Annotated in this window: 100 protein-coding genes, 1 tRNA gene and 1 pseudogene (1 of these 102 only partly in view); 41 read left to right on the top strand and 61 right to left on the bottom strand. The window is 65.8% G+C overall.

Annotated features, from left to right (window positions below; translation table 11 throughout):
- The 5 genes from AC5P8U_RS09995 to AC5P8U_RS09975 form a co-directional block, all read left to right on the top strand.
- A protein-coding gene (locus AC5P8U_RS09995; RefSeq protein ID WP_053498160.1) for a LysR family transcriptional regulator ArgP crosses the window boundary here: on the top strand, positions 1-799 show its 3' portion. It extends 95 nt beyond the left edge of the window; only the last 799 of its 894 coding nucleotides appear in the window; its start codon lies off the left edge, out of view; the stop codon is at positions 797-799.
- A 78-nt stretch (positions 800-877) separates the two neighbouring features.
- Positions 878-2284, top strand: a complete 1407-nt coding sequence (locus AC5P8U_RS09990) for a TolC family protein (RefSeq protein ID WP_072166864.1) — start codon at positions 878-880, stop codon at positions 2282-2284.
- A complete protein-coding gene (locus tag AC5P8U_RS09985) occupies positions 2277-3290 on the top strand; it encodes an HlyD family secretion protein (protein WP_088496392.1) in 1014 nt (337 codons plus the stop codon). Before AC5P8U_RS09990 ends, AC5P8U_RS09985 begins: the two co-directional genes overlap by 8 nt.
- Positions 3275-4462 carry an ABC transporter permease gene (locus AC5P8U_RS09980; protein WP_072166866.1) on the top strand — a complete coding sequence of 396 codons (1188 nt, stop codon included), beginning with the start codon at positions 3275-3277 and terminating at the stop codon, positions 4460-4462. Before AC5P8U_RS09985 ends, AC5P8U_RS09980 begins: the two co-directional genes overlap by 16 nt.
- Positions 4459-5580, top strand: coding sequence for an ABC transporter permease (locus tag AC5P8U_RS09975; RefSeq protein ID WP_495214135.1), 1122 nt, complete (start codon positions 4459-4461; stop codon positions 5578-5580). Before AC5P8U_RS09980 ends, AC5P8U_RS09975 begins: the two co-directional genes overlap by 4 nt.
- 51 nt (positions 5581-5631) lie before the next feature.
- Here the strand turns inward: AC5P8U_RS09975 and AC5P8U_RS09970 are convergent, their stop codons facing one another.
- The 5 genes from AC5P8U_RS09970 to AC5P8U_RS09950 all read right to left on the bottom strand — a co-directional run bounded on the left by AC5P8U_RS09970 (position 5632) and on the right by AC5P8U_RS09950 (position 11139).
- Positions 5632-6924 carry a hypothetical protein gene (locus AC5P8U_RS09970; protein ID WP_181452519.1) on the bottom strand — a complete coding sequence of 431 codons (1293 nt, stop codon included), beginning with the start codon at positions 6922-6924 and terminating at the stop codon, positions 5632-5634.
- Between the two features lie 226 nt (positions 6925-7150).
- On the bottom strand, positions 7151-7519 hold the full coding sequence (locus tag AC5P8U_RS09965; RefSeq protein WP_005415760.1) for a glycine zipper 2TM domain-containing protein: 369 nt from the start codon (positions 7517-7519) through the stop codon (positions 7151-7153).
- 168 nt (positions 7520-7687) lie between these two features.
- The gene (locus tag AC5P8U_RS09960) at positions 7688-9910 is read right to left on the bottom strand and encodes a methyl-accepting chemotaxis protein (RefSeq protein WP_227836638.1); all 2223 of its coding nucleotides are present in this window, start codon (positions 9908-9910) and stop codon (positions 7688-7690) included.
- Between the two features lie 483 nt (positions 9911-10393).
- Entirely contained in the window at positions 10394-10765 is a 372-nt protein-coding gene (locus tag AC5P8U_RS09955) for a hypothetical protein (RefSeq protein WP_050562685.1), read from the bottom strand.
- Entirely contained in the window at positions 10762-11139 is a 378-nt protein-coding gene (locus AC5P8U_RS09950) for a hypothetical protein (RefSeq protein WP_447897250.1), read from the bottom strand. Before AC5P8U_RS09950 ends, AC5P8U_RS09955 begins: the two co-directional genes overlap by 4 nt.
- A gap of 337 nt (positions 11140-11476) precedes the next feature.
- Between AC5P8U_RS09950 and AC5P8U_RS09945 the strand changes: the two genes are divergently transcribed.
- Complete coding sequence (locus AC5P8U_RS09945) at positions 11477-11797, top strand: hypothetical protein (protein WP_447897249.1); 321 nt, start codon at positions 11477-11479, stop codon at positions 11795-11797.
- A 120-nt stretch (positions 11798-11917) separates the two neighbouring features.
- On the opposite strand, the gene AC5P8U_RS09940 is transcribed toward AC5P8U_RS09945, so the two are convergent.
- The 13 genes from AC5P8U_RS09940 to AC5P8U_RS09880 form a co-directional block, all read right to left on the bottom strand.
- Positions 11918-12256, bottom strand: a complete 339-nt coding sequence (locus AC5P8U_RS09940) for a hypothetical protein (RefSeq protein WP_252745341.1) — start codon at positions 12254-12256, stop codon at positions 11918-11920.
- A gap of 46 nt (positions 12257-12302) precedes the next feature.
- Positions 12303-12815: a hypothetical protein gene (locus AC5P8U_RS09935; protein ID WP_447897248.1), complete on the bottom strand. Its 513-nt coding sequence runs from the start codon at positions 12813-12815 to the stop codon at positions 12303-12305.
- Between the two features lie 173 nt (positions 12816-12988).
- A complete protein-coding gene (locus tag AC5P8U_RS09930) occupies positions 12989-13456 on the bottom strand; it encodes a hypothetical protein (protein ID WP_252744653.1) in 468 nt (155 codons plus the stop codon).
- A gap of 223 nt (positions 13457-13679) precedes the next feature.
- A complete protein-coding gene (cdiI, locus tag AC5P8U_RS09925; protein WP_495214157.1) occupies positions 13680-14000 on the bottom strand; it encodes a ribonuclease toxin immunity protein CdiI in 321 nt (106 codons plus the stop codon).
- Between the two features lie 73 nt (positions 14001-14073).
- Entirely contained in the window at positions 14074-14307 is a 234-nt protein-coding gene (locus AC5P8U_RS09920; RefSeq protein ID WP_447897247.1) for a hypothetical protein, read from the bottom strand.
- Entirely contained in the window at positions 14304-14696 is a 393-nt protein-coding gene (locus tag AC5P8U_RS09915) for a hypothetical protein (RefSeq protein WP_252744655.1), read from the bottom strand. The genes AC5P8U_RS09920 and AC5P8U_RS09915 overlap by 4 nt, the downstream gene beginning before the upstream one ends.
- Positions 14697-14709: 13 nt before the next feature.
- On the bottom strand, positions 14710-15648 hold the full coding sequence (locus AC5P8U_RS09910; protein WP_495214133.1) for a hypothetical protein: 939 nt from the start codon (positions 15646-15648) through the stop codon (positions 14710-14712).
- An 84-nt stretch (positions 15649-15732) separates the two neighbouring features.
- Positions 15733-16140 (bottom strand): VENN motif pre-toxin domain-containing protein, encoded by a 408-nt coding sequence (locus AC5P8U_RS09905; protein WP_447897245.1) that lies wholly within the window; start codon positions 16138-16140, stop codon positions 15733-15735.
- A 1121-nt stretch (positions 16141-17261) separates the two neighbouring features.
- Positions 17262-17564, bottom strand: coding sequence for a hypothetical protein (locus AC5P8U_RS09900; protein ID WP_334271665.1), 303 nt, complete (start codon positions 17562-17564; stop codon positions 17262-17264).
- Positions 17565-17673: 109 nt separating this feature from the next.
- Positions 17674-18021: an Imm8 family immunity protein gene (locus tag AC5P8U_RS09895; RefSeq protein WP_334271664.1), complete on the bottom strand. Its 348-nt coding sequence runs from the start codon at positions 18019-18021 to the stop codon at positions 17674-17676.
- Between the two features lie 583 nt (positions 18022-18604).
- Positions 18605-18949 carry a DUF596 domain-containing protein gene (locus AC5P8U_RS09890; RefSeq protein WP_005408646.1) on the bottom strand — a complete coding sequence of 115 codons (345 nt, stop codon included), beginning with the start codon at positions 18947-18949 and terminating at the stop codon, positions 18605-18607.
- Positions 18946-31452, bottom strand: coding sequence for a hemagglutinin repeat-containing protein (locus AC5P8U_RS09885; protein WP_447897244.1), 12507 nt, complete (start codon positions 31450-31452; stop codon positions 18946-18948). Before AC5P8U_RS09885 ends, AC5P8U_RS09890 begins: the two co-directional genes overlap by 4 nt.
- 21 nt (positions 31453-31473) lie before the next feature.
- Positions 31474-33162, bottom strand: a complete 1689-nt coding sequence (locus tag AC5P8U_RS09880; protein ID WP_409349628.1) for a ShlB/FhaC/HecB family hemolysin secretion/activation protein — start codon at positions 33160-33162, stop codon at positions 31474-31476.
- A 437-nt stretch (positions 33163-33599) separates the two neighbouring features.
- Between AC5P8U_RS09880 and AC5P8U_RS09875 the strand changes: the two genes are divergently transcribed.
- The 4 genes from AC5P8U_RS09875 to katG all read left to right on the top strand — a co-directional run bounded on the left by AC5P8U_RS09875 (position 33600) and on the right by katG (position 39961).
- On the top strand, positions 33600-33992 hold the full coding sequence (locus AC5P8U_RS09875) for a barstar family protein (RefSeq protein WP_088496385.1): 393 nt from the start codon (positions 33600-33602) through the stop codon (positions 33990-33992).
- Between the two features lie 135 nt (positions 33993-34127).
- On the top strand, positions 34128-36719 hold the full coding sequence (mutS, locus tag AC5P8U_RS09870; protein ID WP_072166879.1) for a DNA mismatch repair protein MutS: 2592 nt from the start codon (positions 34128-34130) through the stop codon (positions 36717-36719).
- A 257-nt stretch (positions 36720-36976) separates the two neighbouring features.
- Complete coding sequence (locus tag AC5P8U_RS09865; protein ID WP_088496962.1) at positions 36977-37576, top strand: DUF937 domain-containing protein; 600 nt, start codon at positions 36977-36979, stop codon at positions 37574-37576.
- A 147-nt stretch (positions 37577-37723) separates the two neighbouring features.
- Positions 37724-39961, top strand: coding sequence for a catalase/peroxidase HPI (gene katG, locus AC5P8U_RS09860; protein WP_072166880.1), 2238 nt, complete (start codon positions 37724-37726; stop codon positions 39959-39961).
- Between the two features lie 219 nt (positions 39962-40180).
- On the opposite strand, the gene AC5P8U_RS09855 is transcribed toward katG, so the two are convergent.
- Positions 40181-40588: an RNA-binding S4 domain-containing protein gene (locus AC5P8U_RS09855; protein WP_005415742.1), complete on the bottom strand. Its 408-nt coding sequence runs from the start codon at positions 40586-40588 to the stop codon at positions 40181-40183.
- A gap of 9 nt (positions 40589-40597) precedes the next feature.
- Positions 40598-40837 (bottom strand): hypothetical protein, encoded by a 240-nt coding sequence (locus AC5P8U_RS09850; RefSeq protein WP_061479154.1) that lies wholly within the window; start codon positions 40835-40837, stop codon positions 40598-40600.
- A gap of 62 nt (positions 40838-40899) precedes the next feature.
- Here AC5P8U_RS09850 and AC5P8U_RS09845 point away from each other — a divergent pair, with 62 nt between their 5' ends.
- Positions 40900-42372, top strand: a complete 1473-nt coding sequence (locus AC5P8U_RS09845) for an MATE family efflux transporter (protein ID WP_252745489.1) — start codon at positions 40900-40902, stop codon at positions 42370-42372.
- A 68-nt stretch (positions 42373-42440) separates the two neighbouring features.
- On the opposite strand, the gene AC5P8U_RS09840 is transcribed toward AC5P8U_RS09845, so the two are convergent.
- The 10 genes from AC5P8U_RS09840 to ffh form a co-directional block, all read right to left on the bottom strand.
- Complete coding sequence (locus AC5P8U_RS09840; RefSeq protein WP_072166882.1) at positions 42441-42848, bottom strand: DUF1801 domain-containing protein; 408 nt, start codon at positions 42846-42848, stop codon at positions 42441-42443.
- A 38-nt stretch (positions 42849-42886) separates the two neighbouring features.
- A complete protein-coding gene (locus AC5P8U_RS09835; protein ID WP_242890018.1) occupies positions 42887-43321 on the bottom strand; it encodes a DUF1801 domain-containing protein in 435 nt (144 codons plus the stop codon).
- Between the two features lie 78 nt (positions 43322-43399).
- On the bottom strand, positions 43400-43780 hold the full coding sequence (locus tag AC5P8U_RS09830) for a DUF6404 family protein (protein WP_072166884.1): 381 nt from the start codon (positions 43778-43780) through the stop codon (positions 43400-43402).
- An 82-nt stretch (positions 43781-43862) separates the two neighbouring features.
- On the bottom strand, positions 43863-44264 hold the full coding sequence (gene rplS, locus AC5P8U_RS09825; RefSeq protein ID WP_005415736.1) for a 50S ribosomal protein L19: 402 nt from the start codon (positions 44262-44264) through the stop codon (positions 43863-43865).
- Between the two features lie 154 nt (positions 44265-44418).
- Positions 44419-45177, bottom strand: a complete 759-nt coding sequence (gene trmD, locus AC5P8U_RS09820) for a tRNA (guanosine(37)-N1)-methyltransferase TrmD (protein WP_005415735.1) — start codon at positions 45175-45177, stop codon at positions 44419-44421.
- Between the two features lie 8 nt (positions 45178-45185).
- Entirely contained in the window at positions 45186-45698 is a 513-nt protein-coding gene (gene rimM / locus AC5P8U_RS09815; protein ID WP_005415734.1) for a ribosome maturation factor RimM, read from the bottom strand.
- Between the two features lie 44 nt (positions 45699-45742).
- Positions 45743-46003 carry a 30S ribosomal protein S16 gene (rpsP, locus tag AC5P8U_RS09810; protein ID WP_005415733.1) on the bottom strand — a complete coding sequence of 87 codons (261 nt, stop codon included), beginning with the start codon at positions 46001-46003 and terminating at the stop codon, positions 45743-45745.
- Between the two features lie 87 nt (positions 46004-46090).
- Positions 46091-46903: an aminotransferase class IV family protein gene (locus tag AC5P8U_RS09805; protein WP_072166885.1), complete on the bottom strand. Its 813-nt coding sequence runs from the start codon at positions 46901-46903 to the stop codon at positions 46091-46093.
- On the bottom strand, positions 46900-47976 hold the full coding sequence (locus tag AC5P8U_RS09800) for an NAD(P)H-dependent flavin oxidoreductase (RefSeq protein WP_072166886.1): 1077 nt from the start codon (positions 47974-47976) through the stop codon (positions 46900-46902). The genes AC5P8U_RS09805 and AC5P8U_RS09800 overlap by 4 nt, the downstream gene beginning before the upstream one ends.
- 148 nt (positions 47977-48124) lie before the next feature.
- Complete coding sequence (ffh, locus tag AC5P8U_RS09795; RefSeq protein WP_005408591.1) at positions 48125-49501, bottom strand: signal recognition particle protein; 1377 nt, start codon at positions 49499-49501, stop codon at positions 48125-48127.
- A 122-nt stretch (positions 49502-49623) separates the two neighbouring features.
- On the opposite strand from ffh, the gene AC5P8U_RS09790 reads away from it, so the two are divergent.
- Positions 49624-50418 (top strand): cytochrome C assembly family protein, encoded by a 795-nt coding sequence (locus AC5P8U_RS09790; protein WP_005415730.1) that lies wholly within the window; start codon positions 49624-49626, stop codon positions 50416-50418.
- Positions 50419-50459: 41 nt separating this feature from the next.
- On the opposite strand, the gene AC5P8U_RS09785 is transcribed toward AC5P8U_RS09790, so the two are convergent.
- From AC5P8U_RS09785 to radA, 4 genes are all read right to left on the bottom strand, one after another.
- Positions 50460-50918, bottom strand: coding sequence for a YqhG/Tai3 family protein (locus AC5P8U_RS09785; protein ID WP_334271954.1), 459 nt, complete (start codon positions 50916-50918; stop codon positions 50460-50462).
- A 92-nt stretch (positions 50919-51010) separates the two neighbouring features.
- Entirely contained in the window at positions 51011-53317 is a 2307-nt protein-coding gene (locus AC5P8U_RS09780; protein WP_065178089.1) for a tetratricopeptide repeat protein, read from the bottom strand.
- A gap of 49 nt (positions 53318-53366) precedes the next feature.
- Positions 53367-55223: an ATP-binding protein gene (locus AC5P8U_RS09775; RefSeq protein WP_088496954.1), complete on the bottom strand. Its 1857-nt coding sequence runs from the start codon at positions 55221-55223 to the stop codon at positions 53367-53369.
- A 202-nt stretch (positions 55224-55425) separates the two neighbouring features.
- Entirely contained in the window at positions 55426-56802 is a 1377-nt protein-coding gene (gene radA, locus AC5P8U_RS09770) for a DNA repair protein RadA (protein WP_005408586.1), read from the bottom strand.
- A 151-nt stretch (positions 56803-56953) separates the two neighbouring features.
- Here radA and AC5P8U_RS09765 point away from each other — a divergent pair, with 151 nt between their 5' ends.
- Positions 56954-59011 (top strand): putative bifunctional diguanylate cyclase/phosphodiesterase, encoded by a 2058-nt coding sequence (locus tag AC5P8U_RS09765; protein ID WP_252745493.1) that lies wholly within the window; start codon positions 56954-56956, stop codon positions 59009-59011.
- 158 nt (positions 59012-59169) lie between these two features.
- Here AC5P8U_RS09765 and cyoD read toward each other — a convergent pair whose 3' ends face one another.
- Genes cyoD through cyoA form a run of 4 tightly spaced genes read right to left on the bottom strand, consistent with a single transcriptional unit; the run spans position 59170 to position 63186 of the window.
- On the bottom strand, positions 59170-59511 hold the full coding sequence (gene cyoD, locus AC5P8U_RS09760; protein WP_005415725.1) for a cytochrome o ubiquinol oxidase subunit IV: 342 nt from the start codon (positions 59509-59511) through the stop codon (positions 59170-59172).
- Complete coding sequence (cyoC, locus tag AC5P8U_RS09755) at positions 59511-60149, bottom strand: cytochrome o ubiquinol oxidase subunit III (protein ID WP_005408583.1); 639 nt, start codon at positions 60147-60149, stop codon at positions 59511-59513. The genes cyoD and cyoC overlap by 1 nt, the downstream gene beginning before the upstream one ends.
- The gene (gene cyoB, locus AC5P8U_RS09750; protein ID WP_088496440.1) at positions 60146-62143 is read right to left on the bottom strand and encodes a cytochrome o ubiquinol oxidase subunit I; all 1998 of its coding nucleotides are present in this window, start codon (positions 62141-62143) and stop codon (positions 60146-60148) included. Before cyoB ends, cyoC begins: the two co-directional genes overlap by 4 nt.
- A 2-nt stretch (positions 62144-62145) precedes the next feature.
- Positions 62146-63186 carry a ubiquinol oxidase subunit II gene (gene cyoA / locus AC5P8U_RS09745; RefSeq protein ID WP_005415723.1) on the bottom strand — a complete coding sequence of 347 codons (1041 nt, stop codon included), beginning with the start codon at positions 63184-63186 and terminating at the stop codon, positions 62146-62148.
- Positions 63187-63539: 353 nt separating this feature from the next.
- Between cyoA and AC5P8U_RS09740 the strand changes: the two genes are divergently transcribed.
- Together AC5P8U_RS09740 and AC5P8U_RS09735 are read left to right on the top strand one after the other, a co-directional pair.
- On the top strand, positions 63540-64175 hold the full coding sequence (locus tag AC5P8U_RS09740) for a GyrI-like domain-containing protein (protein WP_447897429.1): 636 nt from the start codon (positions 63540-63542) through the stop codon (positions 64173-64175).
- A 13-nt stretch (positions 64176-64188) separates the two neighbouring features.
- Positions 64189-64521 carry a hypothetical protein gene (locus tag AC5P8U_RS09735; RefSeq protein ID WP_188241173.1) on the top strand — a complete coding sequence of 111 codons (333 nt, stop codon included), beginning with the start codon at positions 64189-64191 and terminating at the stop codon, positions 64519-64521.
- A gap of 64 nt (positions 64522-64585) precedes the next feature.
- On the opposite strand, the gene AC5P8U_RS09730 is transcribed toward AC5P8U_RS09735, so the two are convergent.
- The 3 genes from AC5P8U_RS09730 to AC5P8U_RS09720 all read right to left on the bottom strand — a co-directional run bounded on the left by AC5P8U_RS09730 (position 64586) and on the right by AC5P8U_RS09720 (position 68687).
- Positions 64586-64661 (bottom strand) — tRNA-Thr (locus AC5P8U_RS09730).
- A gap of 50 nt (positions 64662-64711) precedes the next feature.
- Positions 64712-65716, bottom strand: coding sequence for a 2-hydroxyacid dehydrogenase (locus tag AC5P8U_RS09725; RefSeq protein WP_495214132.1), 1005 nt, complete (start codon positions 65714-65716; stop codon positions 64712-64714).
- 97 nt (positions 65717-65813) lie between these two features.
- The gene (locus AC5P8U_RS09720; RefSeq protein ID WP_447897430.1) at positions 65814-68687 is read right to left on the bottom strand and encodes an autotransporter domain-containing protein; all 2874 of its coding nucleotides are present in this window, start codon (positions 68685-68687) and stop codon (positions 65814-65816) included.
- Positions 68688-68923: 236 nt separating this feature from the next.
- Here AC5P8U_RS09720 and AC5P8U_RS09715 point away from each other — a divergent pair, with 236 nt between their 5' ends.
- Genes AC5P8U_RS09715 through AC5P8U_RS09695 form a run of 5 tightly spaced genes read left to right on the top strand, consistent with a single transcriptional unit; the run spans position 68924 to position 74931 of the window.
- On the top strand, positions 68924-69451 hold the full coding sequence (locus tag AC5P8U_RS09715; protein ID WP_088496450.1) for an RNA polymerase sigma factor: 528 nt from the start codon (positions 68924-68926) through the stop codon (positions 69449-69451).
- Positions 69448-70416 (top strand): FecR family protein, encoded by a 969-nt coding sequence (locus AC5P8U_RS09710; protein ID WP_072166911.1) that lies wholly within the window; start codon positions 69448-69450, stop codon positions 70414-70416. The genes AC5P8U_RS09715 and AC5P8U_RS09710 overlap by 4 nt, the downstream gene beginning before the upstream one ends.
- 11 nt (positions 70417-70427) lie before the next feature.
- Positions 70428-73226, top strand: coding sequence for a TonB-dependent receptor plug domain-containing protein (locus tag AC5P8U_RS09705; protein WP_088496451.1), 2799 nt, complete (start codon positions 70428-70430; stop codon positions 73224-73226).
- A 44-nt stretch (positions 73227-73270) separates the two neighbouring features.
- Positions 73271-74227, top strand: coding sequence for a hypothetical protein (locus tag AC5P8U_RS09700; protein ID WP_154350400.1), 957 nt, complete (start codon positions 73271-73273; stop codon positions 74225-74227).
- Complete coding sequence (locus tag AC5P8U_RS09695; protein ID WP_206621291.1) at positions 74224-74931, top strand: hypothetical protein; 708 nt, start codon at positions 74224-74226, stop codon at positions 74929-74931. Before AC5P8U_RS09700 ends, AC5P8U_RS09695 begins: the two co-directional genes overlap by 4 nt.
- Before the next feature lie 59 nt (positions 74932-74990).
- On the opposite strand, the gene AC5P8U_RS09690 is transcribed toward AC5P8U_RS09695, so the two are convergent.
- From AC5P8U_RS09690 to murJ, 7 genes are all read right to left on the bottom strand, one after another.
- Positions 74991-75680 (bottom strand): lysoplasmalogenase, encoded by a 690-nt coding sequence (locus AC5P8U_RS09690; protein ID WP_227836626.1) that lies wholly within the window; start codon positions 75678-75680, stop codon positions 74991-74993.
- Entirely contained in the window at positions 75677-77560 is a 1884-nt protein-coding gene (locus tag AC5P8U_RS09685) for a M61 family metallopeptidase (RefSeq protein WP_495214130.1), read from the bottom strand. Before AC5P8U_RS09685 ends, AC5P8U_RS09690 begins: the two co-directional genes overlap by 4 nt.
- A 201-nt stretch (positions 77561-77761) precedes the next feature.
- Positions 77762-78712, bottom strand: a complete 951-nt coding sequence (gene ispH, locus AC5P8U_RS09680) for a 4-hydroxy-3-methylbut-2-enyl diphosphate reductase (RefSeq protein ID WP_072166917.1) — start codon at positions 78710-78712, stop codon at positions 77762-77764.
- Between the two features lie 27 nt (positions 78713-78739).
- Positions 78740-79264, bottom strand: a complete 525-nt coding sequence (lspA, locus tag AC5P8U_RS09675; RefSeq protein ID WP_005408564.1) for a signal peptidase II — start codon at positions 79262-79264, stop codon at positions 78740-78742.
- A complete protein-coding gene (ileS, locus tag AC5P8U_RS09670; protein WP_495214129.1) occupies positions 79264-82095 on the bottom strand; it encodes an isoleucine--tRNA ligase in 2832 nt (943 codons plus the stop codon). The genes lspA and ileS overlap by 1 nt, the downstream gene beginning before the upstream one ends.
- The gene (locus AC5P8U_RS09665; protein ID WP_069139084.1) at positions 82092-83039 is read right to left on the bottom strand and encodes a bifunctional riboflavin kinase/FAD synthetase; all 948 of its coding nucleotides are present in this window, start codon (positions 83037-83039) and stop codon (positions 82092-82094) included. Before AC5P8U_RS09665 ends, ileS begins: the two co-directional genes overlap by 4 nt.
- 75 nt (positions 83040-83114) lie before the next feature.
- Positions 83115-84719 carry a murein biosynthesis integral membrane protein MurJ gene (murJ, locus tag AC5P8U_RS09660; protein ID WP_088496456.1) on the bottom strand — a complete coding sequence of 535 codons (1605 nt, stop codon included), beginning with the start codon at positions 84717-84719 and terminating at the stop codon, positions 83115-83117.
- A gap of 117 nt (positions 84720-84836) precedes the next feature.
- Here murJ and rpsT point away from each other — a divergent pair, with 117 nt between their 5' ends.
- Positions 84837-85106 (top strand): 30S ribosomal protein S20, encoded by a 270-nt coding sequence (gene rpsT / locus AC5P8U_RS09655; RefSeq protein WP_005408560.1) that lies wholly within the window; start codon positions 84837-84839, stop codon positions 85104-85106.
- Positions 85107-85321: 215 nt separating this feature from the next.
- On the opposite strand, the gene cgtA is transcribed toward rpsT, so the two are convergent.
- From cgtA to rplU, 3 genes are all read right to left on the bottom strand, one after another.
- Complete coding sequence (cgtA, locus tag AC5P8U_RS09650; protein WP_151354800.1) at positions 85322-86374, bottom strand: Obg family GTPase CgtA; 1053 nt, start codon at positions 86372-86374, stop codon at positions 85322-85324.
- A gap of 177 nt (positions 86375-86551) precedes the next feature.
- Positions 86552-86815: a 50S ribosomal protein L27 gene (gene rpmA / locus AC5P8U_RS09645; protein ID WP_005415704.1), complete on the bottom strand. Its 264-nt coding sequence runs from the start codon at positions 86813-86815 to the stop codon at positions 86552-86554.
- Positions 86816-86833: 18 nt separating this feature from the next.
- Positions 86834-87142 carry a 50S ribosomal protein L21 gene (gene rplU, locus AC5P8U_RS09640; RefSeq protein WP_005408557.1) on the bottom strand — a complete coding sequence of 103 codons (309 nt, stop codon included), beginning with the start codon at positions 87140-87142 and terminating at the stop codon, positions 86834-86836.
- A gap of 339 nt (positions 87143-87481) precedes the next feature.
- On the opposite strand from rplU, the gene uvrA reads away from it, so the two are divergent.
- From uvrA to AC5P8U_RS09625, 3 genes are all read left to right on the top strand, one after another.
- Positions 87482-90475 (top strand): excinuclease ABC subunit UvrA, encoded by a 2994-nt coding sequence (gene uvrA / locus AC5P8U_RS09635; protein WP_061480766.1) that lies wholly within the window; start codon positions 87482-87484, stop codon positions 90473-90475.
- Positions 90475-90882 (top strand): acyl-CoA thioesterase, encoded by a 408-nt coding sequence (locus AC5P8U_RS09630; RefSeq protein WP_494525058.1) that lies wholly within the window; start codon positions 90475-90477, stop codon positions 90880-90882. The genes uvrA and AC5P8U_RS09630 overlap by 1 nt, the downstream gene beginning before the upstream one ends.
- Positions 90883-90972: 90 nt before the next feature.
- Positions 90973-91698, top strand: a complete 726-nt coding sequence (locus AC5P8U_RS09625; RefSeq protein WP_495214127.1) for an enolase — start codon at positions 90973-90975, stop codon at positions 91696-91698.
- Positions 91699-91770: 72 nt separating this feature from the next.
- Here the strand turns inward: AC5P8U_RS09625 and AC5P8U_RS09620 are convergent, their stop codons facing one another.
- Complete coding sequence (locus AC5P8U_RS09620) at positions 91771-92223, bottom strand: copper chaperone PCu(A)C (RefSeq protein WP_495214126.1); 453 nt, start codon at positions 92221-92223, stop codon at positions 91771-91773.
- Between the two features lie 34 nt (positions 92224-92257).
- Here AC5P8U_RS09620 and AC5P8U_RS09615 point away from each other — a divergent pair, with 34 nt between their 5' ends.
- The 4 genes from AC5P8U_RS09615 to AC5P8U_RS09600 all read left to right on the top strand — a co-directional run bounded on the left by AC5P8U_RS09615 (position 92258) and on the right by AC5P8U_RS09600 (position 95981).
- Complete coding sequence (locus AC5P8U_RS09615) at positions 92258-93034, top strand: enoyl-CoA hydratase/isomerase family protein (RefSeq protein WP_088496140.1); 777 nt, start codon at positions 92258-92260, stop codon at positions 93032-93034.
- 127 nt (positions 93035-93161) lie between these two features.
- Positions 93162-94082, top strand: coding sequence for an acyl-CoA thioesterase II (gene tesB, locus AC5P8U_RS09610; protein ID WP_005408551.1), 921 nt, complete (start codon positions 93162-93164; stop codon positions 94080-94082).
- A gap of 4 nt (positions 94083-94086) precedes the next feature.
- The gene (locus AC5P8U_RS09605) at positions 94087-94581 is read left to right on the top strand and encodes a pathogenicity-like protein (RefSeq protein WP_088496141.1); all 495 of its coding nucleotides are present in this window, start codon (positions 94087-94089) and stop codon (positions 94579-94581) included.
- A gap of 182 nt (positions 94582-94763) precedes the next feature.
- The gene (locus AC5P8U_RS09600) at positions 94764-95981 is read left to right on the top strand and encodes an RNA polymerase sigma factor (protein ID WP_088496142.1); all 1218 of its coding nucleotides are present in this window, start codon (positions 94764-94766) and stop codon (positions 95979-95981) included.
- A gap of 51 nt (positions 95982-96032) precedes the next feature.
- Here AC5P8U_RS09600 and AC5P8U_RS09595 read toward each other — a convergent pair whose 3' ends face one another.
- Positions 96033-96593 (bottom strand): EF-hand domain-containing protein, encoded by a 561-nt coding sequence (locus AC5P8U_RS09595; protein ID WP_061480377.1) that lies wholly within the window; start codon positions 96591-96593, stop codon positions 96033-96035.
- Positions 96594-96749: 156 nt separating this feature from the next.
- Here AC5P8U_RS09595 and AC5P8U_RS09590 point away from each other — a divergent pair, with 156 nt between their 5' ends.
- Both AC5P8U_RS09590 and AC5P8U_RS09585 read left to right on the top strand, forming a co-directional pair.
- Positions 96750-97505, top strand: a complete 756-nt coding sequence (locus AC5P8U_RS09590; RefSeq protein ID WP_061480378.1) for an arginyltransferase — start codon at positions 96750-96752, stop codon at positions 97503-97505.
- Positions 97506-97542: 37 nt separating this feature from the next.
- Positions 97543-98751, top strand: coding sequence for an endonuclease/exonuclease/phosphatase family protein (locus tag AC5P8U_RS09585; protein ID WP_088496143.1), 1209 nt, complete (start codon positions 97543-97545; stop codon positions 98749-98751).
- 68 nt (positions 98752-98819) lie between these two features.
- On the opposite strand, the gene AC5P8U_RS09580 is transcribed toward AC5P8U_RS09585, so the two are convergent.
- Both AC5P8U_RS09580 and purT read right to left on the bottom strand, forming a co-directional pair.
- On the bottom strand, positions 98820-99230 hold the full coding sequence (locus tag AC5P8U_RS09580; RefSeq protein WP_172412095.1) for an immunity protein YezG family protein: 411 nt from the start codon (positions 99228-99230) through the stop codon (positions 98820-98822).
- A 376-nt stretch (positions 99231-99606) separates the two neighbouring features.
- The gene (gene purT / locus AC5P8U_RS09575; protein WP_088496145.1) at positions 99607-100794 is read right to left on the bottom strand and encodes a formate-dependent phosphoribosylglycinamide formyltransferase; all 1188 of its coding nucleotides are present in this window, start codon (positions 100792-100794) and stop codon (positions 99607-99609) included.
- Between the two features lie 137 nt (positions 100795-100931).
- On the opposite strand from purT, the gene AC5P8U_RS09570 reads away from it, so the two are divergent.
- Genes AC5P8U_RS09570 through AC5P8U_RS09550 form a run of 5 tightly spaced genes read left to right on the top strand, consistent with a single transcriptional unit; the run spans position 100932 to position 103630 of the window.
- Entirely contained in the window at positions 100932-101813 is an 882-nt protein-coding gene (locus tag AC5P8U_RS09570) for an SPFH domain-containing protein (RefSeq protein ID WP_088496146.1), read from the top strand.
- A 45-nt stretch (positions 101814-101858) separates the two neighbouring features.
- Positions 101859-102038, top strand: a complete 180-nt coding sequence (locus AC5P8U_RS09565; RefSeq protein ID WP_005415691.1) for a type II toxin-antitoxin system antitoxin — start codon at positions 101859-101861, stop codon at positions 102036-102038.
- Positions 102035-102214 carry a DUF4177 domain-containing protein gene (locus AC5P8U_RS09560; protein WP_005415690.1) on the top strand — a complete coding sequence of 60 codons (180 nt, stop codon included), beginning with the start codon at positions 102035-102037 and terminating at the stop codon, positions 102212-102214. The genes AC5P8U_RS09565 and AC5P8U_RS09560 overlap by 4 nt, the downstream gene beginning before the upstream one ends.
- Before the next feature lie 3 nt (positions 102215-102217).
- Complete coding sequence (locus AC5P8U_RS09555; protein ID WP_072166927.1) at positions 102218-102811, top strand: PH domain-containing protein; 594 nt, start codon at positions 102218-102220, stop codon at positions 102809-102811.
- A gap of 9 nt (positions 102812-102820) precedes the next feature.
- Positions 102821-103630 (top strand): M15 family metallopeptidase, encoded by an 810-nt coding sequence (locus AC5P8U_RS09550; protein WP_072166928.1) that lies wholly within the window; start codon positions 102821-102823, stop codon positions 103628-103630.
- A 409-nt stretch (positions 103631-104039) separates the two neighbouring features.
- Here AC5P8U_RS09550 and AC5P8U_RS09545 read toward each other — a convergent pair whose 3' ends face one another.
- From AC5P8U_RS09545 to AC5P8U_RS09530, 4 genes are all read right to left on the bottom strand, one after another.
- Positions 104040-104411, bottom strand: a complete 372-nt coding sequence (locus AC5P8U_RS09545) for a DUF423 domain-containing protein (protein ID WP_061480384.1) — start codon at positions 104409-104411, stop codon at positions 104040-104042.
- A 104-nt stretch (positions 104412-104515) separates the two neighbouring features.
- Positions 104516-105589 carry a polyketide cyclase gene (locus tag AC5P8U_RS09540; RefSeq protein ID WP_111007994.1) on the bottom strand — a complete coding sequence of 358 codons (1074 nt, stop codon included), beginning with the start codon at positions 105587-105589 and terminating at the stop codon, positions 104516-104518.
- A 235-nt stretch (positions 105590-105824) separates the two neighbouring features.
- On the bottom strand, positions 105825-106466 hold the full coding sequence (locus tag AC5P8U_RS09535) for a response regulator (protein WP_006424175.1): 642 nt from the start codon (positions 106464-106466) through the stop codon (positions 105825-105827).
- Complete coding sequence (locus tag AC5P8U_RS09530) at positions 106466-107662, bottom strand: sensor histidine kinase (RefSeq protein ID WP_072166929.1); 1197 nt, start codon at positions 107660-107662, stop codon at positions 106466-106468. Before AC5P8U_RS09530 ends, AC5P8U_RS09535 begins: the two co-directional genes overlap by 1 nt.
- A gap of 151 nt (positions 107663-107813) precedes the next feature.
- Here AC5P8U_RS09530 and AC5P8U_RS09525 point away from each other — a divergent pair, with 151 nt between their 5' ends.
- Genes AC5P8U_RS09525 through AC5P8U_RS09505 form a run of 5 tightly spaced genes read left to right on the top strand, consistent with a single transcriptional unit; the run spans position 107814 to position 110835 of the window.
- On the top strand, positions 107814-108410 hold the full coding sequence (locus tag AC5P8U_RS09525) for a GNAT family N-acetyltransferase (protein WP_019659316.1): 597 nt from the start codon (positions 107814-107816) through the stop codon (positions 108408-108410).
- Entirely contained in the window at positions 108356-109201 is an 846-nt protein-coding gene (minC, locus tag AC5P8U_RS09520) for a septum site-determining protein MinC (RefSeq protein ID WP_049413254.1), read from the top strand. Before AC5P8U_RS09525 ends, minC begins: the two co-directional genes overlap by 55 nt.
- Before the next feature lie 35 nt (positions 109202-109236).
- Positions 109237-110046, top strand: coding sequence for a septum site-determining protein MinD (minD, locus tag AC5P8U_RS09515; RefSeq protein WP_072166930.1), 810 nt, complete (start codon positions 109237-109239; stop codon positions 110044-110046).
- Between the two features lie 2 nt (positions 110047-110048).
- On the top strand, positions 110049-110309 hold the full coding sequence (gene minE, locus AC5P8U_RS09510; RefSeq protein ID WP_005408532.1) for a cell division topological specificity factor MinE: 261 nt from the start codon (positions 110049-110051) through the stop codon (positions 110307-110309).
- Positions 110310-110355: 46 nt separating this feature from the next.
- Positions 110356-110835 (top strand): hypothetical protein, encoded by a 480-nt coding sequence (locus AC5P8U_RS09505; RefSeq protein ID WP_072166931.1) that lies wholly within the window; start codon positions 110356-110358, stop codon positions 110833-110835.
- Positions 110836-110922: 87 nt separating this feature from the next.
- On the opposite strand, the gene AC5P8U_RS09500 is transcribed toward AC5P8U_RS09505, so the two are convergent.
- Positions 110923-112167, bottom strand: coding sequence for a DUF819 family protein (locus tag AC5P8U_RS09500; protein WP_088496843.1), 1245 nt, complete (start codon positions 112165-112167; stop codon positions 110923-110925).
- Between the two features lie 140 nt (positions 112168-112307).
- Entirely contained in the window at positions 112308-114386 is a 2079-nt protein-coding gene (locus AC5P8U_RS09495; RefSeq protein ID WP_445391438.1) for a S9 family peptidase, read from the bottom strand.
- Positions 114387-114549: 163 nt separating this feature from the next.
- Between AC5P8U_RS09495 and AC5P8U_RS09490 the strand changes: the two are divergent.
- Positions 114550-115107 (top strand): annotated as a pseudogene (locus AC5P8U_RS09490) (transposase); the annotation flags it as partial.

Below are 115107 nucleotides of genomic sequence, written 5' to 3'. Positions count from 1 at the left end.
AGCACTGTCGCAACGGATCAAGGCGCTGGAAGACAGGCTCGGGCAGGTCCTGGTGGTGCGCCAGGCACCCTGCCGACCGACCGCAGCGGGGGAAGCGCTGCTGCGCCGGGTACGCCCGATGCAGGCACTGGAAGCCGAGGCGCTGGCCGAGCTGCTACCCGAGCGTGGCAACGACGCTGCCCGTACGCCCATCCCCCTGGCGGTCAACGACGACTCGCTTGATACCTGGTTCGTGCCCGCCATCGCCGACCTGCACCAGCGCCATGGCTACCTGTTCGACCTGCGCATGGACGACCAGGACCACACCCTGCAGTTGCTGCGCGATGGCAGCGTGCTCGGCGCAGTGACCGCCGAAAGCCAGCCGGTGAAGGGCTGCAACGTGCACCCGCTCGGCGCCATGCGTTACCACGCGATCGCTTCGCCCGGCTTCGCCCGCCAGTACTTCAACGATGGCATGCAGGCCGCGGCCCTGGCGCGCGCACCGATGCTGGTGTTCAACCGCAAGGATGAACTGCAATGGCGTTTCGTGCGGCGCCTGACCCGCGCGCGACTGCAGCCGCCGCTACACTACCTGCCCTCTTCCACCGGTTTCGTCGAAGCCGCCGCGTGCGGACTCGGTTGGGGCATGGCCCCGGAAACCCTGGTCGCGCCCGCCGTGCGCGCCGGCCGCGTGGTGGTACTGGAACCCCGCCGCTGGCTGGATGTGCCGCTGTACTGGCAACATGCCGCCGTGCGCTCAAGCACGCTGCAGCACATCACCCAGGCGCTGCGCACTGCAGCCAGCGGCACCCTTCGTTGAGGACAATCGGATGACCGCAGACTCGGGCTTCACGCCGCGCGCACTACCGTTTGCGCACTTCTTTACCACTGGGACGGCATGGGCGTGATCGGCCGACGTACAAGGATGCACCGCGCGAAGGCCGCGCTGGCGCTGGTGCTGGCGACCTGCCTGCCAACCGCTGCGTCCGCGCAGAACAGCAACGACGCCCCCGCATTGGACTGGGAACAGGCACGCCAACGCCTGGAGCAGGTCTCCGATGCGCTGGCGGCCGCAGATGCAGCGGTACGCAACAAGCAGGACCTGCAGGACGCCACGCGCCTGCTGCGCCTGCCGGAGATCACCGGCGAAGTGCGCCGCCTGCAGTTCCAGAAGACCCTGACCCTGCCACTGGGTTCGCTGGCGCCCGTGGCTGAAGCCTTCGGTATCGATTCGCCGCTGTCGTTCACCGAGCGCGACTGGCGTACACGCCCGGTAGTGACCGCGGTGCTGCCGCTGTACACCGGCGGCGTGATCCCGGCCGCGCAACGTGCGGCCAGCGCCGCCCATGAGCAGGCCAACGCCGAGCGCGAGGCGCAGCGCCAATCATTGACCGTGCAGCTGGCTCAGGCCTACTTCGGCCAGCGCCTGGCCGAGCAGGCGGTGGACGTGCGCCGCGACGTGCGCGACGGCCTCAACCGCCACCTGTCCGATGCAGAAAAGCTGGAACGCGAGGGCTTTGCCACCCGCGCCCAGCGCCTGCAGGCCACCGTGGCCCGCGACAAGGCCGAGCGCGAATACCAGAAGACGGTGAACGATCTGGCTACGCTGAAGGCCGCGCTGGCCACGCTGCTGCGCAGTGGTGGCGAGGTGCAGCCGGTGTCGCCGCTGTTCGTGCAGCGCGTGCCGCTGGAACCGGTGACCAGCTTCGAGCGCACCGCGCAGGCGCGCCAGCCGCAGATCGCGCGCTTGCGCGCGATGGTTGCGCAGGCCGAACAGGGCGTGCGCGTGCAGCAGGCCAAGCTGAAGCCGCAGATCTTCGCCTTCGGCCAGTACGACTTCCGCCGCCGCGACGAAATGCTGACCGACCCGGACTGGGCGTTCGGCATCGGGCTGAAGTACACCTTCCTGTCGCCGAACTCGCGGCCGGCGCAGATCAGCGCCGCGCGTGCGCAGCAGGAGCAGGCCGAAGCGGGCCTGCGCGAGGCCGAGAACCAGGTCGCACTGGGCGTGCGCAAGGCCTGGAACGAACTTGAGACCGCGCGCCAGCAGTTCGTGCTGCTCGACAGCAGCATCGCCCAGGCACAGGAAAACCTGCGCCTGCAGGAGCTGGCATTCCGCGAAGGCCAGGCCACCTCGCTGGATGTGATCGATGCGCGGCTCGGCCTGGGCGGCGCCCGTGTCGAGCGCGCACAGGCCGCCTACCAATACGACATTGCGCTGGCACAGTTGCTGGAGATCAGTGGACAGATGGACCGTTTCGAAGAATTCCGGCGGCGTGCGGACGAGGTGATCGACCATGAGTGATGTGCTGCACGACGATGCGACGACGCCCCCCGGCAAGCGGCGGCTGGGACCGATCCTGCTGGTGGTCCTGCTGGTCGCGGTGGTGCTCGGCCTGTGGCTGGCCTGGCGCAGCCCGGCCGACCAGATCCAGGGCATGGCCGATGCGGACACGATCAACGTGGCCGCCAAGATCACCGCACGCGTGGCCCAGCTGAAGGTGCGCGAGGGCGATCGCGTGCAGCCCGGGCAGGTGCTGTTCCTGCTCGACAGCCCCGAAGTGGCTGCCAAGGAACAGCAGGCGCACGGCGCATTGGCGGCTGCGCAGGCGGTGGCCGACAAGGCCGACGAAGGCGCGCGCAGCGAAGACATCCGCGCCGCCGAAGCGAACTGGAAGCGCGCCGAAGCCGGCGCGACACTGGCCGAAGCCACCTACCGGCGCGTGCAGAACCTGTTCAACGAAGGGGTGATGACCCGGCAGAAGCGCGATGAAGCGCATGCCCAGGCCACCAGTTCGCGCGAACTGGCCCGCGCCGCCCGCGCGCAGTACGACATGGCATTGGCCGGCGCCCGCGAGCAGGACAAGCGTGCCGCGCAGGGCCAGGTACAGCAGGCGCAGGGCGCGGTGGCCGAGGTCAACGCCGCGCGAGCCGAAGTGGAAGGACGCGCGCCGGTGGCGGGCGAGATCAACAAGCGCATGGCCGACCCGGGCGAGCTGGTGCCAGCCGGCTATCCCGTGTTCACCCTGGTCGACATCGACCGCATGTGGGTGGCGATGAACCTGCGCGAATCGCAGATGCAGGGCCTGAAGGTCGGCAGCAAGCTGCAGGGCAGCGTGCCGGCGCTGGGCCTGGATGGCGAGTTCGAGGTCTACTTCATCAATCCGGCCGGCGACTACGCAACCTGGCGTACCACCCGCCAGTCGTCCGGCTATGACGTCCGCAGCTTCGAGGTGCGGGTGCGCCCGGTACGCCGCATCGAGGGCTTCCGCCCCGGCATGAGCGTGCTGTTCGCATGGCCCCAGCACTGAGCCCGGACCGCAACGGCTTCGCCGCTTCGTGGCGGCGCGAGCTGCAGTCGCTGCGCGGCAACCGTGCCGACCTGCTGCTGGTCACCGTGCTGCCACTGCTGATGCTGGTCGTGATGGCATGGATGTTCACGCCGTCGGTGATGCGCGATATCCCGATTGCTGTGGTCGACCTTGACCACAGCAGTGACAGCCGCCTGCTGCTGCGCATGCTCGACGCCAGTCCCGGCGTACGCGTCGCCAGCCAACCAGCGGACCTGGAGGAGGCACGATCGCAGCTGCGCAGCCTGGACGTGTTCGCCATCGTGCTGGTGCCGCGCGATGTCACCCGGCAGGCGCTGCGTGGGCGCCAGGGCACGGTGTTCGCCTATTACAACGCCACCTACATGACCACCGGCCAGTCGGCGTCGCGCGACATCGGCGACGCGGTTTCCGCATGGAACGCACGCCTGCTGCGCGAGCGCATCGGCCTGCAGGTCGGCCCGGGCAAGCTGCGCGCGGCGCCGATCGCGGTGCAGTCGGACATCCTCTACAACCCGGCGCGCAGCTACGAATTGTTCCTGCTGCCACTGATCTTCCCGGCGGTGCTGTCACTGGTACTGGCACTTGCCGTGGCCGGCAGCCTCGGCCGCGAGATCCGCGATGGCACCCTGCCCGCCTGGCTGGCTCGCACGCCGTGGTCGGCGATTGCCGGCAAGGTCGCGCCGTACCTCCTGCTGTTCTCGCTGTATGGCGCGCTCGGCATCGGCTACCTGGCGTGGCTGCGCGGCGATGGTGTGGCCGGCAGCGTGCTTTTGCTGCTGCTCGCGCAGCCGTTGTTCTACCTGGCCACGGCCGCCTACGCGCTGTTCTTCGTCGGCGTCACCCGCGACATGGGCACCGCGTTGTCTGCGGTCGGTCTGAGCATCGGCACCGCACTGGCGTTCTCCAGCGCTACCTTCCCGGTGCTGGACGGGCCGTTGTTTACCCGCGTCTGGCACCAGCTGCTGCCGTTGAGCGCCTACATCAAGCTGCAGACCCAGCAGCAGTTCATCGGCTCGCCGCTGCAGGTTTCGGCATGGCCGCTGGCTACGCTGCTGTTGATGACGGTGGTGGCCGGTGGCATCGGCGGCCTGCGCCTGATCGCCTTTGCACGCACGCCTGCCGCCGCACAATCCGCAGGGGCTGACGCATGAGCATACTCTGGCGCAGCCTGCGGCAGACCCTGATGGCGGTGCTGTGCGACCGCTACGCGATCGTGGTGATGGTCGGTGCGGTGATCCTGTATTCGTTCTTCTATCCAGCCGCCTACCGGCACCAGGTGGCCGGCAACCTGCCGGTGCTGGTGGTGGACGAAGACCATAGCGCGACCAGCCGCGAGCTGCTGCGCAAGCTCGACGCACTGCGCGTTGCGCGCGTGGTCGGGCAACCGGCGGACGTCGACAGCGCACGCCAGCAGCTCGAAGCCGGCCACGCCGAAGGCATCGTCGTGATCCCGGCCAACCTGGAGCGCGACATCCTGCGCGGCCATCCGGCCAAGCTGGTATTGCTTGGCAACGGTGCCTACCTGGGCCGCGCCAGTTGGGTGCTGGGCAGCGTAGCTGATGCGCTGGGTGCGTTCGGGCGTGATGCGGTGGTCGGCCAGGCCGCCTTCATGGGTGCGCCGCAGGCACCGCCGGTCACCCTGGTGCAGCGCCCGCTGTACAACACGCAGGAAGGCTATGGCAGCGCCATCGTGCCCGGCGTGGCCGAGCTGATCGTGCACCAGACGCTGTTGATGGGCATCGGCGTTCTGCTCGGCGGCCGCCGCCTCGCACTGGGCCGGCGCCTGCGCTTCGACCTGCCGACGCTGGCCGGCATGGCGTTGGGCTTCGGCCTGATCGGCCTGTTCGGCCTGTTCTGGTACGCCGGTTTCACTGCCTGGGTGCAGGACTATCCGCGCGGCGGCAACCCGATGGGCCAGCTGCTGGGCGGCACCTTGTTCATCGCCACCACCGTGGTCTTCGGCCTGTTCGTCGGCAGCTTCTTCCGCACCCGCGAGCGCGCCTTCCAGTACATCATCGCCACCTCCATCCCGCTGTTTTTCCTGGCCAACCTGTCGTGGCCGGCGGTGATGACGCCGCAACCGCTGGTCTGGCTGGCACAGCTGCTGCCGACCACCTCGGGCATCAACCTGATGGTGCGCCTGAACCAGATGGACGCCCGCCTGGCCGACATCAGCCACGAACTGATCACCCTCACCGTCCTGCTGCTGCTCTACGGTAGCCTCGCCACCTGGCGCCTCCTCGCCAAAAAAGGGGACGGAGGGAATTAAGTCGTAAGCGGCCTGTTCAAGCGGCGCGGCATGGCCGCTTTGATCCATCGTTTATGGATCCGGGGCATACCAGAACGGGATGCGGAACGCGCGGCGCCGTCCGGCCCCCCGCTCGCCGCCTGCAGCATTCCACACCAGTTCCAGGTCATGGCGTCCGGGTGCGAGCCCCCGGGTAGGCAGGTACCCCACCAGGCCGCGCATATCCAGGTCACGCCGCTCCATGGGCACGAAGCCATGCAGGTCGACCGGGGCGCCGTCCAGCTTGACCTGCCAGAGCCGGGAAAGGCACTCCACTGCGGCATTGGCGGCCTGTTGCCCGGTGGCCTCATTGCGCGCGTCCGGAAGTGCGGTGCAATGCTGGCGCGCCAGCGGATTGTCGCGTTGCGGGCGATGCGGAATGAACAAACGAAGCTGCGCACCGCTGATCGTGTCCGACGGGATCATCGGGTACGGCAGCAGCTGGTCATGCGCCGAACGCATCGATTCGTAATGCGCACTCAGCATGCCGTGCTCAACCGCCGCTTCCGTGACGATCTGGTAACGGTTGAACAGCGAGAACTTCAACGACGCCATCACCTGCACGGCCGCCAGCAGCATCGCTACCAGCACCGCGAACAGGTAGGCCGCCATGAACGAACGCGAGCGCAGGTTGCTCTGCATGGTCAGCTGCATGGTCTGCATCAGGCGCAACAGCGGAACCCGTTGCAGTGCCGCCAGCATGCCCTGCAGCAGTCGCTGCGGTCGCTCATGGGGTTGCCCGCGCGCCTGCCGCCGCGCCACGATCTTCTCCAGGATCCCGGGGGTAACAGCCAGCGCCAACATTGCGGCCAGCACAGTGCACAGGGCGAGCATGGCGACATGATCGGCGCCGCCGGACAGCGCGCCGATCACCATCGACACACCAAGCGTCAGGACGGCCAATACCAGGGTGCCCGCCAATGTCTGTACGGCAAGCAGGGTGGTCGAGAACAGCATCGTCGCCAGCCGGTCGGCACGTTCGATGCTGCCATCGAGGCCTCCGTCCCGGGCCTGCAGGAAGGCGCGCGTGACCGCCCCCATTCTTGGCAGGCGGTCCCAGTCAATGCCATCGGGGAAATGCGACCTGAGGCCGATCAGCCCGATCCAGTAGCCGCGCACCGTGAGGTGGATGATCAAGGCCACTGCCAGCACATAGCACATGCCGACACTGATGCTGAAACCGAACCAGAGCATCTGGAAGTACATGCCTTCGGTGTGCAGGCTGCTGCGCGCCCAGGCGTCGAACAGATAACCCGGCACGGCCAGCAGCGCAAACGCCAGCAGGCCCGAAATGAAGAGCTCGAGTTCATCGGTGCGATCACGCACCCGATGGGGATGGGCAGTCGCTTCCGGTATCGGGTCATGCCTTGCGAGCGGTGCCGGTTGGGGAGCTGGAGCCGATTCGTTCACTGGACATTCATCCGTTGAGTCGGCGCAGTATAGGCACGACGCCGGAGTCAGCGATACAGGTCCGGAACGAAGAACGCCGGCGCGGGGCCGGCGTTCGAGTACTGCGATGTGCAAGGGGGGAACGGGCGCTGTCGGCAACCGATCAACGATAGACGCGCTCGCAACGGCGCTCGACCACGCGGTCGCCGTTCTTCTGCTGGCTGTTGCCCTGGATCTGGCGACCGGCCGCACCACCGGCCACGGCACCGGCCACGGTAGCGAGCTTCTTGCCATTGCCGCCGCCCACCTGGTTGCCCAGCAGGCCGCCGATCACTGCACCCGTGGCCGTACCCGCAATGCGGTTCGGATCGCGCGAGTTGCGCTGCACTTCCACGTTCTTGCAGACCACGCGGCTGCCGTCATTGAACTTGCGTCCCTCATCGCGCGGGCCATAGGTCTGCGCGCCGGCCACCGACGAAGCCGCCAGCAGGGTGCCCAGCACAAGCAATCGGGTCGAGGTCTTCATGGCCATCTCCTGAGTTCCGGTATGACGCAAGTTTCCTCCTGCGGTTGGCAACCGGAAGTGAAATGCGCGTGTCCGCCACCTCATCGGCCATCGCGCGTTCAGGAAGAAAGTTGCGCCCATCGCGATCAGCCATCGCAATGGGCGCCGTCTCCCTACCGACATGCCACGTTCCAGCTAGAACTCTTCCCAACCACCGGCATTGGCCGCCAGTGTCGGCTCGATGCGCGGCGACAGTGCCGCCGGCCTGCGCACCGGAGTAACCGTCGCGGCCACCGCAGCCAGGGCCGGACGCACGGCTGCAACCGCGGTTGCCGCACCGGTGCGGAACACCGATACCGCCTCGGCCAGCAGGTTGGCCTGCTCCGCCATGGAGCGTGCCGCCGCGCTGGCTTCTTCCACCAGCGCCGCATTCTGCTGCGTGGTCTCGTCCATCTGCACCACCGCCTGGTTGACCTGTTCGATGCCCGAGCTCTGCTCCTGCGACGCGGCAGAGATCTCGGCCATGATGTCGGTCACGCGCTGCACCGACGCCACGATCTCGCCCATTGTGGTGCCTGCCTGGCGGACCAGCGCCGATCCATCGGCGACCTTGCCGACCGAATCCTCGATCAGGCCCTTGATCTCCTTGGCCGCACCGGCCGAGCGCTGTGCCAGTGTGCGCACCTCACTGGCCACCACCGCAAAGCCCCTGCCCTGCTCGCCGGCACGCGCGGCTTCCACCGCCGCGTTCAAGGCCAGGATGTTGGTCTGGAAGGCGATGCCGTCGATGACGCTGATGATCTCGGCGATCTTCTTCGACGAGGCTTCGATGGCCGACATCGTGGTGACCACCTGTCCGACCACCTCGCCGCCCTGCGAGGCGACACCATGCGCGCCGATCGCGAGCTGGTTGGCCTGGCGTGCGTGCTCGGCGTTCTGCTTCACGGTGGAGGTCAGCTCCTCCATCGACGCCGCCGTCTCTTCCAGGTTTGCCGCCTGCTGTTCGGTACGCCGCGACAGATCGGTGTTGCCCGAGGCAATCTCTCCTGCTGCCAGGTTGATGCTGGACGCACTGGACTGGATGCGGCCGACAATCTGCTTGAGCTGATCGACGGTGGCATTGCAGTCATCGCGCATGCGGGCGAACACGCCGTGGAAATCACCTTGCATGCGTACGGTGAGGTCACCGCGCGAAATCGCCTGCAGCAGGGTCGACACCTGTACCAGGTTCTGGTCGGTGGTCTGCATCAAGCGATTGAGCCCGGCCACCATGTCGCGGAAATCGTAGGCGAAGCGATCTTCATCGCCGCGCAGGCTGAAGTCGCCCGCCGCCGCGGCCGTCGCCAGCCGGCGGATCTCGCCGTTGATCGCAGACAGGCTGGTCTTGGTCTCGTCCATTGCCTGGGTAATCGCCGCCTTCTCGCCCGGCAGCGGATCCATGTCCACCGACAGGTCGCCACGGGCGTAATGCTTCATCACTTCGATCAGCCGGTTCTGCACCTGCACGTGCGAGCCGACCAGCGCGTTCGTCTCGTGCACCATGCGCCCGTAGTCGCCGGGGAACGCACTCTCGTCCATGCGATAGCTGAGGCTGCCGGCATCGTGCTGGCGGGCCAGCTCGCCCTGCGCCGCCATCACCGACTGCAACTGCGCCTGCATGCGCTGCATCGACCTGAGCAGCTGCGTCACCTCATCGTTGCCGGACGCGTCGATGCTGTTGTCCAGCCGCCCGTTGGCGATGCCGTCGGCCAGCTTCACCGCACCTTCCAGCGGGCAGGTCAGGCTGCGGGTGATGGCCCACGCGGCCAGCGAGCCCAGCATCAGGCTCAGCACACCGAACACGATCGACAGCGTGCCGGTCCAGGACTCGGTTGAACGGTATTCCTCGCGGCTGCGCGCGGTCAGTGTCTCCTGATGCCGCAGCAGGGTCGAGATCGTCTCGTTCCATGCGGTAGCCAGGCCGTGCTCGGCGAGCAGTTCCTTGCCCGCACCGTCGAAATCACCCGCCTTCATGCGCTCGTGCAGATGCTGGGTGGAGGCGTCGGTGGCCTTGCGTGCCGCGTCGATCTTCGCCACCAGGGCATCGCCGGTGGCGTCGCGTGGAATCTTGATGTACTTGGCCCAGATACCATCGTAGGTCTGCGACAGCTCCTGCGCCTTCTGATAATCCTTGTCGAAATCCTCGCCGCGCTTGATCACCATCAGCCGGCGGTGCATCAACACCGCGTTGTTGGTATCCAGCATCTCGTTCAACAGCCGCATCTTCACCATGTTGACGTCCACCACTTTCGAGAACTGGGCGGACTTCAGATGGTTTCCGTACAGCGCCAGGCCGACGATGGCCACGATGAACAGCAGCAGCAAACCGAACCCGGCACCCAGCCGGGGTCCCACTCGGAGGTTGCGTAAGGCGAGCATCTCAATTCCCTTGATCATGGCCGTACGATCGATGGCGGCGCAGGCAGGGGAAACTTTATGGGCCGATTATTATTATATCGATCCAAAACTCTGGAACTGTGCAGACAGGTGTGAAATAGGACGACTCACGAGGGCTTTCTATCCATAAGGTATATCGCCACGGGTAGCGAGATGGGATCAGACAGGGACCTGCCAGCCCGTTGCGCGGCATTACGGGGTAGCTGGCCCCGGGAAGACCAGATCCTTCCCGAGCCTTGCCGTATAGACGCTCTCGAACTGGAAGGAGAGCACAAACCGGAACCCGCACGCCGCAGCGTAACGCTTGATGAAGTGACAGATTTCCTCCCAGGCGCTTTTAAACCCGGGGGGGACGTCGGTGGTTCGGGTCCAACTTGCTGCCGATGAAGTAAGCGGCATAGGGCGCCAGCGCACCAACTACTCCTGCGCACCAAAAATTGGACCCAACAAAGAGACGACATGGCCCTAGCTACTAACTCCCCAGCCGTCACCCTCATAAGATAGTGGCGGGGCGTACTCCCCATCCCGAATCACCGGACACCAACCCATGCTGGCATAGAAGAACTGCAGATCAATAACATCATAGAGACCCAAACTCACCGGCCGAATCGTGATAAGCCCTCTCGCATAATGAGAGTACTTCCCGCCGGCGCCCGCAACCGCCCGCAGCGCCAGCTCCCGACGATCCCACTCCTCCATAACACCTGTGACTTCAGGACTGCTGTCGAAGATGACCACCTCAAAGCAATCAGCCACTTTACACAAGCACGGAATTCGCTCCTGATTTATCAGACCCTCAGAAGCAAGATTATCTGGAAAGCTAACCCTCAATTTCATTTTTGCACTCCCCTCGGAATTACAACATCACCTGAGAAATTTCTCTCGAACGTGGACAATGCACTGAAGTACTGAACACCATGAGGATCTCGAATAGCTACAACCTTGACACCGGCGAGCTCTGTCACACCATCGACCACGACAAAATGGGAGAACGTGGAACCTCCACTTGACAGGATCGCAAGATTAGCAGCCATCTCTTCGGTCTTCGTCATGACCGACGATTGATCGATAGCACCCTGCATGTAGATGTCAGGGTGAAGAGATGATACATAGCCCCGCATCAAGCTCAACGTCGAAGATAGACCCTCCAAAGTTGCCTCGAGGTTTCGCCGACTCTCGTCCATGAACCATCGATCGAGACCCTTGTCCATCCCCTCTCCGACGGCTGTCATACCCGAAGCGAGGGCGACATTTTTAAGCTGACGATAAGCAAATTCTGCGTCCGCTCCCGGCGTGGGTCCAGCGACCCTGTCCTCAACCGCAACACCGTACTGTTCGCAGTATTGATCGACACGAGTCGCCTACTCGTGCTTCCAGTCGTCCTCTGAAGTAGCTGGAGAGGAGCGCATGCTCAGCTCAACAGCAGCACCGTACGCAAGCAGCTCACGGTCGCGTTATGCGTTCAACTCGTCATACGCACGTGTCACAGAGTCCTTGCAGGCTCGGACATCGCCCCCTTCTCCATCACACGCGGCCCGCTCGGACTCCATGAGTTCGATTTCCTGCCTGCCCAGCCAGTTGCCCGCATGGGTGCTGGCAATCACCCCGCCCACCAGGGTTCACGTGGCCGGCATCGACGTGGTCGCCGCCATTGCCATTGCCGGCAAACAGGCCGCTCTGCTGGCCAACACCCTGATAGCTGCCGCTGGCCTTGCCTGCGCTGGCATACCCGTCGGCATTCCACGCGGTACCGAACGACACCTGCGCATACGGATTGCCCCCTTCCCCACATCCTCACCAGCCGGTATCACCGGCAGCCATCGCCACAGCTATCAGCGCGAAGCGCCCGGCTGTGATGGTGAGGCGTAGCAATCATCATGACTCAACCTTAGCCCAGCGTTCGATGACTTCGTTCAAGGGCCTGATTGGCGTACGACCTCCCCAAAGACGCCTTGGCGTGCTTCGCCAGCTTGCTGTCGAACATCCCTCCTAAACAAGCGTAGACCAGGAGAGATGTATCGTTGGTTCAAGAACCAACTCAGCCCTGGATAGGCCCAACCCAGGAATAAATTCAATACGCAAACTGGACCTTCCATTATTTTCAAATATCGAAATGGAATTCACACCCTCCGATGAGATAACAGAAACATCCACCCCACCAATAGAGATCAAAGCCTGAAAAGACCGCATTACCAAGCTAAAGGAGAACTCAACCTCAACCTGCCCTTCCGAGCTTGCCCTGTAAACAAACAGGCCAATCTCCGGATCCACTCTAAAAGGCTCAAGCCCAAACCTATCAAGAAACTCTTCCCGCGCAGGATACTTCATAGACCACCTTATTTATCTAGATCGCATGATCGCATGCAATCCACAGCTAAGAAATCCCGAAAGACTCAAGCTCCTTCAATGTAATGAATCGAAGCCTTTCACCCCTAAAGGCCGAACCATTCAAGAGTTCGCCATAGCCGCATGCATCACACTGAAATGCGGGCGTAAAACTGATCAACCCCATATATGCCCGCATATACGCCTCCCCGCAGCGGGAACACACCCTGTCAATCTCGACGGCGACCAACTCCTCCATCAGATCTCTGACAAACTGCGCGACACCGTCATCACTTGCATTTCTCAACTGGATCGCACGCAAATACACGCGCCCAACATCCGCTTCCCCGATCTCTGCGAATGGATATTCATCCAATCGACCGTCCATGTTCACCATCAAGTCAAAGCCATAGCTTAGGAAGGGTTCTCTCCGAACCTCGCCTTCGCATTCCACAACCCATTTGATCAGTGCCTCAACAACCCCCCTCGCACCTGAGCTATTATTTACGTCCGAAAGACCCTGAATCAATCCAGCCCTCAAAACCACCGACAACCGAGCCATTACTGCCCACCTTTTATTGGAAAAATTGCAATCGAGCCTCCTGCCCTATATTTGAATACTTTGATGAAGGAAGCCCCCCCCCAACCCCTCAATGAAAATATCCCAATCGACCACCCAATGCCGCCCCCCCCTTCAATCCCTATCACCATCAGAGATGGCAACCGCCCAAAACCCTACGCCCCAACCTTTCGAACCGAATCCGTCCACTCAATCCAGACAGAGGAATCACTCAGACAACCGAAATCACTTAGAGGCGACGTGAGACGCCCAATAACTTCGAGCAGAGGAAGATCCTCACCAGATCGATCAAAAATCCCCTCAAGGAATACCAGCATCACTGAGAATGCATCGAGCAACGTCAAACGCCCCCCTGATGAATTCATTTGTGCGCTACAGAATTCAGAACTGAGTACATTTCCAGCGATGGCAACCTCCGCAAATGCGTCGCGCCAGTCATCCCACATGGCCGGATCGTTGGGCAAGCCATTCGCCCACAAAAATGAGCCGCCCGAAGATAATAGATCAACCAGAGTGTCCTGCCCGCCCCCCCTCTCTCTGTACTTTTGCAGGAAAATGCACATCAACACATATGCAGTCTGAGCGGAAATTCTCTCGAAACCTTTCTTATCGCCCATACTCATCTCGCCGCCCTCTCCTGAACCGGCTCCTGTCCGTACTGCCTTCCGCAACGTCCGGGATACTTTGGCATCCACCGCTCTCTGTGACCAGCTCTCCTACGTGACCAGAGCCTCTCCTGTCGCATTGACAATCTTAGCGCGATCGACATTTTGCTTACGAGAGAGAGCCTCCAGCTTTCGCTGAACGTTTCACATCAGCGAAAGGGCGACTTGGAAATAACCTTAATCAACTCAGCCCCCCCTCCCCACCGCTCTCAACATAAGATCTACAAGCCCCCTCTACAAGATCAGAGAATTCAGCCCCGGAAAGGAAGAGCGTTTCAGCACCATCGCCATGCCCGCATATAAAACGAACGCCTTCAAACCGATCCGCCTCATAGAAACTAACCGGATCCGGGAAAGCGCAGCAAGCACCATCAACACCACACCCATCACCACCAGACAGCTGACTTACAACTCTGGCAAATATTCCCAGCTCAAAAATTCTATCAAAATATGCTTTTGCGACCCATTGAGGATCCTGATCATCGCATGCTTCAAAATAGATAACATAATCATTCCATCAGATTCACGCGACCGGAATCGACGTGGTATCCGCCATTGCAGGCAACCAAGCCACTCTACTGACCAACACCCTGATAGCTGCCACTGGCCTTTCCTGCGCTGGCTGCAATAACCATCGGAATTCCACCATTAATAATCAAATGATGCCTGATTTCAATATTCAACACTACGTCTGCCAGCTGAATTGAAGAAGCCCATGCCACCTCGCCGTCAGTCCCCGCTCGTGACAATCGCATGCGGCAAGTTGCCCTGGGCAAATCGGGGAGCGCGGAACGCAAGCGATCAGTCATTCAAAGAACTCAATAACCCCCTCCACTTCGTACCCAAACCGTAAACTCCCATCCGGATAGCAAACAACAAACCGCCCCTCCAGATCAGGGACATCACTGAAGTGATCTCCAATAAGAACCCCAGAATCGAACTTCGGCGCCATCCGAATGGCCAGACGCCCGAGCTCCTCATCGTTTAAATTCAAGCAACTGTAGGCATTGACGATGGTTTTGAACTGACCGTCATCATGCATAACCCATATCCCCACCGAATCCTTGATCTGCGCGTGATCCCAATACTCATCAGAATCGAACACATTCGATTGCGGCACGCCCAACGACTCCGACAGCACCTTGCGAACATCATCAAAGCTCAAATAGCGCTCAATCGAAAACTGAAAGGAATCCACATATCACCTCAATTTATTTACCCGAGCCACGCGAATTGTAGAGTTCCAGCAACCTCGACCTAGAAGTCGCGTTCACTCCTGCGTTCCCCGCTGCGATCATACCCTCAAGAGCCTTCTCTGATCCGCCCCGGAGACCTCCATCTCGCACCATGTCCGTGTAAACACGGAACTCTGCCCGTGACAGCTGAACAATTCCCGGCCCCTCCTTTGGGAACATCGAGGCTCTATCAGGATGAGTACCCCAGATGCGGCCCGAGGGCACAAGGACGTCGCCATTTGGGAGCAAAACACCTTTCCCTGAGTTCAGATCATTTACGTCCTTGGCAATATCATGCCCCCCCCCTTTTACGATGGACTTTGGCGTATTGGCGCTACCGTCACCAAACCAGGTCTTCGCTCCAATTGTGTCCACACTGTGTGCCGCACTCACCTTCACAGAATCTCGCGGCATGAACGGCTTCCCTTCCAAGGTTCCGCCGTCCACAACCTTTGAAAGAGAGCCGCCTTTGACCCGGAGAATCCCAGCCAATTGATTCCCTGATCTTGCAACCAGGGCCAGATATGCTTGAGTCTCCTCGACCTTCGTCATTACCGATGCTTGATCCAGCATCGACTGAATCTCGATCGATGGATACTTGGAAGTAATCAACCCGCTTGCAGCGTTGAATTGGCCCAACATCCCGTCGCGAAGTGCCTCCGCGTCCTTGGCCATCTTGTCCATGAACCATGCGCTGGGCCCCTTGTTGGAAATGGATAAAAGTGCCTGCATGCTGCCTGCTAGCATCTGCCTTTGTATTTCCCTGAACGCGTAAGCAGCATCGGCTCCAGGTGTAGTTCCAGCTACTCGGTCCTGCACTGGAATACCTGGATACTGCTGCTGCCAGTAGACGTCGATCCGCGCCGCAAACTCGCGCTTCCAGTCGTCTTCTGAAGTTGCTGGATAGGACCGCATACTCAGCTCAACAGCGGCACCATGCGCAAGCAATTCGCGATCGCGCTCTGCGTTCAGCTCTCATACGCACGAGTAACAGAGTCCTTACAGGCTTGGACATCCCCCCCCCCCCTTTCCACCGCACGCAGCCCGCTCGGACTCCATGAGTGCGATTTCCTGCTTACTAAGCCAGTTGTTCTCAGCCGAATTCTTGGCAATCCCCGCATTCAACGCGATCCCAGCCAGATCCTGGCCCGACAACCCACCGGCCAGCGCGCCCACCGCTTGTGATAGCGCCAGAACCGATTCCCTTTGCCGCGGGCTGAGATTCGCGGGGTTGCCACCGAACAACTTGTCCGTCAACACATTCGCAGCCAACTCGCCACCGGCTGCACACATGGCGCCGGTCCCCGCACTGCCACCATTGACTTCCGCCAGCAGCGCACCCAGCACCGCATGCGACGCCAGTTGCGGCATCGCATTAGGGTCACTGTCGTGATTCGGATCAAGCATGCTGCCAATGGATTGGGCGGCATAAGGCGCCAGTGCATTGGAGGCAACCCGACCAGCGCCTGCCCTCCGCGCCGTCCGCCAGCGCAGTCGTCACCGCATGACAAGCACAGTTGTACTCATCGCAGCGCCCCACGTTCTCGCGCCGCTGTAGGCCTGGCTATTTGCCGCCACCACTTTGCTGCATACAGGCAGCCGATTCCATCTCCCTCAATCACAAGGCCGCATTGACCCTCATCAGTCGTCCAATCCGCGGCCAGATCAACATGTAGAAGGCACCCACGGCCAACCCGATGAAAAGCATGATGCCAGCGCGCCTGGGTGCCCACTCAAGCCAAAAGGAAGGACTGGTCCAGACCTTTATCCAAGCGCCAGGAGAGAAGGCACCCTCGAACGCGAGCCACGCCAACAAGGCACAGACTGGTGCAGCTATAACATGGCGAGCTTTGAGCCGCGGAAGAAATTTATCCACAAGCATAACCCCAGGCGCACCGAAGATGAGGCCCAACACAGCAGCTATGGCGCAAACCAGCGATGCGAAAATTGCAGCCTGCGAAAGACTGCCTATCCGATAACTCAGCGGTATGGCTATGAATAACAACCCTCCAAGCATAGAACTGGCAATCACGGACATAATCTTTGCCCCCAATTCACGCTCACTCACTGGCAGACCTCCACCATCTTTCCATCAGGGCCCCGGTAGCTCATGCATTTCTACCTTGAGGGAAAAGTACTCCAAGGCCACTGCAACTTGCCAACTTCGCTACCAATATCGCGCGTATTGGCACTCCACACTTGTCTATCGGCCCACGAATTCGAGTTGAACATTGGACTCAAACCCGTACCCCAGCCTCTCTGATTGAGACTGAGAATCCACCGAATCCATCCGGAAGCAACTGTCGGATCACAAAGCCGGGATCCAATGCATGTGCTCCAGGCACCGTGATGTTGATCAGACTACTGGTGCTCGGATCGACCAGGTGCGTTACGTAACCCAGAGACAGGCCCATGGTGGAAAGATAGCTCACCACGCCGTTGTCGGCCAAACCCTCGTCATCCGTACCGGGTCCTGCAGACCGCTTGAGCGCGTTGTATTGTGCAACGGCATCGCCACATGAGCTTGTTTAGCTCACTACGCATGCAACCGAAGTCGTCGAATACTCATGCGGTTGCTTGGTGGACCCCACCGCCCATTCATAAGCGCCCAAAATCGACTGGAAAGTAGTACCAGGTACGCCGACTGTGTATTCAAGCCCCTTCACGGAATCAATGAACTCCTCCCGATCACCACTGCCGTCAAAATACTTTGGCATTCCAGCCGACATGTTACCCACCAGCAAGATGGCATACGTTTCAATGTCAGATATCGAGCCAAATGTAAGCTTTCCAGCATTGTTCTTAATTTCTTGAACCCCAAGCTTGCTCACAGCAGCTCTGGCCATCATCCATTAAACACAGGCATCCGTCCCACCGTCCGCCCGTTGTCTTATTTTTCTGAAGCGATGCCCAGCCCGGATTTACGCGCTACGGAGAGCTTCAAGAAGATTGATAGTCATCAAACTCCCACTTCATAACCCTACAGAGCTTGGTTGCTATTTCAGCCCAAGTGTCTGCCTCACAAGAATCAATGTAACTGGAAATCACTGATTCGATCACTGAAAAATCAAATTCACTTACCACCAGCATTCCACGACCCCAGAGAGCAGACGAAGAATTTTCAACAAGCCATCCGGGCGTACAAACATTCAAATCAAAGTCATCATCTCCAGGAATACCAACCACACCAACATTAACTCTGACATCGACACTGAAGTCGACCTCACCCGGAATCCATGTTCTCAGATCCAATACATCATTGAATATTCCATTCAATCGCGCCCTCATATCAAACTAACCTTATTTGTTTATATCCATATGCCCGTTAGCAATCTTCTTGCGAGCACCCGCTATTTTGTTTACGCCATACCGCTCAAAGTTCGCCTGAATGCCCGTTACCGCCAGCTCACTCAATTTCTCTGACGGAGGTCGATTCACTCTGGTGCCATCAGCACTAACCCAACCAGTCCCATCACTGGTCCGTCTTGCCCCGTCACCGACCCATATCTTCCCCAATTGATCTGCTTCAGCATGGGTACCTTGTCCAACGCTGAAGTTTGGATTACTTGTACCGCTCCCGCTGACGGCAGTTTTGAGGCGAGTCTTGGATCTGCTGGGAGGTGATGCCTCTGACCTATCGATTGCTCCAATTGAATAGCGAGGCCAATGCTTACATTGAAAGCTGATTCAAACTTGGATGACGGGCGACCATTTTCTTCATATCCGAGAATAGATCATCCCACCCCTGCAGTTCACGGCAAGTACAGAGCGCAAGACACTTCTCAAGCAAGCTTCATCAAAGCTCGGTGTCGTTACAAGCCCTGACCCATTCGTCAGGATCGTCGTGACGCCACCGACATGAATCGGACTACTACGTCCACTGTTCACGGCCATCTGCGCCGATCCAAACCAGACCCGCCGGAGCATCGGTCAAGAACCAGAGGCCGAATCCATCGATATCATCTTCACCTGGATTTTCGGGCCAAGCGTTTGAGATTAGCGTCAGCTGCTCCCTCCAGTCGCCTTGCAAGAAGACCCCGTCCGTTGCAAGCCTCACTTTCCCTTCCCTCAACAAACGACCCATCAACTCGAAGAACGCGTCTTTTCTTTCGGAGATCCCAACACCTCCCATTTCCATCGTCATGTGCTGCCAGACGGCACCCATTGATAACCCAAACGAAGAAGTCACCACTGCACAATAAATCCCATCTTTCATTTGAACTTCACCTCTACTCGCTTTCCATTATTTATGGATTTATCCTGCACATCAATTGTCCAACTCGCACCAGTCTTCTGCGCACTCGTTGAAAAATCTCTAAGAGTTATCTTTGCACCAGAGCTCGTGGTTGCCGTATAAAGAAGACCCTTTCCAGGTACGACCCTCGCGACAGGCATGCGATCAGTTCCAGTCAGCTGTCTGAAATACAGCATGACATCGGATGTGCTTGCACCAATATAAACCGGAGCACCCGTACTGACTTGAGCATCGGCCTTCAAGACCTTTGAACCAAGATTAAGCTGAAAATCCTTAGGATCCAATGACTTGCTATTGTATTGGTGTGCGAGGTCATCAATTCGCTTTTGCGAGTACGCCTGAAGAACGGATTCAGGTTGTTTGAGAGACAAATCGGGTCCTGCCGGGCGACCTGCGATTCTCTCCAGTGCGGACTTCTCCGCATCCACCTGCGTCCCGCTTGAGGTATTCGGTGTCCCATCACTCCGTCCGCTCCCAAAGCCTCCGTTGCCGCCGACTATATTGACCATTCCATAGCGTCGTGCCAGCAACTGTGCCAGCCCAAGGCCTACTTCGCCTGCAGTCTCCTTGGACCATAGCCCATATTGATCGATGGAAGTGTCGACACCGGCGGTCCACTGTGCCAGCGCGGCCACCGTATATTCCTGAGGCAGGATATAGACGGGCTGGAGTCCCCCGTTCTCAAAAATCAGCTCGCGATAGGCACGTCCATCCATGGAGTGGGCGAACGAAGAAAGCGCCTCGCTGCTACGGCCGAGATCATCGAACAGTCCAAGCTCTCCGGGCCACGAGCCATACTTGTAGGAAACGGCCGCATTCACAAACGCCTGACACGCAGGGCTCGCTGAGTTCGCAGTGCACACTGAGAGCAGCTCGTAATCCATTCTCTCCGACAATTGCTTGGCAACGTCGCGCACCGTCTTCTGGCATGACGTGTCGCCGCCGCACTCGTCGAGCTGCTGCTTCAGTACACGAGCCTGATCCTCTGAAAGGAAGTTGTTCTCAACCGAATTCTTGGCAATCCCCGCATTCAACGCGATCCCAGCCAGATCCTGCCCTGACAACCCACCCGCCAGTGCTCCCACCGCCTGCGACAACGCCAGCACCATCTCCTTCTGCTCCGGGCTCAGCCTGGAAGGATCTCCTCCGGTCAATGTACTGGTCAGCACCTTCGCGGCCAACTCGCCGCCAGCCGCAGAGACCGCTCCGGTTCCCGCATTGCCACCATTGGCTTCCGCCAGCAGTGCACCCAATACCGCGTGCGACAGCAATTGCAGAGTCGCATTGGGATCGCTGCCGTGGTTCGAGTCAAGCTTGCTGCCGATGAAGTAAGCGGCATAGGGCGCCAGCGCATTGGACGCGACCTGACCGGCGCCCTGGCCGGCTACGCCCCCTACCACAGCCGTCGTCACTGCGCTCAGGGCACGGCTGTACTCACCGCCATCACCCCACTTCTTCGCATCGTTATAAGCTTGGCTGTTTGCCGTCAGCACCGCATCGCGCTGCTCCGCGCTAAGCGCGTTGAACGCCTTCTTATCATCGCTTGATAGGCCATCATAGTACGCCTGGGTTGCCTTCTTGCTCTGATAGGCTTGAACGTCCCATGCAATCTGCTGGCTGGTGGCCATCACCGTCCCCGCCGCAGCCGCCATCGCCTGCTGGTCCGCCAGCAACTTGCTCGCATCCGGCAATGCATCCAGCGCACGATGTGCCCCACTGGCATCGGTGTTGATGCCCAGCTCAGCCGCCGACGTCTGCTTGCCACCGATGGTGATGTTGCCCTCGGTCAAGGTGGCAAGGGTGGAGCTGCTGTCGCTGCCCTTTTCCATCATCGGCAGGCCCGGACCACCTCGGGGTGCGGCCGTTCCCGGCTTGGGCGCCCAGCCATCCATCTGCCCGCCCGCACCACCACTGATGCTGCCGGAGCTGGCCGTGTAGTCCATGTGGTTCTGCAGGTCGGTGAACGTCAGCGAGCCCGCAGTCAGTTCACTGTTGCCTGCATTAGTGCTGGCAATCGCCCCGCCCACCAGGTTCACGTGGCCGGCATCGACGTGGTACCCGCCATTGCCGGCAAACAGGCCGCTCTGCTGGCCGACACCCTGATAGCTGCCGCTGGCCTTGCCTGCGCTCGCATACCCGTCGGCATTCCACGCGGTACCGAACGACACCTGTACGCGGCCACCCACTTGGCTGTTCCTGGACATGCTCTCGGCGATGTCCTGCAGCGATTCAATGGTCAGCGTGCCGCCGGTCTTGACGTCGATGCGATCAGCGGTCGCCGTGGCGCCACGCAGCGTGGTATCGCCCTCGGCCTTCATCGAGATGTTCTTGCCGGTCAGCGTGGTGTTCTGCCAGGTGCTGCTCTCGGCATTGGCCTTGCTGCTGCCAACACTGGCTTCGGCGTACACGTACACGCCGGTCTGCGCGCCCACCGAGACGCCCACGCCGACTTCGGCGCCTGCATTGCTGCTCTTGCTGCGGTCGGCCACATTCGCCTTGCCTGCTTCCAGCAGGATGTCGCCGGCCGAATCCAGGCTGAGGGTGTTGCCTGCACTCAGGTTGCCCTGCACCACATGGATGTCGCCCTGGGTGCTGGTGAGGTTGACGTTGCCGCCGCCCTGGATGGTGGAGCCACGCGAAACCATGCTGCTGCCATCTGCACTGCTGTTGGCGGTCTTGAAGCCGATGCCTGCTTCAGCACGGAACAGTTCGCCACTGCCGCCACGGCCGGACAGTGCCGAGATCGCACTGGCTGCCTGGTACGCGTTGGCGCCCGCCGCCATGCCCTGCATCTTCTGCAGGCGGTCATCGGACTGACGTGCCGCGTCCACGTTGTTGATCAGGTCGATCAACGGCGACTTCACCCGCGCGAACACGCCGATCTTCAGGTCCTTGTCGCTCTGCGAGTAGTGGCCGCTCTCGTCGGCGGTCAACAGCTCGATCTCGGCGGCGGTGATGTTCACGTCCTTGGCGGCCACCACGTTGCTGGCCGTCTGCGTGTACTTGCCACCGGCGGTCAGGTTCACGCTTCCGCCCAGACTGCCGATGCTGCTGGCCACCTGTGACACCTGCGCGCTGTCGTCCTGGTGCTGCTCGCGGTGCCAGCCGGAGAACTTCTCTGTATCCGATATCTGTACCGTGCCGATCGCCTTGCTGTCGGACGTATTGGCGTTGCTGACCGTATCCTGCCCGCTGCGCACCAGCAGATCGCCGGCCGCACGGATGCTGACGTCCTTCTCGGCGGCGATGTTGGCCGCGGTCAGGCTGATGTTGCCTTCGGTGGTGGCCATGCGCACGCCGCCGCCAACGGACAGCTGCGTGCCAGTGATGGTGTCACTGCTACCGCTGCCCTGACTCTGCGAGTTGTTGGTACCGAACGGCAAGCCGCTGGTGTTGTTGGCAAAGCCCCAGCCCTTGCCATGGCTGCTGCTGTCGCTGCGCTCGGTGTTGTGGGCCACGTCGAACACGATGTCCTGGGTGGCCAGCAGCACAGCGTTGCCCTCGGCCGACATCTGTGTGCCCTGGCTGAGGATCGAGCCGCCGTTGGCAATCAACGTGAGATCGCCGCCTGCAGCCAACTGGCTGACGCGGGCATCACTGGTCGAATGGCTCTGTTCGCTGTTGGTGCGCTGGCTGCCGGCAGTCACCACGGTCGACGTGGTGGCCGCGCGCAGGCCGGAGGCGGCGCCTTCGGCGGTGCGGGTGATCCGCCCCATCGCCGAGCCACTATCGGCCATACCGTCGGTGGTCGAATCGCGGGCGCTGCGGTAGGCCTTGGTCGGGTCGTAGGTCACGCCCACCGAGAAGCCGCTGGACTTGCTGGCCTGACTGGATTGGCTGTCCGTGGTGTCCTGTCGCGCCAGCAGCGCAATCTCCTTGCCCACCAGTGTCAGGTTCTCGCCTGCGGCGACGTCCGACGCCTCGATCGTCAGTGTGTTGCCAGCATTGATCAGCACATTGCCGTCGCGCGAGGCGATCGCCGATCCCACCTGGGTGGTGGATTGTTCGGCGCGGGTGCTGCTGTTCTTCGCGCTGCTGTAGCCGACCGATGCCACGCCGTTGCCGAAGCCTCCGGTAACGCCGGATTTCTTTTTGCGCTCGCTGGACTCACTGCTGTGATGGTCCTCGGCGGCAGTGATCAGCACATTGTTGCCAGCCCCCAGAATCACGTTGCCGGTGGCATCGACCACCGCACCTACCGCAGTCAGATCGCGTCCAGCCGTGATGTTGATACGCTCGCCCTGGATCGCCGTGCCGATGGCATAGCTGTCGCTCGCGTCGACGCTGCGCGTGGTGGTGGTACTGGAGAGCGTCTTCTTTTTCTTGTCGTAGCTGTCCAGGCTGTAGTCGTGCGTCTCGTTGGCCGAGAGCAGGTTGACGTCGCGGCCCGCAGCCACGCTTACCGCGCCGTCATTGCTGTCGACCAACGCGGCTGTCAGGTTCACATCCCGGCCCGCGTTCAGCAGCAAATCTTCCCCGGCCTGCAATGTACTGCCCCGCACCGTCTCATCACTCTGGCTGACCTGCAGCGAGCTGCGCTTGCCCGCGTTCGCAAAATCCCGGCTCTCGCTGTCCACCAGCGCCTGGCTGTTGATGTCCCCACCGGCCTGCAATGCCAGACCGCCCGCCGCCCTGATCTGCGCGGCGGCCAGGTTGATGTCCTTGCCGGCCGCCAGCACCACATCGCCAGCGCCCTGCACTGACGTGGCAGCGTGTGTCGTCCTGCTGCTGCGCTGATGGTTGCGTTCATCGAAGGTGGCGTCGCGGCGTTCCTCCAGCGCAATCGCGCCAACATCCAGAGTGCCGCCTGCGGCCAGCTGGGTCAGGCCGTCGGCGCCGGCGTTGCGGATCTGTGCGGCCTGCAGGCTGATGTCACCACCGGCCACCACCGACAGCATGCCGTCGCCACTGGGATTGGTTACATACAGACCAGCAACCCGATCAATGCGGTTGGTCTCGTACTGGTAGGTGCCACCGCCCTGCTGTGTCTCCACCGTGGAGGCCACCGTGACATTGCCCGCAGCCTTGACCGACAGCGCATCGCTAGCCGTCACGGCGGCACCGACAACGCGGATGTCCTTGTCCGACGACAGCCCGACGTACTGGCCGGAAATGCTGCCGCCCAGATGCTCGATGTTGCCGGCATCGATGGTCACCAGCTTGCGCCCGGCGATGTTGCCGGTGTTGACCAGGTCATTGCCCAGTTTGATATCGACATTGGCGCCGGCCAGCAGTGCACCGTTGCCGTCCAGGTCGCCCGGGCGCAGGCGCAGGTAGACCTGCGGCACCAGCGCGGTGGTGGTGCTGCCATCGGCCAGGGTGACGGTCTGCTCGACCAGCCAGACAATGTCACTGGTCAGCTGTGCCATCTGCGCTTCGGTCAGCGCCACGCCGGGGCGAAGGCCCCATTCGCTGGCGACCGTGGCACCGGCCTCCAGCAGCGCGCGGTACTGCGCCTCGTCACTGGCGTAGCCGTCGAGGAAGCGGCGACCGGTCAGCTGGCCGATCTGCTCGCGCACCAGCTTCTGCTCGTAGTACCCATCACCCAGCCGCTTCTGCACGGTATCGGGCGAGTAGCCCATCTGGCCCAGCAGATGGTCCGAACTCAGCCAGGTCTTGTGGTCGGTGAAGCGCGGATCGGTCTCGACCAGATAGTGGCCGCCGTTGGGATTGACGTTGAACAGGCTGGCGCTCGGCGCGCGCGTGTCCGGTGCACCCATCGCGATGCGATCCGGTGATCCTCCACTGGCTGCGACCACGCGCGGCCCGGACGTACCGGTGTTGCCGCTCACGCCGCCGACGCTGCTCCCTTGCTGGGTACTGGCACCATCGGCCGCCTGTGCCAGCGCGCGTTCGGCACCGGTGCCGGCGGACTGGCCCGGCCCCTGCGCACCGCCATGGCCCGGCCCATCCGGCAGCGCCGTGGGCCCCTGCACGTTGAGGTTGGCCATGGCCGAACCGTTCTGCACGTTCGGTGCGTTCCGTCCCTGGTTGAGGTTGCTCAGGTCACCGACGTCGATGCTCAACGAGCCGCCGCTGACAATGCGGCCGCCAATCTTACCGGTCACCTCGGAAATGGCCGGAGCACTCCAGGTCATCACATCCCCGCCGAAGGTGTGGCTGACGTTGGAGAACTGGTGCGTGCGATACAGCGTGGCCGCCAGGTTCTCCACCTTTGCCGCGCCGGTCAGGCCGATGATGTCCAGATCGCCGCCGGCGGCAATGCTGCCGTAGTGGTTGCGCAGATCATCGCTGCGGATGCGCATCGCACCGCCTGACCGGATGACCGCATCGGCACCGACGCTCGGCTGCAACACATCTTCGGTCACGGTGCGCGTGGCCAGGCGATACTGCTCGTTGGCACTGGTGGAGTTGCCGCCCGCAAACTGTGGGCTGGTCAGAATGCGGTCGGGATCGTAGTCCTTGTAGGTCCACAACTGCACGCAGTTGGTCGTACAGGTGCCATACGCTGACGAGTAGGTGAGTTTGTCATCGACGTAGCGGAATGCCGGCGAATCGGGATGCAGGGTGGCCAGCTCGGCAAACGGATCGTCGGCACCAGCGGCAACCTGGTCCGGATTGACCTGGTTGTCCTGGCGGCCGACGTAGTACATCACCACCGTGCCGTCCTGCACGTTCAGCCGCGCACGCTCACCCAGCGCGGCATACAGCCCACCGCGCCCGAAGAAGTAGGCACTGGTCTGCGCGGTCAGTCGTACCACCGCACGGTGCACGGTGAAGCCATCCGGCGTGATATGCGGCGTGTCTTCCAGGATATCGGTCGGATTGAGGTAGTACACCTCGTGCGCCGAATAGTGACTGGTGCTGCGAATGTCCTCGGTGCCATTCTTGCCGTTGCGCCACCAGGCGGGTCGATCCATGCGCACCGGAGCGTTCACGGTGGTGGTCTGTGTGATGACCACGTTCTCGCGGATGTTGTTGACCACCTGCGCATCGATGGACAGGTTGCCGGTGACATCGATGACCGAGCTGATGTTGTCGATCCGCCCGGCAATGCCGCTGGCGATGCGATCGGCACTCAGCGTGCCGCCGATGGCAGCATCACCGCCGCTGTAGATCAGGCCCTTGCCGGTGTTCTGCAGCTCGCGCACGCCCAGGTCCAGGCGCTCGCGTGCAGCCACGGTGCCGACGCGGGTGGCACCACCGGCCTCTTCGGCGCGATTCTTCAGCACGCCGGTGGAGATCGCCACGCGATCACCATAGATGCGCCCGGTGCCAAGATTGTCGATTTCGCCGGCCTCCAGGTGGGTCAGCGCGCCATCGATCAGGCCCCGGTTGGTCAGCTGGCCACGGGCATTGAGGTGGGTCGTGCCCTGGCTGGAGATCTCACCCGAGGCCGCATTGGTGATGTTCTGGGCGTTGAGGTCGAGGTTGCCACCGCGCACCACACCCTGGTTGTCGAGGTCGCCGGACAGGTTCAGCGACAGCGTGCCGTTGGCGATCCATTCGCCACGTTGGCGCATGCCCTGCTGCAGGGTGAGGCCGAGGTCACGCTGCGCATGCACCTGGCCGTCTTCGCTGAGCGCACGTGCGACCAGGGTCTGGCTGCCATCGGCGCGCAGCAGGCCGCCGCTGTTGGCGACGTTGTCCGCCTGGCTGTCCAGGTTGCCGCCGGTGCTGATCACGCCGCCGGTGTTCTGCAGCTGGCCGTTGATCTGCAGCCGCGCACCGCCATCAGTGACGACCTGGCCCTGGCTGTTGTCCAGCCACTGTGCACCGAACTGCAGCTGGCCCGCCTGCAGGCCACGCGTGCCGTCGCCGCCACGGGTGTTGCGGTTGTCCACGCTGGCGGCCGTGAGGGTCAGCAGCTGGCCGGCCGCGATCGCGCCGTCGGCGTTGTCCAGGTGCCCGTCCAGGGTCAGGTCGAGGTTGCGCCCGGCCTGCACGCGACCACTGGCATTGGCCAGGCTCGCCGCCTGCAGCGACAGTTTCGCGGCGCTGGCAAGTGTTCCACCGGAACTGTTGTCGACGCGGGCCAGCAGCAAGCGCGCATCGCCTTGTGCATTGACTGCGCCGCCACGGTTGTCCAGCGCGCCACCATCCAGCTGCAGCTTCCCGGCCGCCAGCAATCCACCGCTGCCGGCCGTGAAACGGTTGTCGATGTCCTGCCCGGCCGTGTTGATGGCCAGGTCGGCCGCCGACTGCACGCGACCGCCCTGGTTGTCCATCGCGCCACTGCGAACGCTCAGCGCGCCCTTCTGCGTGCCCAGCGTGCCGGCGCGGTTGTCCAACCGCTGGCCGCGGGTATCGATGTCCAGCTGGCCGCCCAGCAGCGTGCCGCGCTGGTTGAGCAGGCCGTTGCCCTGCAACTGCAGCCGTTCGCCGGCCTGCATCGCGCCGTCGCTGTTGTCTACGCCTGCCGCCGTGGTCGCGCTCAGGTCCTTGCCAGCGACCAGGGTGCCGTGGCGGTTGTCGAGACTGTCGGCGCCCAGGGTCATCGTGCCGGTACTGGACAGCAGCCCCTGCTCGCCATTGTCGAGGCGACCGTCAACGCCCAGCACCAGCGCGCTGCCGCCCGCATGCACGGTGCCGCCCTGGTTGCCGAGGCTGGCCGCGGTGACCGTGCCGGCACCGCCGAGCAGGATGCGGCCCTTCTGGTTGTCCAGCGCCTGGCCGATCGCCAGCGTGGAGTGGCCCGCGCCTGCACCCTGCAGCGTGCCCTGTGCATTGATCAGCTGCTGCGCGGTGACAGCCAGCGCGCCATTGCTGGCCAGCGATCCACCGCGATTGTCCAGCACACCCTGTACGCGCAGGCGCAGCGCGTCTTCACCGGTTGCGGTGAGCGTGCCACCGGCGGTGGTCAGGGTATCGGCGGTGATGTCGACGCGGCGCGCCGAGGTGGTTGCCGCGGTCAGATCGAGGTTGGCGCCGTCCAGCGCGAAGCTGCCATTGCTGAGCACGCTGCCGCCGTTGCCCAGCAGGGTCTTCGCCGAGACCTGCAGCTGGCCGCTCCCCGCGTGCTGGATCCTGCCTGCACGGTTGTCCAGCACCTGTGCCAGCAGGGCCAGGTCGCCATTGCTGGCCAGCGTGCCACCGGCATTGCCCAGCGTCGTGGCCTTGATGCGACTGGCGCCTTCGCCGCTGGCGATGATGCGGCCACCGGCGTTGTCGAGCGTGGTGGCCTCAAGGTCGAGGCGATCGGCGCCCAGTGTCGCGTCACGATGATCCACGTCGCCAGCACGCAGGGTCAGCGTGGCCGAGGAGACCAGCGTGCCCTTGCTGCCGTCCAGGCGGCCGGTGGTGATGTCCAGGCCCTGGTTGCCGGCCTGGCGGATGCTGCCGCCACTGTTGTCCAGCCGTGCGGAAGTGACCGTCAGGCGATTGGCATTGCTGGCGATCGTGCCTTCGTGGTTGTCCAGCGCAGCGACGATCTGCAGCGTGCTGTCAGCCGTTCCGGCACCGCTGAGCGTGCCCTTGCGGTTGATCAGTTCACCGGCCTGAACATCCAGCGCGCCGTTGCCGGCGATCGTGCCGCCGCTGTTGTCCAATGCCTGCGCCACACGCACTAGCAGCGCCTCGCTGCCAGTCGCACTGAGGCTGCCGCCGGCATTGTCCAGGCGCTGCGCATCGATGGCGGTGCGCTCGGCCTGGGTAACGCTGCCGGCGCCGAGCACAAGCTCGCCCCCTTCCAGCGTCAGCGACGACTGGCTGAGGATCCGGCCCGCCGCGCCCTGCAGGCTGTCGGCCCGGATCTGCAAGGTGCCTCTGCCCGCGTGTTCGATCGCGCCGCCGCGGTTGTCCAGGCGCGCTGCCTGCAGCTGCACATCACCGGTACCGGCCAATCGGCCACCGTTGCTGTTGTCCAGCAGCTCGCGGACCTGCACCTGCAATGCAGCGCTGCCTGCGGCCAGTACCTTGCCACCCTGGTTGACCAGGCTGTCGGCCTGAAGCTGCACCTGGCCATTGCCGGATATCGCGCCGCCGCTGTTATCCAGCGTGCCGCGCACCGTCAGCGCCACACCCTGCGTGCCGGCCGACTGCAGCGTGCCCTTCTGGTTGTCGATGCGACCGGCGTCGATGCGCAGGCCTCCGTTGCCGACGATCTGGCCGCCCTGATTGTCGAACGCATGGCGCACGTCCAGCGCCAGCGCCGAGACACCCTGCGAGACGATCTGGCCCTGGCGGTTGCGCAGTGCCCCGGCGTGGATCTGCACGCTCTGCGCCGATGTCGTACCACCACTCACGTCCAACTCCCCGCCGGACAGCACCAGCGCGCCGTTGCTGAGCAGGCGCCCTTCGCTGCCACGCAACGTATCGGCCTGCACGCTCAGGGTGCCGGTGCCAGCCTGCTGAACCAGGCCGTTGCTGTTGTCCAGCGTGGTCGCGACCAGTGCCAGATCGCCGTTGCCGGCCAACGTGCCGCGGGCACTGTTGTCCAGCGTCGTGGCCTTCACCGAACTGGCCCCGCTACCCAGCGACAGCAGGCTGCCGCCCCGGTTGTCCAGCGTCGCGGCCAGGATCTCGAACCCGGCCGCACTGAGCGAACCGTTGCGCAGATCGGCGTTGCCGGCCGACCATTGCAGGCGGCCCAGGGTACTCAGTCGCCCACCGCTGCCGGCCCAGTCGCCCGTACCCAACGCGAGACCATCGCCACCGGCATGTTCGATACGGCCACCGGCATTGCCGACCTGGCCTGCGCGCAAGGCCAGCTGCGTGGCATTGGTGGCCAGCAGACCACCGTCGTTGTTGAACAGGCCCTGCACCGTCCACGACGATGCCGCTTTGCCGGCGTGGCGCAGTTCACCACCGCGGTTGTCGAGCGACTGCGCATCCAGCCACAGGTCGCCGGCCACGCTCAGCGCACCCTTCTGGTTCGACAACAGGCCCACCTGCAACGCGGCATCGCCATGCACCTGCAGCATGCCGCCGTCATTGCGCAGCTCACCCCCGGCCTGCAGCGCGCTCACTCCCAGGCGACCGCCGCTGTTGTCGAGACCGTTGCGTGCGACCAGTGACACCGTGCCGCCGTTGCTGATGCTGCCGCCGTCGTTGTCCAGCGTACCGGCGATGGCGATCAGGCCCTCGGCCAGGGGCAGCTCCGGCGACGTCGGCGTACCCGCCGAGCCGCCATTGCCGCCTCCGGTTCCCGGCGTTCCCGGCGTGCCGGTTCCCGGTGTTCCACCGCCATTGCCGGGCGACGTGCCGCTGCCAGCGCTGCTCCCGTTACCACCTGACGCTACGGCATCCAGTGCACCCAACAGGCCATTGCTACGGTTGCTGGCTGCGTCGGCCTTGAGCGCCAGCGCTTGCGCGCCGGTCTGTTCAATGGCGCCGCCATGGTTGCGCAACCCGTGCGCCTCCACCTGCAGGCGCTGTGCATTGAGCGTGCCGCCGCTGTTGTCCAGCGTGCCACCGGCGGTGATCGCAACTTCGCGCTTGGCCGCGATGGTGCCGCCATTGGCAAGATCGCCACTGGCCTGCACGCGCATGTTCTGCCGCGACTGCAGGGCGCCGGTGTTTTCCAGCCGGCCATCCACCGTCACCACCAGCTCGCCGGCCTGTGCGCCAATGCTGCCGGCATTGCGCACGCCCACGCCGTGCTCGTTGCCGACCAGCCAGATCTTGTTGGCGAACATGCCGCCCAGCGCGCCAACGTCCAGCGCGAAGGCCGGTGCCTCGCCGCTGGCCGCGGTCGCGCTGGCCTGGCTGTGGTCGGCACTGACTACGTTGTTGCCCAGCGTCGCCTGCAGCTGGTTGGCCCAGATGCCGGCGTTGACCTGCAACGAACGGGTGATCAGGTCGGTGTAATCGGCACGGCTGGTGTCCAGGCCATCGCCATCGATCTGGATCGCGCCACCGGTGACCCGATAGCCCTCAAGTGCGCCTGCACCCGTGAACATCGGCGTGCCGGTGGTCAGGGTCACCCGGCTGGCATTGAGGAAACCGCCGCCATTGACCTGGATCCCGGCCGGGTTGGCAATGATCACTTCGGCGCGCTGCCCGGCCACTTCCACATAGCCGTTGAGCCCGCTGGCCGGACCATTCACTTCATTGAGGATGACCCGTGCACTGCCGGTGGCGAGCCACGGGTTGCCCTGCACCCAGCCGCCCAGCTGCGTCTGCACCTGGCCGCGGGCGTTGTTGAGGATGACGCCATCGCGGCCCACGTCGAACTGCGAATAGCGGTTGCGCGACACACCCGCCGCCGACGGCGTGGTGATGTTCACCATCGGCACGCCATTGGGTGCGGTCACCATCGTCGGCCGTTCACGGCCCGGCGCATTCGGATCGGAAATGATGCGCGCATCGGACTGCGCCAGCGCAGGCGTTCCCAGGCTGACCCAGCCCAGTGAGCACATCAGTGCGAAGCCCAGCGGCGACAGCGCGGCGCTCTGCCGGCCCGGCACATGGCCGACCAGGCCACCGCCGCCCTTCACCAGCTCCGAAGCCACCTGCCAGACGCGCAGCGCGCGGTTGAAAACCAGACGATAGATAGTGTTCATGTCACGTGTCCTTGTGGCGGATCAGTAGCGCCAGGCCAGGCTGAAGCCGAATGTGGTGTAGTCGGCGGGGAAATGGGCGGGTTTGTGCAGCGCCGAACCCACGAAGCCATCCCAGGAAAGCTGCTGCCAGCCGCCGCGCAGGCCCAGTGCCATGCCGGCCAGGTCATGGCCGGACTGCCACTGCGCGGATGGGCCGCCAATGCGGCCGTAGTCGGCAGCCACGTAGAACTCCTGGCCGCCCCCGATACCGAGCGAAAGATCGTTGCGCAGCGACCAGCCACGCTCGCCACTGAGCGAACTTTCACCGTCGAAACCGCGCACGGTATAGCGGCCACCGATGGCGAAGCGATCCTGTGGCGAGAGCGGTGTGCGGTTCCACTGCGCCCGCCATGCGGCGGTGTAGCGCAGGCGCTGCCTGCCCAGCTGGAACGGCACGCTGAACTGCGCGTCGGCGGTGATCAGCTTCATCCGCGAGGTGCCTTCCAGCGGCAACGTCGGGTCCCACAACTGCGCCATCTCTTCCGGCGAACGCAGTGCGTGGAAGGCGCCCGTGCCACGCCGGTAGGCCACGCTGGCATCGAGCGTGGCAGTGCCGATGAACTGCTTGTGGGTCAGGCCCAGTTCCCAGCCAGCGGTGCGGCGGCGCTGCACTTCGATCTCGGTATCGTCGATGTAGTTCTTCGACTCGCGCTGCCAGCCGCGTGCGTAGGCACTGAACTTGACCTTGGCATTGCGCAGCAGCAGCCGGTCCACCCGCGCTTCGGCGTTGCGGCTGCGGCCGCTGTACTCATAGCGTTCAAAGGCGCCGACCACGTTCTGGCTGTAGTCGTAGGCGCTGGCAGTAGCACCGAACAGCCAGTAGCCGTAGGGCACGTCGTAGTGCGCGGTCCAGCTGTCGGTGTCCTTGCCGCGGCCGTTGAACACGCCACGGCCCGCACTGACGTAGAACAGCTCGTTCAGGCCCAGCGGATTGTCCAGCGACAGCGTCGCGTTGGCCTGCAGCTTGCCGGTGCCGCGGCTGCCGGCATCGTCCAGGGTGACGCTGGCGCGCACCGGCGAGCGCTGCGTCCAGTCGATCTGCAGGTCGCTCTGGCCCGGCGCCGCGCCCTCGCCGTCGGCCGGCGCGATCTTGATGTCGGCGCTGACGGTGGGCACGCGCTGCAGGTTCTCCAGGCCCTGCTCGATGTCACGCAGGTTGAGCAGGCCGCCGCTGCGGATCGGCAGTGCATTGGCGAGGGCCGGATGCCGTCCCTGCGGATCGGAGAACACGGCCTCGCGGAACCGGCCCGGCACCACCGACAACGCCAGCGTGCCCTGGTTGAGGTCCTGCGGTGCCGACAGCACGCGCGTGGTGACATAGCCACGGGCGATGATCGCGTTCTGCACACGCTTCATCACCACGTTGATGCCTTCGGTTCCCAGGCAACGGCCAGTGGCCGGATCGTCCGTCGGGTCGGCCGCCGCCAGTGCCCAGCCGAAGCGCTGGCTGTCTTCGCCTTCCAGCACGATGCGATCGATGCGTACGCACGGGTTCTCCCGCGCCGGCAGGCGGTCGCCCTCCTTCTGCGCGTCCCGCTCCAGGCGGACGTCGGGGCGTTGTTCCTGCTGCTCGCGCAGCACGCGTTCGCGCTCCTGCTGCCGCAGCAGTTCCTGCGCGGCGGGATCACCGGCCTGCTGGGCGGTCGCCGGCCATGCGGCAACGGCGAGCATCAATGACCAACCACGATGGAGCCTCGGCCCCGGGTGCTTCTTCCCTGTTTCCACGCTACGTTCCATTCGAAATCGTCCTGCCAGCGCCCGCGGTGCCAGCCGCGGTGCTGCAGGAACGTGAACCGAGGCTGCGCCACCATGGACAGCCACGGCATCGCGCGACAGGCGCAATGCCGGAGTACAGATCGGCCGGCGCGGGAGTTTCTGAAGGATGAATTTCCGGAGGGCGCGCGTCAGCCCGGTGCAAAGGCTCGCGGCAAAGCGCTGGCAGGTTGCGGAACGAGCGTTCGCCTCGTGCCTGCAAAGCGGCGCATGCTGCTGCACGACAGCCGTGCAGCGAAGTGCAGCCGCGAAGTATGCGGTGCACGGCCCACGCCCGCAAAGCGATTCCGTTCAGCCGCACACGCCCTGCGCGCGGGTCACGCTACAGTCGGCGCATGACCATCGTCCTACAGATTGAAGGCGCCGCCATCGATGACATCGCCAGCCTGTACGCGGAGATCAACCGCGTGTTCATGGCTGGCGAGGCGTGGCAGCTCGGGCCGAGCCTGGATGCGCTGGACGACCTGCTGCATGGCAGTTATGGCGCGTTGGCCGGCCAGGCGCAGGCCACGCTGATCTGGCGCGATATCGCCCACAGCCGCACGGCCCTGGGCATGGAGACCACCCGCCAATGGCTGCAGGCAAAGCTGGACACACCGGGCAGTTTCAATACGCAGGCCATTGCCCTCCAGCTGCAGGACATGCAACGGGGCGAAGGCCCGACCTACTTCGAGATCGTCATGCAGATCATCGACGGCCACCAGCAGATCACGTTGGTCCCGGCCTGACCCCCCTTTCCGTGCCGTACCGGCCTGCCACCGGTGGCGGCAGCCCTGCGCCCCAGCAGTTACCATGGACGGCCCTGTACGCGCTCCGCTGCCGCTGCCCTCCGGCGCGGCCGGATGCCCTGATCCACGAGTCCCATGTCCAAAGACAAGTCCGCCGAACATACCCCGCTGATGAAGCAGTTCTTCGCAGCCAAGTCCGAGTACCCGGACCTGCTGCTGTTCTTCCGCATGGGCGACTTCTACGAGCTGTTCTACGACGATGCGCGCAAGGCCGCGCGCCTGCTCGACATCACCCTGACCCAGCGTGGCAGCTCCGGCGGCGCACCGATTCCGATGGCCGGCGTGCCGGTGCATGCCTACGAGGGCTACCTGGCAAGGCTGGTGGCGCTGGGCGAGTCAGTGGCGATCTGCGAGCAGATCGGTGACCCGGCGCTGGCCAAGGGCCTGGTCGAACGCAAGGTGGTGCGCATCGTCACCCCCGGAACCGTCACCGACGAAGCGCTGCTGGACGAGCGCCGTGACACCCTGCTGATGGCGCTGTCGCGCACGAAGCAGGGCTACGGCCTGGCCTGGGCCGACCTGGCCGGTGGCCGCTTCCTGGTCAACGAAGTGGAAACCGACGACGCCCTGGAAGCCGAACTGGCCCGACTGGAGCCGGCCGAGCTGCTGGTGCCCGACGAAGAAAACTGGCCGGAATTCCTGCGCCAGCGCACCGGCGTGCGCCGTCGCGCCCCCTGGTTGTTCGACGCCGACAGCGGCCGCCGCCAGCTGCTGAACTTCTTCAAGCTGCATGACCTGAGCGGCTTCGGCATCGATGACAAGCCGCGCGCGACCGCTGCCGCAGGTGCCCTGCTCGGCTATGTCGAGGAGACCCAGAAGCAGCGCCTGCCGCACCTGACCTCGATCGCGATGGAAACCGCTGGCGAGGCGATCGCGATGAACGCCGCCACCCGTCGCCACCTGGAACTGGACACGCGCGTCGACGGCGATACCCGTAATACCCTGCTGGGCGTGCTCGACAGCACGGTGACGCCGATGGGCGGCCGCCTGCTGCGGCGCTGGCTGCACCGCCCACTGCGCCTGCGCGAGGTCCTGGTACAGCGTCACCATGCGGTGGAAACCCTGATCGACCGCGGCAGCGACGCCGATATCCGCGAACAGTTCCGCCGCCTGGGCGACCTGGAACGCATCCTCACCCGCGTCGCGCTGCGCTCGGCGCGCCCGCGCGATTTCTCCACCCTGCGCGATGGCCTGGGCTTGCTGCCCGCCGTGCGCGAGGTGCTGGCGCCGCTGGATTCGCCGCGCCTGCAGGCCCTGCACGCCGCGCTGGGCGAGCATGACGCGTGCGCGCAGCTGCTGGCCAGCGCCATTGCCGAAATGCCGCCACTGAAGCTGAGCGACGGCGGCGTGCTGGCCGACGGCTTCGATGAAGAGCTGGACGAGCTGCGCCGCCTGTCCACCCATGCTGACCAGTTCCTGGTCGATCTGGAACAGCGCGAACGCGAAAGCAGCGGCATTCCCACCCTGAAGGTGGGCTACAACCGCGTGCATGGCTACTACATCGAGATCAGCAAGGGCCAGTCCGACCGTGCGCCGGTGCACTACACCCGCCGCCAGACGCTGACCAATGCCGAGCGCTACATCACCGAAGAACTGAAGGCGTTCGAAGACAAGGTGCTGTCCGCGCGCGACCGTTCGCTGTCGCGCGAGAAGTACCTGTACGAGCAGCTGCTGGACACCCTCGGCGAACAGCTGGAACCGTTGAAGCAGTGCGCCGCTGCGCTGAGCGAACTGGACGTGCTGGCCGCCTTCGCCGAGCGCGCGCAGGCACTGGACTGGTCACGCCCGGAACTGGAAACGGCACCGTGCCTGAAGATCGAACGTGGCCGCCACCCGGTGGTCGAAGCGGTGCGTGAGCAGCCGTTCGAACCGAACGACCTGGACCTGCACCCCGATCGTCGCATGCTGGTCATCACCGGCCCGAACATGGGCGGTAAATCGACCTACATGCGGCAGAACGCGCTGATCGTGCTGCTGGCCCATATCGGCAGTTTCGTGCCGGCCAGCCGCGCTGTGATCGGCCCGATCGACCGCATCCTCACCCGCATCGGCGCCGGCGACGACCTGGCGCGCGGGCAATCCACCTTCATGGTCGAGATGGCCGAGACCAGCTACATCCTGCATCACGCCACCGCCCATTCGCTGGTGCTGATGGATGAGATCGGCCGCGGCACCTCCACCTACGACGGCCTGGCGCTGGCCGACGCGGTCGCACGTCACCTGGCCTACCAGAACCGCTGCTATACGCTGTTCGCGACCCACTACTTCGAGCTGACCGCGCTGGCCGACGAACAACACGAGGGCGGCCGCAGCGGCATTGCCAACGTGCACCTGGATGCAGTCGAGCACGGTGAAGCGCTGGTGTTCATGCACGCGGTGAAGGATGGCCCGGCCAACCGCAGCTTCGGCCTGCAGGTGGCCGCACTGGCCGGCCTGCCGCGGGCTACTGTGGCGCAGGCGCGTCGCCGCCTGGCCGAGCTGGAACAGCGCGGCGGTGAAAGCCACGCGGCCGAACTGGCACCGCAGGCACTGGATGCACCGCAGCAGTTCGGCCTGTTCAGCGCGCCGTCCAGCAAGGCGCAGGAAGCGCTGGCGGCGATCGACCCGGACGAGTTGACGCCGAAGCAGGCGCTTGAGGCGCTGTACCGGTTGAAGACGCTGCTGTAACCGCGCCCGCTGGCAGGCCTGGGCCGAGCGCGGGCAGGGCTCTACAACTCACGCCCTGCCTGTAGAGCCGAGCCCATGCTCGGCTCCACAACGACCCCGTCGCGCTCTGTATGTAGAGCCGGGCCCATGCTCGGCTCCACAACGACCCCGTCGCGCTCTGTATGTAGAGCCGGGCCCATGCTCGGCTGCCTTCGCATTCCCGTAGTGCACGCAGCGTTATGCTCGGGCCGTCCTTCCTTCACAGAACAGAGACTGCCATGAACACCGAATCGCTCGCTGCATCCCTCTTCCAGCAGCTGCAGCAGGGCCAGGGCCTGCAGCAGCTGTCCCAGCAACTCGGCCTGGACAGCAGCCAGACCGCCCAGGCCGTCGGCAGCGCCCTGCCCCTGCTGCTCGGCGCGATGGGGCAGAACGCCAGTGAGCCGCAGGGCGCGCAGTCGCTGCTCAACGCGTTGCAGCGCGACCACAGCGGTGGCGGCGGTTTCGACCTGGGCGGGATCCTGGGCGCGGTGATGGGCGGGGGCGGCAGCGGCGCCACCGATGGCGCCGGCATCCTCGGCCACGTGTTCGGTGGCCAGCAACCGCAGGCGGCACAACTGCTCGGGCAGAAGACCGGTCTCGACAGCGGCACTTCGGGCAAGCTGCTGGCAATCCTCGCCCCCATCGTCATGTCCTTCCTGGCCCAGCGCTTCGCCCAGGGTGGCAACGCAGGCCAGCTGAGCCAGGCATTGGGCCAGGAAACGCAGCAGTCCGGCGGCATCGGCAACCTGCTCGGCGGCGTCCTGGACCAGGACGGCGACGGCCAGTTCGGAGCCAGTGACTTGATGAAGCTGGGCGCGGGTCTGCTGAAGCGTTGATCGGACACGACCGTCCTAGTCGGACGGCTCCATAGTTCACCACTATCGCATCGGTTGAATCAATCGAATTTACCCATTGCTAGGCGCCACCTATCGTGGTCAGGCCTCCCCCGATTCCACCTTTCGCCAGTCCACAGGTAGAGACCCATGAAAAGCGAAGCGAAGTGCCCGTTCAACCATGCCGTCGTCGGCGACGCGACGACCAACCGCGACTGGTGGCCGAACCAGTTGCGCGTGGACCTGCTCAACCAGCATTCGGCGCGCTCCAATCCGCTCGATGCCGGCTTCGATTACGCCAAGGCCTTCAAGGGGCTGGACTACGCCGCGCTGAAGGCGGACCTGAAGGCGCTGATGACCGATTCGCAGGACTGGTGGCCGGCCGACTTCGGGCACTACGGTGGCCTGTTCATCCGCATGGCCTGGCACAGTGCCGGCACCTATCGCATCGGCGACGGCCGCGGCGGCGGCGGTCGTGGCCAGCAGCGCTTCGCACCGCTCAACAGCTGGCCGGACAATGTCAGCCTGGACAAGGCCCGGCGCCTGCTGTGGCCGATCAAGCAGAAGTACGGCCAGGCCATTTCCTGGGCCGACCTGCTCATCCTCACCGGTAACGTCGCGCTGGAATCGATGGGGTTCAAGACCCTGGGCTTTGCCGGCGGCCGCCCCGATACCTGGGAGCCGGACCAGGATGTGTACTGGGGCCGCGAAACCACCTGGCTGGGCGGTGACGTGCGCTACAAGCATGGCTCGGAAGGCGTTGAAGAGAACCATGGCGTGCTCGTATCCGATGACGATGCCGACGGCGACGTGCACTCGCGCACGCTGGAAAACCCGCTGGCCGCAGTGCAGATGGGCCTGATCTACGTCAATCCGGAGGGGCCGGATGGCAACCCGGATCCGGTGCTGGCCGCGCATGACATCCGCGATACGTTCGGCCGCATGGCCATGGACGACGAGGAAACCGTCGCGCTTATCGCCGGCGGCCACAGCTTCGGCAAAACCCACGGTGCCGGCCCGGCCGACAACGTCGGCAAGGAACCGGAAGCCGCCGGGCTGGAAAACCAGGGCCTGGGCTGGGCCAGCAGCTTCCGCAGCGGCAAGGGCGGCGACGCCATCACCAGCGGCCTGGAAGTGACCTGGACGCGCACCCCGGCGCAGTGGAGCCACGATTTCTTCGAAATCCTGTTCGGCAACGAATGGGAGCTGAGCAAGAGCCCGGCCGGTGCCCACCAGTGGGTGGCCAAGAACGCCGAAGCGGTGATTCCCGACGCGCACGACCCGTCGAAGAAGCACCGCCCCACCATGCTCACCACCGACCTGTCGCTGCGCATGGATCCGGCCTACGAGAAGATCTCGCGCCGGTTCCTCGCCGAGCCCCAGGCCTTCGCCGATGCCTTCGCCCGCGCCTGGTTCAAGCTGACCCACCGCGACATGGGCCCGCGCGCACGTTACCTCGGCCCGGAAATTCCGGCCGAACAGTTCATCTGGCAGGACCCGCTGCCGGAAGCACAGCACCCGCTGATCGACGCCAAGGACATCGCCGCGCTGAAGCAGCAGATCGCCGCAGCGGGCCTGAGCGTCGCCGAGCTGGTGTCCACCGCATGGGCGTCGGCTTCGACCTTCCGTGGTTCGGACAAGCGCGGCGGCGCCAACGGTGCGCGCATCCGCCTGGCGCCGCAGAAGGACTGGGAGGTGAACCAGCCGCAGCAGCTGGCCAAGGTGCTGGCCGCGCTGGAAAAGGTGCAGGCCAGCTTCAATGCCGGCGGCAAGCACGTGTCACTGGCCGACCTGATCGTGCTGGCCGGTGGCGTAGGTGTCGAACAGGCGGCCAAGGCCGGTGGCCATGAGGTCAGCGTGCCGTTCACCCCGGGCCGCACCGACGCCAGCCAGGAACAGACCGACGTCGAATCGTTCGCGGTGCTCGAGCCGGTCGCCGATGGCTTCCGCAATTACCTGAAGGGCGCCTACAGCGTGCCCGGGGAGGCGCTGCTGATCGACAAGGCGCAGCTGCTTACGCTGACCGCGCCGGAGATGACCGTGCTGGTCGGCGGCCTGCGCGTGCTCGGTGCCAATGCCGATGGTGGCAAGCACGGCGTGTTCACCACGCGCCCAGGCACGCTCAGCAACGACTTCTTCGTCAACCTGCTGGACATGGGTACGCAGTGGAAGGCCACCGGCCGCGAAAGCTACGAAGGCCGTGGCCGCACCGACGGCGCTGTGCGCTGGACCGGTACCCGCACCGACCTGGTGTTCGGCTCAAACGCGGTGCTGCGCGCATTGGCCGAGGTCTATGCCAGCGCCGATGGCGAGAAGAAGTTCGTGCAGGATTTCATCGCCGCCTGGACGCGGGTGATGGAACTGGACCGCTACGACCTGCACGGTTGAGGCGTTCGGGGTAGTCGCCGGGCATGGCCCGGCGCTACCGGCGCGCTCAACCGGGTGCGAAGCGTCGGTTCGCATGCTCTCCGCAGCAGTACGCCATTTCGGCTGGCGTCCCGCAGCGCCTGGACGCAGGCACGGTCCGGCGAGCTCTCGTTGAAGCCGTTGCCACCGCGCTGCGGCGTATCCCGGAAGGTGATGTCGCCGGCGAACGCCGGGGCTGCGTCACAGCGCGTCGATGTCCCCCAGCGCGCGGATCAACCGGCGTGCGCGCTTGTCCGGCTTGTGCTCCGGCGGCTGGAACCCGTCACGCGCGGCGATGCGCAGCGCACGCTGTTCGGCACGACGCGCCTTGGAGGCCTCGCTCTCGGCATACAGCTGCTGCGCCGTCGCTGCGGGCCCGCGCTGATCGCTCAGGCCGAGCACCTGGACCTCGAAATGCTCTTCACCACGGTCGACCTGAAGCTGCTCGCCCACGCGCACCGCGCGTGAGGATTTCGGACGCTGCCCGGCAACGCTGACCTTGCCGGTCTCGATCGCCTGCTTGGCCAGGCTGCGGGTCTTGAAGAAACGGGCCGCCCACAACCAGATGTCCAGGCGGACACTGGGTGACAGCGGGGAAAGCTCGGGCATGGGGGCAGGCTACTCCAGTGGCTTGTTGAGGGGACGCGGGTTGTCCGGGTCGGCGCGGCAGCCGGTGCCGCCGATCAATGGCCGCACCCCGGAGGCCAGGTCCTGGCGCTGGCTGCCGACCAGGCACTCGGGACGGTCGGTTGGCCGGATCTGGGTATCACCCAGCCGGTCGTCCATCGAACATGCGGCCAATACAGCGCTGATCAAGGCCAGCGCCAACCTCCGCTCCACCTGCAGTCGTTGATGCATTGCCACATCCCGCAAACCGGCTTGGTGCTAGTGTGCGCCTCCCGGGATTCGATCACCACTCCATGGCCAAGGCACCGCTTGACCTGACCTCCGGCCCGATCGGGCGCAATCTCCTGTTGTTCTCCCTGCCGATCCTGGCGGGCAACATCGCGCAGTCGCTGAACGGTTCGGTGAACGCGGTCTGGGTCGGGCGCTTCCTCGGCGAGGCGGCACTGACCGCCACCGCGAACGCCAACAACATCATGTTCTTCCTGATCGGCTCGGTGTTCGGTTTTGGCATGGCCTCCACCATCCTGATCGGCCAGGCGATCGGCGCGCGCGACATCGCGCAGGCGCGGCGCGTGGTCGGCACCAGCGCCACCTTCTTCATCGGCCTGTCGGTGATCATCGCCCTCGCCGGCTGGTTCATGGCCCATCCGCTGCTGGCGGCGATGGGCACGCCGGCCGCTTCGCTGCCATTGGCCGAGGCCTACCTGCAGATCATCTTCCTGGCGATGCCGACGCTGTACGCGTTCGCCTTCCTCACCGCCGCGCTGCGCGGTGCCGGTGATTCGCGCACGCCATTCCGTTTCCTGATGGTGTCGGTGGCGCTGGACATCGTGCTGAACCCGGTACTGATCTTCGGCATGGGGCCGTTCCCTGCGCTGGGCATCGCCGGCTCGGCGTGGGCCACGCTGGTCGCGCAGACGCTGTCGCTGGCCGGCCTGCTGCTGTACATGCGGCACAAGCGCCACACCCTGTGGCTGGGCCGCGCCGACATGCGCCTGTTCAAGCTCGACATGACCATCCTCAAGGCGCTGGTGGTCAAGGGCGTGCCGATGGGCCTGCAGATGGTGCTGATCTCGCTGTCGGTGATCCTGCTGATGACCATGGTCAACCAGTACGGGACCGACACCGGCGCGGGCTACGGCGCTGCCCTGCAACTGTGGAACTACCTGCAGATGCCAGCGATGGCGATCGGTGCAGCGTGCTCTTCGATGGCCGCACAGAACGTGGGGGCGCAGCGCTGGGACCGCGTGCGCGGCACCGCGCGCCAAGGCGTGCTGTTCAACTTCCTGCTGACCGGCGCGTTGATCCTGCCGCTGGTGCTGTTCGATCGCCAGCTGCTGGCGCTGTTCCTGCCACCGGCCAGCCAGGCGCTGGAGATCGCGCGCCACCTCAACCACGTAGTGATCGGCTCGTTCCTGTTCTTCGGCGTCAGCTTCGTGATCTCCGGCGTGGTGCGCTCCACCGGCGCGGTGATTCCACCGCTGCTGATCCTGGCTGGCTCGCTGTGGGGCGTGCGCGTGCCGTTCGCCGAACTGCTGCAGCCTTACTGGGGCGCCGATGCGATCTGGTGGAGCTTCCCGGTCAGCTCGCTGGTGTCGATGCTGCTGTCGCTGGCGTATTACCGCTGGGGTGGCTGGCGCAAGGCGAAGATGATGGGCAAGCCCTCCCATGCCGATGCGCTGGCCACGCCCTCGGAGATTCCCGCCTGCCCACCCTCGCCGGTGGCCGACCCGGATGCGGCACTGGAGCCAGCGCCGCCACGTTGAGGTGGGTGCGGACCGTTGGTCCGCACAGGCCTGTCAGCCGAGCATGGGCTCGGCTCTACAGAAGACGGTCAGCGCTTCTTCTTCGCCGCGTTGAACGTCGCCGCCGCGCGCAGCAGCGCCTTGAACGTAGCGGCATCCGGCATCGCGCCTTGATGGATATCGATCGCGCGCCGGGTGTTGCCGTCCAGGCTGGCATTGAACAGGCCCTTCGGGTCCGGCAGCGCCGCGCCGTGGGCGAAGGTCAGTTTCACCGCCTGCCTGTAGGTTTCGCCGGTGCACAGGATGCCGTCCTGCTCCCACACCGGCGTGCCGCGCCACTTCCAGGTCTCCTGCACGTCGGGCAGGGCTTCATGGATCAAGGCGCGCACGCGTGCCAGCGTTTCGCCGCGCCAGTCACCCAGTTCGGCGATGCGCGCGTCGATCAGTTCAGCGGCCGGTGTTCCGGCATCGGCAGGGTTCGGTGCATGCGTGACCATCAGCGGCTCTCGTCGGGAAGGGAATCGGAACGTCGGGGTTACATGCGCTCGCCGGGCAACGCGGCGGCCTGGCGCACCCAGTCGCGGAACTGCGTTTCATCCAACGGGGCATCTTCGAAGATGTGCAGGTAACGCGTATTGGCGCTCCTGGACGGCTCGGGCGGCACTGGCGCCAGTGCCGCGCCGCGGAAGAACGCCACCTTGATGTAGCGGGTGAAGCAATGGAAGCTGAGAAACCACCCTTCGCCCGGCGCAACCGCATACATCGGCGAGTTCCACTTCACCGCCTTGTGCACGCCAGGTACGGCCTGCTCGATCAATGCATCCAGTCGCGCGCCGATCGCACGTTTCCAGTCCGGCATGGCGGCGATGTATGCCTGCACCGGCGCATCGCCCTCGCCCTTGGCGATCTGCGGGTTGCCACCGGACAGCAGCGTGGGCGCAGTGGAAGGTGCGGTTCGCTTGGCAGGCATCGCACGGCACGGGCATCGGGATGAAGCTGCAGCCTAGCGCGGGCCCGCCGTGTGGTCACGGCGCAGTGCGCCATCGGCTCAGTCTGCCTGCCGTGCGCGGAACCGTCGCCAGTCCGGCAGCTTGCGGTGGCGGCGCAGCGAGCGCATCAGCGCCGCCATCACCATGCCGAACAGCACGCCAGCCGACAGGCCGGCCACCAGCAACAGCGCCAGCGGGCGCTCGCTGCCCTGCCACAGCATCAGCCACATCAGCGCGGTCCAGAACAGCCCGAACAGCAGGCCCTGCACCAACGCGTTGGTAGCAAATCCGGCCAGGATCGGCGGCGGCAGTGCAATGCCCAGGCGCCACAGCAGGCGATGCAGCAGCGGTGCCGACTGCACGCGCGCCAGCCCCTGGCCGTCCAGGAAGCGCAGCGCCGACTGGATCACGGCAGGATAGCGCGGGTTGATGTCGCTCATCACCTGATCGTGGCCGATGCGATGCCGGAAACGCAAACGGCCACCCGAAGGTGGCCGTCGCGGCAACAACCGAAGTTGTTTATCAGGCCTTGTCGGCCAGACGGGCAGCCTTGGCGGCAGCAGCGGCAGCCAGGTCTTCCTTGATGCGGGCAGCCTTGCCTTCCAGGCCACGCAGGTAGTACAGCTTGCCGGCGCGGACCTTACCACGACGCTTCACTTCGACCGAGTCGATGATGGCGCTGTGGGTCTGGAAAACGCGCTCGACGCCGTAGCCGTGCGAGATCTTGCGCACGGTGAACGAGGAGTTCAGGCCGGCGTTCTTGGTGGCGATGACGACGCCTTCGTAGGCCTGCACGCGCTCGCGGCTGCCTTCCTTCACCTTCACGTTGACGACAACGGTGTCGCCCTGGCTGAACTTCGGCAGTTCGCGGGTGATCTGGGCGGATTCGAATTCCGCGACGATGGACTTGTTCAGCTTGCTCATGGGTTACACCGATTCTTGTTCGGGTGGGCGTGTCGTATCGACAACGTGGGCTCATGCAGTCACCGGACTGTGCTGCACGTTTGTTTTGGGTACTGCGCGCGCCAACCGGGGCTGGCGGGAATTGGCCATGATAGCCGATAAAGCCAGCCCTGCGCTAGGGGCTGGCCTTCTGGTTCCGGGCTTGGCGGCCCTGCTCCAGCAGTTTGCGGTCGGCCTTGCCCAGTGCCTGTTCATCCAGCAGGTCCGGGCGCCGCTGGGCGGTCCGGAGCAGCGACTGCTGGCGGCGCCAGGCGGCGATGGCCGCGTGGTTGCCCGAGCGCAGCACCTCCGGCACGTCCCCCAGCGGGTGCTGGGCCGGCTGGCTGTAATGCGGGCAGTCGAGCAGGCCGAGGTCGCCCTCGAAGCTGTCCTGCGCCGCCGACTCCGCATCGTTCAGGGCACCGTCCTGCAGGCGGGCCACGGCGTCGATGATCACCGCCGCGCCCAGCTCGCCCCCGGACAGCACGTAGTCGCCGAGGGAGATTTCCTCGTCGACATTGGCCTCCAGGAAACGCTCGTCGATGCCCTCGTAGCGGCCACAGAGCAGGACCATGCGCGGCAGCGCCGCCAGTTCCCGCACCTTGGCCTGGGTCAACGGCGCGCCCTGCGGGCTGAGGTAGATCACCCGCGCCGGGGTTGGATCGGCCTCGCGGATCGCCTGCAGGCAGGCCTGCAGCGGCTCGATCAGCATCACCATGCCCGGGCCACCGCCGAACGGACGGTCGTCCACCCGGCGGTAGTTGCCTTCGGCGTAATCACGGGGGTTCCAGCCATGCAGGCTGAACAGTCCCTTCTCCTGCGCGCGCCCGACCACGCCCAGTCCAGCGGACTGGGCGAGGAACTCGGGAAACAGGGTGATGACGTCGAAACGCATGCTCACACTCAGAACTCGGGGTCCCAGTCGACCACGATCAGGTTGGCCTCGAAATCGACGGATTTGACGAAGTCCGGCTGCACGAACGGAATCATCCGCTCGCGATCACCCCGGACCACCACCACGTCATTGGCGCCGGTGCTGAACAGATGCGAGACCTGGCCCAGGGCAACGCCCTCGGTGGTCTTCACATCCAGGCCTTCCAGGTCCACCCAGTAATACTCATCGGGCTTCGGCGGCGGCAGGGCACTGCGGGCCACGTAGATCTCGGTGCCGCGCATCGCTTCGACCACATCGCGATCCTCGACCCCGGGAAAACGGGCCACCAGGTGCTTGCCGCTGTCGCGGCCGCGTACACCCTCAACCGTGGTTTCCACGCCGGACGGGCTGCGCACGATCCACGGCTGGTAACGGAAAATGGCGGAACGAGGCTCGGTCCAGGACTCGAGCTTGATTTCGCCGCGCACACCGAAAGCGCCGACAACCCTGCCCAGCAGGATGCGGCGCTCGATATCTTTCATCTGCGTCAACCAAGAGGGCCACGCCGAAGCGTGGCCCGTCAGGATCAGGCCGCAGCGGCCTGGGACTTGGTCGCTTCCTTGATCAGGTTGCGGACCTTGTCGGTCGGCTGGGCGCCGTTCTTGACCCAATGGTCAACGCGGGCCAGGTCCAGCTCGATGCGCTTCTCGGCGCCCTGGGCGACCGGGTTGTAGAAGCCAACGCGCTCGATGTTGCGGCCGTCGCGCGCGCTGCGCACGTCGGTGACGATGATGTGGTAGAACGGACGCTTCTTGGCGCCGCCGCGGGTCAGTCGGATCTTGACCATGGTGTTTTTCCTATTGCCCAGTCGCCAGGATGGCGAGGTAAGCGGGCGATTATAGCGGCAGATCGCGGCCGGGCCAACCCCGGGGGGTCAGATCGCTTTTGTGCCGCAAAAGCGGGCTGACCCCAATCCCTGCCAGGCCACCGCCGCCAGCACCACCCTGCCCTGTTCAGCCAGCGCCTGCGAGCCGGGCAGGACATGCCCGTCAATGGCCTCCAGCGCCCACAGGCCGCTGGCGTTGCAGGCAAAAGCCGCCTTCACGCCGGCCAGATCGGCCAGCGGCAGCGGCTGAGTGACCTGAGGTCCCGGCCAATGCTGCTTCAGCAGTGCCTCGGCAGTCCCGCGCAGGGCCGGCGCCTGTGGCCAGAGCAGCCGCTCACCATCGTGCACGGCCAGGTTCCAGGTGCTGCCTTCACTCACGTCGCCATCGGCGGTGACAAACAGCGCATCGTCGAATCCGGCCGCCAGCGCCGCGCGGCGTTCGGCGAACAAACCAAACGTGCCGACGTGCTTGATCTGCGGCAGTTCACGCTGCCAGGCCACGCTGCGCACGCGCTTGGCGACGGTCAGCGTCACCGGCGCTGACACCGCCACCAGCACGTCCACCGGCACCGCCGCCAGCGGATTGCGGAAATCGAAGCGGCGCGAGTACACCGTCACCCGCAGCGAGGCATCGACCTGCCCTGACTGCTGCAATGCCTGCGCCATCCATGCCTGTACCTGCACCGTGTCCAGTTCGCTGCCGAACAGTTCGCGCGTAGCCTGTGACAGCCGCGCCAGATGCAGGTCCAGCCCCTGCACTGCACCACCACGCACCTGCAGCGAGGTGAAGTGGCCGTAATTCACCAGCGCCGGCAGGAGATCCTTCACCTGCGCCGCCCGGCCGTTGCAGCTCACCATCATGGCAGCAGTGCCTGCGCCTGTTCCCACATGCCGCGCAGCACGTCGGCGGCCGGCTGCGCCGGTGCCATCCACGCCGACTGCCCGGCCCAGGCCTGCATCGCTGCGAGACGATTGTCCTGCGCCGCCTGCCTGCGCATCGGGGCGGTCAGGCCGCGCTGCACCGGGTATGGACGCGGCGCGGGGGCGCCTTCTGCGGCAGCGGCGCGCACATAGGGCGTCGCCAGGCCACGGCCCAGGCGACCACTGAAGGCGCGGGTCGGCCAGGTATCTTCCGGTTCGCTGGCGGCCAGCCCATCGGCCCACGCCGAAGCGATCGCCGCTTCCGGCGTGCGCAGGAAGGCGGTGCCGATCTGCACCGCACTGGCACCCAAGGTGAGTGCGGCAGCGATGCCACGGCCATCGGCGATGCCGCCGGCGGCAATCACCGGAATCTGCAGCTGATCGGCCAGGCGCGGCAGCAGCGCAAACAGTCCCACCAGCTGGCGCTCGGCCATCGCCGGATCAAAGGAACCCCGATGGCCGCCGGCCTCCGCGCCCTGCGCCACCACCGCGTCGGCGCCGGCGTCCTGTGCCGCGCGCGCTTCGGACAAGGTGGTGGCACAGGCGATCCAGGCGATGCCGGCGTCCTTCAACTGCTGCACGTGGCGCGGCAGCAGCACGCCCATGATGGTCGAGGCCACCGCAGGACGCGCCGCCAGCAGTGCGGCGAACTGTTCTTCGAAGTCGGCCGGCGTGGCGTCGGCGGCGCTGGCCGGCACCTCCGGGCCCCATTGCGCGAGGAAGGCGCGGCTGGCGGCCTCGGCGGCAACGTCACGGGCAGGTACAGGGTCCGGCATCCACAGGTTCACCTGCGCCGGACCGCTGGAGGCTGCGCGGAAGTCATCCATCCAGCGACCGATATCGGCCGAAGAGGACAACACCGCGCCCATTGCGCCCATGCTGCCGGCGTTGGCCAGCGCAGCCGACAACGGTACCGGGCAGGCACCGGCCATCGGTGCCAGCAGGATCGGAACGGAAACGCCAAAGCGCCGGCAGAACGCCTCGGCGCGGGAAGCTACAGCGGAACTCTGCATGACGGCCCATCGTTTCGGACAGGCCCCCATGGTGCGCGCAGGACAGGGGAAGAGTCGAGCCTGCTGCCCGACGGCCTGCTGCGGCGCTTGTGCGCCGCCGCCCGAGCGTGGGCCCGGGCGCTACATCAGATTGCGGACGGGGCCGTCATCAACGGAACGGCATGCCGCGGCCGCCCATGGCGCCCATCATGCCCTTCATGCTGCGCAACATGCCCTTCATGCCACCGCCGGCCATCTTGCTCATCATCTTTTCCATCTGCATGTACTGCTTCATCAGCTTGTTGACGTCGGCCGGCGTCACGCCCGAGCCCTTGGCGATGCGCGCGCGGCGCGAGCCGTTGAGCAGGTTCGGATTGCGCCGTTCCTTCTTGGTCATCGAGCTGATGATGGCGATCATGCGCGGCACTTCCTTGCCCTGGCTGACCTGCTGCTTCAGATGGTCGGGGATGTTGCCCAGGCCCGGCAGCTTGTCCATCAGGCCGCCGATGCCGCCCATGTTCTGCATCTGCTCCAGCTGGTCACGCATGTCGTTCAGGTCGAATTTCTTGCCCTTGGCGACCTTCTCGGCCAGCTTGGCGGCCTTGTCCTTGTCGACCTGCTGCTCGACCTGCTCGACCAGCGACAGCACGTCGCCCATGTCGAGGATGCGGCTGGCGATACGGTCCGGGTGGAACACGTCCAGGCCTTCCGGCTTTTCACTGACACCGACGAACTTGATCGGCTTGCCGGTGATGTAGCGCACGCTCAGCGCGGCGCCGCCGCGGGCGTCACCGTCGGTCTTGGTCAGCACCACGCCGGTCAGCGGCAGGGCATCGCCGAAGGCCTTGGCGGTATTGGCCGCGTCCTGGCCGGTCATGGCGTCGACCACGAACAGCGTTTCGGCCGGATTCACCGCAGCGTGCAGGGCCTTGATCTCGGCCATCATCGCTTCGTCGATGGCCAGGCGGCCGGCGGTATCGACCAGCAGCACGTCGACGAACGACTTGCGTGCATCGTCGATGGCGGCGCGGACAATGGCTTCCGGCTTCTGGTCGGCACTGGACGGGAAGAACAGCACGCCGACCTGCTCGGCCAGGGTCTTCAGCTGTTCGATCGCGGCCGGACGGTAGACGTCGGCCGAGACCACCATCACCTTCTTCTTGCGCTTTTCCTTCAGGTGCTTGGCCAGCTTGCCCACGGTGGTGGTCTTGCCGGCGCCCTGCAGGCCCGCCATCAGGATGATGGCCGGAGCGGGCACATTGAGGTTCAGGTCGCTGGCTTCGGCGCCCATCACCGCAGTCAGCTCGTCGCGCACGACCTTGATCAGCGCCTGGCCCGGGGTCAGCGACTTCAGCACTTCCTGGCCGACCGCGCGCACCTTGATGCGCTCGATCAGGGCCTGCACCACCGGCAGCGCAACGTCGGCCTCGAGCAGCGCGATGCGCACTTCGCGGGTCGCCTCGCGGATGTTCTCCTCGGTCAGGCGGCCACGGCCACGCAGGCGCTCGATGGTGCCGGAAAGGCGCTGGGTCAGGGACTCGAACATGCGGCGCAACCTGTCTGAAAGCGGGGGACAATAAGGCAGGCAGTATAACGGGTCCGGCTGTCTCCCCGGACTGCGGCCACGGGGCCGTCGCCAGCATCACGGGGGTATGCGAAACTGCAACGATGACAATCGTTCTCATCGCCGTCCTGCTCTACCTGGCTGCCAGTGCCCTGCTGGTGCGCGCGCTTGGCCGCGATGAGACGACCGGCTCCCCCATCTGGCTGTGGCCGGCCCTGCCCGCCATGCTGCTGCACGGCGGCTACCACGTGATGGTGGCGATGCGCACCAACGGCGGGCCGGACATGCACTTCTTCGCCGCACTGTCGCTGGTCGGCCTGGGCATGGCCTGGCTGACGTCGCTGGTCGGCGCGCGCGGGCGGATGTCGGCGCTGGGCGTGGTGGTGTTCCCGCTGGCCGCCGTGCTGCTGCTGGCCTACCATGGTTACGGCCACGAACCGAGCAAGGTACTGGGCTGGCGCCTGGCCAGCCACGCCTGGCTGGCCCTGCTGGCCTACGCCACGCTGAGCATCGCCGCGTTGCTGGCGATCATGCTGTGGCTGCAGGAACGCGCGCTGCGCCGCCGCGAGTTCCGGCCTTGGCTGCGGGCACTGCCGCCGCTGGCCGACCTGGAATCACTGCTGTTCCGGGTGATCACCGTCGGCTTCGCGCTGCTGACCCTGACCCTGGTCACCGGGGTGCTGTTCGTCGACGACCTGCTGGCGCAGAAGCTGGTGCACAAGACCGTGCTGAGCGTGCTGTCGTGGATCGTGTTCGGCGTGCTGCTGATCGGCCGCCGGCGCTACGGCTGGCGCGGCATGAAGGCGGTGCACTGGACGCTGGCGGCGATGCTGTTGCTGCTGCTGGCCTTCTTCGGCAGCCAGTTCGTGATCGAACTGGTGTTCGGGCATTCGCGATAGGCGGTGTGCCGACCAACGGTCGGCACCCACCGGCGCTACCGTCAAGGCTGGGCCAGGATCGTCCGCACCGAACGACCACTGTTGGTGACGATGTCATCAACCTGCCAGCACCCCTGCCCGTGGCGCACCATCGGCAGGCGGGTCAGGTAGGCCTTCTTCCACACCGAATAGCGCATCTCGACCTGGCCGGCGGAGGCCGAAGCCTCCTTCCAGCTGTAGCGCACCGGGGTTTCGATGTCACCGTCCTGCGCATCCAGCCACGGATCCGAATCGATGGTGCAGATGCCCTCTTCGCGCTGCTGGCAGGCGCGCTCTCCACGCAGTGCCTTGCCGAAGGCAGGGCTGACCAGCGCCGGGGGTGGCTCCAGCAGATCACCATCGCCCGTCGTTGCCGCGTAGAAGGCGCGGGCCACCGCCTCTGGTTCCTGGCAGGCGGGTGACGCCTGCACGGCAGGGGCCAGCAGCAGCCCGGCGATCATCAACATCCCTGTCTTTCGCATGTATTTTTCCCTGAGGTAGTGCCGGCCGCTGGCCGGCAATACAGGATCTCCCGGTGCTGCCGGCCAGCGGCCGGCACTACCCGATATCCGGCCTACAACCCGTAACGCTCGATCACGTCCAGATGCGGCTGGCGATCCTGGTCACAGGCTTCAGCCAGGCGCAGCCAGCAATGCGGATGCGGCCACGTCGCGGTGTGCTGCTGCAGGAAGCGGTGCAGTGCCAGCGGTGCGTGGTCCTGCGGCTGGGCCACGGTGAACAGCAGGCCGGGCAGCGTACCCTCTTCCACATCGGGGTCGGTGACGGTGTAGTCCGGCCGGCTGTGTGACCACACCTTCCAGCCCTGTGCTTCGGCCGCCTCGACGAAGGCATTCCAGGCATCTTCGCCCGGGTGCGCGCCATCGATCATCCAGCTGCGGGCGAAGCCGCCGCGCTCCAGCACATGCACCTGCGCATAGGTCGGGATGAAATGCTCGCGTGCTTCCTCCTCCTCTGGTGCCGGATGCACCAGCGCGGCATCGAACACCACCCAGTCGCCCACCTGCTGGGCGCGGTTGGACGGCGCGTTCTCGACGATGCGCGCGGTCACCGGACCGCTGCGACGGGCGTAGTACTCCATCGGCTCGCCGTTTTCTTCACTGCGGATGATCACCCAGCCCCACGGCTCCTCTACCACGCCGTCCTGGCTGGACAATTCCATGCCAAGCGCCGCCGCCGAGCGGCGCACGGCGTCCCAGTCGCGCGCGGCGCTGGCTGCGCTCATGTGGTCCCAATGCGCGGCATTGGGCTCGTCCAGCAGCTCCACCAGCTGTGCATAACAGGCCTGGGCCTCGCTGAAACGGCCGGTTTCCATGTACATGCGCGCCAGCGTGCCGCGCGCGCCGTGCGAGCCCGGAGACAGCTCCAGAAGCGATCGGGCCGCCTGCTCCAGCGCCGGCCAGTCGGACACGCGGCGTGCACGCTGCACCTCGCACCAGTGCGCGAACACTGGCACGCTGCCGCGATACAGATCGGCCAGCTGGCGCAGTCCGTCGTCGTCGCCCTGTTCGGCCAGCCAGCGCATCAGCGTGTAGGCCGCGGGGCCATCGTGCTGCACATGGCCGCGTACGAACCGCCACAGCAGCGACCGCGCCTCGGCCTGCGCGCCGCAGGCATTCAGTGCCGAGGCGGCCATGTCGGCCAGCGCCTCGTCATCGGGTAGCTCGGCATGCGCCTGCAGCAACCACTGCGCTTCGCGCTCGGGATCGCGCGACTGGTTCTGTTCGCCCTGCGCGTCCAGCCATGCCAGCAGCTCGCCCGCCGGCACCGGCAGCGGCGCGACGTCCGGCAATGCCTCGATGCGCGCGGCCAGGCCGGCCACCAGCGCCGCGGCACCCCGATCCTGGCGCAGCTGCGCCAGATGGGTGCGGGCCAGTTCGAGCTGCCGCAGTGCGACCCAGCGCGCGCCACGCTGCAGGGCGAGTTCCAGGCTCAACGCCGCGACTTCGATCAGCAGGCGGTGCGAACCGACCCGTGCGAAGTGCTCGATGATGGTGTTGAAGCGCGTGCCCAGATCCCACGTATTGCGCGCGGGATCACGCTGGCACAGTGCTGCGGCGGTGTTTGCCCACAGCCGCCAGTAGTTCGGGGTCAGCTCGCTCCACGGCACCAGCTGCTGCAGCGCCTCTTCGTCGCGGCCAAGCTGGGCCAGCGCCCAGGCCTTGGACAAGCGACGCGGCACCGTGCAGTTGGCCGGCTCGTACTCTCCGGACGCAGCAACTTCGGCTTCCCGTTTTTCGATCAGCGCCAGTGCCTCATCGGCACGGCCCATGCCCAGCAGGATCTTGATCTGCATCTCCGGGAAGCTGTCGAACACTTCCTTGCCACAGGCTTCCACGGCATCGGCCTGCACCTGCAGGTAATCCAGCGCCGCCTGGCCACGGCCATCATCGAGCAGCGCATCGGCCTTCTCGCAGCTCAGGCACTGGAAACAGGCCCAGCTCGGATCGATGCGGCCAAGGGTTTCGTCGCAGACCTCGATGCGCTCGGGCACCCAGCCCGGGCCGTCGATGTTGCCGTAGCAAGCGGCCAGGTCCTGGGTCACGCAGATCGACTGCGGGCATTCCAGGGTGTCCTCGCGGTGCGCGCGCTCGAACAGCGCTACGGCTTCGCCGAGTGCGCTCTCGCCTTCCACGCGGTTGCCGACGCGGTTGCGCAGCGCCCAGTGGCCGACATAGACGTCAACCCACGGGTTGTCCAGTGCCTTGCCCAGGGCGCGTGCTTCGGGCAGCAGCGCATCGACGCGGTCGATCTGCAGTTCACTGACCTCGTCGGCGAGGCGGTTCAGCAGGTGCGCGTTCTGCGCCTGGCCGGCCTGGCGCAGGTCACCCTGCAGCTTTTCGACCCAGTTCCAGATGTCCATGGGGGTAATTGCTCCTGTCTAGCGAAGGCTGGATGAGAAGGTGCGGTGCTCAGCGCAGCATCTGCTGCAGGGCACCGGCGATATCGGTGAAGGCACCATTGAGATCCGGGCCCGGCGTAGCAGTCGCGCGTGCCAGCGGGCGGCCCTGCGCGGCGACGATGACTTTCAGCGAGCGCAGCAGGCGGGCTGCGGCCTCGGCCTGTGGGTGGCCCTCGCGCTGGGCGCGCAGCAGTGCCTGCACCGCCGGGTTGTCGAGATTGAGATACAGCCGCGACGGTGCGCGTGATTCGATGCGCGCGGTGAACTGTCGCGCCAGGCGCAGCGCGGCCATCGAGACGCGCTTGTCGTTCTCGTCGTCTTCCAGCCGTTGCTTCAGCTCGGCCTCGCGGTCGGGCACCACCACCACCGGCAGCGCCTCCGGGCTGAAACGTGCGGGCAGCAGCTGCTCGCCGTCGCCCAGCTGTTCGCGCAGCCACGCCAGCTGCGCCTCGTCGAGGCTGTCATCACTGCGGAACAGTGCGCGGTTGCCCTGCTCGGTGCCGAGCTCGACCAGGCGCAGGCCCTTGGCCTGGGCCCAGCGCCGCAGGAACGGCACCACCGCGTAGCGATGGCCATGCGCGACCGGTACGCCCATCGCGCGGAACAGCATCTCTTCAAAGCCACCGCCGTTGTCGAGGATGACATGCACGGCACCGCGCGCCGGCAGCGCACTGGCCGGCAGGTCGCCCTGCGAAGTCGGCACCCGCACATGCTCCATCAGCAGTTCGAACAGGCGGTCATCGCACAGTGCCGCACCCAGCAGCGCCTCGTTGTGGCGGGTCAGCACGCGCCGCCAGGCTTCCGGTTGCTGCTTCGCAACGTCGGCCAGGCCGTCGATCAGCGCCTCCAGCAGTGCATGCTGCACCGCGCGGTACTGGTCATCGCGCTGCAGGTCTTCGCGGCTGGCGGTGGGCGTCAACCGCGAGGATTCGATCACCCCGCCGATGAAACCGGCCCACGGCGGCAGCAGGTCGCGCGCGTCGTCATCCAGCAGCATCCCACGCACGAACACCGACAGGTTGCGGTTGTCGCTGGTGCCATAGGTGGCGCCGTCCTGCACCCACAGCAGGCCAGTGGCATCGCTGTTGCCATCGGCACGCAACGGCACGGTGACGATCGGTTCGAAATCGTGCTCGAACCGCGCGGCGAACTGCAGCGCCTGCCGGCGGGCCTGCACCGGATGCACGGCGACCTCCCCCTGGCCGCGCCACGGCGGCGGCTCGGGATTGAGCGCCTCGCCCGCAGCACCGATGAAGATCGGCTCGGACAGCAACGCGCAGTAGCGGCCCAGCACCTCATGCAGGCGCGCCTCGTTGGCCAGCGGCAGGAAGTCCGGATGCAGCTCCAGCTCCACCTCAGTGCCCACCGCGCGTGCAGGCACTTCGCTGACGGTGTATTGCTCGGCGTTGCTGGACACGTACAGATGGCCCAGATCCGGCGTCTGGTAAGAGGTGGTGCGCACGCTGACCCGGCGGGCCAGCACGAAGGCCGACAGGAAGCCGAGGCCGAACATGCCGATCAGCCCTTCATCGTCCTCTCCGCCCTGGCGCAGGCCACGGGTGTAGCCGACGCCGACGGTGGCCAGGTAATCGTGGATCTCCTGGCGGGTCAGGCCAGCACCGGTATCAGTGATGCGCAGCACGCCGGCACCGGCATCAACCTGCACCGAAATGCGCGAAGGCACGTCAACGCCGGGCTGCTCGATGCGGCGGCGGATGATCGAGTCATGCGCGTTCTGTACCAGCTCACGCAGCGCCACCACCGGGGTGGAATACAGGTGCTTGCCCAGCACCGTCATCAGTCCATTGAGATCGACCCCGGCACGACGGATCTCGGCGTTGGGGGTGGTGAGTGCGGTGTCCTGCATGTAATCGTTTACTCCTGGGCACGGAAAGACGCCAGAGGGCGACTTCGTCGAGCGGGAAAAACTAGCACAGTGAAGCTGACCGTTACTGCATTGGGCACTTGTAGAGCCGAGCCCATGCTCGGCTGCTGTTCGACCACCAGTCGAGCATGGCTCGACTCCACAGAAAGCAGCCGAGCGTGGGCTCGGCTCTACAGGGCTGGCATCACGCCGCGTCGATGGCCTCGGACAGGCGTTCCACCGCGATCACCTCCATGCCTTTCACCGAACCGCCCTTGGGCGCATTGGCCTTGGGCACGATGGCGCGCTTGAAGCCATGGGTGGCGGCCTCGCGCAGGCGGTCTTCGCCATTGGGCACCGGGCGGATCTCGCCGGACAGGCCCACCTCGCCGAAGGCGATGGTCTTCTCCGCCAGCGGCCGATCCTGCAGCGACGACAACACCGCCAGCAGCACCGGTAGATCGGCGGCGGTCTCCTGGACGCGGATGCCACCGACCACATTGACGAACACGTCCTGGTCGCCGACCAGTACACCGCCATGGCGATGCAGCACTGCCAGCAGCATCGCCAGGCGATTCTGCTCCAGGCCGACCGCGACACGGCGCGGGTTCGACAGCGGCGATGCGTCGACCAGCGCCTGTACCTCCACCAGCAGCGGCCGCGTGCCCTCGCGGGTGACCATCACGCAGCTGCCCGGCTGATGGGTGCTGCCGCCGGACAGGAAGATCGCCGAGGGGTTGGAGACCTCCTTCAGGCCCTTGTCGCCCATCGCGAACACACCCAGCTCGTTGACCGCACCGAAGCGGTTCTTGAACGCGCGCAACAGGCGGAAGCGGCTGCCGCTCTCGCCTTCGAAGTACAGCACCGCGTCCACCATGTGTTCCAGCACGCGCGGGCCGGCGATGCCGCCTTCCTTGGTCACATGGCCGACCAGGAACACGGCGGTGCCGGTTTCCTTGGCGAACCGCACCAGCCGCGCCGCGCTCTCGCGCACCTGGCTGACCGAACCGGGCGCAGCGGTCAGGCTCTCGGTCCACAGGGTCTGCACCGAATCGGCCACGATCAGCCGCGGCCCAGCCCTGGAGGCATGCTGCAGGATCGACTCGACCCCGGTCTCGGCCAGCGCATTGACGCCGTCCAGCGGCAGCTCCAGGCGATGCGCACGGCCAGCCACCTGCGCCAGTGACTCTTCGCCGGTGACGTACAGCACAGGCAGTTCAGCGGCCATCTTCGCCACCGCCTGCAGCAGCAGCGTCGACTTGCCGATGCCCGGGTCGCCGCCCACCAGCACCACCGCGCCTTCGACCAGGCCGCCGCCCAGCACACGGTCGAACTCGCCGATGCCGGTGGAGACCCGGCGATGCTCGGTCTGCTCCACATCCTTCAGCGCAGTGATCTTCGGCGGATCGATCTTGCCGGCCCAGCCCGCCCGGCGCGAGGCCGGCGCCTTGGCCGCCGCCGCGCTCTCCAGCACGATTTCCGACAACGAGTTCCAGGCGTTGCACTCGGTGCACTGGCCCTGCCACTTGCTGAATTCGGCGCCGCATTCATTGCAGACGTAGGCGGTGCGGGCTTTGGCCATCGGAGGATTTCCAGCAACGGGAACAGGCGTGGCAGGATAGCCGAGCCGGGTCGCAGCTGCTGCGACCGCTCAAGTCCTGCCCACCCGCGCCGATAGGGGTCGCGGGCGTGCGCCTTGCGGGCGCCCCCCTTCCTCCCCCACTGGATTCAACATGACTGGCAGTTACAGTCAGAGCCTGGTCATCATCTCCCTGCTGGTGGCCATTCTTGCTTCGTACACGGCGCTGGACATGGCCGGGCGCCTGGCCACCGCCGAGGGGCGCGTGGCGCGCTGGTGGCTGGCCGGAGGCGCGGCGGCCATGGGCCTGGGCATCTGGTCCATGCACTTCATCGGCATGCTCGCCTTCGACCTGCCGATCCCGGTGGGCTATGACCTCAGCATCACCCTGTACTCGCTGGCGGTCTCGATCGGTGCCTCGGCCTATGCGCTGTGGCTGGTATCGCGCCCCAGCCTGCCGTGGCGCCGGCTGCTGGCCGGGGCCGTGCTGATGGGCCTGGGCATCGCTACCATGCACTACCTGGGCATGGCTGCGATGCGCATGCAGCCCGGCATCGACTACCACCCGGGCTGGTTTGCCGCCTCCATCGCGGTGGCCATCGGTGCCGCTGGCGCCGCCCTGTGGATCGCCTTCCGCCTGCGCGCAGAGCAGCGCCACACCCTGCGCCTGCGCGCGCTCGCATCGCTGGTGATGGGCCTGGCCATCGTGGGCATGCATTACACCGGCATGGCGGCGGCGCGCTTCCCCGAAGGCAGCCTCTGTGGCGCCGTCGGCAGTGGCGGCATCGACACGCGCTGGCTGGCGGTGCTGGTGATCGTCACCACCGTGGCCACGCTGGGCATCGCCCTGGTGGCCTCGCTGTTCGACCGGCAGATGCGCGTGCGCACCGGGCTGCTGGCCGATTCGCTGGCGCACGCCAACGACAAGCTGATCCAGGCCGCACTGCACGATCCCTTGACCCAGCTGCCCAACCGCATGCTGCTGCAGGACCGCATCGAGCAGGCCATCGAGAAGGCGCGGCGCCGCAATCATGCGGTGGCGGTGATGTTCTGCGACCTGGATGGTTTCAAGGCGGTCAATGATGCCTATGGTCATCAGCTTGGCGACCGCCTGCTGGTGGCGGTGGCACAGCGCATCGGCGGCCTGCTGCGCCCGCAGGACACGTTCGCCCGCCTCGGCGGCGACGAGTTCGTGATCGTGCTGGCCATCGACATTCCCGACGATGCGGTCGTGGTGGCCGAGCGCATCATTGCCGCCGCCGGTGAGCCGTTCACGCTGGATGCGGCCGAACTGCAGGTCAGCGCGAGCCTGGGCATCGCCCTGTACCCGGATGATGCCAGCAACGAGCGCGAGCTGATGGCGCACGCCGATGCGGCGATGTACCACACCAAGGAAACCGGGCGGAACGGCTATACCTTCTTCACGCCCTCGATGCAGCTCAGTGCCAATCGCCAGTTGCGCCTGCTGCAGGACCTGCGCAAGGCCATCGCCCGCAACGAACTGATCCTGCATTACCAGCCCAAATTTCCGGCCGCGGGCGCACCGGCCACCGGCGCCGAGGCGCTGCTGCGCTGGCAGCACCCGGAGCTGGGGCTGCTGGCGCCGGATGTGTTCATTCCGATCGCCGAACGCAGCGGCCTGATCCTGCCGATCGGTGACTGGGTACTGGACCAGGCCTGCGCGCAACTGCGGGAATGGCACGATGCCGGGCATGCGGAATGGACAATGGCGGTGAACCTGTCGCCGCTGCAGTTCGCCTCGCCGGCACTGCTGGACAGCGTGCGCGAGGTGCTGGAGCGGCACCGGATCGAACCGGCACGGCTGACCCTGGAGATCACCGAGACCACGGCGATGAAGGACGTCGATGCCAGCTTGGCGATCCTCAGCGACCTGACCGCAATGGGCGTGCACATCGCCATCGATGATTTCGGTACCGGCTACTCCAGCCTGCTGTACCTCAAGCGGATGCCAGCCACCGAACTGAAGATCGACCGTGCGTTCGTGCACGACCTGGAACGCAATGACGAGGACGCCGCCATCGTCTCGTCGATCATCGCGCTGGGCCGCACCCTGCAGCTGCAGGTGGTGGCCGAAGGCGTGGAGACCCAGGCGCAGCGCGAGTACCTGAGCGAGCTCGGCTGCGACCAGCTGCAGGGCTACCATCTGGGCCGGCCGATGGAGGCCGAAGAGTTCCTGCGCCGGGTGGGATGAGGCGAGCGTCTCCTCCACGCACGGGATGGAACCACGGGTAGAGCCGGCCGCTGGCCGGCGTCCCGCAATTGCCGGCCAGCGGCCGGCACTACCGGACAACGGAAAACCAGAAAGGCCGCCCGAGGGCGGCCTTTCTGCGCGGCAACGTCGCGAGGACGTCAGTGCATCATGTGCACGTTCATGTTGTGCATGACCCACAGGGTGCCGATCACGATGATGCCGATCACCACGACGGTGAAGGCCGCAGCGTTGACGTTCCAGCGGCTTTCCGAAGAGCGGTCCAGGTGCAGGAAGAACACCAGGTGGACCAGCATCTGCAGCACCGCGGTGACCGCGATCACCACACCGTTGACGGTGCGCGAGAAATCGCCCGACATCACCATCCAGAACGGGATGACGGTCAGCACCACCGCCAGCACGAAGCCGATCAGGTACGACTTCACGCTGCCGTGGCTTTCGCCGCCGGTGCCGTGGTCGTGTGCATGGTTGTCATGTGCCATTACAGCGCTCCATTGAGGTAGACGACGGAGAACACGCCGATCCAGATCAGGTCCAGGAAGTGCCAGAACAGGCTCAGGCACGCCATGCGGGTCTTGTTGGTCGGGGTCAGGCCGTACTTCTTCAGCTGCACGAACATCACCAGCAGCCACAGCAGGCCGGCGCTGACGTGCAGGCCGTGGGTACCGACCAGGGCGAAGAACGCCGACAGGAAGGCACTGCGGTCCGGACCGTAGCCCTGATGGATCAGGTGCTGGAACTCCCACACTTCCATGCACATGAAGCCGAAGCCCAGCAGCCAGGTGATGCCCAGCCACAGGTACATCTGGCCCATCTGCTTGCGGTGCATGGCAATCATGCCCAGGCCGAAGGTCAGCGACGAGGTCAGCAGCAGCGCGGTTTCCCACGCCACGAACGGCAGCTCGAACAGGTCCTTCGCGGTGGGACCGCCATCGGTACCGCCTGCCAGCACCACGTAGGTGGCGAACAGCGAGGCGAAGATGAGGCAGTCGCTCATCAGGTACACCCAGAAACCGAAGACGGTGTTGCCGCCGGTATCGTGGTGCTCGTGGTCGTCATGGCCATGGGCCGCCGCATGCGCGGCGTGCCCGTGGCTCAGGGTCGAGGTATTGGTGCTCATGCCTTCAGCTCCGACTTCACCAGGCCCTGGGCTTCCAGGTGCTTGCGGTGTTCGTTCTCGATGCGTTCCACCTCGGCGGCCGGGACCCAGTAGTCCACGTCCTGGTCGAAGGTGCGGTAGATGAACGTGGCGATCATGCCGACGAAGCCGACGATGGCCAGCCACCAGATGTGCCAGATCATCGCGAAGCCGAACACCAGGCTGAAGGCACCGATGACAACGCCCGTGCCGGTGTTGCGCGGCATGTGGATGTCGGTGTACTTGGCCGGCTTCGGCCAGGCTTCACCCCGCTGCTTGCGCTCCCAGAAATCGTCCAGCTCGGTGACTTCCGGCAGCGTCGCGAAGTTGTAGAAGGCCGGCGGCGAGGAGGTTTCCCACTCCAGCGTACGGGCATCCCACGGGTCGCCGGTCAGGTCGACGGTCTTCTTGCGGTCGCGGATCGACACGGCCACCTGGATGATCTGGCACAGGATGCCGGCGCCGACGATGAACGCGCCGCAGGCAGCAACCAGCAGCAGCGGCTCGTAGGCCGGGTTCACGGTGCTCTGCAGGCGGCGGGTCATGCCCATGAAGCCCAGCACGTACATCGGCATGAAGGTCACGTAGAAGCCGATGAACCAGCACCAGAACGCGCACTTGCCCCAGAACTCATTGAGGCGGAAGCCGAACATCTTCGGCCACCAGTAGGTGATGCCGGCGAACATGCCGAACACCACGCCGCCGATGATGACGTTGTGGAAGTGGGCGATCAGGAACAGGCTGTTGTGCAGCACGAAGTCGATGGCCGGAATCGCCAGCATCACGCCGGTCATGCCGCCGATGACGAAGGTGACCATGAAGCCGATGGTCCACAGCACCGGGCTGGTGAAGTGCACGCGACCGCGGAACATGGTGAACAGCCAGTTGAAGATCTTCACGCCGGTCGGGATCGAGATGATCATCGTCGTGATGCCGAAGAAGGCATTGACGTTGGCACCCGAACCCATGGTGAAGAAGTGGTGCAGCCACACGATGAACGACAGCACGCCGATGCAGGCGGTGGCGTAGACCATGCCCTTGTAGCCGAACAGCGCCTTGCGCGAGAAGGTCGCGATGACTTCGGAGAACACACCGAACGCCGGCAGGACCAGGATGTACACCTCCGGGTGACCCCAGATCCAGATCAGGTTGATGTACAGCATGGCGTTGCCGCCACCGTCATTGGTGAAGAAGTGCGTACCCAGGTAACGGTCCAGGGTCAGCAGCACCAGGGTGATGGTCAGCACCGGGAAGGCCGCGACGATCAGCACGTTGGTCACCAGGGCGGTCCAGGTGAACACCGGCATCTGCATCAGCTTCATGCTCGGGGTGCGCATCTTGAGGATGGTGATGAAGAAGTTGATACCACTGAGCGTGGTACCCAGGCCCGCCACCTGTAGACCCCAGATGTAGTAGTCCATGCCGACGCTTGGACTGTATTCGATGCCCGACAACGGCGGGAACGCCAGCCAGCCGGTGGCAGCGAACTCACCGATCCACAGCGACAGCATGATCAGCACCGCACCGGACACGAACAGCCAGAAGCTGAGCGAGTTGACGAACGGGAACGCGACGTCGCGCGCACCGATCTGCAGCGGCACGGCCAGGTTCATCAGGCCGGTGATCAGCGGCATCGCCACGAAGAAGATCATGATCACGCCGTGGGCGGTGAAGATCTGGTCGTAGTGGTGCGGCGGCAGGTAACCCTCGGAACCACCGACGGCGATGGCCTGCTGGGTACGCATCATGATGGCGTCGGAGAAACCGCGCAGCAGCATGACGAAGGCGACGATGAGGTACATCACGCCGATCTTCTTGTGATCCACCGAAGTGAACCACTCCTTCCACAGATAGCCCCACAGCTTGAACTTGGTGATCAGGGCGACGACGCCCAGGCCACCAAGAACCGCGCCGACCAGGGTGGTCAGCACGATCGGATCGTGGGGGATCGACTCAAGAGAGAGTTTTCCCAACATGTTCATTCTCCCGAACCCGCGTGGCCGGCATGGCCTGCGTGTTCGTGTTCGGTGGCATCCAGGTTTTCACCCGATTCCTTGGAATCATGCGCGTCACTCGGGGCGTGGCCCTCGTGCGCTTCATGGGTGGCGGCATCGGCAGCGGCGGCACCGGCATGCGAGTGCTTCATGCCGTAATGCTTGTTGTCGCCCATGTGCTTGGCGATGACCCAGTCGAACAGGCCTTCTTCGGTCTTGCCGAAGTAAGTGACCGGATACCACTCGGCGTTGCGTGCTTCACCCAGGGCCTTGAACGAGGCCTTGTCCAGGGTCTGCTCGCCGGCGCGGACCTGGTCCAGCCACTGGCGGTACTCGGCATCGGTGACCGAGTAGGCGGTGAAGTGCATCTTGGCGAAGCCCGCGCCGCTGTAGTGCGAGGACATGCCCGGGAATTCACCGGTCTCGTTGGCGATCAGGTGGAGCTTGGTCTCCATCGCAGCCATCGAGTAGATCATGCTGCCCAGGTGCGGGATGAAGAATGCATTCATCACCGAATCGGACGTGATCTTGAAGTTCAGCGGCGTGTTGACCGGGAACTTGATTTCGTTGACGACCGCCACCTTCTCTTCCGGATAGATGAACAGCCACTTCCAGTCCAGCGAGATCGCCTCGATGGTGACCGGCTTGACGTCCGAATCCAGCGGACGGTACGGGTCCAGTGCGTGCGACGAACGCCAGGTCAGGACCGCCAGCACCAGCACGATCATGCAGGGAATGGACCACACCACCACCTCGATCGCCGTCGAGTGGGACCACTTCGGCTCGTAACGGGCCTTGGTGTTGGAGGCGCGATACTTCCACGCGAACGTCAGGGTCATGATGATGACCGGGATGACGACCAGCAGCATGAGCACGGTGGCCGTGATCAGCAGGGTCTTCTCATCCTGGCCGATCTGGCCCTTCGGACTGAGGATGGCCACGGCATCGCAGCCGGTGAGCATCACCAGCAACGACAGCAGCAGGCCCGGGCGCAACCAGCGCCCAAGGGTTTTCAACGGAATCATCGGTCGATCCAATTGCGAGGGAATGCCGTTCCCCGTCCCTGCCTGTTCCAGCCAAAGCCGGTCCCACCGGTCCGGAAGACAGGCAGGGAGGTGGGGGCGAGTCAGCCTTTCAATTTTAGGCCGTCACCCACCATTTAAGAAAGGCATTGACAATGATCGAGCGCAGGAAAGGCCCGATTCTGGCTGCGACACGTTGTCGCACCGCGCAGGCGCGGCGGGCAAAACAGCCGGGGGCGGCATCCTAGCATCGAGTGGTGGCCGGCGCTCCGCCCTCGTTCGGCAAAGTCATCTGAACCTGTTCAGGCGTGCTGGCAGGTGCCTGGCGTGGGATGCTCGGCGCAGGAGGAAGGCCCGTGGACAAGATCGACTTCAGGAAGCGCGACCGGGCGCTCTATCAGGCCCCGATGGGCCGGTTCGTGACCGTGGACGTACCGCCCCTGCCCTACGTGATGGTCGATGGTCGCGGCGACCCGAACACGGCCCCCGCCTACCTGCAGGCCGTGCAGTGGCTGTATTCGGTGAGCTATGCACTGAAGTTCGCGCTGAAGGCCGAAGGGCGCGACTACGTGGTGCCACCGCTGGAAGCGCTGTGGAGCGCCGAGGACCCGGCCAGCTTCGCCGCGCGGCGCAAGGATGAGTGGGCCTGGACCGTAATGATCCGCACGCCCGAGGGCATCGGCCCTGCACAGTGGCAGTCCGCGATCAGCAAGGCGCGCACGAAGCTGGGAGAGGCTCCGCCCAGCCTTCGCCATGAACTCCTTGCCGAGGGCCCCAGCCTGCAGACCTTGCACGTGGGCGCCTACGACGACGAAGGCCCCATCCTGGCGCAGCTGCATGACGAAGTAATGCCCGCACTGGGATACACCTTTGCCGGCCCCCATCATGAGATCTACCTGAGCGACCCGCGCAGGACCGACGCAGCGCGGTTGAAAACCGTGCTGCGGCAGCCGGTGCGGCCGATCAGGCCTGATGAGGATTCCCGCAGATGACACAAGGAATGCCATGCGCCTGATCAGCCGGCTGCTGCACTGGACCACCCTGCCCGCCGGGCGCCGCCTGATGGCCGTGCTGGGTGCTGCGCTGGTGATCGTGCTGGCCTGCAATCCGGATCTGCTGCCGTTGCTGCCGGTGGTGGATGCGCTGGGGCTGGACGTGCTGATGCTGTTGCTGGGTGCGCAGGTGGTGGCGGTACTGCCTCGGGTGCGGGAGCGGGCCGCGCGCGGGATCAGAGTGCTTGCACGCCTGATGATCGGCGCATCGGCGGGAGCAGCAGGTGGTTATCTCCGGCAGCTGGCGTGGTGGCTGGCGAAGGATGCGGGTATGACGCGGCGTTGATGGCGTCGCGCCGCTAATCGGCCAAACAAAAAGCCCCGACCAAAGGCCGGGGCTTTTCTACAACTGGTGCCGGAAACAGGAGTCGAACCTGCGACCTACGCATTACGAATGCGCCGCTCTACCAACTGAGCTATTCCGGCGGAGCACGCGATTTTACGGGCTGCGCGCCCCGACGGTCAATCCATCTGGCTCAGCCCGCCTCCACTCGGTTCGCACACACCCGCCCCTCGGCGAAATCCCGCAGGTTCCCCAGCGTGATTGCCGATATCTCCTGCAGCGCCTCTACGGTGAAGAAGCCCTGGTGGCCGGTCACCAGCACGTTGGGGAAGGTCATCAGGCGCTGGAAGACTTCGTCGTCGATGATCTCGCCGGAGAGGTCCTGGAAGAACAGCGCGCTTTCCTGCTCGTAGACGTCGATGGCCAGGTGACCCAGCCGCCGCGACTTCAGCGCGCGGATCACCGCATGGGTATCGACCAGCCCGCCGCGCGAGGTGTTGACCAGCATCGCGCCGGTCTTCATCCGCGCCAGCGAGGCGTCGTTGATCAGATGCTGGGTATCGGGTGTCAGCGGGCAATGCAGCGACACGATATCGGCGCGCGCCAGCAGTTCATCCAGCCCAACCATGTCGCCCACGCCGGCGAAGGCCGGCGATGGATACGGGTCATGCCCCAGCACGGTGCAGCCCATGCCGCGGAAGATGCGCGCGGTAGCCAGGCCGATCTTGCCGGTGCCGACGATGCCGACCGTGCGCCCATGCAGGGTGCGGCCGAGCAGGCCATCGAGCATGAAGTTGCCCTCGCGCACGCGATTGTAGGCGCGATGGGTCTGCCGGTTGAGCGTCATCACCAGCGCCAGCGCGTGCTCGGCCACGGCTTCGGGGGAATAGGCCGGCACCCGCGCGACGAACAGGCCCTGCGCTTTGGCAGCTGCCAGGTCCACATTGTTGAAGCCGGCGCAGCGCAGCAGCACGGCGCGCACGCCCAAGGCATGCAGCGCGTGCAGTACCGGCGCGTCGAGGCGGTCATTGACGAACACGCATACCGCGGCGCAGTCCTGTGCCAACGCAGCGGTATGCACGTCCAGCGCGGCATCGAAGTACACGAATGCAAAGCCCTGCCCGGCCGCATCGCGCTGGTTGGCCTCGTCGAGGAAGCGACGATCGTAGGGGCGGGCACTGAAAACGGCGATCTGCATGGGCGGGCCTGGCGGGAATTCCCTGCCGACCATACCGCAGCACCTGCCCTGATGGGATGGCCCCGGCGATACGGATATCGCCGGGGCCGAGTGCCCTTTAGAACCGGTAGCCCAGGCCCAGCATCACGCCGTTCTGGATCTGCCCATCGCGGCGTTCGCCCACGTAGTCGGCCATGATCGACAGGCGCTCGCTGGCACGGCTGGTCACGCCCAGATTCCAGGCCAGCACCTGCTCACCCACGGCCTGGCTGCTGGCACCGAACAGCAGGTCCGGAGCTGCGGCGAAGCCGGTGCTGTAGCGGGCCTGGGCGTCACCCAGCTCCTTCTGCCAGACCACGCGCGCGCGCGGGGTGATGCGCTCGCCGTTGTTGCCTTCGAAGGTCTTGAACAGCTGCAGGCCCGCACCCACACGAATGCTCTCCAGGCTGCCACTGCGGCCAACCAGCGCACCGGCGCCCTGCCCCTCGTTGAAGCGGGTGGCCGAAGTGCGCGCGTAGTCCACCACCGGCAGCAGCGGCTGGATCACCAGGCCATTGCCGGTGGTGAACGAGAACGCATGTTCAACACGTGCGGAGATCGCATCGTTGCTGTACTTCGCGCGCAGAGGCTGCTGCAGCCCATCAATGCCGCCGACACCGCGGCGGGTGTCATGCCGCAGGTCGGTGTAGCGCACGGCCGCCGACAGATAGCCCCGCGAATAGGTCGCGTCCAGATAGCCCCCCACGTCCAGCGCGCGCACGTCTCCGCTGAATTCGGAGCCATCGCTGGCCTTGGTCGACATGTCGGCCGCTGCCACGCTGACGCCAAGGGTGACGCGGTCATCGGCCACGCGGGTGTCGGCACCGACCACGATGCCACCGATGTTGTGGCTCAGGCCGGCCACGCCGCCGTCGGCATCGATGCGGCCATGGCTGGCGAAACCGCGCGCCCACAGGCCACGGCTGCGACCCGCTACGCCGCTGTCGCCGGCACCCTCGCCCGCCGGCTCGACCAGATGCATGGCCAGCTGGTTGAACAGGCTGCCATGGCGCATGCCCGGCTGCGCCGACACCGACTGCGCCGCCTGCGAAGCCAACCCGTCTGCATCGCCGCCACTGCGCATCGCTGCCTGGTGCTGCTGCACCACGTTGCCGATGCTGCCGATCAGTGCATTGTCGGCCAGGCGCAGGCTGGCATGCGCATCACCGCGCAGGGCGCCAGCCTGCTGTGCGATCACATCGCGGTCGCTGAACTGCAGCGCGCCGAGCAACGACTTCAGGCCGCTGTCCTGGCGGTCCGCTGCAGCGGCCAGCGCGCGCCCCAGGCCGTCGCCGGAGGTGCCGTTGGCGAACAGGCCCAGCTGGTCGAAGCCCGGGTTGGCGGTCAGCCACAGGCCGTCGGCGGTCTGGTTGACGTTGAAGCTGAGCAGCGAATTGTGGCGCGGGCGGAACACTTCACCGGCCGTGATGCTGGCGCTGTAACCGGCATCGCCCAGCCGCAGGGCATCCTGGAAGCCCCCCTGGTAGATCGGTCCTTCCACCAGGTCGCGACGGTAGCCACCGGCATAGAAGCCCTGGGCCACGTTCAACGCCAGGTGTGCGCCCTGCGCGATCACCAGCGCACCCTCCTCGGAGCCGCCATCGTAGAAGCTGCCCACGCGCAGGCGGCCACTGCCGGTACCACCGGCTTCGGTAACGTCGAACAGCACCTGCCCGCCGGGCATGATGTTGACGTAGCCGTGGGTCACCAGATCACCACCACGCGGCATCAGCGTGCCGAACACGCGCAGGCGGTTGAAGCCGTCTTCGCGGTAGGACGGGCCGGTGCCATCCAGCAACGCATCGCTGTCGGTGCCGACCGATGCGATATCGCCATGGCCAACCACGATGCTGCCCGGCATCACCCGCAGCTCGGGGGTGCGCATCGCACCACCCTCCAGTGCGATGGTGCCGTTGTCCACCAGAATGAAATCGGCGCCGGTGGTTTCGGCGGTGCGCCAGGTGGCGCCGTTGCTGACACGGATCACGCCCGCCGAACTGGCCAGGGTGGACGCATCCAGATCGGCCAGCCGCAACTGGCCGCGCAGCTCTTCCTGGAGGTCGGGATCGGCGAGCAGCTGTTGCAGCGACTGCGTGCCGATGCCGTTCGGCCCCCGCGTGGAGACGTTGTACAGGCTCACCGCGTAGTTGATGTAGGTGCTGGCCCAGTCGGTGTTCCAGCGCGCGAAATCGTCGTCGACGAAGGCCTGCAGCTGGCGCGCGGTGCGCAGGTAGCCCGGGTTGATGTCGCCGCTGACGTTGCTGGTGACACGGAGGGTGTCGCCCGGATCGCGATAGCCTGCCGTGTTGATGATGTTGTTGCCGCGGATGTCCTGGCCCGGGAACGACTCCAGCTTGCTGCCGCTGCCATCCGGATCGAAGGTGACCGACGTACCCGTGGTGCGCGCCGGGTCGCGGAATACCAGCAGGCCATTGGGTTGAACCACTTCATACAGCGCCTTGTGCAACAGGCCCGCATCCATCCCGCCGCCGTAGTTGCCTGTGTAGATCTGGGTCATGCGCGCTGACGGCGCATAGGTGATCTTGCCGCCACTGCTGGCGGCATGGATCTGCACCGAGTCGACCAGTGGCAGATCGCCGCCGAGGTAACGGTTGACGCCACCGGACTGCATGATCGAGCAGGACGAGATGCAGTGGCCGGACACGATGGTGTCCAGGCCCTGGGTGCGGATCACCGCCTGCAGCCACTCGCCGGCGATCAGCGCGCCACCATTGGATGTGCGCAGCACGACCTCGCGGATCGGACGGCCTTCAGCCTGTGCCTTGGCCAGCAGCGCGGGCAGCGCCACCACATCGGCAACGGTGACGCCGCCGCTGAGGAAGACGCGATCGTCCCGCACGTGATAATTCATTGCCATGACGTCATCAACCGCCGCCATGGCGGTGATGCCCATCAGCCCGGCCAAGGCCAGGCTCAACTTCGAATGCTTCATGTGTTCTCTCTCCACCCGCAACACACGGGTCAGGAGTTCAACGTCCGGGCGGCGCAAACTCCCCCAGCGCACCAGGCCCCGAAACATGAATGCATTCACAATGGAATCAGGGGCCATGCACACTCTTCCCCATCCGGTCATCGTCGCGTAAAACTCGAAGACGCACCCGCCACCGACGCCCGAGGCCAGCCCTGTCCGCCCCCTCTCCTCTGATCCATCGCGCGCCGGACCTGTCCGTGCCGGCGGACGCGTTCATTGCGTTCGTACGGGAAGAGCGCGCGCCGTTGTGCGCTTTCCTGCGCACGCGCGGCGTTGGGCCGGAGGATGCCGAGGACATCGCGCAGGACTGCATGGAGCGGCTGATCCGCTATCGCGCGCACAGTGCCGACGAGCTGCGGTTGCTGCTGTATCGTATCGCCCGCAACCGCCTGGCAGACCGCGGCCGCTCGTCGCAGTCGCGGCCACACCTGTCCCTCGCCGAACACGATGGCGGCGACGAGCCCTCCAGCACGTCGCCCGATCCATTGCGCCAGGCCGAGTCCGGGCAGATGCTGTCCCTGCTGCGGCAGGCCCTGTTCAAGCTGCCCGAGCGCGCGCGCGAGGTGTACCTGCTCAACCGGATCACCGGCATGAGCTATACGCAGATCGCGCGGCACTGTGGAATCACCGCCAAGACCGTGGAAAAACATATCGCCCGCGCCCTGCAGGGCCTGCGCCAGGAACTCGGATCGGATCCGCTGCACAACGACAGGGACAACGGATGAGTCACGCCAGACCCAGGGAAGACACCCTGCTGTTTGAACGCGCCAGCGCCTGGGTGGCGCGGCTGGAGGCTCCGGACTGCACGGCGGGCGAGCGCGAGGCGTTCGAGGACTGGCTGGCCGAGGACCCGGCCCATGTCAGCGCCTGGATCCAGGCCGAGACCCTGTTCCAGCGGGGCGAAGAACTGGCCGCCGACCCGTGGCTGCGCACCGCCGCAGCACGTGCGGCACGGCCGGCGCAGCGTCGCTGGCTGCCGGCAGTGGCCGCCGCCGCAGGCGTCTGCCTGGCCATCGGGATCGGCTGGATGGTCGCCATCGACGGCAACCCCACAGCGCTGCGCTATGCCAACGATTCCCACCAGCCCCGGCAGCAGACGCTGGCCGATGGCAGCGTGGCCACGCTGGATGCGGGCACCACGCTGCACGCCCGATTCGGTTGGCGCCATCGCAACCTGGTGCTGGAACGGGGCCGCCTGCAGCTGCAGGTCGCACCGTCGAGCAAGGCGCTGCAGCTGCGCGCCGGCGACAGCACCATCCGCGACATCGGCACCACCTTCCAGGTGGAGCGCCTGAACGACGGCCTGGTCGAAGTCGCGCTACTGGAAGGTGCGGTGGAAGTCAGCAATGGCGGGGCCCAGCACACCCTGGCACCCGGCCAGCAGCTGCAGGTGCTGCCCTCGGGCCGCTTCCAGCCCGGCCCGGCGCTGTCGTCCAATGCCGCTGCCGAAGGCTGGCTGCAAGGGCAGCTGGTGTTCGATGCCACGCCGCTGTCGATCGTGGTCGAGCGCATGAACCGCTACGGTCGCACGCCGCTGGTGATCGCCGATCCCGAGATCGCCAGCCTGGCCGTGAGTGGCACCTTCCGTGCCGGCGATGCGCAGGAACTGCTGTCGGCGCTGGAACTGGGCTGGTCGGTGGCTGGCCAGACGCGACCGGATGGCGCGCTGGAACTGCGCCGCACGTACTGAGGAGGCCTGCAGTGAAGGCAGTACCGGGCGCGCTGCGGGAGGGGCTGCTCCGCACCCTGTTCTGCTTCGCGCTGAGCTTTGCCGCGCTGCCCTCTGCCGATGCAGCCGAACAGGCCGGCACCCTGGAGGTCGATGTGGGTTCAGGCCCGCTCGCACCTGCCCTGCAGCAATGGGCGCGCCAGAGTGGCATCGCCCTGCTGTTCGATGCGCGTGAACTGGATGGCCTGCGTACGGCCGGCACCCATGGCCAACGCGATGCGGCCGCGGCCCTGAAGGAACTGGTCGCCGGCATGCCGGTGACCATCCTGCGCACGCCTGCCGGCGGATTCGTCGTCCGCCGCACCCGGCCAGCACCGCCATCGCCCCCGCCGGTCGCGACGCGTGCGATGCCCGCGGCACCGTCGCCGGGCAGGGTGCCCGAGACGCCACCGCAGGTCGAGCTGGCGCCGATCCATGTCACCGGCAGCCGGCTGCCGCGCACCTCCGTGCAGACCACGCTGCCGGTGACCATCATCGACCGCGATGACATCCTGCGCAGCGGTTACGGCAGCCTGTTCGACCTGCTGCGGCACTTGCCGGGCATGAACGGCCACCCGGCAATGAGCACCTCGCGCAGTGGCGACTCGCAGTACCTGCCGGTGGGTGCGGCCACCACCACCAGCCTGGACGGCATGGGACCGCGTGCGACCTTGTTCCTGGTCAATGGCCGGCGCCTGCCACGCTATCCGATGGTGTCGCTGGAACAGGGCGGACTCACCGACCTGGGGGGCATCCCGCTCAGCTTCGTCGAGCGCATCGAACTGGTGCGTGGCGGTGCGTCGGCCATCTATGGTGCCGACGCGATGTCCGGCGTGGTCAACATCATCCTGCGTGACCAGGCCGATGGCCCTGAAGCCATGCTGCAGACCGGCCTGAGCGGGCGCGGCGACGCCGGCCAGTATCGCCTGCAGGCGGCCACCGGTGGCGTGCGCGACGGAGGGGACCGCTGGTTCGCTGGCATCGACCTGCATCGCATCGACCACGTGGCCGGCGATCGCCGCAAATGGCATGCGGAAACCTCGCAGTACCTGATCGGCGCGTTCCGCGATGGGCGCTACTGGCCGGCAACGCGCTGCGAAGGGCCATTGAAACGGCGCGATGGTGCCTGCTGGTTCGACAGCGCACGCCCGCGTTCGCTGCAACCGGCCTCGGACACCGCCTCGGCCTACCTGCGCTATCGGCATGAGCGCGGCGAGGGTCGCTATGCCTACGCCGAGGCGCGGGCCAGCCACAACCGGCAGCGCTTCGACCTCGGCCCGACCGCCGTAGCCATCGGACTTTATGGGTTCACCTTCAACAGCGTGCTGCGCGAAGCCGGCAACGTGCGTCCGCATGTACGTGCCACCGATGCCGACGTCACCTTCGGCATCGGCCACGACCAGGGCCGCCGCAGCTGGGATGCCGGCATCAGCGCACAGCGCAGCGATGTCACTCTGACGACGTCCGGCACCGTGCGCGCCCAACCACTGCTGCGCGCGGCCGAGACGCTGGATTTCCTGCCCGGCTTCACCTCATTGCCGGCAGAGACCGCCGCGCAGTTGTTCCCGTCGATCCGCAACCGCGGGCGCACCGAGCAGTGGCAGGGCTGGTGGGGCATGCAGCGCGAGTTGATGCCATTGGCCGGCGGTGCTGCACAAGTGGCCACCGGCATCGACCTGCGCCAGGAACGCTGGACGTCGCATCCCGACGCGCTGCTGAGCCAGGGCGACCTGGCGCTGGGTCTGCCACAGGAACAACGCCACCTGTCACGCCGCAGTGGCGGTGCCTACGCCGAACTCGGCCTGCCATTGGCGCGCACGCTGCGTATGGACCTGGCAGCACGCTGGGACCGCGATGGCGGTTACCAGGCTTTCTCGCCCCGCGTGGGCGTACGCTGGAGCCCGACACCGCAGTGGTCATTCCTGCTTGCCACCGGGCGCGGCTACCGGGCCCCCAGCCTGTTCGAGCAACGGCGGCCGCCGGGCTATTTCGGCGCGATCGAACTACCCGCCTCCAGTGCACTGCCCGACTGCGCGCAGAGCAACGGCAACGGACGCTGCAGCGTAACCGTGGACGTGGTGGAGAACGATGCGCTGAAAGCGGAGCGGTCGCGCAGTCATTCCCTGGGTGCGACCTGGACACCGACCGATGCGTTTTCACTGTCGCTGACCCACAACATCGTCGAACTGCGCAATGAAATCCTGGCCCTGCAACCGGCCGATGCGGTGTGGAACCGCAGCACCTGGGAGCTGGACGAGGATGGACGCCTGTACAACCTGCGCCTGTCCTTCGACAACATCGGCCGCACCACGTCGCGCAACCTTGTTCTGCGCGGGGAGTACCACATCGACACCGGCAGCACCGGCCAGTGGCTGTTCTCCGTCGATGCATTGAAACAGCAGGAACTGCGCCGCGAGCGTGGCCACGAAGCGACGGTGGACCTGCGTGGCCATGTCACGCCAGCAATGGCCGCCGTGCTCAATGTGCAGTGGCAGAACAGCAACTGGGACATCGCCCTGCGCGGCAACCAGGTGGGACGCACGCGTGCCTGGCTGCCCGGTGCGGAGTGCCCGGAAGAACAGCGCGAGCAGAACCATTGCATGAATCCGCGGCAGCTGCGCTGGAACCTGCATCTGGCAAGGCGGCTGGGGCCGCGCGTGGTCGCCGCGCTGGACGTGCACAACGTGCTCGACACGCAACCGGTGAACTACCTGGTCGGCAATGGCGGCCAGATGCCGGGGCTGGACGATCCACTCGGCCGCTACTTCCTGCTGACCCTGCAGATCCGCTGAGCGTAGTACCCTACGCGCCCTGTTCCATCGGTCCCCACCACCCCATGAAGGCCTATCTCTGGTTCTGGGGCGCGTTCCTGCTGTTCTTCGCGTTGCCCTTCCCCTGCATCCTCTACTTCGGCACGTCGTGGCCGGTGCCACTGGCCGACCGCAGCGCGCCATGGCTGGCCCTGCTGCTGCTCGCGCTGTCGCTGGCCCTGTGGCTCGCGTTGCTGCTCGCCTTCCTGCACTACCTGCTGCTGGGCCCACCGCGCGCGCTGCATCGGGTGCGCACCATCCTGGCCGACGGTGAGCCACGTGAGGCGTTGATCGAACAGGCCGAGCAGACCGGCGTGCACGTGCGCGGCTTCGCGCAGTGGAAGCTGCAACTGGGCTTCCAGAACCTGTCCGGCACGCCGATCAACGAGCAGATGCTGGTGGTGGACAGCAAACCGCAGCTGCAGCGTTTCGTGGCCGGCCAGCGCATCGAGGTTCGCCTGAGCCGGATGCCGGGTGCGTTCCCCAATGTGGTGCTGGACGGTGCCCAGCCCGAACTGGATGTCGCCAGCCTCTGGCGCCGCGGCGCCGGCGCGGTCATCGGCATCGTCGTGGTTGCCAGCGCCTACGTGCTCGCCTATCGGCTGCAGAGCGAGGGCCTGGGCTGGACGTTCCTGTCCTTCGGCCACCCACTGCTGGTGTGCCCGCTGGTGTTGTGCGGCTACGCCCTGGGCCTGCGCGTCCTGGGGCGCCTGCTGCAGGCTGATGCGCGCGGCGACGCGCTGAAGTACCGCGGCATCGGCGTGGATGCGAAGGTGCTGAAGCTGCGCCAGACCGGCACCTACCTCAACGAGCAGCCGCAGGTGGAGTTCCAGCTGGAGTACACCGACCGCGAAGGTGGCATACAGCAGGTGAGCGTGCGCCGCTTCATCCCGTTGATCGAGCTGGCCAACCTTCCACGCGAGCAGGTCACGCTGCTGTACGACCCGGAAGATCGCGGCAACGTTCGCCTGGAGGGTGTATGAAGCAGCCCCCCTCGACGCGACTGGTATTTTCGATGGTGCTGCTGTTGCTGGCCGGCGTCGCCGTTGCCGGCGGGGCACTGCAGACCCTTGCCGAAACGATGGGCCATTCGGTGCAGGATGACCGCGCAACCACGCCGATCACCAGGCCCCCACCGCGCGAGAGGCCTGCTTCGCTCGCACCGATTCCCGAACCGCGGTCGATGCCGATGCCCGAACGCAGCAACCGCTTGTTCGATGCGGACTACCTGCTGGCCGCCCGCCAGGCACTGGAACAGATGCCAGCCCTGGCCGGGCACCGGTTGATGGTGTTCCACAGCATCCACTTCTACGATGATGGCCGCATCAATCTGGACCTGGTCGATCCGCAGCAACCTACGCACGTGGACAGCTACCACTTCGAGCACGGCCAGTGGCGCAAGGGCGACCCGGTCGATCCGCAGCGCTTCGCGCCCACCATCACCCTGCGCCGCAGCAGCACGGCGCTGGCCAACATCGATTTCGAGGCGGTGCCACGCGTCGCCCAGGCGCTGCAGGCGCAGCGCAACGCGCTGATGGCCACGCCGGGTGACGTCGGCCACGTCTATGTGATCGTGCGCAAGGGTGGCAGGCTGGTGTGGCTGCCGGACGAGGTCGCCGGCGATCGCCAGTCCGCACGACTCTCGTTCGACGCACAGGGCCGTTCCGGCAACGCGAACCGACGATAGTCAACGCAAAAAGGGGACGGAGGGGATTAAGTCGTTTACGCCTTGGTGCCGTCTGCGACTTAATCCCCTCCGTCCCCTTTTTGCTGTTTCACCGAGCGGGCGATGGCGTACTGTGCGCCGTAGTAGGTGGACAGCACCAGCAGGCTGGCCAGTGGCAGGCCGCCGGCGAAGCGGTCCCAGGCCAGCAGCGAATCGCTGGCGACGAACAGCAGCGCACCGACGGCAGCCCAGCGTGCACTGCTGGCTTCCACGGCAGCGGGCTGTGGCCGGCGCCATTGCCGTGCCAAGGCCAACACCGCCATCGAGGCCAGCACCATCACGTACGCCAGCACCGGCATACGCATCGGTGCAGGCAGGTGCGGCCACAGCCCAAGCACATTGAGTACAGCGAACGCGCCGAGCAGGACGCTGGCGGCGAGCAGGCCACGCCCGGCACGCAGGCCCTCACGGAAGGCCACGATGTAGCAGAGGTGCGCCAGCAGGAACGCTACCAGCCCCGGTACGAATGCGTCCATCGGCAGCATCAGCGCGATGTCACCCATGCACGACAGCAGCATGCCGGCCAGCACCGCGCGCCGGTAGGACGGCTGCGCAGGATCACGCACCCGCCACGCGATGGCAGCGATCAGCAGCGTGGTCGCCGGCTTCGCCAGCCAATGCAGCCAGCGCCCGTCACCGTGCAGGAACGCGCCGATGATGGCGAGGACCGCCATCAGAAGGATCCCGACGTCGCGCACGCGCGCTGTCATCGCGCCTTCCACAGCTCCGCAAGGCGATCAGGCTTGCCGGCAATGCGCTCCAGCACCGGATACTGCAGGCCACCGTGGTAGTCGATGTTCATCGTCTCGATGCGGTCGAACTGCTTCACCAGCAGCACGATCGGCGCCTTGTCCTTGGCCGCTGTCGCCACCGCATCCTTCAAGCGCTGGCTGCTGTACTCGCGCCCGCCAACCGCGATCACCTTCATGCCGGGTGCAAGACCGGCGTTGAAGGCCGCGCTGTCCCAGATCACGTCACCGACCGTGCCGCTGTCGAGCACGGTCGCGCCCAGCGAGTACGCCAGCAACGCCGCCTTGGCGCGTTTCTCCTGTGCCTTGTAGGCGTCGTTCGGGGTATCGCGGTAGACCAGCTTCCAGCCCGCCAGTTCCAGCCCCCCGGTCAACGAACCGTGGCCGTCCAGGCGCCCGCGCAGGAACGTCGCCCAGTCGTAGGGCGCGATGCCGTTCAAGGTCGCCACCACGTCGTCGAAGGTGTACGGGTTGACGTCCCAGTCGCCGTTGCCGACGCCGAAGAACGCACGCGCGAAGTCATCCAGGCTGCGACGGTTGCCGCTCAGCGCGCGCAGCTTGCCCTCCACTTCCAGCCACAGCATCTGGCCACCGGAGTAATAGTCTTCGCTCATCTGGTAGTTGCGGTACGGCAACGTCCGGCGCTGGGCGATGGTCGGGTCGTTGGTGGTGTCCTGCAACGGGCGCCAGGCCAGGCCCGGACGGCCGCGATCATAGGTCGCGGCCACATTGGCCAGCATGTCGCGTGCCTGCGCCGTCGACCACAGCCCCGAGCGTGCCGCCAGCACCTGCCCCCAGAACTGGGTCTGGCCTTCGTACACCCACAGCAGGCTGTCGCCCATCGGCGTGTTGAAGTTGGCGGTGGCCAGGTCAGCGCCACGGCGGTACTTGCCGTTCCAGGAATGGGTGTACTCGTGCGGCAGCAGATCGCGCATCCAGGCGTTGTCGTCCCACTCGGTGAAGTAACCCGGGTCGGCGCTGTTCTCGCTGGAACGGTGATGCTCCAGGCCGATGCCACCAAGACGGTCGGTCAACGCCAGCAGGAATTCATAGTGGTTGTAGTGACGCGCACCGTAGAGCTTGTCGGCCTGCTGCACCAGCGCGCGGTGCAGGGTGATCTGTGCCTCGCTCGGCTTCAGCGACTTGGCCTCGTCGGCAAACACATTGAGGTGCACCGGCACCTTTGCACCCGGATCGAGATCGATGCGCTTGTAGTGCTCGCCGGCAAACAACGGCGAATCGACCAGATGGTCATACGAGATCGGCTTGAACACCACGGTATCGCCGTCGCGTCGCGCGGTTTCCAGCGCAGTGGCAAACGACCAGCCCTTGGGCAGGGTCACGCTGGCCTGCGCCTGCAGGTCGCGTGCATCGACGCCGGCCGGATACAGCGAGTTGGCATTCCACTGCAGGTTGAGCATCTCCGGGGTCATCACCACCCGCCCCTGGCTGCCCCCCTGCGAGGACAGGAAATCGAAGTGGGCGACGATCTCGCTGACGCCCTCGGGCACGTCCACCTTGAACGCATAGACGTTGTACTGGTCGCGCTGCCAAGCCAACGGCTTGCCGTTGGCGGTCACGCGCAGGCCGGCCAGCTTGTCGATCGGGCCGGTGGGCGAATGGTTGCCGGGAATCCACTGCGGGTACAGCAGGGTCATCGGACCGGGTTTGACCGGTACGGTGGCGGTCACCTTGAAGATGCGCCGGGCCAGGTCACGCGCGTCGACATCGATGCGCAGCAGGCCGGCGGCTGCGGCATCCCCCGGCGGCGAGGCCTGCGCCAGCGCGGGCGTGGCCGCCAGCGCGAACAGCACGGACATCACCAGGGCACGAGTCTTCATCGGCAACTTCCAGCAGCGGAGAATCCTCCGATGCTAGGCCTGTGCGGTGCCCTGCCCCATGGCCAAAGGTCATGGGGCGGTGCGCCCATCAGTGCATGCCAAAGGCGTGCGAACCAAGGTTCGCACCCACCTTGTGCTGGTTCGCACCCACCAGAGCGGTTTCGGTAGATCCACGCCATGCGTGGATGACGCGCTTCCCGGTCAGTCGACCAGGCGCAGACGCAGTTCCTTCGGCAGCGCGAACACCATCGATTCCGGCTCGCCGTCCAGCTCGCCCACGCCGGTGGCACCCAGCTCGGCCAGGCGTGCCAGCACGCCATCGACCAGTACCTGCGGCGCCGAGGCGCCGGCGGTCACGCCGATGTGCTGCTTGCCCACCACCCACACCGGGTCGATCTCGTGTGCACCGTCGATCAGGTACGACTCCACGCCTTCACGGCGGGCCAGCTCGCTCAAGCGGTTGGAGTTGGAGCTGTTCGGCGAACCGACCACCAGCACCAGGTCGCAGCGCTTGGCCAGATCGCGTACGGCGTCCTGGCGGTTCTGCGTGGCGTAGCAGATGTCGTCGTTCTTCGGGCCCTGCATCGCCGGGAAACGCTCGCGCAGCGCATCGATGATGCCGCGCGTATCGTCCACCGACAGCGTCGTCTGGGTGGTGTAGGCGAAGTTGTCCGGTTGGTTGATCTGCAGCGTGGCGACCTGCTCGACATCCTCGACCAGGTAGATCTGGCCGGTTCCGGCTTCGCGGTTCCACTGGCCCATGGTGCCTTCCACTTCCGGGTGACCGGCATGGCCGATCAGCACCACGTCACGGCCGGCACGGCAGTGGCGGGCGACTTCGAAGTGGACCTTGGTCACCAGCGGGCAGGTCGCATCGAACACCTTCAGGCCACGACGCTCGGCCTCCTGGCGCACGGCCTGGGACACGCCATGCGCGCTGAAGATCACCGTGTTGTTGTCCGGCACTTCATCGAGCTCCTCGACGAAGATCGCGCCGCGCTGCTTCAGGTCGTCGACCACGAAGCGGTTGTGCACCACTTCATGGCGGACGTAGATGGGCGCGCCCAGCGTTTCGATCGCGCGCTTGACGATCTCGATCGCACGATCGACACCGGCACAGAAACCACGCGGGTTGGCGAGCAGCACATCCATCAGTTCAATCTCCCGGCAGCGGCCGGCTTACGGTTTCGGATTGGCATTATCCGCCTTTTTGGCGGACTTGCCGTCGAACAGGCCAAACAGGGCGATGCCGATGGCACCCACCACGATGGCCGAGTCGGCGATGTTGAACGAGGGCCAGGTGTAGCTGCCCACGTACCACTGGATGAAATCGACCACGTGGCCGTGCACCTGGCGGTCGATCACGTTGCCGATGGCGCCGCCGATGATCAGTGCATACGGCACCGCAGCCTTCCAGTTGCCACGGGCGGTGCCGCGCAGCCACCAGGCCATCAGGCCGCTGATGGCGATCGCCAGCGCTGTGAAGAAGTACTTCTGCCAACCACCGGCGTCGCTCAGGAAACTGAATGCCGCGCCGGTGTTGTAGGTGCGGTACCAGTTCCAGAAGCCGTCGATGACCACCACCGGCTGGAACTCCGGCAGGCTCGACAGCACCCAGGCCTTGGACCACTGGTCCAGGCCGATGATGGCCGCCGACAGCAACAGCCAGACCAGGGCGTTCGGATGCGGACGGGGCGCGGCCATCAGAACCAGCTCCGCACTTCGCCGGCGCCGGTCACGTTGCTCACGCAACGGCCGCACAGTTCCGGATGGTCGGCGTTGCTGCCGACGTCGGCGCGGTGGTGCCAGCAGCGCACGCACTTGGCCTTGGTGGTCGGCTGGGCGCTGACGAACACCTCGTCGGTGGTCGCCGGGCGCACCTGCACGTCGCCACTGATGAACAGGAAACGCAGTTCATCGGCCAGCGGCTGCCAGCGCGCGGCCTGCTCTTCGCTGGCGGCGACGGTGATCTCCGCTTCCAGCGCGGCACCGATCGCGCCGTTGGCACGCATCGGCTCGAGCACCTTGGCCACCTGCTCGCGCACGGCCAGCAGCTGGTCGAAATCGGCGGCATTGAGCTGGGCTTCCGCCGGCAGCGGCGCCAGGCCGCCGTACCAGGTGGTGAACAGCACATGGCCGGCATGTTCGCCCGGCAGGTAACCCCACAGCTCGTCGGCGGTGAAGGTCAGGATCGGCGCCACCCAGCGGGTGAACGCTTCAGCGATGTGGTACATCGCGCTCTGCGCCGAACGGCGACCGTGTGAATCGGTCGGCATGGTGTACAGGCGGTCCTTGGTCACGTCCAGGTACAGCGAGCCCAGGTCCACGCTGCAGAAGTTCAGCAGCAGCTGCACGATCTCGGCCATGTTGTAGCCGTCGTAAGCCGCCTTGATCTTCTCCTGCAGCTCCCAGGCGCGATGCACGATCCAGCGGTCCAGCGCGACCATCTGCTCGAGCGGTTGCAGGTGCCGGGCCGGATCGAAACCGTCCAGGTTGCCGAGCAGGAAGCGTGCGGTGTTGCGCAGGCGGCGGTAGGCGTCAGCATTGCGCTTCAGGATTTCCTGCGACAGCGACATCTCGTTGCTGTAGTCGGCCGAGGCGATCCACAGGCGCAGGATGTCCGCGCCCAGCTTGTTCATGATGTCCTGCGGCTCGATGCCGTTGCCCAGCGACTTGGACATCTTGCGGCCGTGCTCGTCCACGGTGAAGCCGTGGGTGAGGCACTGCTTGTACGGCGCGCGCTTGTCGATCGCCACGCCGGTCAGCAGCGAGGACTGGAACCAGCCGCGGTGCTGGTCGGAGCCTTCCAGGTACAGGTCGGCCGGCTTGCCGAAGCCACGCGCGGCGAGCACGCCTTCATGGGTCACGCCCGAATCGAACCAGACGTCGAGGATGTCGGTGACCTTCTCGTAGTCGGCCGCTTCGGCGCCGAGCAGCTCGGCGGCGTCCAGCGAGTACCACACATCGATGCCCTCGGCTTCGACGCGGTCGGCAACCTGCTGCATCAGCTCCACCGAGCGCGGGTGGATCTCGCCGGTCTGGCGATGGGTGAACAGTGCGATCGGTACGCCCCAGGTGCGCTGGCGCGAGATGGTCCAGTCCGGGCGACCGTCGACCATGCTCTGGATGCGCGCCTTGCCCCAGGTCGGGAACCAGCCGACAGTGTCGATCGCAGCCAGCGCATCGCTACGCAGGTTGGCCTTGTCCATCGAAATGAACCACTGCGGGGTGGCGCGGAACACCACTGGCGTCTTGTGGCGCCAGCAATGCGGGTAGCTGTGGCGGATCGGGTGGAAGGCCAGCAGCGCGCCGCTGTCGCGCAGCACGCCGACGATGGCCTCCTGCGCCTTCCACAGATGCTGGCCGGCCAGCACCACCTCACCGGCCGGCGGGGTCGATTCCAGATACACGCCACGGCCGTCGATCGGGGTCACCTGCCCGGCGTTGTACTTGTCCAGCAGGCCGTACTTCTGGCTGACCACGAAGTCTTCCTGGCCGTGACCGGGGGCGGTGTGCACCGCACCGGTACCGTCCTCGTCGGAGACGTGGTCGCCGTTGAGCAGCGGGATGTCGCGCTGCGGATAGAACGGATGCGCCAGCAGCTGGTTCTCCAGTGCCGCACCGGTGGTTTCACCGTGCAGCACCACGCTCTCGACGCCGTAGCGCTGCAGCGCGCGCTCGGCCAGGGCCGCGGCCAGCACCAGCCAACGGCGCTTGCCGTTGTGGGCCGGGCCCTCGGCCAGCACGTAGTTGATTTCCGCACCCAGCGACACCGCCAGCGAGGCCGGCAGCGTCCACGGCGTGGTGGTCCAGATCGGTACAGCCACTTCGACGTCGGCCGGCACGCCCACGCCGAACGCTTGGCCGATGGCCTGCGCGTCACGCGCGGCGTAGGCCACGTCGATCGCCGGCGATTCCTTTTCCTGGTACTCGATCTCGGCCTCGGCCAGCGCCGAACCGCAGTCGAAGCACCAGTACACCGGCTTGGCGCCGCGCACCAGATGACCGTTGGCCACGACCTTGGACAGCGCACGGATCTCGTTGGCTTCGAAGTCGAAGCTCAGGGTCTTGTACGGGTTGTCCCAGTCACCGGTCACGCCCAGGCGCTTGAAGTCCACGCGCTGGATGTTGATCTGCTCTTCGGCGAACTCGCGGCACTTCTGGCGGAATTCGACGGCGTCGAGCTTGGTGCCGACCTTGCCCCACTTCTTTTCGACCGCGATCTCGATCGGCAGGCCATGGCAGTCCCAGCCCGGCACATAGGGCGCATCGAAGCCGGCCAGGTAGCGCGACTTGACGATGATGTCCTTCAGGATCTTGTTGACCGCGTGCCCCAGGTGGATGCGGCCGTTGGCGTACGGCGGGCCGTCATGCAGCACGAACAGCGGGCGGCCGGCGGCGTTGTCACGCAGCTGCTGGTAGAGCCCCTGCGCTTCCCACCGCGCCAGAATGCCCGGCTCGCGCTTGGGCAGGTCGCCGCGCATCGGGAATTCGGTGGCTGGCAGGTTCAGGGTGGTCTTGTAGTCCTGGCTCACGCAGTGGCTCGCAATCTATGTTCGGAAAGGAGGGCGCGCGCCTGTTCGGCGTCGCGGTGCATCTGGTCGGTCAGTGCCGCCAGATCATTGAATTTCTCTTCGTCGCGCAGCTTGGCGACAAACTCCACGTCGATGTGGCGCCCGTACAGGTCGCCCTGGAAATCGAACAGGTGGGCCTCCAGCAGCGGCTCCACGCCGTCCACTGTCGGCCGGGTGCCGAAGCTGGACACCGACGGCCACGGCTGGTCGAACACGCCGTGCACCCAGGTTGCGTAGATGCCCGACAGTGCCGGGGTCTTCGGGAAGCGCAGGTTGGCGGTGGGGAAGCCCAGCGTACGGCCAAGCTGGCGACCGCGCACCACGCGCCCGCTGATCGCATACGGGCGACCGAGCAGATCGTTGGCGCGGGCGAAATCGCCCCCCTGCAGCAGCTGGCGGATGCGGGTGCTGGAGATGCGCTCGCCATGCAGGTCCACCGCTTCAATCTCGCCGGCGCTGAAGCCCAATTCGGCGCCCATCTCCTGCAGCAGCGCCAGATCACCGCGGCGGCGGTTGCCGAAGCAGAACTCCGGCCCGATCCAGACTTCGCGGGCGCCCAGCCGGTGCACCAGCAACTGGCGCACGAAGGTCTCGGCCGGCATCGCCGCCATCGCGGCATCGAAACGCAGCAGGCCGATCGCATCGACGCCGAGCTCGCGCAGGATCTCGACCTTGCTGCGCGCCAGGGTCAGCCGCGGCGGCGGCGTGCCTTGCGCGAAGAACTCACGCGGCAGCGGTTCGAATGCCACGGCCACTGCGGCCACGCCCAAGGCGCGCGCGCGGGCGACCGCGTGGCGGACCAGCGCACGATGGCCCAGGTGGAGGCCGTCGAATGCACCGATACAGACCACGCTTCCGTTGGGGAACAGCTCCCCGCCCTCGACGCTTCTGAACAGCCTGCTCATCAACTCTCGTTCCGGCCCGACCGGGGCCGCCGCTTCAATGGTGTAACCCTGAAGTATAGCCGCCACGGGCCGCGATCAATGCCCGCGCAGGTCGCGCGGGCGGAAGCCCATCGCCAGCATGGCCACCGCATAGGTCGCGCCGCCGCCGCCGACCAGCAACGCCAGGGCACCGATCCGCTCCCACACACGCATCGCGGAGAAGCCCGGCAGCCAGTGCAGCAGCGCCAACAGCACGCCAACCATGGCCGCGCAGGCCAGCACCAGGCGCAGCAGATAGCCGCCCCAACCCGGCCGGCGCTGGTAGACATCGGTCTTGCCCAGCCAGTACCACAGCAGGCCCAGGTTCAGGTAACTGGACAGCGCGCTGGCGATGCCCAGTGCCAGGTGCAGGCCCGGCTGCTTGCCGATGGCCGCCATCACGCCCTGCGCCTTCAGCGCGTCGGGCACCATCACCTGGTACAGCACGGCCAGCAGGGCGAAGTTGAACACCATGTTGGCCACCAGCGCCGCCACCCCGGCGCGCACCGGGGTCTTGGTGTCCTGGCGGGCGTAGAAGGCCGGCAGCACCACCTTCAGCAGGGCGAATGCCGGCAGGCCGAAGCTCAGGCCGTACACCGACAGCGCGGTCATGCGGGTGTCGAAGGCGCTGAACTGGCCGTGCTGGAAGATGGTCGCGATCAGCGGCTCGGCCAGCAGCAGCAGGCCCAGCATGGCCGGCACCGAGATCAGCAGGGTCATGCGCAGGCCCCAGTCCAGCGAACGCGAGAAGCCCTCGCGGTCGGTGCTGACATGGTGGCGGGCCAGCGCCGGCAGGATCACCGTGCCCAGGGCCACGCCGAACACGCCCAGCGGCAGCTCCAGGAAGCGGTCGGCCAGCGACAGCCAGGACTGCGAGCCGTCGGTCAGCTTGGCCGCGATCACCGTATCCAGCAGCAGGTTGATCTGCGCCACCGAGGAACCAAACAGGGTCGGCACCATCAGCGTCATGACCTTGCGCACGCCCGGGTGGCGCCAGCCCCAGCGCGGCAGGGTCAGCAGGTTGATGCCCTTCAGCGAGGGCAGCTGGAACAGCAACTGCAGGATGCCGGCGGCCAGCACTGCCCAGCCCAGCGCAAGGATCTGCTTTTCCGGCGTGCCGCCCAGCCGCGGTGCCAGCCACAGCGCGCCGGCGATCATGCACAGGTTGAGAATGACCGGGGTCAGCGCCGGCATGGCAAAGCGCTGGAAGCTGTTCAGCGCACCACCGGCCAGTGCGGTCAGCGAGACGAACAGCAGGAACGGGAAGGTCAGGCGGAACAGGTCGACCAGCAGGCCCTGCTTGACCGGGTCGGTATCAACGCCACTGGAGAAGACCGAGGCCAGCTGCGGCGCGAAGATCAGCGCCAGTGCGGTGACCAGCATCAGCACCCCGCCCAGGGTACCGGCGGTGCGGGACATCAGTTCGCGCAGCTCGGCGTGACTGCGGGTTTCCTTCACTTCCGTGAACACCGGCACGAAAGCGGTGGCAAAAGACCCTTCGGCGAACAACCGGCGCAGGAAATTGGGTACCCTGAAGGCGACCCAGAAAGCATCAGTGATGGCGTTGGTGCCGAACGTGGTGGTCACCACGAAGTCCCGGACAAGTCCGAGAACGCGCGAGACCATGGTCATGCTGCTGAACGACAGCAGGCCCCGCAACAACTTGGGTGAACTCACTCAGCGTCCCTCTTGACAATCGACTTGACGTGCATTTCTTACGCCATCATACTAGCTAGCTTGCTGTTCCCATAACACCGATTTTTTCAGGAAACCACCACCGTGGCCAATATCAAGTCCGCCAAGAAGCGCGCCAAGCAGACCGTCGTGCGCAACGCGCGCAACGTGGCTCAGCGCTCGATGCTGCGCACCGCTGTCAAGAAAGTGATCAAGGCGCTGGACGCCAACGATGCCGCCGGCGCCGAAGCCGCCTTCGCCGTTGCCCAGCCGATCCTGGATCGCTTCAGCGCGCGTGGCCTGATCCACAAGAACAAGGCTGCTCGCCACAAGAGCCGCCTGAACGACCGCATCAAGGCCCTCAAGGCCGCCTGATCCGGCGTTGCCGCCCTACCCTTCGGGGTTGGGCTGCAGACAAAAGCCCGGCCCCGGCCGGGTTTTTTGTTGCCAGCGATCCACGGGGTCCGCGCGATCCGGCAGTGCCGGCCGCTGGCTGGCAACCCCGAGGAATGCCGGCCAGCGGTCGGCACTACCGGGGAACAAAAAAAACCCGGCCGAAGCCGGGTTTTTCGCATGGAACCACAACAGCATTACTGCGCGTTGCGGGCTTCCTGCTCTTCTTCCTTCTGGCGATCGAAGAAGGCCATGATCCGGCTCATGATCGGGAAGGTGCCTTCGCGCCCCAGTGCGGAGACCAGGAACCACGGCTCCTTCCAGCCCAGCTCGGCAACGATCTGCTCGGCCGCGGCCTGCGCCTCGTCTTCGAACATCAGGTCGGCCTTGTTCAGCACCAGCCAGCGCGGCTTTTTCAGCAGTTCCGGGTCGTGCTTCTCCAGCTCGCGCTCGATCGCACGCACCTGCTCCACCGGCGAGATGCCGTCCACGCCACCTTCCATCGGCGAGATGTCCACCAGGTGCAGCAGCAGGCGGGTGCGCTGCAGATGGCGCAGGAACTGCGCGCCCAGGCCGGCGCCATCGGCCGCGCCTTCGATCAGGCCCGGAATGTCGGCGATCACGAAGCTGCGGTGGTTCTCCACCTTCACCACGCCCAGGTTCGGGTACAGCGTGGTGAACGGGTAATCAGCCACCTTTGGCGTCGCCGCCGAAACGGCGCGGATCAGGGTGCTCTTGCCGGCGTTGGGGAAGCCCAGCAGGCCGACATCGGCCAGCAGCTTCAGCTCCAGCTTCAGCGTGCGCTCCTCGCCCGGCTCGCCCGGCAACGCCTGGCGCGGCGAGCGGTTGGTCGAGCTCTTGAAGTGCATGTTGCCCAGGCCGCCACGACCGCCCTTGGCCACCAGCAGGCGATCGCCGTGCTGGGTCAGGTCGCCGATGACTTCATCGGTGGCGACGTTGATCACCACCGTGCCGACCGGCACGGTGATGGTCAGATCTTCTCCCCCCTTGCCATAGGCCTGGCGGCCCATGCCGTTCTCGCCGCGCTGCGCCTTGAAGATGCGCTCATGGCGGAAGTCCACCAGGGTGTTCAGGTTTTCGTCGGCGCGGATGTACACGCTGCCGCCCGCACCGCCGTCGCCGCCGTCCGGGCCGCCGAGCGGAATGAACTTCTCGCGACGGAAGCCAATGCAGCCGTTGCCGCCGTTGCCGGCGAACACTTCGATTTCTGCTTCGTCTACCAGTTTCATTGTTTCGATGCCTGCGATGGGCGCGGCCTGCTGGCCGCCACCTTGAATGTCATGCCGGCCGTGGGCCGGCAACCCGGCCCAGCCGGTCTTGCTTCAACTCTAACGAAAAGCCCCGCCGAAGCGGGGCTCTTCATGCAGCACTCCCATGCCGGGGCACGGGTGCCGGCGATGCCTGGATCAGGCGTCGGCCGAGACGATGCTGACGGTGCGACGCTTCTTGGCGCCCTTGACCGAGAACTCCACCTTGCCGTCCACGAGGGCGAACAGGGTGTGGTCACGGCCCAGGCCAACGCCCGAACCCGGGTGGAACTGGGTGCCGCGCTGACGCACGATGATGTTGCCGGCTTCGATGGCCTGGCCGCCGAAGATCTTGACGCCCAGGTACTTCGGGTTGGAGTCGCGACCGTTGCGCGAGGAGCCTACGCCCTTTTTATGTGCCATGACTGCTTCTCCTGATGCTTAGCCGGCGATGCCGGTGATCTCGATTTCGGTGTAGTACTGACGGTGACCCTGACGCTTCATGTGGTGCTTGCGGCGACGGAACTTGATGATCCGGACCTTGTCAGCACGACCCTGGGACAGGACCTTGGCGGTGACGGCAGCGCCCTTCAGCGCATCGCCCAGCTTCACGCCGTCGCTGTCACCCAGCATCAGGATGTTGTCAAACTTGATCTCGCTGCCGACTTCGACTTCGAGCTTTTCAATGCGGAGCTTTTCGCCCTGCGCCACGCGGTATTGCTTACCGCCGGTGACCAGTACTGCGTACATGACCAGGCCTTCCTCTGTAGTTATTGTGGTCTGAGCTGCCGCCATCGAGGGCGGACAGGAGCGGGATTGTACGCAGATCATCGGGCGCGGGTCAAGTCAACCCCTGGAGGGCCTGGAGGCCGGGCCCTGCCGGGCCGCGCCATGCCCGGCTGAACGGTCCGGGGTCCAGGCAGCCGAGCATGGCTCGGCTCTACACAAAGCTGTCGGCCCGTCTCACAAGGTGAGACACCGGGCTGGCATTGTCGCCCATTGCCCCCATCTGGTCACCTCGGTAGGCTGACCGATTGCCGTTCCCTGCTGGCCCGGCACCCAGCCAACGCCCCCACAACCGGATCCCCCATGGCGATGGATTTCATCCGCATCCGCGGCGCGCGGACGCACAACCTGAAGAACCTCGACCTCGACCTGCCCCGCGACAAGCTGATCGTGATCACCGGCCTGTCCGGCTCGGGCAAGTCCTCGCTGGCGTTCGACACCATCTATGCAGAAGGTCAGCGCCGCTATGTCGAGTCGTTGTCGGCCTATGCGCGCCAGTTCCTGAGCGTGATGGAAAAGCCGGACCTGGACCACATCGAGGGCCTGTCCCCGGCGATCTCGATCGAGCAGAAGTCGACCTCGCACAACCCGCGTTCGACGGTCGGCACGATCACCGAGATCTACGACTACCTGCGCCTGCTGTACGCCCGCGTCGGCACCCCGCGCTGCCCGGACCACGGCTACCCGCTGGAAGCGCAGACGGTCAGCCAGATGGTCGACCAGGTGCTGACCCTGGACCCGGAACAGCGCTACATGCTGCTGGCCCCGGTCATCCGCGACCGCAAGGGCGAGCACGCGCAGGTATTCGACCAGCTGCGTGCGCAGGGCTTCGTGCGCGTGCGCGTGGACGGCGAGCTGCATGAGATCGACGCGGTGCCGCCACTGGCGCTGCGCCAGAAGCACACCATCGAGGCGGTGATCGACCGCTTCCGCCCGCGCGAGGACATCAAGCAGCGCCTGGCCGAGAGCTTCGAGACCGCGCTGAAGCTGGGCGACGGCATGGCGTCGGTGCAGAGCCTGGACAACACGGAAACCGCGCCGACCCTGTTCTCCTCCAAATACTCCTGCCCGGTCTGCGATTACTCGCTGCCGGAACTGGAGCCGCGCCTGTTCTCGTTCAACGCACCGATGGGCGCCTGCCCCGGCTGCGATGGCCTGGGCATGGCCGAGTTCTTCGATCCTTCGCGCGTGGTGGTGCACCCCGAGCTGTCGCTGGCCGCCGGTGCGGTGCGCGGCTGGGACCGCCGCAATGCCTACTACTTCCAGCTGATCGCTTCGCTGGCCAAGCACTACCGGTTCGATGTCGACGCGGCCTGGAACTCGCTGCCGGACAAGGTGCAGCAGGCCGTGCTGTACGGCAGCGGCGACGAAGCGATCACCTTCACCTACTTCACCGAAGCCGGTGGCCGCACCCAGCGCAAGCATCGCTTCGAGGGCATCATTCCCAACCTCGAGCGCCGCTACAAGGAAACCGAATCGCCGGCGGTGCGCGAAGAGCTGTCCAAGTACATCAGCGAACAACCCTGCCCGGAATGCCATGGCGCGCGCCTGAACAAGGCTGCACGCAATGTGTTCGTGGCCGACCGCCCGCTGCCGGAGCTGGTGGTGCTGCCGATCGACGAGGCGCTGAAGTTCTTCAGCGAGCTGAGCCTGCCGGGCTGGCGCGGCGAGATCGCCGCGAAGATCGTCAAGGAAATCGGCGAACGCCTCGGCTTCCTGGTCGACGTGGGCCTGGATTACCTGACCCTCGAGCGCAAGGCCGACACCCTGTCCGGTGGCGAGGCGCAGCGCATCCGCCTGGCCAGCCAGATCGGCGCCGGCCTGGTCGGCGTGATGTACGTGCTCGACGAACCATCGATCGGCCTGCACCAGCGCGACAACGAACGCCTGCTCGGCACCCTCACCCGCCTGCGCGACCTCGGCAACACGGTGATCGTGGTCGAGCATGACGAGGACGCGATCCGCCTGGCCGACTACGTGCTGGACATCGGCCCGGGCGCGGGCGTGCATGGCGGCGAGATCGTCGGCCAGGGCACCCTGCAGGACATCCTGGAGGCACCGCGCTCGCTGACCGGCCAGTACCTGTCGGGCAAGCGCGCGATCGAGATCCCGGCGCGCCGGCACAAGCCGAACCCGAAGATGACCCTGCACCTGCGCGGGGCCAGCGGCAACAACCTCAAGGGCGTGGACCTGGCGATTCCGTCGGGCCTGCTGACCTGCGTGACCGGTGTGTCCGGCTCCGGCAAGTCGACCCTGATCAACGACACCCTGTTCTCGCTGGCCGCCAACGAGATCAACGGCGCCTCGCACCCGATCGCCCCGTACAAGGAGATCGATGGCCTGGACCTGTTCGACAAGGTGGTGGACATCGACCAGTCGCCGATCGGCCGCACCCCGCGTTCGAACCCGGCCACCTACACCGGCCTGTTCACTCCCCTGCGCGAACTGTTCGCACAGGTGCCCGAAGCGCGTGCACGCGGCTACTCGCCGGGCCGCTTCAGCTTCAACGTGCGTGGTGGCCGCTGCGAGGCCTGCCAGGGCGATGGCCTGATCAAGGTCGAGATGCACTTCCTGCCGGACGTGTACGTGCCGTGCGATGTCTGCCACGGCAAGCGCTACAACCGCGAGACGCTGGAGATCCTGTACAAGGGTTTCAACATCAACGACGTGCTGGAAATGACCGTCGAGGATGCGCTGAAGCTGTTCGAGCCGGTGCCGTCGATCGCACGCAAGCTGGAAACGCTGGTCGACGTCGGCCTGAGCTACATCAAGCTGGGCCAGAGCGCGACCACGCTGTCCGGTGGCGAAGCGCAGCGCGTGAAGCTGTCCAAGGAGCTGTCGCGCCGCGATACCGGCCGCACCCTGTACATCCTCGACGAGCCGACCACCGGCCTGCACTTCCACGACATCGAAGCGCTACTGGGCGTGCTGCACAAGCTGCGCGACGAAGGCAACACGGTGGTGGTGATCGAGCACAACCTGGACGTGATCAAGACCGCCGACTGGATCGTCGATCTGGGTCCGGAGGGTGGCCACCGCGGCGGCACCATCCTGGTCACCGGCACGCCGGAAGACGTGGCGGCCTGCCCGCAGTCGTACACCGGCCAGTTCCTGGCCCGCATGCTGCCCTCCACCAGCGCGCGCCCCGAGCAGCCGGCCGCCGTGGCCAACAAGCCCGACGCCCGCCCGCCGCGCAAGGTGAAGCCCGAGAAGCCGGCCAAGGTGGCGAAGAAGGCCGTGGCCGCCAAGAGCACCGGCAAGGCCAGCAAGAGCACGTCGAAGAAGAAGGACGCCTGATGAGCAGCGAACACAAGATCCTGGCCCGCATCCCGATCAGCGTGCGCTGGCGTGACATGGACAGCATGGGCCACGTCAACAACGCCAAGTACATTTCCTACCTGGAAGAAGCGCGCGTGCGCTGGATGCTGGGCGTGGACGGCGTGTCGATGACCGACCGCATCGCCCCGGTCGTGGCCGCGACCAACGTCAACTACCGGCTGCCGATCGTGTGGCCCAACGACATCGCGGTCGAATTGTTCGTCGAGCGCCTGGGCAACAGCAGCGTGACCATCGGCCACCGCATCGTCGACCAGCAGGACGCGTCGAAGCTGTATTCCGACGGCAACGTGGTGGTGGTCTGGATGGATACGCAGACCGGCAGGAGCGCGCCGCTGCCTGAGGCGATCCGCAGCGCTTCCACCTGAAGGTAGTGCCGGCCGCTGGCCGGCAACCTCCAGACGCTTCGCGCATGCCGGCCAGCGGCCGGCACTACCGATCCAATTCAAAGGACTGAGATGATCCACCAGACTGAACTGAGCGACCTGCTGCCCGGCATGGTCCCCTTCCCCACCGACGTCTTCCCCGCCGACCAGGCCTGGCTCGGCCAGCACCTGCTGCCGCTGCTGAAGATCGACCTCGGTGTGCTGCGCCCGGAACTGGCCGGCCAGGTGGCGACGATGCTGTGCCCGATCGAGCCGTACGACGGCTGCATCGGCGAAACCACCGAAGAACACCACAACGATTTCACCGGCACCAACTGGATCGCCTTCGAGCTGACCACCGGCAACCAGATGCGCTTCCTCGGCAACGAGGGCTATTTCATCGGCGACGCAGTACAGGACAAGGACGCGCAGGAACACATTGCGCAGATGCGCGACAGCTACGCCAAGGCCCGCGGCTACCACGCCATGCATGGCCGCCTCGCCTGCTATTCGCGCTACGGCAAGGGTGAGGCCAGCGAGCGCGATTATCTGGATACGCTGGGGGGACAGATTTCCTGTGGCAACTGGATCGAAACGGCCGATATTCCGGCCGCCTTCACCCTGGAATTCACCGACGCCGCCAACGACCGGCATGCTCCAGATGATGCCGAACTGGCCATCATCCGCCGCGATGGCCACAAGTTCTTCGCCGTCGCCGAAGTCGCCGGCTACAACTGGTGCGCCACCGGCGCCGACGCGATCGTGATGCTGTATGAGCCGGTGAGCCGCACGGTGCTGTTCTCGTACGACTGGTCGTAAGACCCTGCGGTAGCGCCGGCCGCTGGCCGGCATTTCCTGTGCTGCCGGCCAGCGACCGGCACTACCCGACCGTCATTTCGCGGCCTTGCGCACGGTCAACGCCGCACTCGCTTCGCCGCCGCCTTCCAGCTGCAGCCGCAGCGGTACCGCCTGCCCCTCCTTCAGCGCCCCCCGGCCCTGCATCAGCATCAGGTGCAGGCCACCGGGCTTGAGTTCGGCACGCGCGCCGGCTGCCAGCGGCAGGCGCTCGATCGCGCGCATCCGGCTGACGCCATCGACGATCGTGGTCTCGTGCAGCGACACGTCGCCGAAAATACTGCTGGTCGCACCGGTGATCACCACTGCCCTGCTGCAGCCGTTGTGGATCACGCCATAGCCGGCAGTCATGGGCATCGCCGGATTCGGTGGCAACCGCGCCCAACCCTGCTCCATCGTGACGCAGCGTGATTCCGCAGCCGAAGCCGAAGCCGATGCTGCGGCCGCACACAGCACCCACAGTACGCCAACGAATGGTTTGGTTATCATCGCCCAGGTTCCTTCTTCGCAACGAGTCCGCAGCATGACGACGCTCATCGAGGTGATCAACCACGGCCCCATCCGCGAACTGCGCCTGGCGCGGCCGCCGGTCAATGCACTGGACACCGATCTGTGCCGGCAGTTGATCCATGCCATCGAACTGGCCATGGCCGAAGACGCGCACGGCATCGTGCTGTCGGGCAGCGAGCGCATCTTCACCGGTGGAATGGACGTGCCGCACCTGCTCTCGCATGGCGATGACAAGCACAAGCTGCTGGACACCTGGAACGCTTTCTTTGGCGCCGTGCGCACACTGGCCGAGAGCCGCATCCCGGTGGTCGCGGCGATCACCGGCCACGCCCCGGCCGGCGGCTGCGTGCTGGCCCTGTGCTGCGACTACCGGGTAATGGCGCGCAGCGCCGATCCGTCGCGGCCGTATGCCATCGGCCTGAACGAGGTGCAGGTGGGCCTGATCGCGCCGGAGGGCATCCAGCGCCTGCTGCGCCGTGCGGTAGGCGTGCACCGCGCCGGCGTGCTGCTGACCACCGGTTCGCTGGTACCGGCCGAACAGGCGCTGCAGATCGGCCTGGTCGACGAGCTGGCTGAGGGCGACCTGGTGGTGGCCCGCGCCGTGGCCTGGCTGCAGAACCTGCTGAAGCAGCCTCGGCAGCCGATGCTGCTGACCCGCGCCATCGCTCGCGCCGACCTGCACGAAGCGCTGCACCCGGACCTGATCCAGCTCGACCGCTTCGTCGACGCCTGGTTCGCCCCGGACGCACAGAACGCCCTGCAGGCCCTGGTGGCGCGCCTGGGCAAATAGACGGTAGTGCCGACCGCTGGCCGGCAACCGCAAGCGCCCCAGGAGGATCATGAGGTTGCCGGCCAGCGGCCGGCACTACCGATGATGGGCTGGCCCGCACCGGTATAATCGGGGCCTCTTCACTGCTGTGGCCGCCCCCTTGAACGACACGCCCGAACCCGTCGTCTCCGAGCTGATCGACCTGCTCACGCTGGAGCGGCTGGAGGACAACCTGTTCCGCGGGCAGAGCCGCGACATCGGCACCAAGTACGTGTTCGGTGGGCAGGTGCTGGGCCAGGCACTGGCTGCGGCGCAGGCCACGGTCGACAATGGCCGTCACGTGCACTCGCTGCACGCCTACTTCCTGCGCGCCGGCAACATCGACCACCCGATCGTCTACGACGTGGACCGCACCCGCGATGGCGGCAGCTTCTCGGTGCGACGGGTCACCGCGATCCAGCACGGCAAGGTGATCTTCTTCTGCGCGGCCTCGTTCCAGCAGGCCGAGACCGGCGCCGAGCACCAGCACAAGATGCCCGAGGTGCCGCAGCCGGAAGACATCGAACCGAATCGCCCGCTGCCGGCCGAGGTGCTGGAGCGACTGCCGATCAAGGTGCAGCGCTGGCTGTCGCGTGGCGGCCCGTTCGAGTTCCGCCACGTCTACCCGCGCGACGAACTGAACCCGCCCAAGCGCCCGCCCTACCACCAGGTGTGGCTGCGCCTGAGCGAGCCGGTCGGCGATGCACCGGAGCTGCACCAGGCGCTGCTGGCCTATGCCTCCGACTTCCACCTGCTGGGCACGGCAACCTTCCCGCACGGCATCAGCTACTACCACCCGCACGTGCAGATGGCCTCGCTCGACCACGCAATCTGGTTCCACCGCCCGTTCCGCGCCGACGACTGGCTGCTGTATTCGCTGGACAGCCCCAGCGCGCAGGATTCGCGCGGCCTGGCCCGCGGCCAGTTCTTCACCCGCAACGGCGTGCTGGTGGCCAGCACCGCGCAGGAAGGCCTGATCCGCGTCGTTCCCGACCAGGCCGCGGCCGCTGCCGTGCCGGCCAAGGAGTAAACCCATGCGCCAGATCTTCAGCAGCCAGCGCGTGGAAACCGTCGAAGGCGTGGCCGAGCTCCTGCGCGGGCATGGCATCGAGGTCAAGGTGACCAACGGGCGCTCCTACAAGACCCGCCGCCGCGGCCAGTTCAGCTATACCGACCTGGGCAACGCCAGTGCCTATCCGGCGGTGTGGATCGTGCGCGCCGACGATCAGCCGCGCGCGCGCGAAATCCTGCGCGAGGCGCGCCTGCTCGATACCACCCGCCGCGACCACCCCACGGCCGAGTTCGCCTTCCGCGACGCGCCTGGAACGGGCAGCGGCGGCCGCAGCTGGGCCTGGCGCATCCGCATCGCCCTGCTGGTGGTGATTGCTGGCGTGGCGTTGGTCATCGGCCTGCGCCATCGTGGTGCCCCGGCACCTGCCCCGCAGGCCCAGCCGCAGCAGGCGCAACCGGCCCCGCAGGCCGCCCCGGAAGAGGACGAAGTCCGGGTCCGCATCCAGCCCTCGAAGTGATTCGCGGGTGAAAAAGGGGACGGAGGGGATTAAGTCGTTTGTGACACAAACGACTTAATCCCCTCCGTCCCCTTTTTGTCATGAGGATGCCGGCCAGCGGCCGGCACTACCGCACAGAATGCTGGTCACACTTCGCGCGCGGCTCCGTCATGGGACACAATCCCCGCAGGAGAGCCGCCGCCATGACGACGTTCGCCGCATCGATCGACCAGACCCTGGAACGCGAACTGCCCGCCGCCGCCAGCGGTTGCCAGCACGCCTACGGCCGCATCGTGCTGGCCTGCCAGAACACGGTCACCGCCATCGCGCTGGCCATCACCCGGGACCGCCAGGCCAGCGAGGACATCGCCCAGGAGGCCTTTGTGAAGGGCTGGCAGCAGCTGCACCAGCTACGCAGCGCGACCAGCTTCCTGCCTTGGCTGCGGCAGATCACCCGCAACCTGGCCCGCGACTGGCTGCGCGCCCAGCGTGGCCGTCCACTGACCGGCGAGGCGGCCGAGGTGGCGATGGGGATGGCCGCAGATCCGTCCCCGGGCGCAGCCGATCGCCTGCAGCGGGTGGAGGAAGAAATCGCCGCCGAGGACATCATCTCCACCCTGCCCGCCGACAGCCGCGAAGTCCTGTTGCTGTACTACCGCGAAGGCCAGCGCTCGCAGCAGGTGGCCGACCTGCTCGGGCTCAGCGACGCGGCGGTGCGCAAGCGCCTGTCGCGCGCCCGCGCGCTGGTGCGCGACGGCCTGCTGCAGCGCTTCGGTGAATTCGCCCGCAGCAGCGCACCGAGCGCCGCCTTCGCCACCGCCGTGGTGTCAATGATGCTGGTGGCCGCGCCCGGCACCGCCAGCGCCGCGATCGTGCTCGGCACCGGCGTCGGCATCGGTGGCAGCAAGCTCGGCCTGGGCGGCGCCAGCGTAGCCGGTGGTACCGCAATGGGCACCCTGACCGCCACGCTCGGCCAACTGCATGTGCTGCCAGTGGCAAGCTGGGGGGCGATCCTCGCCGGTGTCGCCGGCGGCGCGATCGGCAGCTACCTCGGTGCACGCTTCCTGATGTCCTATACCGAGACCGAACGCGAACGCGCGCAGGTTCGGCACTTTGTCCGCCTCAACACCGGTACTGGCCTGGTCTGGTGCCTGGCGATGCTGCTGGCGGCACTGTTGCAGGCTCCGATCTGGAGCCAGATGCTGCTGCTGGCATTGGGCCTGGGTGTGGTCAACTACCAGTGCCTGGTGCCGCTGCAACGGGTGATGGCGCCGATGATCGCGCGCGATTCGGCGCGGCGTGGGCGCCGCGGAACCAACTGGAAATTCGAATCCATGTACGGTCGCACCGGCATCATCGGGGCGAACCTGCTGGTGATCGCCCTGGTGGTGTATGTGCTGATGCGCAACGGCCACCTGTAACCGACAACGCCGGCACTGCGCCGGCGTTGTCTCCGATCACCGCATTGACACTCAGCGCTGCGGCTTCGGTGCGCCGCCATCGCGTGGACCGCCCTGGCGCGGGCCGCCGTGCATCGGGCCCTTGGCTGCGTCGAACTCGGCCTTGCTCAGCTGGCCGTCCTTGTTGGTGTCGGCGGCAGCGAACCAGGCATCACGATGCTGCTTCATGCGCAGCTCGCGGTCGGCCTTGTCCAGGTAACCGTCCTTGTTGAGGTCGAGCCGGTCGAAGCGCGCAGCCAGGCGCGGATCGGCCTTGGCCTCGTCGCGGCTGATGCGGCCGTCCTTGTTGACGTCCAGCCTGGCCCAGCGCTCACCGCCGTGGCCACGGCGGCCATGCTGCCAGCGCGGCAGCTCATCGCGCGAGAGCTTGCCGTCCTTGTTCTTGTCCAGCTCGTCGAACTTCGCGGCCAGGCGCGGATTGGCAGCCGCCTCGCTGCGGTCGATCACGCCGTCGCCATTGGTGTCCAGCTTGGCCGGGCGCTGCGCGGGCATGGCCGGGGTGTCGGCGGCCAGCGCGATTCCGGAAGCGGAGGTGCCCAGCAGCAGGGCCAGCAGCAGGGGGGTACGGATCATGAGGTCACTCCTGGGGATGGGAACAGCGTCGGGGTGATCACTTCACCCTCGGGGGACAACAACGCCCGGGCGCGACGTCGGTTGACGCCACTGCCGATTCCATTCATCCGCCGGACAGTCGCCGCCTCTGCGACAGGCTGGGGCTATGCTGTGCCCATGGCGATACATGGCGACAGAGACGACGAACTGCGGCTTTTCCAGACCGGCGAGCACCCCTGCGGGTACTGGTCCGACCGGGTGGCGCGCGACCTGGTGCTGGACCCGCACGATCGCCGGCTGGGTGGCCTGTACCCGCTGGCACTGAGCTGGGGCTTCCGCCGCAGCGGCGACCTGGTCTACCGGCCGCACTGCGCGCACTGCCAGGCCTGCGTGGCGGTCCGGATCCCGGTGGCACGCTTCGCCCCGGACCGCAGCCAGCGCCGCTGTGCCGCCCGCAATGACGACCTGGAGGTGCGGATCACTGCCGCCACCGCCCGCGACGACCTGTTCGCGCTGTATCACCGCTACCTCACCCACCGCCACGCCAATGGCGGCATGGACGACCACGGCCCGCACGAGTTCGAGCAGTTCCTGATCGGCAGCTGGTCGCACACCCGCTTCATGGAGATGCGCCTGCCCGGCCACGACGGCCAGCCCAGCCAGCTGCTGGGGGTGGCGGTGACCGACGTCACCGAGCATGGCCTGTCGGCGGTCTATACGTTCTTCGACCCGGACCACGCCGCGCGCGGGCTGGGTACCTTCGCGATCCTGCAGCAGATCGAGTGGGCGCGCCGCGAGGGGCTGCCGCACGTGTACCTGGGCTACTGGATCCGCGGGCACCAGAAGATGGACTACAAGCGCCGCTTCCATCCCCTTGAGGCCTACGACGGCCGCCGCTGGCACGATTTCGACAACGAACTGGACGGGCGCTGACAAACCGCTGACACCGGGCCGGGTGCAGAATAGGGGGATGAACGCCAAACCCCTGATCCTCGCCATGGCCCTGCTCTGCGGCGCCACCGCCCCCGCCTTTGCCACGTCCCCCGCGATGACTGAGAAGCCGTCCACTGCGCTGCGCCTGGCCACCTACAACACGTCGCTGTACTCCGATGATGCCGGTGGCCTGATCAAGGAACTGGAGGGCGACAGCGAGCACGCACGCAAGATCGCCGCCGTGCTGCAGCAGGTGCGCCCGGACCTGGTGCTGCTGAACGAATTTGATTTCGACGATGCCCATCGCGCCGCCGACCTGTTCCAGAAGCGCTACCTGGAAGTCGCCCAGCCCGGCGGCGGCAAGCCGCTGCACTTTGCCTACCGCTACCTGGCGCCGGTCAACACCGGTGTGCCCAGCGGCCTGGACCTGGACAACAACGGCGTGGTCGGCGGCGAAGGCCGCGGCCGTGGCAATGACGCGTGGGGCTACGGCCTGCACCCGGGCCAGTACGGCATGCTGGTGCTGTCGCGCTACCCGATCGATGAAACCAAGGTGCGCAGCTTCCAGCTGCTGAAGTGGAGTGCGATGCCCGGTGCCATCCGCCCGGTCGATCCGCGTACCGGCCAGAGCTTCTACAACGACCACGTGTGGTCGCAGCTGCGCCTGTCCTCGAAGTCGCATTGGGACGTACCGGTGAAAACCCCGGGCGGCGTGGTCCACGCGCTGGTCTCGCATCCGACGCCGCCGGTGTTCGACGGCCCGGAAAAGCGCAACGCGGCACGTAACCACGACGAACTGCGCCTGTGGCAGGAATACCTGTCCAAGGGTGAGAAGCCCTGGCTGTGCGACGACAAGGGCCAGTGTGGCGGCCTGGCGCAGGACGCGCGCTTCGTGATCCTCGGCGATCTGAACAACGACCCGGTCGATGGCGATGGCCGCCACGAGGCGATCGTCGAGCTGATCGAGAACGCGCGCGTGCTGCGCTACCCCACCCCGCGCAGCGTCGGCGGTGAGCAGACCAGCCTGGCCTATGCGGCCAAGGGTATCGAACGCAAGGGCGCACCGTTCCACGCCACCGGCGATTTCGGCCCGAAGTCCGGCACCATGCGCCTGGACTACGTGCTGCCCTCGACCGGCTTCGAATACGTGGGCAGCGGTATCTTCTGGCCGGCCAATGAAAGCCCGGAAGCGAAGATCGCCGACGGCAGCGACCACCATCTGGTGTGGGTGGACGTGAAGCAGTAACCGGAATGGCCGATTGCTGAAGATGTTGTAGAGCCGAGCCCATGCTCGGCTACTGCAACCAACCAAGCTTAGTAGCTCTGCCAGTCAATCTGAGCGTCAGCCCCGAGATACCGGTCCTGCCAAGCCTGCTCCCGGCCCGGGGAATCGATGAACTCATCCTCGGAAAGCTGCTCATATCCGAGCTCGATCTCCATCTTGTTCTCTGGATCCAGATGAAACGTCAAACTCGTCCAGAGTGCATGGTGCCATTGCGCAAAGAGCTGATGCATCTCCAGAAGCGCTGCTTCAGCATCATCTGGAATTTCTAGATAGCCGTATGAGCCTGACGGCTTGCGGTAGAACGCCCAACCCGACCAGACATTCTTGATGATCTCGAAGTTCAGCCAGATCTCGCATTGGTCGGTAGGCACGGCATCAATCAGTGATTGGCCAATTCGGTGATACAAGGCAGGTAGCGCTGATGTAAGCCGCTCGTCCAAGCCTTCTCCTGAGATGTCTTTGGCATTCATCCGTCAGAAGATAAAACACGCAGGATTTTGACGCTCAACCAGATGTCGCTTTCAGCTCGCAATTGCGGCCTAGCGCTCTACGTCTTTGCAGCAAACCCTCTAACGGCAGCACCTGGCACTCAATAGCCCCAGCAGGCCGTCGCGCATGACTGAAGATGTGATCCATTGTCGGGCTGAAAGCGTCACATGGAAAAGCAGCCGAGCGTGGGCTCGGCTCTACAGAAGACTCACACAGTTCATGGCAAGCCGGCGGGTGCGGCCTGGCGCTACCGCACAGAAATCTGTACCGACCAACGGTCGGTACCTACCGGGATGCGGCCGCCGGGCATGGCCCGGCGCTATCGGTTTAGGGGCGCAGTTCGACGCCGATGGCGTCGGCGGCGTCACGCGCGATGGCGCGTGCTTCGTCGATGTTTTCCGCGCGCGCCAGGGTGACACCGACGCGGCGGTGGCCATGCACGCTCGGCTTGCCGAACAGGCGCACGGCGGTATCCGGTACCTGCAGCGCGGCGGCGACGTTGTTGAAGTACGGCACACCCTCGCCGTGTGCCAACAGCGCGCACGACGCCGACGGACCACTCTGGCGGATCACCGGAATCGGCAGGCCAAGGATGGCGCGCGCGTGCAGCGCGAACTCACTCAGCTCCTGCGATACCAGCGTCACCAGGCCGGTGTCGTGCGGGCGCGGCGACACTTCACTGAACCACACCTCATCACCCTTCACGAACAGCTCGACACCGAACAGGCCCCAGCCACCGAGGTCATCGGTGATCGCACGCGAGATCTCTTCGGCACGCGCCAGCGCCGCGCTCGACATCGGCTGCGGCTGCCAGCTTTCGCGGTAGTCGCCGTCCTTCTGCAGATGGCCGATCGGCGCGCAGAACGAGGTGCCACCGGCATGGCGCACGGTCAGCAGGGTGATCTCGTAATCGAAGTCGATGAAACCCTCGACGATGCAGCGGCCGGCACCGGCACGGCCACCGGTCTGTGCGTACTCCCAGGCCGGAGCGATGTCCGCTTCGCTGCGCAGGGTGCTCTGGCCCTTGCCCGAGGACGACATGACCGGCTTGACCACGCACGGCAGGCCGATGGCGGCCACGGCAGCGCGGTATTCGGCCTCGGTATCGACGAAGCGGTAGGGCGAGGTCGGCAGGCCCAGGGTTTCGGCGGCGAGGCGACGGATGCCTTCGCGATCCATGGTCAGGCGTGCGGCGCGCGCAGTCGGGATCACCCGCAGGCCCTGCTCCTGCTCCAGCTGGACCAGGGTCTCGGTATGGATGGCCTCGATCTCCGGCACCACCAGATGTGGCTGCTCCTGGGCGATCAGGGCGCGCAGCGCCATCGCATCGAGCATGTCGATCACGTGCGAGCGGTGGGCGACCTGCATGGCCGGGGCATCGGCGTAGCGGTCAGCGGCGATCACTTCCACGCCCAGCCGCTGCAGCTCGATGGCCACCTCCTTGCCGAGTTCGCCCGAGCCCAGCAGCAGCACGCGGGTGGCGGAGGGGGACAACGGAGTTCCAAGCTTGGCCATGGCGGTTCCAGCAGCGACGTGAAGGCGGGTGGGCATTCTAGCTGGCCGCGCACCCTGACCATGGCATCCGACGAACGGTAGTCGACAAGTGATATCAATTTGATATCTTCAATTCGAACCCTCAAGGACGTACCGCCATGAAAGAGAAGTCGCTTGCCTCCCTCAACGGCCTGGGCACCCTGGCCGGATCCCTGCTGGTCGCGCTGGCGGGTACCGCACTGTTCGTACTCGGGGCGACGACCAGGACCGGTTCCGGCTCACCGAACCTGCTGCTGATGCTGGCCGGCATGCTGGTGATCTTCGCTGCGGTCTTCATCCTGGCCGGCCTGTACACCATCCAGCCCAACCAGGCGGCGGTGCTGAGCCTGTTCGGCAAGTACGTCGGCACCGTCAAGGACAACGGCCTGCGCTGGAACAACCCCTTCTATGCCAAGCGCCGGGTCAGCCAGCGCGTGCGCAACTTCGAGAGCGGCAAGCTGAAGGTCAACGAGCTGGACGGCAGCCCGATCGAGATCGCCGCGGTCATCGTCTGGCAGGTGGTCGATGCCTCCGAGGCCGTCTACAACGTGGACGACTACGAAAGCTTCGTGCACATCCAGTCCGAATCGGCGTTGCGCGCGATGGCCACCAGCTATCCCTACGACCAGCACGAGGAGGGACAGCTGGCGCTGCGCAGCCATGCCAGCGATATCTCCCAGCACCTGAAGAACGAGCTGGCCGAACGCCTGGCCGACGCTGGCGTGCAGGTGATCGACGCACGCATCAGCCACCTCGCCTACGCCGCCGAAATCGCCCAGGCGATGCTGCAGCGGCAGCAGGCCAACGCAGTGATCGCTGCACGCACGCGCATCGTGGCCGGTGCGGTCGGCATGGTTGAAATGGCCCTGGCCGAACTGCAGAAGAACGGCGTGGTGCAGCTGGATGAGGAACGCAAGGCGCACATGGTCAGCAACCTGCTGACCGTGCTGTGCTCGGACCGCGGCACCCAGCCGATCGTCAACGCCGGTTCGCTGTACTGAACCACCCTCGCAACGGGGCGCCCCACCGCCCCGCCAGGAGCTTGCATGAGTGAGAAGAAAGCCTACCCGCTGCGCATCAATGCCGACGTCCTGGCCGCCGCGCAACGCTGGGCTGACGACGAGCTGCGCAGCCTCAACGCGCAGATCGAGTATGTGCTGCGCGACGCGCTGCGCAAGGCAGGCCGCCTGCCGAAACCCACGCCATCTTCAGAGGACAAGGAATGAGCAAGCGCTGGAGCTACCAGACGATCGAGGTCAAGACGTCCATGATGGGCCTGCTCAAGGCCGAGGACATCCAGAGCGAACTGAGCCGCCAAGGCCAACTGGGCTGGGAGCTGGTCAACATCATCATCCCCGCACCGATGCGCCCGGCGATGCTGGTGTTCAAGAAGGAGGCCTGAGCCATGGGCGCCAGCGATCCGAAACAGTACGAGGTGGCCGAGAGCTCGCCGTTGCGCGTGCTGTGGATCGTGCTGCCCCTGCTCGCCGCCTTCGTGGCCTGCTTGTATGCGCAGCTGTACAAGGCGCCGGCCAGTGCCCCCTGGATCGAAGTAACGCTGTCGCCGCCCTGGTTCCGGATGGGCGGCAGTGCCGCCTGGAGTCTGCTGGTGATCGCGGTACTCGGCATCGGGTTGGGCGCAGCATTCTTCCGTCGCCGGGTGGAACTGGCCGACAACGTGCTGGATGTGCGCTCGACGATGTACCGCCGCCGCGTTCCGGTGGCGCAGCTGCGGCTGGACCAGGCCGAGGTGGTCGACCTGCAGCGTGACCCCCGCTATGGCATCCGCTTCAAGACCAACGGCTACGCAATGCCGGGCTTCTATTCCGGCCACTTTCGCCTGCAGGGCGGCGCCAAGGGCTTCGCGCTGGTCACCAACCGCGCGCGCGTCCTCGCCCTGCCGGTCCGCGATGGCAGCACCCTGCTGCTCAGTCTCGATCGGCCACAGGCGCTGCTGGAAGCACTGCGCAAGGTGGCCGTGCCGGGCCCGCGGCAGTAAGCTGCGGCGATGCAACGACGCCTGCCCCTGCTGATCAATACCGAAGCCATCGAACTGTGGCCCGCAGACCTGCTGCGTGCGCGCAGCAATCTCGACGCGCGCCTGCTGTCACGAGCGAACTGGGTGCTGCGGCGCAAATGCGATGGCCGTTACCTGGCGGCGGTGGTGGAACACGGCGTGCACGCCATGGTGCCGCGCCTGGCGCGCGAGCCCGGGGCCGAGGAAGCACTGGCCTTGCTGGATGCAGCCGCGGCCCGGCCATTCGGTGCAAATCTGGAAGCGCAGTGGCTGCCCCTCGCCGGCCTGCAGCAGCGCCTGCAGCAGCTCGGCCTGGATGCCCAGCGCTATGCCGACGACAGCGGCCTGCCGCTGGAACCCGAACCGTGCCTGCTGCACTTCGCTGGGCGCGACCGCTTCGCCCGCCCGCTGTGGCTGCGCCGCGGCGCTGCACAGGGCTGGCGGCGGATGCGCCTGCATGCAGCGCGCGATGGCATCGCACTGGATGCAATCTCCGGCTTCCGCAGCCATGCCTACCAGCTGGGCATCTTCGAACGGAAACGGGCGCGCGGGCTGAGCGTGACGGAGATCCTGAAGGTGAATGCCGCGCCGGGGTTCAGTGAACACCATAGCGGCCATGCGCTGGACATCGGCACGCCGGGCGACGCCCCGGCCGAGGAATCGTTCGACGCTACCGATGCGTTCGCCTGGCTACAGGTGCATGCCGGCGCGCATGGCTTCCAGCTGAGCTACCCGCGCGACAACCCGCACGGCATCGTCTACGAACCCTGGCACTGGTGCTGGAGACCGGCCAACGGCTGAGCCCCTCGTGGCGACCGCAAGGCGAAATTCATGGAGCTGTCCGGGCGGATTCCGCGCGCGCCCACCACGAGATGGAACAAGAAGGCAAAGACAGAAGCCGGTCGCTTCGCTCGAAGCCTCTACAACGGATCAGCGCGCGGCTGTTGGGTCCGCCTTCAAGCGAGCCGAGCACCGCAGGCCCGGCGAGGGCGAATAGGTGCGTGCGATTCTGTAGAGCCGAGCCACGCTCGGCTGCTCTCCGCACCGTCCCTCGACGGGCCGAGGAGCGCAGGGGACCGGTGCGCAGCACCGGCTCGCGGCCGGCGGCGCGTTTCTTTTGGTTACTTTTCTTTTCGCGCGAAAAGAAAAGTAACGCCCATGAACCATCACGATCGCATCGGCATGGATCGGAGCGACAGCCCTGCGAACGTCACCGCCTCAACGCATTGATCGCCAGCAACACCCATCCGGCCATCATGCTGGTGCCACCGATCGGCGCCATCCGCGTCGGCCACTGCCACAACGCCCCACCCATCAGGCTGCCGGAAAACAGCAGGACACCCAGCAGCAGCACGTACAGCGCCAGGTGTGCGATCGCGCCCTGCGCGCGCGGCCCAAGCGCCACCAGCACCGCGCCATGCGCGAACGCATACAGCGCCGCCATGTTCAGATGCTGCTGCGCCAACGGGTCGGCCACGCCATGCGATGCATAGGCAGACAGGCCGATCGAGGCGGCAGCCAACAGCGCCCCCAGGCAGGCCAGCAGGGAAGGCTTACGTGCGCGACGTTCCAGATTGAACATGAGGGCTCCTTGCGCAGCGCCCCTTGACGGGCGCCGGATGAAAAAAAACGCGCCGCAATGAGCGGCGCGTTTTCGTGTCCAACACTACATGGGTCAGCCGGGGATTACTTGACGGCCCAGTAGATGTCGTAGGTACCTTCCGGGGTGAACGACTTGTCGATGCCGTCCTTCCAGGTTTCGTACGGACGGTCGATGACTTCGTTGCCCGAGGTCACGGCCCAGGCACGCAGGCCGTTGCGCGCCACGTCCAGACCCGCCATGTGGCCGGTGTAGGCCGCATGCGCCGAACGGTGCGGAGCAACGTGCACGTACTTGACCGGAGCGCCACCGTCGATCTTGACGGTCAGCTCGTCGGCAGCAGCACCTTCAGCACCCTTCTTCTTCACCGGCTGGGCGATGTCGAAAGCGTACTTCTCCTGGCCGAAGTCGGTGGTGATGATGCGGAACGGACCGGCAGCTTCAAGGCCATTGGCCTCCATCACGCGCTTGATCCACTCCTGGTTGTCCTTGATGGACTTGGTGATGGTGTCCTGACCGCGGTCCACGTTGCCGGCGTTGACCACCAGCAGGTTCTCGGCCGGCACTTCAACGATGGCCAGGTCGGTCAGCGGGGCTTCCGGCGTGCGGTAGTCCACGTTCGGCACGGTTGCGAGCATGTTGGCCATGCGCGACAGACCCATCTTGATGTCATCGCCGATCTGGCGGCTGACATACAGGCCGGAGTAACGGCCGAACAGGTCGAAGCCGTACTTCACCGAGTAGTCCTGGGTGATCTTGACGTTGCGACCGCCCTTGCCGGTCGGCTCCAGGTTGAAGGTGGTGACCTTGTCGTGACCCTTGGTGGCGTCCTCGATGGCGATCACAACACGCTTGTTCTCTTCGGCTTCGGTGATCTTCCAGGAACCGGTACCCAGGTCCTTGGAGGTGAAGTCGAGGGTGGCACCGACACCCGAGGCCGGGCCGGACAGCTTCAGGTCAACGGCGGGATCGCGCAGTACCAGCGGGTTCCAGTCCTTGAAGCGGCGCAGGCTGCTGACCGTGTCGTACACGATCGTCATCTTGCGGTTGGTCTCGATGCTTTCGGTGATGTGACGCTCGCCCGGCAGACATACGCCAATGATGACGAACAGGCCAGCCACGATCCCCAAGGCGATCAGGAACTCGATAATACGGGTCATTCAGAGAGTCTCCGGGGCCGATCCCACGGCCGGGTTGATTGAAGCGAAGCGCCAATCCTAGCAGGCTTCGCGGGCATTGTTTATCGGGATTGGCGCACCGGTTTCCCTGCCGGCTGCGTATTTGTATGGACAAAGGATTCGAAGGGTAACGCATACCGCTACCCGGCAAGTAGGGGGCAACCCTGGCGGAAACCCCGGACTACGACCCAAGTCTTTGTACTTGAAAGATTTTTTCTCAGACCAGCTGGAGTTCGAACGCCTTCAATACGGCACGCGTACGGTCGCGCACACCCAGCTTGGAAAGGATGTTGGACACGTGGTTCTTGATGGTGCCCTCGGCGACGCCCAGCGAATTGGCGATCTCCTTGTTGGAGAAGCCACTGGCCATCAGCCGCAGGATCTCGGTCTCGCGGTCGGTCAGCGGGTCCGGGCGGTCCAGGCTGACGAATTCATTGCGCATGTGCTCCAGGCCGGACAGCAGGCGCTGGGTTACCGCCGGCTGCACCAGCGATCCCCCGTCGGCCACGGTGCGGATGGCACCGACCAGCTGTGCCAGGGTGACGTCCTTGAGCAGGTAGCCCTTGGCACCGGCCTTGAGCCCGGCCAGCACCAGCTGGTCGTCGTCGAAGGTGGTGAGGATGATGGTCGGCGGCAGCTGTTCCTGCCGCGACAGCACCTGCAGGGCCTCCAGCCCCGACATCACCGGCATGCGCATGTCCATCAGCACCACGTCGGGGCGTACCTGGGGGATCAGCTCGACCGCCTGCCGGCCGTCGCCGGCCTCGGCCACCACCTCGATGCCGTCGTCGAGCGCCAGCAGGGAGCGGATTCCCTGCCGCACCAGGGTTTGGTCGTCGACCAGGCAGACGCGAATCATCAACGCACTCCTTCAGGAACCTTGGTAAGGGCCGCCACCAGCACCGTTGCCGGCACCGTCGCCCGCAGCCGGAAACCCTCACCGGGGCGGGTTTCGATCTGCAGCTGGCCACCACATTGTTGCAGGCGCTCGCGCATGCCGCGCAAGCCATTGCCCACATTGACCATATCCGCGCCGACGCCGTCGTCGCGGGCCTCGACCACCACCCGATCGGGGGCTTCACGGTACACCTTGATCCACAGGTGGCGGGCGCTGGCATGGCGCACCGCGTTGGTGATGATCTCCTGGGTGCAGCGCAGCAGTACGTGGGCCCGCTGCGGGTCCTCCACGTTCAGCGGATCCTCGATCTCCAGCTGGATGTCCAGCGAGGGCACGTTCTCGGTCAGCGGGCGCAGCGCGGCGGCCAGATCAATCGCGCCGGTCTCGCGCAGCTGGCTCACCACCTCGCGCACATTGCCCAGCAGCAGCTTGGCCAGCGCGTGCGAGCGCTTCACGTGGTCGAGGGCCTGGCCCTCGGCCAGGTGCCCGGCGACCTCCAGGTTCAGGGTCAGCGCGGTCAGCTGGTGGCCCAGCAGGTCATGCAGTTCGCGCGAAATGCGGGTGCGCTCGTTGACCCGCGCGCTCTCGGCCAGCAGGGCGCGGGTGGCGCGCAGTTCCGAATTGAGCCGGCGCTGCTCGTCGCGGGCCTCGGTCTGCTGCCGCGCGACCAGGCTGGTCACGAAGATGAACATGGAGAAGCCGCCATACAGCAGCGACTGCATCACCGCTTCGAACAGCGGGAAGCGCAGCAGCAGGTAATAGACCGGAGCCACGGCCAGCTGGCTGACCAGCAGCCACAGCACGCCCAGCCGTACCGACAGCATCCACGGAATGACCCCGGCGGCCACCATCATCAGGATGCTGCCCAGGCCCGACCCGCTGAGGAAGCTGACCCCCAGCGCCGAGACCGTCAGCAACAGCAGCAGGCCGCGGTCCAGCCAGCTGGTGTGGCTGTCGCTGCGCAGGATGCGGGTCAGCCAGTAGTAGGCCGTGCCGAAGGACAGGTAGGCGACGAACAGCAGGATCGCCCAGCCGCCCATGTCAGCGCGGCTGTGCAGGTTCTCGAACTGCGAGTACGCCAGCGGCAGGCCGACCATGACCCAGGTGAACAGGCCGGCCAGGCGGAGGACGCGGGTATGGCTGAGGACTCCCAACATGCCAGCACTCTACGGGCCCGGCCTGCGTCGCGCACTCCCACGGAAGTCATGCCCCTGCGGTCGCCTGTTCATGCCGCAGCCCACCCCGGGCATGCAATAATCGTGCGCAGGGTCCCTTGATGGACCAACCGCGTTACCCCACGGAGTCACAATGTCGATTGTCATCCGCGACGTGCGCGAGCACGAGCTCGATTCCGTCCTGGCTTTGAACAACAATGCTGGCCTGGCCATCCTTCCCCTGGATGCGGCCCGCCTGCGCCTGTTCTATGAAACCGCTGAGTACTTCCGCGTCGCCGAGCGCGACGGCAACCTGGCCGGCTTCCTGATCGGCTTTGGCAGCGACAGCCAGCACGACAGCAGCAATTTCGCCTGGTTCAAGCAGCAGCTGGACGCCCCGTTCTTCTATATCGACCGCATCGTGGTCGCCAGCCGCCGTCGTGGCGGCGGCGTCGGCCGTGCGTTCTATGCCGACGCGCAGAGCTTCGCCGAGCTGCGCTACCCGCAGATGACCTGCGAAGTCTTCCTCGACCATGGCGCCGATGCCGCCCTGCTCTTCCACGGCAGCTTCGGCTTCCGCGAGCTGGGCCAGAACACGATGCCGCAGGTCGATGTGCGCGCCAGCATGCTGGCCAAGGAACTGTGCAGCTACCCCTGGGTCAAGGAGACCTACGGCGGCAAGCTGCCGGATGTGGCATGGACACGCGCACGGCAGCTGCCGGCGCAGGCACAGCGGCCGACGGGGACCTGAGCGTGGCGGTGAATTTCGATTACGAACAGGCCGGTGAACTGAAGATCGGCCAGGTGGGCATCGCCAACCTGCGCATCCGTACCCTTGATGTCGAACGCCTCGTGCAGGAAATGCGCGAGCGCGTGACCCGCGCCCCGAAGCTGTTCGGCCGCGCCGCGGTGATCCTCGACTTCGGCGGCCTGAGCCAGGTGCCGGATGTGGCCACCGCGCAGGCGCTGGTCGACGGCCTGCGCAGCGCCGGCGTGCTGCCGGTGGCGCTGGCCTATGGCACCAGCGCGATCGACCTGCTCTCGCAGCAGCTCGGCCTGCCGCTGCTGGCCAAGTTCCGCGCGCAGTACGAGCGTGCCGAGGCCGAACCGGCCCCGCCGCCGCCTGCACCGGAGCCGCGCCGCGCAGCCCGTGCCGAACCGAAGCCGGCCCCGGCAACGCCGGTGGCCAAGGTGGCCGACGCGGCTGCACCGAAGCCGGGCCGCATGCAGCTGGGCAACGTGCGTTCGGGCCAGCAGCTGTACGCGGAAAACTGCGACCTGACCGTGATGGCCACCGTCGGCGCCGGCGCCGAGGTCATCGCCGATGGCAGCATCCACATCTACGGCACCCTGCGCGGCCGCGCGCTGGCAGGAGCCCAGGGCAACACCGCGGCACGCATTTTCTGCCGTGATTTCCATGCGGAACTGGTCGCCATTGCCGGCCATTACAAGGTACTGGACGATGTCCCGGACAACCTGCGCGGCAAGGCCGTGCAGGTCTGGCTGGAACAGGACCAGATCAAGATCGCTGCGCTGGACTGACGCAGCCCCCAAACAGAATCATCAGGAGAAGTCCTTTGGCTGAAATCATCGTAGTCACCTCCGGCAAGGGCGGCGTCGGCAAGACCACTTCCAGCGCGAGCCTGGCCTGCGGCCTGGCGCGGCGCGGCAAGAAGGTGGCGGTGATCGACTTCGACGTCGGCCTGCGCAACCTCGACCTGATCATGGGCTGCGAACGCCGCGTGGTGTATGACTTCGTCAACGTCGTGCACGGCGAAGCCACCCTCAAGCAGGCCCTGATCAAGGACAAGCGCTTTGACAACCTGTACGTGCTGGCCGCCTCGCAGACCCGCGACAAGGACGCACTGACCCAGGAAGGCGTGGGCAAGGTCCTGAAGGACCTGGCCGCCGACGGCTTCGAGTACATCATCTGCGACTCCCCGGCCGGCATCGAGAAGGGCGCCTTCCTGGCGATGTATTTCGCCGACCGCGCGGTGGTGGTGGTGAACCCGGAAGTGTCGTCGGTGCGCGACTCCGACCGCATCATCGGCCTGCTCGACTCGAAGACCCACAAGGCCGAGTCCGGCCAGGACGTGCCGGCCTTCCTGCTGCTGACCCGCTACACCCCGGTGCGCGTGGAAAGCGGCGAGATGCTGAGCATCGCCGACGTCGAGGAAGTGCTCGGCCTGAAGGCGATCGGCGTGATCCCCGAATCGGGCGACGTGCTCAACGCCTCCAACAAGGGCGAGCCGGTCATCCTGGATGTCGAATCCGCTGCCGGCCAGGCCTATGAAGACGCCGTCGCGCGCATCCTCGGCGAAGAACGCCCGATGCGCTTCACCAACGTCGAGAAGAAGGGCTTCTTCAGCAAGCTGTTCGGAGGGTAAGCATGGGCCTGTTTGATTTCCTCAAAGCGAAGAAGACCACCGCCGAAACCGCCAAGAACCGCCTGCAGATCATCATCGCGCAGGAACGCAGCCACCGCGGTGGCCCGGACTACCTGCCGCTGCTGCAGCGCGAGCTGCTGGAAGTGATCAAGAAGTACGTGAACATCGACGTCGATGCGGTGAAGGTCGACCTGGTGAAGGATGGCCAGCACGACGTGCTGGACATTTCCGTGGCGCTGCCCGAAGGCCCGGACAAACCCTGATCCCCTGCCCCGCCCGTGCCTGCATGGGCGGGGCTGCCTGACCCGCATGACCGATACGACAACCGCCGTGGACATCACCTGCGTGGGCGACATCGCCTTCGCCGACGCGCAGCGCCTGCTCGCCGCGCATGGCCTTCGGCTGCACCACGTGGCGCCCGGCGAACCGATTCCCGGCAGTTACTGGGGCGAGCCAGAGGCCGGCATCATCGCCAGCAACGTGTACGTGCGCGATGACACGCCCGTGCACTCGATGCTGCATGAGGCCTGCCACCTGATCGTACTGCCACCGGAGCGGCGTGCGCAGGTGCATACCGATGCCACCGACTCGGTGGCCGAGGAAGACGCGACCTGCTACCTGCAGATCGTGCTGGCCGGGCAGCTGCCCGGTGTCGGCAGCCAGCGGCTGATGGCCGACATGGATGCCTGGGGATATACGTATCGGCTGGGATCTACGAAAGCGTGGTTTGAACAGGACGCCGAAGACGCGAAGGCGTGGTTGATCGAACGCGGATTGCCGGTAGCGTGATGCATCGGTAGTGCCGGCCGCTGGCCGGCAACCAGGTGATGCTTCACGGGTTCATGAGGTTGCCGGCCAGCGGCCGGCACTACCCCATCAGCCCTGCCCGGCCAGCGTCCGCAAGGTAATGCCGACGATGTAGGCCAGGTACGTGCCGGTGGCATAACCCATCGTTCCCAGCAGCACGCCGACCGGCGCCAGGGCCGGATGGAACGCCGCGGCCACCACCGGCGCCGAGGCTGGGCCACCGATGTTCGACTGCGAACCGATGGCGAAATAGAAGAACGGCACCTTCAGCAGCTTGCCCAGGCACCACAGCAGCACGATGTGCACGCTGATCCAGATGATGCCCAGCAGGAACAGCCACGGGCGATCCAGCAGCGCCAGCAGATCCATCTGCATGCCGATGCAGGCGATCAGGAAGTACAGCAGCAGCGAGCCCAGGCGCGATGCGCCCGCACCTTCCAAGTTGCGCGCACGGGTGAAACTGAGGCTGAGGCCGAGCGTGGTCGACAGCACCACCACCCACACGAACGGCGCGTCCAGGCTGAACTGCGCAGCCCAGCTGACATTCGCCTTGAACCACGCCGCCAGCGGTGCGCCAATGGCGTGAGCCAGGCCGACACCGCCGAAGGCCACCGCCACGATCAGCATCAGGTCGGTGAGGCTGGGAATGCGCTCGTGTTCGGCCTGGAAGCGCGCGATGCGCTCCTTCAGCTCATCGATGGCCGAGGTATCGGCGCCACTGCGCGCGTCGATCTTCGCCGCGCGCCCGGCCAGGAAGATCAGCGCGGCCATCCATACGTAGCCGACCCCGACGTCGACCACCGCGAACTGTCCGAAGGTGGTCGCATTGACGTCGAACACTTCACGCATCGCCAGCATGTTGGCGCCGCCACCGATCCAGCTGCCCGCCAGCGCGGCCATGCCGGCCCAGGTGTCGCCGGCCACGGTTTCCGGATGCACGGCACGCATCAGCAGGAACGCCACCACCGCACCGAGCATGATGCTGGCCGAGGCACCCAGGTACATCAGCACCAGCTTCGGGCCAAGCCGCAGGATGCCCTTGATGTCGACCGCAAGGGTCAGCAGGATCAGCGCCGCCGGCAGCAGAATGTCGCGCGCGATCGGGTTGTAGAGCCGGGTGTTCTGCCCGTCGATCAGGCCGACGGTGTTGTAGATGCCGGGAATCAGGTAGCACAGCAGCAGTGCCGGCACGAAGGTGTAGACGCGCTTCCACAGGCCCTGCTCCCGCGAGGCGGTCCAGAACACGGCGCCAAGGGTGGCGGCGATCAAACCGAAGACGACGATGTCGTTCTGGATCAGGGCAGTCGAAGGCATGCAGGCGCTCTGGTAGAGCCGGCCGCTGGCCGGCTGCTGTTGGCGGCAGATCAGGAAGGTGTGCCGACCAACGGTCGGCACCCACCGGTAATGCAGATGGTGAAACAAAAGCGCCGCCCCTAAGGGCGGCGCTGCAATCATCAATTGCCGATGTGCTGCTTCAGCCAGGCATTGACGGTGTCATGCCACAGGATGCTGTTGTTCGGCTTCAGCACCCAGTGGTTTTCATCCGGGAAGTACAGGAACTTCGATTCGATGCCCTGGCGCTGGGCGGCGGTGAATGCGGCCAGCCCCTGCTCGACCGGAATGCGGAAGTCCTGCTGGCCGTGGATGACCAGGATCGGCTTCTTCCAGTCCGCCACGTGGTTGACCGGGTTGAACTTCTCGTAGTTGGCGGCTTTCTGGTACGGCGTGCCGCCCTGTTCCCACTCGGTGAACCACAGTTCTTCGGTGGCGTAGCCCATCATGCGCTGGTCGAACACGCCGTCGTGGTTGACCAGGCACTTGAACGGGCCGTTCCAGTTGCCGGCGATCCAGTTGACCATGAAGCCGCCGTAGCTGGCGCCCAGCGCGCAGGCCTTGTCACCGTTGAGGAAGGCGTACTTCTTCAGCGCCGCATCCCAGCCCTTCTGCAGGTCTTCCAGCGGGCGGTCGCCCCAGTGCTGGCTGATCGCATCGGTGAATGCCTGGCCATAGCCGGTGGAGCCGTGGAAGTCGATCATCACCACCGCGTAGCCCTGGCCCGCGTAGGTCTGCGGGTTCCAGCGGTAGCTCCAGCCATTGCCGAAGCTGCCCTGCGGGCCGCCGTGGATCAGGAACGCCACCGGGTAGGACTTGCCTTCCTGGTAGTTGTGCGGCTTGACCACGTAGCCGTGCACGGTGTCGTTGTTCCAGCCCTTGAACTCGAACTGCTCGTAGTCGCCGAAGGACACGTCCTTCAGCACCTCGCCTGCGGCCGGGGTCAGCGCGCGCAGTTCGCCGATGGCTTCGCCCGTGGCCGGCAGCAGGCCGACCAGCACCTGGTCGTTGCTCTTCAGGCTGTTGCGGGTGATCGCCACGCTGTTGCCGGCCACGTCGACTGCGGTCACGCTGCCGTCGCCGATCAGCTTGGTGGCCTTGCCGCTGGCCACGTCGATCTGGAACAGCGGGTGTTCGCCGAGGTCATCGGCAGTGGTGTAGATGCTGGCGCCGTCGGCGGACAGGGTGATGCCACCGGCCGAACGATCCCACTGCGGGGCAATCTCGCGGGTCTTGCCGCTGGCAACGTCCATCGCCATCAGGCCGAAGCGGTCGGCCTCGAAGCCCGGGCGCTTCATCGCGCGGTAGAACAGCGTCTTGCCGTCGGCACTGAACACCGGGCCGGCATCCCAGGCCGGGTTGGAGGCCGTCAGGTTGACCGGCGCCTGCTTGCCGGCGGCGTCGAAGCGGTACAGGTCGAAGTTGGTCGACCACGGCTCCTGCTTGCCGGCCACGCGGATGCTGGCCACCACGCTGGCACCGTCCGGCGACCAAACGAAGTCGTCATTGCCACCGAACGGCTTGGACGGCGCATCACCATCGATGGTCGCGCTCAGCGCCGAAGCGCCCTTGACCACACCGGCCTTGGCTGCCGGCAGCGGAGCGACGAACAGGGTATTGCGGCGACCGTCGTTCCAGGTGTCCCAATGGCGCACGAACAGCGAATCCCACACCTGGCCGCTGGCCTTGGCGTCCTTCTTTTCCTTCAGCTTCTTCTCGGTGCAGGCCAGGTCCGAGGCGCACGCCTGGAACACGCCGGCGCTGAACAACACGCGGTCGTCCTGCGGCGACACACGGTAGCTGTCCACGTCGACCGGGAAGTCGGTCAGCTGGCGCGGGGTGCCGCCGCTGATCGGCTGCGCGTACAGCTGCTGGCTGCCGTTCCTGGCACTGAGGAAATACACGGTCTGGCCATCGGCCGACAGCGAAGCGGAATTGACGTTCCAGCCGGCCGGAGTGATCTGCTTCGGCGGCGCTGCGTCGCGGGTGCGCAGGTTGCGCGCGAACAGCGCCGTGGAGGCCTTCAGGTTGGCGTCCACGCTGCGCTTGGCGAACACCACGGTGCCGCCGTCAGCGGTCAGTACCGGCGCGGAGACGCGGTCCATGGCCACCATGTCGCGGACTTCCAGGCCGCGGGCTGCGGCGACGCTGGGCAGGGCGGCCAGCAGGCTCAGTGGCAGCAGGGCATGACGCAGTTTCATCGGGGTCTCCGCAGGACGGCAAAAAACCGATGGTAGGCCCGCATGGCCGGGGCTGCCAAGGCCATCGGTCATGGCTGCAGGCGGGCAATCGCCAGAAACAGCAAACCCCGCCGAATGAAGTGACCCCCGGGAGTTGGACATCAGATCCAACCCCGAGGGATACATGAACAGATACGACGCGCGTTTCAAACTGCAGGTCGCCAAACAGGCCTGCAAGACCTCCACATCGGTCAAAGCCGTTGCTCGTCGCTACGGCCTGGAGTTCTCCACGGTCAGGCGCTGGGTGGCGACCTATCGGCTGCATGGTTGGCGGGGATTTCATCGCCAGTCCCAGTCCTATGACCTCGCATTCAAGCTGGCTGTCCTGAAGAAGATGGGCCAGGACGGCATGTCCGGGCGGGAGGCCACCACTTACTTTCAAATTGGCGATGCCGGCGCGGTGGGTCGGTGGCGTCGCCTGTATGCTCAAGGCGGTGCCCAAGCGCTGGCACCACCTCCGCCGCCCCGAAAGCCGATGAAAAAGACCCGTTCGTCCAAGCCACCTGAGGAAATGAGCCGCGATGAGCTGCTCAAGGAAGTTGCCTATCTGCGTGCGGAGACCGACTACCTAAAAAAACTCGATGCCTTGATCCGGGAAGAGCAGGCGGCGCAGGACGCAAAGCGCAAGCCATCCAAGGATTGAGGCAGGTTCATACGCTGTCGCTTCTGCTCGAAGCGGCAG

This window comes from Stenotrophomonas sp. YJH_SMC_81 (assembly GCF_059370875.1).
The sequence above is the reverse complement of the archived record's forward strand: the minus strand, read 5'-3'. Positions and strand labels throughout refer to the sequence as shown.

Bases quoted from the DNA above. Each gene is read 5' to 3' on its own strand.
- rimM (WP_005415734.1), bottom strand. From the start codon at position 45,698: ATGAAAGATATCGAGCGCCGCATCCTGCTGGGCAGGGTTGTCGGCGCT.
- AC5P8U_RS09865 (WP_088496962.1), top strand. From the start codon at position 36,977: ATGAACACCGAATCGCTCGCTGCATCCCTCTTCCAGCAGCTGCAGCAG.
- AC5P8U_RS09555 (WP_072166927.1), top strand. From the start codon at position 102,218: ATGGGCGCCAGCGATCCGAAACAGTACGAGGTGGCCGAGAGCTCGCCG.
- AC5P8U_RS09875 (WP_088496385.1), top strand. From the start codon at position 33,600: ATGACCATCGTCCTACAGATTGAAGGCGCCGCCATCGATGACATCGCC.
- katG (WP_072166880.1), top strand. From the start codon at position 37,724: ATGAAAAGCGAAGCGAAGTGCCCGTTCAACCATGCCGTCGTCGGCGAC.
- AC5P8U_RS09560 (WP_005415690.1), top strand. From the start codon at position 102,035: ATGAGCAAGCGCTGGAGCTACCAGACGATCGAGGTCAAGACGTCCATG.
- AC5P8U_RS09545 (WP_061480384.1), bottom strand. From the start codon at position 104,411: ATGTTCAATCTGGAACGTCGCGCACGTAAGCCTTCCCTGCTGGCCTGC.
- rplU (WP_005408557.1), bottom strand. From the start codon at position 87,142: ATGTACGCAGTACTGGTCACCGGCGGTAAGCAATACCGCGTGGCGCAG.
- AC5P8U_RS09960 (WP_227836638.1), bottom strand. From the start codon at position 9,910: ATGCTCGCCTTACGCAACCTCCGAGTGGGACCCCGGCTGGGTGCCGGG.
- AC5P8U_RS09930 (WP_252744653.1), bottom strand. From the start codon at position 13,456: ATGAGTATGGGCGATAAGAAAGGTTTCGAGAGAATTTCCGCTCAGACT.
- AC5P8U_RS09615 (WP_088496140.1), top strand. From the start codon at position 92,258: ATGACGACGCTCATCGAGGTGATCAACCACGGCCCCATCCGCGAACTG.
- radA (WP_005408586.1), bottom strand. From the start codon at position 56,802: ATGGCCAAAGCCCGCACCGCCTACGTCTGCAATGAATGCGGCGCCGAA.
- AC5P8U_RS09855 (WP_005415742.1), bottom strand. From the start codon at position 40,588: ATGCCCGAGCTTTCCCCGCTGTCACCCAGTGTCCGCCTGGACATCTGG.
- AC5P8U_RS09625 (WP_495214127.1), top strand. From the start codon at position 90,973: ATGATCCACCAGACTGAACTGAGCGACCTGCTGCCCGGCATGGTCCCC.
- AC5P8U_RS09535 (WP_006424175.1), bottom strand. From the start codon at position 106,466: ATGATTCGCGTCTGCCTGGTCGACGACCAAACCCTGGTGCGGCAGGGA.
- cyoB (WP_088496440.1), bottom strand. From the start codon at position 62,143: ATGTTGGGAAAACTCTCTCTTGAGTCGATCCCCCACGATCCGATCGTG.
- AC5P8U_RS09840 (WP_072166882.1), bottom strand. From the start codon at position 42,848: ATGGTCACGCATGCACCGAACCCTGCCGATGCCGGAACACCGGCCGCT.
- minE (WP_005408532.1), top strand. From the start codon at position 110,049: ATGGGCCTGTTTGATTTCCTCAAAGCGAAGAAGACCACCGCCGAAACC.
- AC5P8U_RS09600 (WP_088496142.1), top strand. From the start codon at position 94,764: ATGACGACGTTCGCCGCATCGATCGACCAGACCCTGGAACGCGAACTG.
- AC5P8U_RS09710 (WP_072166911.1), top strand. From the start codon at position 69,448: ATGAGTCACGCCAGACCCAGGGAAGACACCCTGCTGTTTGAACGCGCC.
- AC5P8U_RS09630 (WP_494525058.1), top strand. From the start codon at position 90,475: ATGAGCAGCGAACACAAGATCCTGGCCCGCATCCCGATCAGCGTGCGC.
- AC5P8U_RS09780 (WP_065178089.1), bottom strand. From the start codon at position 53,317: ATGGACATCTGGAACTGGGTCGAAAAGCTGCAGGGTGACCTGCGCCAG.
- AC5P8U_RS09885 (WP_447897244.1), bottom strand. From the start codon at position 31,452: ATGAACACTATCTATCGTCTGGTTTTCAACCGCGCGCTGCGCGTCTGG.
- AC5P8U_RS09495 (WP_445391438.1), bottom strand. From the start codon at position 114,386: ATGAAACTGCGTCATGCCCTGCTGCCACTGAGCCTGCTGGCCGCCCTG.
- AC5P8U_RS09695 (WP_206621291.1), top strand. From the start codon at position 74,224: ATGAAGCAGCCCCCCTCGACGCGACTGGTATTTTCGATGGTGCTGCTG.
- AC5P8U_RS09595 (WP_061480377.1), bottom strand. From the start codon at position 96,593: ATGATCCGTACCCCCCTGCTGCTGGCCCTGCTGCTGGGCACCTCCGCT.
- AC5P8U_RS09530 (WP_072166929.1), bottom strand. From the start codon at position 107,662: ATGTTGGGAGTCCTCAGCCATACCCGCGTCCTCCGCCTGGCCGGCCTG.
- mutS (WP_072166879.1), top strand. From the start codon at position 34,128: ATGTCCAAAGACAAGTCCGCCGAACATACCCCGCTGATGAAGCAGTTC.
- AC5P8U_RS09830 (WP_072166884.1), bottom strand. From the start codon at position 43,780: ATGAGCGACATCAACCCGCGCTATCCTGCCGTGATCCAGTCGGCGCTG.
- trmD (WP_005415735.1), bottom strand. From the start codon at position 45,177: ATGCGTTTCGACGTCATCACCCTGTTTCCCGAGTTCCTCGCCCAGTCC.
- lspA (WP_005408564.1), bottom strand. From the start codon at position 79,264: ATGGCCGCGCCCCGTCCGCATCCGAACGCCCTGGTCTGGCTGTTGCTG.
- AC5P8U_RS09500 (WP_088496843.1), bottom strand. From the start codon at position 112,167: ATGCCTTCGACTGCCCTGATCCAGAACGACATCGTCGTCTTCGGTTTG.
- AC5P8U_RS09800 (WP_072166886.1), bottom strand. From the start codon at position 47,976: ATGCAGAGTTCCGCTGTAGCTTCCCGCGCCGAGGCGTTCTGCCGGCGC.
- AC5P8U_RS09985 (WP_088496392.1), top strand. From the start codon at position 2,277: ATGAGTGATGTGCTGCACGACGATGCGACGACGCCCCCCGGCAAGCGG.
- AC5P8U_RS09540 (WP_111007994.1), bottom strand. From the start codon at position 105,589: ATGACCCGTATTATCGAGTTCCTGATCGCCTTGGGGATCGTGGCTGGC.
- AC5P8U_RS09765 (WP_252745493.1), top strand. From the start codon at position 56,954: ATGACTGGCAGTTACAGTCAGAGCCTGGTCATCATCTCCCTGCTGGTG.
- AC5P8U_RS09955 (WP_050562685.1), bottom strand. From the start codon at position 10,765: ATGAAATTGAGGGTTAGCTTTCCAGATAATCTTGCTTCTGAGGGTCTG.
- rpmA (WP_005415704.1), bottom strand. From the start codon at position 86,815: ATGGCACATAAAAAGGGCGTAGGCTCCTCGCGCAACGGTCGCGACTCC.
- minC (WP_049413254.1), top strand. From the start codon at position 108,356: ATGGACACGCGCACGGCAGCTGCCGGCGCAGGCACAGCGGCCGACGGG.
- AC5P8U_RS09975 (WP_495214135.1), top strand. From the start codon at position 4,459: ATGAGCATACTCTGGCGCAGCCTGCGGCAGACCCTGATGGCGGTGCTG.
- AC5P8U_RS09945 (WP_447897249.1), top strand. From the start codon at position 11,477: ATGAGTTCGATTTCCTGCCTGCCCAGCCAGTTGCCCGCATGGGTGCTG.
- AC5P8U_RS09505 (WP_072166931.1), top strand. From the start codon at position 110,356: ATGACCGATACGACAACCGCCGTGGACATCACCTGCGTGGGCGACATC.
- AC5P8U_RS09905 (WP_447897245.1), bottom strand. From the start codon at position 16,140: ATGCTTGATCCGAATCACGACAGTGACCCTAATGCGATGCCGCAACTG.
- AC5P8U_RS09550 (WP_072166928.1), top strand. From the start codon at position 102,821: ATGCAACGACGCCTGCCCCTGCTGATCAATACCGAAGCCATCGAACTG.
- AC5P8U_RS09590 (WP_061480378.1), top strand. From the start codon at position 96,750: ATGGCGATACATGGCGACAGAGACGACGAACTGCGGCTTTTCCAGACC.
- AC5P8U_RS09725 (WP_495214132.1), bottom strand. From the start codon at position 65,716: ATGCAGATCGCCGTTTTCAGTGCCCGCCCCTACGATCGTCGCTTCCTC.
- AC5P8U_RS09805 (WP_072166885.1), bottom strand. From the start codon at position 46,903: ATGATGGTGAGCTGCAACGGCCGGGCGGCGCAGGTGAAGGATCTCCTG.
- AC5P8U_RS09690 (WP_227836626.1), bottom strand. From the start codon at position 75,680: ATGACAGCGCGCGTGCGCGACGTCGGGATCCTTCTGATGGCGGTCCTC.
- AC5P8U_RS09785 (WP_334271954.1), bottom strand. From the start codon at position 50,918: ATGCGAAAGACAGGGATGTTGATGATCGCCGGGCTGCTGCTGGCCCCT.
- rplS (WP_005415736.1), bottom strand. From the start codon at position 44,264: ATGAGCAAGCTGAACAAGTCCATCGTCGCGGAATTCGAATCCGCCCAG.
- cyoC (WP_005408583.1), bottom strand. From the start codon at position 60,149: ATGAGCACCAATACCTCGACCCTGAGCCACGGGCACGCCGCGCATGCG.
- AC5P8U_RS09935 (WP_447897248.1), bottom strand. From the start codon at position 12,815: ATGGCTCGGTTGTCGGTGGTTTTGAGGGCTGGATTGATTCAGGGTCTT.
- AC5P8U_RS09570 (WP_088496146.1), top strand. From the start codon at position 100,932: ATGAAAGAGAAGTCGCTTGCCTCCCTCAACGGCCTGGGCACCCTGGCC.
- cyoA (WP_005415723.1), bottom strand. From the start codon at position 63,186: ATGATTCCGTTGAAAACCCTTGGGCGCTGGTTGCGCCCGGGCCTGCTG.
- rpsP (WP_005415733.1), bottom strand. From the start codon at position 46,003: ATGGTCAAGATCCGACTGACCCGCGGCGGCGCCAAGAAGCGTCCGTTC.
- AC5P8U_RS09850 (WP_061479154.1), bottom strand. From the start codon at position 40,837: ATGCATCAACGACTGCAGGTGGAGCGGAGGTTGGCGCTGGCCTTGATC.
- AC5P8U_RS09700 (WP_154350400.1), top strand. From the start codon at position 73,271: ATGAAGGCCTATCTCTGGTTCTGGGGCGCGTTCCTGCTGTTCTTCGCG.
- purT (WP_088496145.1), bottom strand. From the start codon at position 100,794: ATGGCCAAGCTTGGAACTCCGTTGTCCCCCTCCGCCACCCGCGTGCTG.
- AC5P8U_RS09940 (WP_252745341.1), bottom strand. From the start codon at position 12,256: ATGAAGTATCCTGCGCGGGAAGAGTTTCTTGATAGGTTTGGGCTTGAG.
- ispH (WP_072166917.1), bottom strand. From the start codon at position 78,712: ATGGATGTGCTGCTCGCCAACCCGCGTGGTTTCTGTGCCGGTGTCGAT.
- AC5P8U_RS09685 (WP_495214130.1), bottom strand. From the start codon at position 77,560: ATGAAGACTCGTGCCCTGGTGATGTCCGTGCTGTTCGCGCTGGCGGCC.
- cyoD (WP_005415725.1), bottom strand. From the start codon at position 59,511: ATGGCACATGACAACCATGCACACGACCACGGCACCGGCGGCGAAAGC.
- AC5P8U_RS09790 (WP_005415730.1), top strand. From the start codon at position 49,624: ATGACAATCGTTCTCATCGCCGTCCTGCTCTACCTGGCTGCCAGTGCC.
- AC5P8U_RS09890 (WP_005408646.1), bottom strand. From the start codon at position 18,949: ATGAAAGATGGGATTTATTGTGCAGTGGTGACTTCTTCGTTTGGGTTA.
- AC5P8U_RS09965 (WP_005415760.1), bottom strand. From the start codon at position 7,519: ATGGCCATGAAGACCTCGACCCGATTGCTTGTGCTGGGCACCCTGCTG.
- AC5P8U_RS09665 (WP_069139084.1), bottom strand. From the start codon at position 83,039: ATGAGCAGGCTGTTCAGAAGCGTCGAGGGCGGGGAGCTGTTCCCCAAC.
- AC5P8U_RS09895 (WP_334271664.1), bottom strand. From the start codon at position 18,021: ATGAGGGCGCGATTGAATGGAATATTCAATGATGTATTGGATCTGAGA.
- AC5P8U_RS09525 (WP_019659316.1), top strand. From the start codon at position 107,814: ATGTCGATTGTCATCCGCGACGTGCGCGAGCACGAGCTCGATTCCGTC.
- AC5P8U_RS09735 (WP_188241173.1), top strand. From the start codon at position 64,189: ATGCGCCTGATCAGCCGGCTGCTGCACTGGACCACCCTGCCCGCCGGG.
- cgtA (WP_151354800.1), bottom strand. From the start codon at position 86,374: ATGAAACTGGTAGACGAAGCAGAAATCGAAGTGTTCGCCGGCAACGGC.
- AC5P8U_RS09720 (WP_447897430.1), bottom strand. From the start codon at position 68,687: ATGAAGCATTCGAAGTTGAGCCTGGCCTTGGCCGGGCTGATGGGCATC.
- AC5P8U_RS09845 (WP_252745489.1), top strand. From the start codon at position 40,900: ATGGCCAAGGCACCGCTTGACCTGACCTCCGGCCCGATCGGGCGCAAT.
- AC5P8U_RS09910 (WP_495214133.1), bottom strand. From the start codon at position 15,648: ATGCGGTCCTATCCAGCAACTTCAGAAGACGACTGGAAGCGCGAGTTT.
- AC5P8U_RS09835 (WP_242890018.1), bottom strand. From the start codon at position 43,321: ATGCCTGCCAAGCGAACCGCACCTTCCACTGCGCCCACGCTGCTGTCC.
- ffh (WP_005408591.1), bottom strand. From the start codon at position 49,501: ATGTTCGAGTCCCTGACCCAGCGCCTTTCCGGCACCATCGAGCGCCTG.
- AC5P8U_RS09605 (WP_088496141.1), top strand. From the start codon at position 94,087: ATGCGCCAGATCTTCAGCAGCCAGCGCGTGGAAACCGTCGAAGGCGTG.
- AC5P8U_RS09980 (WP_072166866.1), top strand. From the start codon at position 3,275: ATGGCCCCAGCACTGAGCCCGGACCGCAACGGCTTCGCCGCTTCGTGG.
- AC5P8U_RS09920 (WP_447897247.1), bottom strand. From the start codon at position 14,307: ATGACTGATCGCTTGCGTTCCGCGCTCCCCGATTTGCCCAGGGCAACT.
- AC5P8U_RS09880 (WP_409349628.1), bottom strand. From the start codon at position 33,162: ATGCTCGCCGTTGCCGCATGGCCGGCGACCGCCCAGCAGGCCGGTGAT.
- AC5P8U_RS09585 (WP_088496143.1), top strand. From the start codon at position 97,543: ATGAACGCCAAACCCCTGATCCTCGCCATGGCCCTGCTCTGCGGCGCC.
- AC5P8U_RS09950 (WP_447897250.1), bottom strand. From the start codon at position 11,139: ATGGACAAGGGTCTCGATCGATGGTTCATGGACGAGAGTCGGCGAAAC.
- uvrA (WP_061480766.1), top strand. From the start codon at position 87,482: ATGGCGATGGATTTCATCCGCATCCGCGGCGCGCGGACGCACAACCTG.
- AC5P8U_RS09620 (WP_495214126.1), bottom strand. From the start codon at position 92,223: ATGATAACCAAACCATTCGTTGGCGTACTGTGGGTGCTGTGTGCGGCC.
- AC5P8U_RS09775 (WP_088496954.1), bottom strand. From the start codon at position 55,223: ATGCAGGACACCGCACTCACCACCCCCAACGCCGAGATCCGTCGTGCC.
- AC5P8U_RS09565 (WP_005415691.1), top strand. From the start codon at position 101,859: ATGAGTGAGAAGAAAGCCTACCCGCTGCGCATCAATGCCGACGTCCTG.
- AC5P8U_RS09990 (WP_072166864.1), top strand. From the start codon at position 878: ATGGGCGTGATCGGCCGACGTACAAGGATGCACCGCGCGAAGGCCGCG.